Raw genomic sequence first — 111,471 nt, forward strand, 5'->3', positions numbered from 1 at the left:
CGACGATCTGGAGCCGGGCGCTCTTCCCGGTGACCTCCACGTCACTGACCCGCGCCGAGTTCGAGGAACGACTCCTGCCGCTCGCCCGCCGGTTGAGCGAGCTGCTGCGGGCCCGCAGCTTCGACGCGGACGCGGCCAAGGCCGTCGGCGCCGCCCTGGTCGGGGCGCACTGCACCGACCCCGAGGCACTGGCCCGCACCCTCGACTGCGTCGACGCCTATCTGGTCCTGTACTGCGGCGAGGGCGGTCCCCAGGACGAACTGCGCATCCGCTCCTCCCGGTTGCAGCACGCCATGGCCGCCGGCTACGCCCAGGCGCTGCGCGAGCGCACCCTCGCCGAGCAGGAGGCCATCGCCCAGGCCGCGTTGCGGGCCCAGGGCGTGGTGGCCCAGGCGCTGCACGCGAGCGAGGCCCGCTTCCGCGCGGTCTTCGAGGGCGCCGCGATAGGAATCGGCATCGCCGACCTCGACGGCAACGTCCTCCAGGTCAACGAGGCGCTGCTGCGCATGTTCGGCCTCTCCGAGCAGACCCTGCGCGGCCGGCGTGTCCAGGACTGGGTCCACCCCGAGGACGCCCCGCAGACCTGGCGGCTCTACGACGAACTCGTGCGCGGCGAGCGCGAGCACTACCACGTCGAGAAGGCCTTCAACCGCCCCGACGGGACGGTCCTGTGGACCAACCTGACCGTGTCCCTGCTGCGCGACGCCGACGGCGACCCGCAGTACCAGCTCGCCCTCATGGAGGACACCACCGAGCGCCGGCTGCTCAACCTCCGGCTGCGCTACGAGGCCACGCACGACGCCCTCACCGGCCTGCCCAACCGCTCCCTGTTCTTCGAACGGCTGGAGAAGGCCCTCAGCGCGGGCGAGGGCCAGCGCTTCGGGCTGTGCTACCTGGACCTGGACGGCTTCAAGACCGTCAACGACAGCCTCGGCCACGCGGCCGGCGACCGGCTGCTGGTGGAGGTCGCCGACCGGCTCCAGTCCTGCGCGACCGCGCCCGGCGAGATGGTCGCCCGGCTCGGCGGCGACGAGTTCGTGGCCCTGACCACCGGCCCCGGCACCGAACGGAAGGTGGACGAACTCGCTGAGCGCATCATGAACGCGCTGGTCACCCCGATCAGCATCGACGGCCGCGACCTCATGGTGCGCGGCAGCCTCGGCATCGTGGAGGGCCCGGCCGGGGAGCGCACCGCGGCCGAGGTCCTGCGCAGCGCCGACATCACCATGTACCGGGCCAAGTCTGCGGGCGGCAACCGCTCCGAACTCGCCGACCCCGAGGCCGACGCCCGCGCCATCACCCGGCACGGTCTGACCACGGCCCTGCCGACCGCGCTGGAGCGCGGCGAGTTCTTCATCGAGTACCAGCCCCTGGTCCACCTCGGCGACGGCAGCGTGCGCGGCGCCGAGGCCCTGGTGCGCTGGCTGCACCCGCAGCACGGCGTCCTCGGCCCCGACCGTTTCATCCCGCTCGCCGAGCACACGGGCCTGATCGTCCCGCTCGGCCGCTGGGTCCTGGAGGAGTCGATCCGCCAGGCCCGCGCCTGGCGGGAACTGCACGGCGAGCAGAAGGCGGCCGGTCCGCTGCGGATCAACGTCAACCTGTCCCCGTGCCAGCTCAGCCATCCCGGCCTGGTGCAGGACACGGTCGACATCCTCGAACGGTCGGGCGTCACCCCGGACGCGCTGTGCCTGGAGGTCACCGAGTCCGCGCTCATCGGCGCCGACGACGACCTGCTCAAGCCCCTGCGCCGGCTCGCGGAGATGGGCGTCGACATCGCCCTGGACGACTTCGGCACCGGCTACTCCAACCTCGCCAACCTGCGCCGCCTGCCGGTGAGCGTCCTCAAGCTGGACCGCTCCTTCACCCAGGGCATGCAGCAGTTCCCCGCCGACCCCGTCGACCTGAAGATCGTGGAGGGCATCGTCTCGCTCGCCCACAGCCTCGACCTGGCGGTCACGGTCGAGGGCGTGGAGACCGGCGCCCAGGCCGAGCAGCTGCGGATACTGGGCTGCGACACGGCCCAGGGCTGGTACTACGCCCGCCCGGGTCCGCCGGAGAGGCTCCACGACCTGGCACTGGTGGACGCGAGGGGCTGACCGGCCGGAGCCGCGCCGCCGTCGCCCTCCCGGGCCGCCGCGGCGACGGCGGCGGCCGCCCGGACGAGTGCCGCGGTGGCCGTGGAGCGGGACTGCTGCGGCCAGGCGACCGCCAGCAGCGAGGGCGGCGCGTCCGGGACGGGCCGGTAGACGACACCCGGGCGCGGATAGCGGTCGGCGACGGACGCCGGCAACAGGGCGACCAGCTCGCCCAGGGCGACACGGGTGAGCAACTGGGCCAGATCGCGGCCCTCGTTCCGCATGCCCTCCAGGAACCGGTGCACATCCCCGGGACGCAGCCCCAGATCGGCGAGGAGGACGTGGTCGCGGGCGGCGAGCGGGTGGCCCGCGCCGAGCACCGCGACCCGCGGCTCGGCGATCAGGGTCTCGCTGTCCAGGCCGGTCCGGTCGAAGGGCTCGTGGATCAGCGCGGCGTCGGCCTCGCCGCGCCGCAGCAGCCGCGGCTGTTCCAGCCAGCCGCACAGCCGGACCGTCACCGGGGCGGCGGCGGGGTCGGTGCCGTAGCGCTCCAGGACGGGCTCCAGCAGTCCGGCGTCGCCGTCGGCCTTGACCGCCAGGACCAGCTTCCGGTCCGGGTCCGCCGCGCGCCGGGCCCGCCGCCCCGCGGCCTCCAGGGCGTCCAGCGCGAACCGCGCCTCCGGCAGCAGCTCTTCGCCCGCGCGGGTCAGGGTCACGCTGTGGGTGGTCCGTTCGAAGAGGGTGACCCCGAGCTCCGCCTCCAGGCGGCGGATCGCCCGGGACAGCGGCGGGGCGGAGATGCCCAGCCGGTCGGCCGCGCGGGCGAAGTTGAGTTCCTCGGCGACGGCGACGAAGTAGCGCAGCGGGCGGGACTCCACGGCTTCGCCCTCCCTTCGGCGGTGCCTTCGGCTCGGTATCGCTGAGCCCGGTATTGCCCTGAGGGTAACAACCCGGAGCCAAGCGGTCCTTCAGTTGCCGGGCGCCGGACGGCAGGCTCGAACACGCCCCCCTCCCGTCCTTCCAGGAGATTTCCGTGATCCTTGTCACCACCCCGACCGGCCAGATCGGCAGCCAGGTCCTCGACTCCCTCCTCGACGCCGGGGACGCGGCGGGAGAGGTCCGCGTGATCGTTCGCGATCCGGCGCGCCTGTCCCCGCGCGTGCGCGCCCGCGTCGAGGCCGTCACCGGCTCGCACGCCGACCCCGGCGTCACCGCCAAGGCGTGCGCGGGCGTCGACCGGGTGTTCTGGCTGGTGCCGCCGGCGCCCACCGCAGACAGCGTCGACGAGCACTTCCGTGCCTTCACCCGGTCCCTGGTCGACGCGATCCGCAGCGAGGGCGTCGAGCGGGTCGTCGCCGTCTCCACCCTGGGCCGCGGTGTCGCCCGCGACGCCGGGCAGATCTCGGCCACGCTGGCCATGGACGACGAGATCCGGGCCACCGGGGTCCACCACCGGGCGCTGTGCCCGCCGTACCTGATGGAGAACCTGCTCCACCAAACCGCGGCGATCCGCGACAACGGGGTGATCGCCATGGCGACGTACGGCGACCGGGTGCTGCGCACCTGCGCCACCCGTGACATCGGCGCGACAGCGGCACAACTGCTGCTCGACGGTTCCTGGACCGGTCAGGCCGACGTCCCGATGGTCGGTCCCGACGCGCTGACGCCCGAGGGCATGGCACGCGTCGTCTCCGAGGTGCTGGACCGGCCGGTCCGCTTCCGGCGGCTCAGCGGCGCGGAGTACCAGGCATCGGTGCTGCGGCACGGCGCGAGCGAGAACTGGGCCCGGGCCCTGGCCGACCTCGCGGCCGCTACCGCCGAGCAGGGCTTCTACGGCAGCGCGGCGCCCAGCACACCGAAGACCGCGCCCACGTCCTTCCGCCGCTGGTGCGAGGAGGTGCTCAAGCCGGCCGTACTGACGCCACCGTCGGCCTCGTGAGTCACCGGCCGCGCCACTCGCCCCACCGGGGGCGCCCCGCCGGCCACCCGAGGCCACCGGCACCGCCTACCGCTCCAGCAGCATCCGTTGCAGCTCCCGGGCCGCCCGCGGCGGAGCCACATCGCTGCGGTGGGCGAGGGCGATGGTGCGGTGCAGGCCGGGGCGGGCCAGCGGGGTGACCCGCAGTCCCCGGCCCGCCCGGGCGGCCACCATCCGGGGTACGACGGCCACGCCGAGCCCCGCCCGGGCGAACCCCAGCACCGCGTCCATCTCGCCGCCCTCCACCGCGAAGTCGGGCTCGAACCCGGCGGAGCGGCACGCGGCGACGGTCAGTTCCCGCAGGTCGTACCCGTGCCGGAACATCACCAGCCGTTCCCCCTCCAGGTCGGCGATCTCCACGGCCCGCCCGCCCCGGCCGGGTTCCGGCGCCTCCGGCGAGGACACCACCACCAGGTCCTCGCGCAGCAGCTCCACGGTCGTCAGCGCGGGCGCGGGCGTCGGCAGCGGCAGCACGACGAGCGCGAGGTCGAGCGCGCCGCGCGCCAGCTGCCGCACCAGGTCGTGGGAGCCGCCCTCCTCGATCAGGAGCTGGATGCCGGGATACCGGTCGTGGAAGGCCCGCAGCACGTCCGGCAGCAGGCCCGTGCACAGGCTCGGTGTCGCGCCCAGCCGTACCCGCCCCCGCCGCAGCTGCACCAGTTCCTGCACCTCGTGCCGGGCGGTGTCGGCGTCGGCCAGGATGCGCCGGGCCAGCGGCAGCAGCGCCTCGCCGGCGTCGGTCAGCGTGATGTTGCCCCGGGCGCGCAGGAAGAGATCCGCGCCCAGTTCCCGTTCCAGCGCCTTGATCTGCTGGGACAGCGAGGGCTGGGCGACATGGACCAGCTCGGCGGCCCGGGTGAAGTGCCGGGTCTCGGCGACGGCCACGAAGTACTGGAGCTGCTGGAACTGCACAGCACCAAGAATAGCTCCAGCCTATGGAAACGAGCTGCACCATGTCTTGGACCGATCGGCTCCTCCGCCCCTAGCGTTCTGTTCCATGGCTCTGGCAACGCGGACGGACCGACGGCCGTCCATGGCGCGCACGATGTGGGACTCCTCCGTCGGCAAGAAGACGGTGATGGCCGTCAGCGGCGTGATCATGCTGCTGTACCTGGTCGCGCACATGATCGGCAATCTGAAGATCTACTTCGGCGCGGGTGAGTTCAACCACTACGCGCACTGGCTGCGCACCGTCGGCGAGCCCTTCATGCACTACGAGTGGACGCTCTGGCTCATCCGGATCGTCCTCGTGGTCGCCGTGGTGGCCCACGCCACGTCCGCCTACCAGCTCAGCCGACGCGACATCAAGGCACGGCCCAGCAAGTACGTGCACAAGAAGCCGCGGGCGAGCTACGCGACCCGCACCATGCGCTGGGGCGGCGTCGTCCTCGGCCTGTTCATCGTCTGGCACCTCCTCGACCTGACCACCGGCACCGTGCACTCCGGTGGCTTCCAGGAGGGCCACCCGTACCAGAACGTGGTGGACACCTTCTCCACCTGGTACGGCAACGTCATCTACATCGTCGCGATGCTCGCGCTCGGCCTGCACATCCGGCACGGCTTCTGGAGCGCCGCCCAGACCCTCGGCGTCGGCAGCCGCAGCCGCGACCGCGCCCTGAAGACCCTCGCGAACGTCCTCGCGCTGCTGCTCACGGCGGGCTTCATCGCCGTACCCGTGGGCGTCATGACCGGAGTGGTGAGCTGACATGACTACCTACGCCGACTACGCGACCGGCGCGCCGGTCACCGACACCAAGGCCCCCGCCGGTCCCGTCCACGAACGCTGGGACAAGCGCCGCTTCGAGGCGAAGCTGGTCAACCCCGCCAACCGCCGCAAGCACACGATCATCGTGGTCGGCACCGGCCTGGCCGGCGGCTCCGCCGGCGCCACGCTGGCCGAACAGGGCTACCACGTCGTCCAGTTCTGCTACCAGGACTCCCCGCGCCGTGCCCACTCCATCGCCGCGCAGGGCGGCATCAACGCGGCGAAGAACTACCGCAACGACGGCGACTCCATCCACCGGCTGTTCTACGACACCGTCAAGGGCGGCGACTTCCGGGCCCGCGAGTCCAACGTCCACCGGCTCGCGCAGATCTCCGTCGAGATCATCGACCAGTGCGTGGCCCAGGGCGTGCCGTTCGCCCGCGAGTACGGCGGCCTGCTCGACACCCGCTCCTTCGGCGGCGTCCAGGTCTCCCGCACCTTCTACGCCCGCGGCCAGACGGGCCAGCAGCTCCTGCTGGGCGCCTACCAGGCGCTGTCCCGGCAGATCGCCGCCGGCAACGTGGAGATGCACCCGCGCACCGAGATGCTCGACCTGATCGTCGTCGACGGACGGGCGCGCGGGATCGTGGCGCGCGATCTCATCACCGGGAAGATCGACACGTACTTCGCGGACGCCGTCGTCCTCGCCTCCGGCGGCTACGGCAACGTCTTCTACCTGTCGACCAACGCGATGAACTCCAACGCGACCGCGATCTGGCGGGCGCACCGGCGCGGCGCGTACTTCGCCAACCCCTGCTTCACCCAGATCCATCCGACCTGCATCCCGCGCACCGGCGACCACCAGTCCAAGCTGACGCTGATGAGCGAGTCGCTGCGCAACGACGGCCGCATCTGGGTGCCCAAGGCCCAGGGCGACACCCGCCCGCCGAACGAGATCCCCGAGGACGAGCGCGATTACTACCTGGAGCGCATCTACCCGTCCTTCGGCAACCTCGTGCCCCGGGACATCGCCTCCCGCGCCGCGAAGAACGTCTGCGACGAGGGCAGGGGAGTGGGCCCCGGCGGGCAGGGCGTCTACCTGGACTTCGCCGACGCCATCCGGCGCATGGGCCGCAAGGCCGTCGAGGCCAAGTACGGCAACCTCTTCGACATGTACCAGCGGATCACCGACGAGGATCCGTACGAGGTGCCGATGCGGATCTACCCGGCCGTGCACTACACGATGGGCGGCCTGTGGGTCGACTACGACCTCCAGACCACGATCCCCGGCCTGTTCGCGATCGGCGAGGCCAACTTCTCCGACCACGGCGCCAACCGGCTCGGCGCCTCCGCGCTGATGCAGGGCCTGGCCGACGGCTACTTCGTGCTGCCGGCCACCATCAACGACTACCTGGCCCGCAACCCGCACCAGGACCCCGTCACCGAGCAGCACCCCGTCGTCCAGGAGGTGCTGGCCGAGACCGAGGACCGGATCAACCTGCTGCTGGCCGTGGACGGCGACCGCACCCCGGACTCCTTCCACCGCGAACTCGGCGAGCTCATGTGGGAGTTCTGCGGCATGGCCCGCTCCGACGCGGGGCTGCGCAAGGCGCTGGAGCGGATCCCGCAGATCCGCGAGGAGTTCTGGCGGCGGATCAAGGTGCCCGGCACCGGCGAGGAGTTCAACCAGTCGCTGGAGAAGGCCAACCGGATCGTCGACTACCTGGAGCTCGCCGAGCTGATGTGCCTCGACGCGCTGCACCGCACCGAGTCCTGCGGCGGCCACTTCCGCGAGGAGTCCCAGACACCGGACGGCGAAGCCGCCCGCAAGGACGACGAGTTCTCGTACGCCGCCGCGTGGGAGTTCACCGGCACCGGCGAGGCGCCCGTCCTGCACAAGGAAGACCTGGTCTTCGAGTACGTCCATCCCACCCAGCGGAGCTACGCATGAAGCTCACCCTGCGCGTCTGGCGGCAGAAGAACGCCGACGCCGAAGGAGCGATGTCCACCTACGAGGTGGACGGCATCTCGCCCGACATGTCCTTCCTGGAGATGCTGGACGTCCTCAACGAACAGCTCATCCTCTCCGGTGAGGAACCGGTCGCCTTCGACCACGACTGCCGCGAGGGCATCTGCGGCGCGTGCTCGCTCGTCATCAACGGCGACGCGCACGGGCCGGAGCGGACCACCACCTGCCAGCTGCACATGCGGTCCTTCCAGGACGGCGACACGATCGACATCGAGCCGTGGCGGGCGTCCGCGTTCCCGGTGATCAAGGACCTGGTCGTGGACCGGTCGGCGTTCGACCGGATCATCCAGGCCGGCGGCTACATCACCGCGCCGACCGGATCCGCGCCCGAGGCCCACGCCACGCCGGTGCCGAAGGCCGACGCCGACTTCGCGTTCGAGCACGCCGAGTGCATCGGGTGCGGGGCGTGCGTCGCCGCGTGTCCCAACGGGGCGGCGATGCTGTTCACCTCCGCCAAGGTCAACCATCTGAACGTACTGCCCCAGGGCGCGCCCGAGCGGGAGACGCGGGTGCTGGACATGGTGGCGCAGATGGACGCGGAGGGATTCGGCGGGTGCACGCTGACCGGTGAGTGCGCGACCGCCTGCCCCAAGGGCATTCCGCTGGTCTCGATCACCAGCATGAACAAGGAGTGGCTGAGGGCTGCCCGCAAGGCGGGCAAGAGGTAGCACCCAAGAGCGTTCGCCGATCGGTGGACGGGCGGGGCCGGGAGTGGTGCTCCCCGGCCCCGTCTGGCTTTCCCGGCCCCGGTGGGGACGAGGTGCCACCCGGCCCACGCGCCACCGTCGCCGTGATCGTCGGCGCCTGCGTCGAGCGCGGTGCCGACGCCTCCGCGTGCGGGCCGGGCGCCTGCTTGCCGGGTGCGGGAGCGAGGGCGCGTGACCGGGCACGGGTGACCGAGAACGTCTGACGGAGGACGGCCGACCCCGCCGACCCCGGCGTTCACCACCCCCACATCCCCTCTCCCGGCACCGGTCACGCGCACGCCAACCGGCCTCGGAAGAACAGGAGTGGCGGGCCGTACGCACCGGGCCCGCCGCCTCTGTCGCCGACCCGGCCCGTGCCCAGGAGAGAGCCATGACCGGCGTTTCCACCCTCGACCGTCCCCCGCAGCCCGCGGCACCCACCCGCTACACCGTCACCCTCGCCCGCGACGAGGCCGACGTGCGTGCCGCCCAGCGGCTGCGGCACGACGTCTTCGCCGGGGAGATGGGGGCCCTGCTGACCACCGCCGAGCCGGGGTACGACGTCGACGCCTTCGACGCCTACTGCGACCACCTGCTCGTGCGCGAGGAGGTGACCGGGCAGGTCGTCGGCACCTACCGGCTGCTGCCGCCGGAGCGGGCCGCGGTCGCCGGCCGGCTCTACTCCGAGGGCGAGTTCGACCTGGCCGCGCTCGACGTGATCCGGCCCGGCCTGGTCGAGGTCGGCCGCTCCTGCGTCCACCCCGACCACCGCGACGGCGCCGTCATCGGTCTGATCTGGGCCGGCATCGCCCGCTACATGACCGACCGGGGCCACGAGTGGCTGGCCGGCTGCTGCTCGGTGCCCCTCGCCGACGGCGGCGCCCTCGCCACCGGCACCTGGGAGCGGGTCCGGACCAAGCACCTGGCACCCGAGGAGTTCCGGGTCCGGCCGCTGCTGCCCTGGACCCCGAGCGCCGCGGCCCCCGCCGCCCGCACCGAACTCCCCGCCCTGCTGCGCGGCTACCTCCGGCTGGGCGCCTGGGTGTGCGGCGAGCCCGCGCACGACCCCGACTTCGGGGTCGCCGACCTGTACGTCCTGCTGTCGATGCGCCGGGTCGACCCGCGCTACCTGCGGCACTTCCTCTCCCTCGTCCCGGCCTGATGAGCGTCTGGCTGCCCACCGCGCCCTGCACCCCGGGGGCCTGCCTGGAGCCGGTCCGGGCCGCCGCGGCCGTACCCCGTGCCGTGCTGCGGCTGACCGCGGTCGCCGTCCTGCTGCTGGCCGGGATCGCGCTGTCCCCACTCGGCGGGAGGATCCCCGCCGAGTGGGTCAGGCGGTGGTGCCGGATGATCGTGCGGGCCATCGGGGTCCGGGTCCGCGTCACCGGCGCCGCCCCGCCGGCCGGCGGGCTGCTGCTGGTCGCCAACCACGTCTCGTGGCTGGACATACCGCTGCTCACCGCCGTACGACCGGCCCGGATGCTGGCCAAGACCGAGGTCCGGCGATGGCCCCTGGCGGGCGCGCTGGCCGCGCGCGGCGGGGCCCTGTTCATCGAGCGGGACCGGCTGCGCGCCCTGCCCGGCACGGTCGCCGAGATCGCCGGCGCCCTGCGCGCGGGCGCGGCCGTGACCGCGTTTCCCGAGGGCAGCACCTGGTGCGGCCGCGCCCACGGCCGCTTCCGCCGGGCCGTCTTCCAGGCCGCGCTCGACGCGGGCGTGCCCGTCCAGCCCGTCGGACTGCGCTACCGGCGGCAGGACGGCGGGCCCGGCACCGCGGCGGCCTTCGTCGGCGAGGACACCCTGCTGGCCTCCCTGTGGCGGGTGGCCCGGACCCGCGGCCTGGTCGCCGAGGTGCAGGTCCAGCCGCTGATCCGGCCGGGCACCCACTCCGACCGCCGCGCCCTCGCCCACGCGGCCCAGCCCACCGCACCCGAGCCGGCCTGGACCCACGCGGCGCTGGTGTCGAGCGCGCTGGAGGGCCCGCACGGCCGGCCCCGCACAGGCGTGCACGAGGGCCGGACGGAGGTCCTCCGGCTCCCGGCGCGGTGACCGTGGCGCGGTGTCGAACGGCACCCGCACGATCCCGTCGAGGCCGATGCCCAGGGTCCGGTGCGGCTCGGCGGGCGAACCCGGGCGGTGCGAGCCGTGCGGTGCCGCAGCACACGATCAGCCGGTCCGTGCGGTCCGGGACCACGTCCTCCCGATCGTGCCCGGTGACCCGTCCGCCCCCGTGGGGCACCGCTCAGGGCATGACCCGCGCCAGATAGGGCGCCGTCGCGCTGCCCTCCGCGCGGGCCACCCGGTCCGGTGGGCCGGCCGCCACGATCCGGCCGCCCCGGTCGCCGCCGCCCGGGCCCAGGTCGATCACCCAGTCCGCGCCCGCGACCACCGTCATGTCGTGCTCGACCACGACGACGGTGTGCCCCGCGTCGACCAGCCCGTGCAACCGGTCCATCAGGACCTCCACGTCGGCCGGGTGCAGACCGGTCGTCGGCTCGTCCAGCAGGTACAGGGTGTGGCCCCGGCGCCCGCGCTGGAGCTCGCTCGCCAGCTTGATCCGCTGCGCCTCGCCGCCGGACAGCTCGGTCGCCGGCTGGCCGAGCCGCAGATAGCCGAGGCCCACGTCGAGCAGGGTGGAGAGGCTGCGGGCGGCGGCGGGGGAGTCCGCGAAGAACTCCGCGGCGGCCTCCACGGTCAGGTCGAGCACGTCGGCGACGGTCCGCCCCCGGTACGTCACCTGGAGCGTCTCGGGGTTGTAGCGGGCGCCACCGCAGTCCGGGCAGGGCGCGTAGGTGCTCGGCAGGAACAGCAGTTCCACGCTGACGAACCCCTCGCCCTGGCAGGTCTCGCAGCGCCCACCGGCCACGTTGAACGAGAACCGCCCGACGCCGTACCCACGCTCCCGCGCCTCCCCGGTGCCGGCGAACACCTTCCGCACGACGTCGAACAGGCCCGTGTAGGTGGCCAGGTTGGAGCGCGGGGTGCGTCCGATGGGCTTCTGGTCGACGCGGACCAGCCGCTCGACGCCGTCCAGGTCCTCCGTCAACTCGCCGACGAGCGTGGACTTCCCGGACCCGGAGACACCGGTCACCGCGGTGAACGCGCCGAGCGGGAACTCGGCCGTCACCTCCCGCAGGTTGTGCCGGGTCACCGGTCCCACCGTCAACCAGCCGCGCGGCGAGCGGACTTGGCGCGGCGGACCGGGCGACTCGTCGAAGAGGAACACGGCCGTCGCCGACTCCTCGACCGAGGCCAGCTCGGCGACCGGCCCGCTGTACAGCACCCGTCCGCCGTGCTCGCCCGCGCCGGGGCCCACGTCGACCACCCAGTCGGCGCCGCGCACCACCTCCAGGTGGTGCTCCACCACGAACACCGAGTTCCCGGCCGCCTTCAGCCGGTCCAGCATGGTCAGCAGGGCCTCGGTGTCCGCCGGGTGCAGCCCGGCGGACGGCTCGTCCAGCACGTACACCACACCGAACAGCCCGGACCGCAACTGCGTGGCGAGCCGCAGCCGTTGCAGCTCGCCCGCCGAGAGGGTGGGGGTGGCCCGGTCCAGGCTGAGGTAGCCGAGCCCCAGCTCGACCACCGGCGCGATCCGGGAGGTGAGGTCGGCCGTGAGCACCCGGGCCGTCTCCGTGCCGGTGCCGGCTCCGAGCAGTCCCGCGAGGTCGGTCAGCGGCAGCGCGGCCAGCTCGGCGACGGTCCGCCCGCCGAAGGTCACCGCGAGGGCCTCCGGCCGCAGCCGGCTGCCCCCGCAGGCGGGACAGGGCGCGCTGGTCAGGAAGCGCTCCGCCTTCGCCCGCAGGGTCGGCGACCTGGTGTCGGAGAACGTCTTCAGGACGTACCGGCGGGCGCTCATGTAGGTGCCCTGGTACGGCCGTTGGATGCGGTCGGCGTCCCGGACCGGGTGCACGGTGACAACCGGCTGCTCGTCGGTGAACAGGATCCACTCGCGCTCGCGGGCGGGCAGTTCCCGCCAGGGCCGGTCCACGTCGTGGCCGAGCGCGTCCAGGATGTCCCGCAGGTTCTTGCCCTGCCAGGCGCCCGGCCAGGCCGCGACGGCACCCTCCCGGATGCTCAGCGAGGGGTCCGGGACCAGCAGCTCCTCGGTGGTCTCGTGCACCTGTCCGAGGCCGTGGCACGTGGGGCAGGCACCGGCCGCCGTGTTCGGCGAGAACGCGTCCGAGTCCAGCCGCTCGGCGCCGGGCGGGTAGGTGCCGGCGCGCGAGAACAGCATGCGCAGCGAGTTGGAGAGGTTGGTGACCGTGCCCACCGAGGAGCGCGAGCCGGGGGCGGAGCGGCGCTGCTGGAGCGAGACCGCGGGCGGCAGCCCGGTGATCTCACCGACCCTGGGCGCCCCCACCTGGTGGATCAGGCGGCGCGCGTACGGGGCGACCGACTCGAAGTACCGCCGCTGCGCCTCGGCGTAGACCGTGCCGAACGCCAGGGACGACTTGCCCGAGCCGGAGACTCCGGTGAAGACGGCAAGGACGTCCCGCGGGATGTCCACGTCGACGCCCTTGAGGTTGTGCTCGCGGGCGTCGCGGACGCGGACGTACGGGTCATGGGGGCTGTGCATCGGGGGGATACTCCAACCGCCCCCGTGCGCTAGACCTGCGGAGGGTTGTCCCGGTCCTGCGGCCGGGTGCCGAACTCGTCGCGCAGCTTGTCCTGGCCGGTGTCGACCTGCGACTGGTACTTGTTCCCGGTGCGCTGGTCGATGTAGTCGCCGCCCTTGTCGATGCCCTTGTCGGCCATGCCCTCACGGCCCTTGAGCATGCCCTTGATCTTGTCCTTGAGGGACATGGCAGCCCTCCTCGTCGCTAGGGGTTCGCTCTCCCAGGGTCACCGGCCCGGGCCGGGTTCGCATCTCGGGCGGGTCACCGGGCCGGCGCGAAGAGCGCGGCGAGCCGCCGGTGGGAGTCGAGCAGGGCCGTACGGTCGTAGGTGCTGGTGGTGACCAGCACCTCCTCGGCGCCCGTCTCCTTGAGCACGGTCTCCAGCTCGTGGGCGACCTGGTCGGCGGTGCCCGCGATGTGCCCGGCGAGCCCGGACGCGTAGAAGTCCCGTTCCTTCGCGGTCATCGCGCGGATCTCCACCGCCTCGGCGGGGGCGAGGGGCGGGAAGGTGCCGTGCGTGCGGGAGTACGCCATCGCCCAGGCCTCGGGGACCAGCAGCCGGCGCGCCTCGGCCTCGGTGCCGGCGACCGCGACCGTGCCGGAGATCACGACGTACGGCTCGGACGCCCAACGGGAGGGGCGGAACAGGGAGCGGTACCGGTCGATGCCGCGCAGCATCTTCTCCCGGCTCCGCAGGTCCCCGATGACCAGGGGCAGTCCCGCGCGGGCCGCGATCCGCGCGCCCTCGCCCATGGCCAGCACGAACGGCGGCACGGTCAGGCCCTCCGCGGGGCGGGCGTGCACCCCGGTCGGCGAGCTGCCCGTGAACCAGTCCAGCAACTCGCCGAGCTGCGCCGCGAAGTCCTCCGCGTCGCCCTTGTCCCGGCCGAGCGCCCTGCGCACCCCGTCCGTGAAGCCGACGGAGCGGCCGAGTCCCATGTCGACACGGCCCGGGAACAGGGCCTCCAGCACCCCGAACTGCTCGGCGACGACCAGGGGGCGGTGGTTGGGCAGCATGACCCCGCCGGTGCCGACCCGGATGGTGCGGGTGGCGGCGGCGACCGCGGCGGCGAGCACGGTCGGCGCGGAACCGGCGACACCCGGCACGCCGTGGTGCTCGGACACCCAGAACCGGTGGTAGCCCAGCGCCTCCGCCTCGCGCGCCAGCGCGACGGTGTCCCGCAGCGCCTCGGCGGGCGGGTGGCCCTCGCGGGTGCGGGAGCGGTCGAGGACGGAGAACCGGGTCCGGCTGATCACTGTGCTGCTCACACCAGGTTTCAACACCGTGGCGGGCCCGGGATTCCCGCGGCCACACACGGTGGGTGCGCGGGTACGCACCGTACGGCCCGGCCGGGCGTGCCGTCCGCCGGCGACGCACCCCCGGACCGGGCCGGGGGCTGGTTAGGGTGGTCGGTGTGACCGACAGCAGCACGCGCCCGCTCGCCGTGTTCGACCTCGACAACACGCTTGCCGACACCGCCCACCGCCAGCACTTCCTGGAGAGCCGGCCGCGGAACTGGGACGCGTTCTTCGCCGCCGCACCCCAGGACCCGCCGATTCCCGAGGGCGTGGCGCTGGCCGTGGAGAGCGCCCGTGCCTGCGAGGTCGTCTACCTCACCGGCCGCCCCGAGCGGTGCCGCCGGGACACCCTGGACTGGCTCGCGGCCCACGGGCTTCCCGAGGGGCCCGTGCACATGCGGGGCGACGCCGACCGCAGGCCCGCCCGGTTCACGAAGCTGGCGATCCTGCGCCGGCTCGCCCGGGACCGGGAGGTCCGGGTGGTCGTGGACGACGACGAACTGGTCTGTGCCGATGCCGAGCGGGCCGGGTTCACCGTCGTACGGGCGCGCTGGGCAGCGAAGTCGGCCGCGCTGGAAGAGGCGCAGGAGCGGGACGGGCGTACCTGAGGAGCGCCCGAGCGGACGGGCTCAGTCGCCGTCCTCCAGGCGGAAGCCGACCTTCAGGCCCACCTGGTAGTGCTCGACCCGGCCGTTCTCGATCTGGCCGCGGATCTGGGTCACCTCGAACCAGTCCAGGTTGCGCAGCGTCTGGTCGGCGCGGGCGATGCCGTTGCGGATGGCCTGGTCGACGCCCTCGTGCGAGGTGCCGACGATCTCGGTGACCCGGTAGGTGTGGTTCGACATGCGGGTGCTCCTCTCGTGTCACGCCGTACTCCACCGTGCCGTATCGGCGCTCCGCGCGCACGGCGTCGCGGCCCGGCCGGGGGCCGGCCCTTGACCTCCGCATTGGTCCATACCAAAATCCAGCACACCCGTACGAGCCGTGCGCTCGTCCCCCCACGTCGGGCCCCCACCCCTGTCCCCGCACTCCCGCCAGACAGAACAGGACCCCTCGTGAGACGTCGTCTGCTCGCCCTCATCTGCGTCACCGGCTCGCTCGTCAGCGGCTGCGGGATGCTCCCCGGCGACCACGACCGCAAGACCGTGACCGTGTGGCTGATGAAGGGCAGCGCCTCCGGGGAGTTCCTGCGGCGGTTCACCGAGGACTTCGAACGCACCCACGACGATCTGCGGCTGGACATCCGCATCCAGGAGTGGACCGGCATCGTCGACAAGGTCCGCGGCGCGCTCAAGGCCGACTCCGGCGACGGCCCCGACGTCATCGAGGTCGGCAACACCCAGGTGCCGCTGTACGCGGACGGCGGCCGGCTCGTGGACCTGACCCTGGAGTCGATGCGGGACTGGGACAAGGAGAAGTGGCTGCCCGGTCTCGCCGAGCCCGGCAAGGACGGCAACAAGCAGTACGGCATCCCGTGGTACGCCGCCAACCGCGTCGTCATCTACCGCAAGGACCTGTTCGAGCAGGCCGGCATCACCAGCCCGCCGAAGACCCGCGACGCCTGGCTCGCCGAAACGGAGAAGCTCGACTCCGGCGGCAACCAGGGCATCTACCTCGCCGGGCAGGACTGGTACACGCTCTCCGGCTTCATCTGGGACGAGGGCGGCGACCTCGCCCGGGAGAAGGACTACGAGTGGCAGGGCACCCTGGACACCCCGGCCGCCCTGCGCGGCATGGACTTCTACCGCCGGCTCCAGGCACTGGGCGAGGGACCCGTGGACGCCGACGAGGAACACCCGCCCCAGGCCGGGGTGTTCGCCGGCGGCAAGGTCGCACAGATCGTCGCCGTACCCGGGCTCGCCCAGGCGGTCGTCCGGCAGAACCCGGACCTGAAGGACAAGCTCGGCTTCTTCCCCGTCCCCGGCCGGACCGCCGGGCGGCCCGGCACGGTCTTCACCGGCGGCTCGGACCTGGTCGTCCCGCGCAACACCGACGACCAGTTCGCCGCGACCGCCGTCGTCGGGGCGCTCACCGGCGCCAAGTGGGACACCGAGCTCGCCCGCACCATGAACTACGTGCCCAACAAGACCACGCTGGCCGACGCGGTCGGGAGCGAGGAGGGGGTCGCCGCCATGGCCGCGGGCGCGGCACACGGCAGGGCGACCCCCAACACCCCTCAGTGGGCCGACGTGGAGGCCGACAACCCGATCAAGGAGTACATGACCCGGGTGCTGGGCGGCGCGGACCCGGCCACCGAGGCCCGCCGCGCCTCACGGAAGATCACCGAGGCGCTCGCCCCGAACGTGGGCTGACCGGGCGCACCGGCTCACCGCACCACGCTCAGCGACAGCGCGAACCGGCCCTCGGCGTCCGTCCACCAGTGGGTCAGCTCCAGACCGGCCGCGGCCAGTTCGCCGGTCACGCCCTCCTTGCGGAACTTGGCCGACACCTCGGTGCGCAGCTCCTCGCCCGCCGCGAAGTCCACGGCGAGGTCCAGCGCGGGCACCTTCACGGTCTGCGCGGTGCGGGAGCGCAGCCGCATCTCGATCCACTCCCGCTCGGCGTCCCAGAGGGCCACGTGGTCGAACGCGTCCGGATCGAAGTCGGCGCCCAGTTCCCGGTCGACCACGGCCAGCACGTTCTTGTTGAACGCGGCCGTCACCCCGGCCGCGTCGTCGTACGCCCGGACCAGCACCCGCTCGTCCTTGACCAGGTCCGTGCCGAGCAGCAGCCCGTCGCCCGGGGCGAGCAGCGCGCGCACGGAGGCCAGGAACCGCGCGCGTTCGGCGGGCAGCAGATTGCCGATCGTGCCGCCGAGGAAGGCCACCAGCCGGGGCCCCGGCGTGCCGGGCAGGGTCAGCGGGGCGGTGAAGTCGGCGATCAGCGCGTGGACTTCGAGCCCGGGGCGCTCCTCGATCAGGGCCTCGCCGGCCTGGGTGAGGGCGCTCTCGCTGACGTCGACCGGGACGTACGCCGACAAGGGGAGCGCGTCGATCAGATAGCGGGTCTTCTCCGAGGAGCCCGAGCCCAGTTCGACCAGGGTGCGGGCACCGCTCGCGGCGGCGATCTCACCGGACCGGGCGGCGAGGATCTCCCGTTCGGCGCGCGTGGGGTAGTACTCGGGCAGTTCGGTGATCCGCTCGAACAGCTCGCTGCCGCGGGCGTCGTAGAACCACTTGGGCGGCAGCCACTTGGGAGTGGCGGTGAGGCCGTGCAGGACGTCGGCGCGCAGCGCGGCGTCCGTCGCGTCCTCGGGAAGCGTGCGGGTGACGTGCAGGGGGCTCAACGGCAGGGCTCCTTCGGTGATCGGGGTGCCCCCGCTCGGGCGGAGCCGAGCGCGGGGGAGGCCGCCGGGTCCTCCAGCGGCGCGAGCAGCACGCCGGCGCGGCTCGCGGTGAGCACGGTGCGGTCGGGGACCTCCTGCCAGAGCGGGTCGTCGTCGTACGGCTCGGAGGCGACGACCGTGCTCCGGCCGGGCTCCGTGCGGTACCAGAGCGAGTCGCCCCAGGCGGTGGCCGTGATCGTGGCCCCGTCGGTCAGCAGCAGGTTGAGACGGGAGGCGGGGGCCGCCCGCGCCAGTTGGCGAACCGTTTCGCCTATGGCCTGGTCCGGTTCCTCGCCGCTGCGCAGCCGGTGCAGGACCAGCGCCCAGACGAACGCCGAGTCGGTACGGGCCTGGAGCGAGAGCAGCTCGACCGGCGGCAGCGCGGACACCAGGGGCGCCGCCGCGTCCGGCCAGCCCGCGACCGCGCCGTTGTGGCTGAACAGCCACCGCCCGGACGCGAACGGCGCCGCGGCGGCCTCGGCGTCCGCCCCCGCGAAGGTCGCGTCCCGGACGGCCGCGAGCACGGCACCCGAGCGCACCACCCGGCACAGGTCGGCGAAGGACAGGTCGGCCCAGACCGGCCCGGCCCGCCGGTAGCGCGCCGGGACCGGGTCCTCGGAGGCGTACCAGCCCACCCCGAACCCGTCGGCGTTGACCGTGCCGTGCCGCTGCCGGCGCGGCGCCCACGACTGGCGGAACAGACTGTGCGGGGGTTCCATGAGGACCCGGCCGAGCGGCTCCTCGGGCCCGAGGTAGGCGAGGTGACGGCACATCAGACCTTCTCCGAGCGGGCGGTGCGGAACCCGGAGAAGATCTGCCGGCGGATCGGGTAGTCCCAGTTGCGGAAGGTGCCCCGGCAGGCCACCGGGTCCACGGCGAACGAACCGCCGCGCAGCACCTTGTACTCGGGGCCGAAGAACACCTCCGAGTACTCCTTGTACGGGAACGCCCGGAAGCCCGGGTACGGCAGGAAGTCGCTCGCCGTCCACTCCCACACGTCACCGATCAGCTGCCGCACCCCGAGCGGAGAGGCACCGGCCGGGTAGCTCCCGGCGGGAGCGGGCCTGAGGTGCCGCTGGCCCAGGTTGGCGTGTTCCGGTGCCGGGTCGGCGTCCCCCCACGGGTAGCGCCGCGAGCGGCCGGTGGCCGGGTCGAAGCGGGCCGCCTTCTCCCACTCCGTCTCGGTGGGCAGCCGCCGCCCGGCCCAGCGGGCGTAGGCGTCCGCCTCGTACCAGCACACGTGCAGCACCGGCTCGTCGGGCGGGACCGGTTCCGTGATCCCGAACCGGCGTCGCAGCCACTGGCCGCCGTCCCGCCGCCAGAACAGCGGGGCGGAGACGGCGTGCTGCCTGATGTGCGCCCAGCCCTCCGGTGACCACCAGCGCTCGGTGTCGTACCCGCCGTCCTCGATGAACGCCTGGTACGCCGCGTTCGTCACCGGGGTCGTGTCGATCCAGAACGGCGCCACCTCGCGCGGGTGCGCCGGGCGCTCGTTGTCCAGCGCCCAGGGCTCGCTGGAGGTGCCCATGGTGAACGGGCCGCCGGGGACCAGGACTTCGGCCGGCCCGGTGAACAGCGGGGCCGGCTCCGGGTCCGGGGCGGTCAGCGCCCGCGGGCCCTTGCGGAGCTGATGAGTGATCAGCATGGTCTCGTCGTGTTGCTGTTCGTGCTGCGCGATCATGCCGAAGGCGAAGCCGGCCTCGGTCAGCCGGGTGCCGTGGAAGTCCGCCGTCTGGAGCAGGTCCAGCGCCCGGCCGCGCACCTCCGCCGCGTACCGGCGGGCCTCGGCGGGCGGCAGCAGCGGAAGGGTGGGGCGCTCGGCACGAGGGTGCTCGAAGGCGTCGTACAGGCTGTCTATCTCGGGCCGCATCGCCTCCCGGCCTCCGACCGCCCGCAGCAGCCACAGCTCCTCCTGGTTGCCGATGTGCGCCAGGTCCCAGACCAGGGGCGACATCAGCGGCGAGTGCTGGGCGGTGAGGTCGGGTTCGTCGACGCAGGAGGTCAGCAGCGTCGTGCGGTCGCGGGCGGTGGTGAGGGAGGCCAGCGCGCGCTCCCGCAGCGCCTCGGCGTCCGTCTCGGCCGTCGGGGTCTCGATGTCGGTCTCGGGGGCGGTCATGTACGGATGTCCTTCCTCCCGTGGGCGGTGCGGGTGCCTCCGGCCGGGCCGGATCCGGACGCGGGCGGCGCGGTCACGGGCAGCCGGTCCAGCAGGTCGTCGGCCGGGCAGCGGCCCTGGGCGACATAGCGGTCCCGGTACGCCGCCACGGCGTCGGTGACCCGGGCGGTGGCGCCGAGCCGGGGCAGCGCGTCCAGGGCCGCCGCGAAACAGACGTCGGCGGCCTCGCGCAGCTCCGGGTCGGCGAGCCCGAACCGGGCCGCGTCGACCCACAGGGGGTTGTGCGGGGCGGGCAGGTTCAGGGCGCGTTCGCCCAGTGGTTTCACGGTCCGGTAGGCGGTCTCGGCGGCCTCCGGGTCGTCGAACAGCGCCGCCGTCACCGCGAGCGGCACGATCCAGCCGTCCTCGCCGGGCTGGGCGTCGATCATGCGCAGTTCCAGGTGGCCGCGCGGCCGGACCGGCGGGAACAGCGTGGTGAGGTGGTAGTCGAGGTCCGCCCGGGTGGGCGGCCGGGGCGAACCGGAGCGGGTCCACTCCCGGAAGGTCAGTCCCTCGGGCACCTCCCAGGGCCCGTGGTCCCGGCGTACGCACATCACCGGTGCGTCCAGCACATGCCGGGCCCAGGCGGCCCGCGGCTCGCCGTCCAGCGGAGGAGCGCCGGCCCGGCCGGCACCGATCTCCGTCCACACCAGCTGCCGGGTGGACTGCCAGCCCGTGGGGCGGCGGCCGATCAGCGGCGAGTTGGCGAACGCGGCCACCAGGACCGCACCCAGCTGGTGCGCCAGCCACCAGCGCCGGGCGTGCCCCAGCGGGCCGGGCTCCTCGTGGCCGGCGTCCACACAGACCTGGACCGACGCCGAGGCGCACATCATGTGCCGGCCGGCCGGACCGGCGCGGTCCAGGCAGGTCTCCATGGCGTCGTAGCGGGGCTCGTGCAGGAATCTGCGGGGTGCGTGCCAGGGATCGTGGCCGATGCCCGCGAGGCCGAGACCGTCCTGCGCCAGCACGGCCCGGACGGCGTCCAGGTCGGCGGAGACGGTGTCGACGCACTCCATCAGGGAGGCGGCGGGCGGCGAACTCAGCTCCAGCTGGCCGCCGGGTTCGACGGTGAGCGCCGATCCCAGGGGTACGGCCCGCACACGTGCGTAGGCCGCTTCGAGTCGTTCGGGTGTGACCGGGAGCTGCGGCAGCTCCAGCGGGTGGACGAGCCACTCCAGCTCGACACCGAGGGTGCGGGGCGGTCCGGTCTTGAAGCAGATGCCCCGGACCAGGGCCTCCACCTCGGCCTCGGTGACGGCGGTGCGGTGCTCGGTACAGTCACCGCCGTCGCTCTGCGTATGAGACATGTCGGGATCCTCCTGAGATTCCACCATGCCACCGGCCCCGGGTGCGGGCCGGGCAGGCACTCGTCCCACCCAAGACCTTCGCACCGATTCGCACAAGGGTGCCAGTCGGGACGTTCCGGATGCGTCACCTCCGTTTCCTTGTGCGTTTCCGGGCCGTTGCGGCGCGTGGAAACTCCGTTGCACCGCATCACCAGCATCGCCCAGGATGCGTCCATGAGCACGACGGGGGAGACCGCACGGGCCGCGGTCACGGCGCCCACGGGGGTGGCGCCGTGAGCGCGCGCCTGCGCGGGATCGCCGAGGAAACGGAACGTATCGTGGCCGCGGGCCGGTATCGCGCGCCGGACGGCCGGGAGGTGTCGCTCGCCGAATCCGTGCAGGCCGCGCGGGCGGGCACCCGGATGTTCGGTCCCTCCCCGGTGCCGGTGACACCGGCGAGCGGAACCGGTGTCGTGGTCGAGGTCACCGGCGAGAGCAGCCTGGAGGCGGCCCACCGGCTCGCCGACGCCCCTGTCGCCGTCCTGAACTTCGCCTCCGCCCGCAATCCCGGCGGTGGCTACCTCAACGGCGCGCAGGCCCAGGAGGAGGCCCTGTGCCGCGCCTCCGCGCTGCACACCTGCCTGCTGACGGCCCGCGCCTTCTACGACCATCACCGCGCCGACCGCGATCCGTTCTACTCGGACCGCGTGATCCACTCCCCGGCCGTCCCCGTCTTCCGTGACGACCGGGGCCGGCTGCTCTCCGAGCCGTACCTCGCGGGCTTCCTGACGGCCGCCGCCCCCAACGCGGGCGTGATCCGGCGGACGGCGCCGGAGCGGGCCGCCGCGCTCCCGGCAGCCCTGGCCGTACGGGCCGAACGCGTCCTGGAGACGGCCGCGGCCCACGGCTACCGGCGGCTGGTGCTCGGCGCCTGGGGCTGCGGCGTCTTCCAGAACGACCCGGCGCAGGTCGCGGGAGCCTTCCGGACGCTGCTGGGGCCTGACGGCCGGTTCGCCCAGACGTTCGAGCACGTGGTGTTCGGAGTGCTGGACCGGACGCCGGGGACGGCCGTACGGGGGGCGTTCGAACGGGCGTTCCCGGAGTCGGTGGGGGTCTAGCGGGACGAGTTCAGCCGTGGCGTTGGGCCGGTGGGCCGAGGGCGGTCAGGTCAGGTCCCACGGTCAGGTCAGGTCAGGTCCCACCGCTCGTTCCGTGGGCCGGGGGCGGTCAGGTCCAGCCGTAGCGCTGGTGCAGGCGTTGGCGGACCAGGTTGAACCGCATGCGGTCCAGTGCGCACGCCTCCCGGCGCATGCCCTGCTCGTGCAGCCGCAGCACCCGGTCCACGTCCACCCACGAGTCGCGGCCCGACCGGTCCCACGGCCCGCTCCCGATCGCCACCCACTCGCGGTCCCCGTCGTGCCGCTTGCTGGACAGCTGTACGGCGAGCAGGGTGCCGGCCGCCTCCCGGGCCACCACCAGCACCGGGCGGTCCTTGCCCCGGCCGTCGTTCTCCTCGAACGGAACCCAGGTCCACACGATCTCCCCGGGGTCCGGGTCGCCGTCAGGGGCCGGGGAGTACTCGGTGCGCACCCGGCCGACCTCGCGCGGGTCGGCCTCGGTGGTGGCGTGCGGGCCGTGCCGGCCGGGGACGTTCTCTTCGGTAAACGTGCTCACGGAGGCACCCTAGTGGTCCGCGCAACTCGGCTCTCGGGCAGGTGGGTTACCGCGGGGTGGAGCGGGTGTGCCGGGCCGGTGCGGAGGAACCGGGGTGCTGGAGCGGTGCCGTGCCCGTCGGGCGTGCGCCGATCCGCATGCCGGGGCGCCGGCCGTGCACCGTCAGATAGGTCAGCCCGGACTCGCCGGCGGTGATGCTGCGGGCGGCGCCGTGCGGCAGCCAGACGAGGGCGCCCTCGGCGAGCGCCTCCACCGCCTCCGCGGAGCCGTTGCCGAGCGTGCCGTGTCCGGCGACGACGAGGACCAGCACGTCCAGTTGTGCCTCGGTGTGGGCCGTGATCCGCCCGCCCGGAGCCAGCCGGACGACATTCGCGTCGAGCTGCCGACCGCTCTCCGCCAGCTTCCACAGCACCCCGGCCGGTGCCGGGGGCGTGTCGGCCAGCGCACGCGTGTCGCACAGCACGCGCGGGTCCGCCGGACGGCCTGTTGCTGCGGTGTCGGTCGCGGACGGCGACGTCATCTGGTGTTCCCCTCGGCTCTTCCGTATCCCGGGCCACGGTATCCGACCACTCTACAATTAATACATGTACGATTCGTGAAAATGGGCCTGGTGAGAGACGCAGGTGGGAGAGGGGTGTCCGGACGTGACCACGCGGGAGAGCCCGCGCCGCCGGGAGGTGCTGGAGGTGCTGCGCGCCGCGTCCGCACCGCTCGGGGTCGCGGAGGCCGCCGAGCGGATGGGGCTCCACCCCAACACCGTGCGGTTCCACCTGGACGCCCTCGTGGCCGACGGCCTGGTGGAGCGCCGAGCCGTGGCACCCACGGGACGGGGCCGACCCCGCACCGTCTACTCCGTGCGCCCCGGCATGGACCGCGGCGGCCGCCGCGACTACCGGTTGCTCGCCCGTATGTTGCTCAGCCGGTGGGCCGCATCCGCCGCCGACCCGGCCGGGGCGCGGGCGGAGGCGGTGGAGACGGGCCGGGCCTGGGGCCGCTTCCTGGTGGACCCCCTCCCGCCGTACGAGCCGGCCACGCCCGAGCGCTCGGTGGCCGCGTTGCTCGCCCTGCTGGACGGCCTGGGATTCGCGCCGCAGCCGGACGTGGAAGACGGAGCGAGCGGCGAGTCCGGCCGGACGCCGGAGAGGATCCGCCTGCGGCACTGCCCCTTCCTCGAACTCGCCGAGGAACAAGGCGGGTTGGTCTGCCCGCTCCATCTGGGCCTGATGCAGGGAGCGTTGTCGGAGCTGGGCGCCCCGCTGACGGCCACCGCGCTGGAACCGTTCGCCGAACCCGACTCCTGCGTCGCCCACTTGGCGAGGACCGCGCCCGGCTGAGCAACCGTCCCGCGCGGTCCACGCGCTCCGGACGCCTCACTCACCGAGCCCACCGCGTCCCGTCGAGCCGTCGCACCGCCCGCTGGATCGGCAGCCGTCGCACCGCCCGCCAGATCGGCAGCCTCCGCACCGCTCGCCGGATTCGCAGCCACCGCACCGCTCGTCGCACCAGCAGCCACCGCACCGCTCGTCGGACCGGCAACCACCGTGCCGCTCGCCGAAACCGCAGCCGTCGCACCACCCGCCGGGTCGGCAGCCTCCGCACCGCTCGCCGGATCCGCAACCGTCGTACCGCCCACCCCGATCAACCCCGCCGCCCCACCCACCCCGGCGGAGAAAGGCCCCGCATGAACACCACCGCCGCCGCCACCGCCGGCGCGGTCACCTTCGTCTGGCTCGGCATGGTGCTGGCGATCTCCTTCCTGGAGGCGCCGCTGAAGTTCCGTGCGCCGGGCGTGACGATCCCCGTCGGTCTCGGCATCGGACGGCTGGTCTTCCGCGCGCTGAACGCCGTGGAGGCCGTCCTCGCGGTCGTCGTGGTCCTCGCCGTCGCGCTGGGTGACGCCCCGGCCTCCGTCATCTCGTTGACCGCGGCGGTGGCGGCACTCCTCCTAGTCCAGCTCGCCGTCGTCCGCCCCCTGCTCAACCGCAGGTCCGACCGGTCCTCGCGGGAGAGGAACTGCCCCGTTCGCGCAGCCACCTGTGGTACGTGGCCCTGGAAGTCCTCAAGGCGGGCGCCCTGATCGCCCTCGGCGTCACCCTGCTCACGGCGTGATCCCGTAGGGTCGGTGCGGGTGGCCGCGAGGCCGGGACGCGTACGGGGGACCACGGAACATGCCGACACCCGAACAGATCTGGGCGGAAGCCGACCTGCCGGCCCGCCGGCTGGCCGGACTCGCGCTCAACCCGGCGGTGCCGCAGGACATCCTGCTCCGGCTGCTCGCCGACGCCCCGCTCGCCGTACGCATGGTGCTGTGCCGCGACCGCGAGCTGCCGGACGCCGTCGTCGACGCCGTGGTCGCGCACCCCGACCCGCGCACCCGTGGCTTCCTCGCCGTCAATCCGCACGCCGACCCCGCCCAACGCGCCCGTCTGGTCGATGATCCCCACTGGACCGTCCGCGCCCACCTCACCGAGGGCCCCTGGGTGCCCCTGCCGCACCGGCCGAGGCCGTTGCCCGACGACACCGTCGTACACATGATCACGACCTACGACGGTGAGGAGCCGCTGGGTTCGATCGGCTTCTGGCAGCAGATGTCATGGGGGCTGATCGACTCCCTGGCCACGCATCCGTTCGCCGAGGTCCGCCGCTGGGGCGTCGGCCAGTGGGCGTCGCTGTCCGCCGAGCGGCGGGACGCGCTGCTCGCGGACCCGGACGACGGCGTGCGCGAGCGGGCTCAGGCGCGGGCGCGGTGGGAGGACCCGGCGTGGGTGGAGAGCCAACTGCCCCCGAGGCCGTGTCACGCCCGCACCGACATCCTGCTCAACCGGGCCCTCAGTCCCGCCGTCGTCGCGGGCGTCCTCACCGCGCCGGCCCGCGAGGACGAGCGGGCGACGATCGCTCTCAACCCCACCCTCCCGGCCGACGCGGTGGCCCTGCTGGCCGCCGACCCGGACCCGGAGGTGCGGGAGCGGATCGCGGGCCGCGGCGACCTGCGGCCCGCCGAACGCCGCGCCCTCGTCTGCGACCCCGCCCCGGACGTGCGCCGGGCGGTGGCCCGCCATCCGGACCTCGGCCCCGAGGAGCGCCGTACGCTCGCGGCCGACCCGGATCCGGAGGTCCGGCTCGCGGTGTCCGTCCACCCCGCGTTCAGTGAGGAGGAGCGCGCCCGCATCGACTACCGGGCGCCGCTGGACCGTCCGTTCTGCTTCCACCCGGCGCCCCGGGTGCCCCGCGATCCGGCCGACGTCCGCCGGGACGCCCTCTCCGGGCACCCGCTGCTGCGCAGAAGGGCCGCACGGGAGCACACGCTGCCGGCCGGCCTGGTGGCCCGCCTCGCGGAGGACGACGACCTCGGCGTCCGCGTCCTGCTCGCCCAGAACCACCCGGACGCCCCGGCGGCACTGCTGCTGCGCGGCTTCCTGGAGTACAGCGGCCCGGAACGCGAACGCCTGCCCACCCTGCCGAACTTCCCGCGCACCGGGCTCGCCCCGCTCGCCGACCACGCCGACCCGCGGGTCCGCGCCCTGGTCGCACGGGACCCGGACACCGAGCCGGCCGTCGTCGAGCGGCTCACCCATGACCCCGACCCCGCGGTCCGGGCCGCCCTGGCCCGCCACCCGAGCCTTCCGTCCCCCCGGCTCACCGAACTCCTCGCCGACCCCGAATTCGCCCACGCCGCCGCGGCGAATCCGGCCCTCCACCCGGAGACGGTCGACCGGCTGGTGCACACGCGCGGCCGGGGCCCCTGGTGAGGGACCCCGGCCGCGCACAGCACCCCTTCCTCAGCCCTCCTGCTCCACGGCCACCTTCTGCGGCACAGGCGCCGCCACACCGTTGAGCGAGGGCGAACCCCCGTTCACCGGCTGCCCGTTGTCACCCATCGTGGCGAGCAGCTTGCGGGCGAGGCCCAGCCCCGTGCCGCCCATCGTGAGCGCCTTGGCGAACAACTCACCCATGCCGTCGGCGCCGTTGAGCAGCACCATGTTGTCGACATTGCCGAACGCCGACGCCCCCGCCTGGACGATCTCCGGCCACTTCTCGGCGAGTTGCTGGGCGACAACCGCCTCCTGGTTCTCCGCGAGGGCCGCGGCCCGGGCCTTGATGGCCTCCGCCTCCGCCAGACCCTGGGCCCGGGTCGCCTCGGCCACCGCCAGACCCTTCGCCTGCTGGGCGGCGGCCTCGGCCTCACCGGTGGCCCGGGTGGCGGCGGCGGTCGCCGCACCCCGGGTCTTGGTCGACTCGGCCTCGGCCGCGGCGGCGGCCTTCACCCGGGTCGCCTCGGCCGCCGCCGCCAGCTCCGTCTCCTTCGCCTTCGCCTGGGCCGCCGAGATCCGCGCGTCCCGCTCGGCCTCGGCCAGCGTCCGCTTCTCGTACGCCTTGGCGTCCGCCGGCTTGCGGACGTCCGCCTGGAGCTGCTGCTCCCGCCGGTGCGCCTCCAGTTCGGCGACCCGGGTCTCCTGCACGACGACCTCCTGCCGGGCCGCCGCCGCGGCGAGCGGGCCGGCCTGCTGGGCCTTCGCCGCCGCCTTGTCCCGCTCGGCCTGGTAGCCGGCCTGGAGGATCTCACTGTCCCGGGTGGCCTCCGCCATCCGCGCGAACGACTGCTGCTCGGCCTCCGTGGCCAGCCGGTTCGCCTCGGCCTGCGCGATCCGCGCGTCCCGCTGGACGGCCGCCGCGTGCGGCATCGCCAGGTTCTGGATGTACCCGGTCGGGTCCTCGATCTCGTGGATCTGCAGCGAGTCCACGATCAGACCGAGCTTCTCCATCTCCGTACCGCAGGCCGCCCGCGTCTGCCCGGTCAGCTTCTCCCGGTCGCGGATCATGTCCTCGACCGTCAAACCGCCGACGATCGACCGCAGATGACCGGCGAAGACGTTGTGCACCCGCTCCGACATCAGCTTCTGCTGGTCCAGGAAGCGGCGGGCCGCGTTCGCGATCGACACGAAGTCGTCGCCGACCTTGAAGATGACCACGCCCCGCACCTTCAGCGGAATGCCCTGGTGCGTCACGCAGTCCACATGCAGCTCGGTCTCGTTCAGGTCCAGCGACAGCTTGCGCACCGCCTGCACACCGGGCAGCACCAGCGTGCCGCGCCCGGTGACGATGCGGAAGCCCATGCCCTCCTCCAGGCCCTCGGTGCGGTGCTTGGACCCGGAGATGATGAGCGCCTCGTTCGGCTCGGCGACCCGCCACATCATCTTGAACAGACCGATCAACACGAGGACGGCAACGACGACCGCCCCCGCAACGACGCCGACAACCATCGGCATACGCCCCCTTTGCATGGTGCCCTCTCGGCACCGAACGAAGGGAGTGTGCGCCTGCCGGGAGCCCGGGTGAAGACGCCGGGGAATCCTTGTTGCAATCTTGACGCACACCGCCCTCACCTGGGGCGACGCATGCTCAACTGTCGTAGGCCGCCGTCACGTACACCGTCCTCGGCGGCAGGTGCTCCACCACCATCACGACCGTCCCCGTCGCGATCCGGCCCGTGCCGTCGGCCGGATAGGCGAGGAAGTGCTCCGCGCCGCCGCGCACGCGCACGATCACCTCGCCGACCAGACCGGGCCCGACCGTCCCCGTCACCCGCCCCATCAGCCCGACCATCGACGCGTCGTCCATGGCCCCAGCGTACGGGCGGAACGCCGTCACACGGCCGGAGTGCCGGCATCCGCGTCGGCGTCCGCGCCCTCCGGCGGCCACAGCTCGTGCCAGCGCAGGTCCGCCTCCAACTGTGCGGCCAGGGACACCAGGAGCGGCTCACTGTCGGCCGGGCCGAGCAGTTGCGCGCCCACCGGGAGCCCGGGGCCGGTGAACCCGGCGGGCACGTTCACCCCCGGCCAGCCGAGCACGTTCCACGGCCAGGCGTACGGACAGGCGGCGATGATCGCCCGGTCCGTGGCCAGCCCGCCGAGCCGGGACAGGGCGCCGATCCGGGGCGGGGGCATGGCGGTGGTCGGGGCGAGGATCACGTCGTACGACTCGAAGAAGGCGCCGATCCGCCGGTGCAGCACCGCCTCGGCGCGCCGGGCCGCCCGGAGCGGGGCACCGGCGAGCAGCCGGCCGAGCCGGGCCGCGCCCCGGGTACGCGGATCGAGCAGCGCCGGATCCGGTGCCTCCCGGACCCGCTCGGCGATCCCGGCGGTGGCCCGGGGCACGAAGGCCAGCCCGATCTGCCCGTACGGCGGATCGGCCTGCTCCACGACATGCCCCAACCTCGCCAGGCACTCGGCGAGTTCGACGACCCGGGAGCGGATCACCGGGTCCAGCCGGGCGGGTACGGCGGTGAACGGCGGCTTCAGCGACAGAGCGACGCGCAACCGGCCCGGGTCGCGGCCGACCGCGTCCGCCACCGTCAGCGCGGGCGGCCGGTGCGGGTCCCGGTCGTGGTTGCCGCTCGCCGCGTCGAGCAGCGCGGCGGCGTCGGCGACCGTACGGGCGAGGGTGCCGTTGACCGTGATGCCGTGGAAGGACTCGCCGCGCGGCCAGGTCGAGATTCGGCCGCGCTGCGGCTTGATGCCGATCAGGTGCGTCCAGGAGGCCGGGATGCGTACCGAACCGGCGCCGTCGGAGCCGAGCGCGGCCGGGACGAGCCCGGCGGCGACGGCGGCGGCCGAACCACCGGAGGACCCGCCGGGCGTGTGGTCGGTGTTCCACGGGTTGCGGGTGTCCCCGAAGGCCGGCCCCTCGGTGAACGGCCACTGCCCCAGCTCGCACGTGTTCGTCTTGCCGACGATCACCGCGCCGGCCGCGCGCAGCCGCCGGACCGCCTCCCCGTCGGCGGCCACCGGCGGGAACTCACCCCGGCAGCCGAACGCGGTCGGCTCGCCCGCCACGTCCATGTCGTCCTTCACCGCCACCGGCACCCCGAGCAGCGGGCGCCGCACCCCGGCGGCCAACTCCCGGTCAGCGGCGTCCGCTTCGGCGAGGGCGGCCTCGGCGCGCACGATCCGGAAGCAGTTCAGCGTCGACTGCGCGGCCTCGATCCGCGCCAGCGTCCGCTCCACCACCTCCCGTGAGGTCACCTCCCCCTCGGCGAGCGCACGCCGGGTCTCCACGAGTCCTGCGGCACGGTCGGGCGTCATGGACGAGCACCTCCGGGAGACTCCGGGCACGATGTCTACCGAACGGTAACGTCATGTCGGGGCGGGAGCGCGGTTTTCGGGCGGGTGTCTTCGGGCGGCGCGGGTCTCTTCCGGGGGACGGGGCGGTGTCCCCATGGCGGGGGCGGCCAGTCCTGTCCGGCGGACCGGGCACATACGGCCTGTCCGGCGGATCAGGGATGTACGGCCTGTCCGGCGGATCAGGGGCGGACCCGGACACGGCGGGCCGGTGGGTGGTCGGCGGGGACGACGCCACTCGTCACCAGTGCCTCGCCCGTGTCGGCGAACTCCCATCGGGCCGGGTACGCCCCTGCCCCGGACGGCCACTCGGCACGGACGACAGGACGGTCCAACAGGCGCCCGAACCAGTCGGCGCACCGCTCGGCCAGCTCCTCGACCGTGCCGGAGGCGCGGAAGAAGCCGCGCTCGGGCGACTCGTGCAGGTGGAAGAGCTGGTCGCGGACCTTCCCCGCGCGTACGTGAGTGCCGTGGAAGTGCACGGCCCACTCGCCGAGCACCACCGAGCGCGCCGCGTCGAGGAGGCACACGTGGACGAGCAGCGAGGACTCGTCCTCGGGCCGTGCGGCCCGGCTGGGAGCCCACGGCACCCGCCAGGCGGCGGCCCGGCCGCGCAGGGCCGCGAGGAAGGCGCGTTCCGCCTCGTCGAAGTCCCAGGGCTCCTCGCCGTACTGCTCCGGGTTCTCGGCCTCGAACCAGGTGTCGATGTCCACGAGGAGACTCCAGGACCGGGCGGGTCGCGCCTGGACGTCCGGTGTGTCGCCCGGTGAGCGCTCAAGCCAGCAGCCGTCGCAGCCACCCCAGGCGGGCCGCGCGGGCCGTGCCGGACAGGGTCGCCTCCGGGGCGAGGGCGTCGAAGCCGTGGCAGCCGCCCGGCCAGACGTGGAGTTCGGCCTCGCCGCCGGCCTGCCAGATCCGGGACGCGTAGTCGACCACCTCGTCCCGGAAGGTCTCCGCGGAGCCCACGTCCAGGAACGCCGGGGGCAGGCCGGACAGGTCGGTCGCGCGGGCCGGGGCCGCGTACGGGGAGACCTCGGGTCCGCCGCGGCGGTCGCCGAGCAGGGCGGTCCAGGCCGTCTCGTTCGCGGTACGGTCCCACACGCCCAGGCCGGCCATCTGACGGCTGGAGACGCTGTCGTTGCGGTCGTCCAGCATCGGGCACATCAGCAGCTGGCCGAGGGGACGCGGGCCCCGCCGGTCCCGGGCCAGCAGGGCCAGCGCCGCGGTGAGACCGCCGCCCGCGCTGGCGCCCGCGACGACGACCCGGTCCGGGTCGCCGCCGATCTCCCGCGCGTGCTCCGCGGTCCACACCAGCCCGGCGTACACGTCCTCGATCGGCGCCGGGTGCGGATGCTCGGGCGCGAGGCGGTACTCCACCGACACCACGACCGCGCCCAGCTCACGCGCCCAGGCCAGCGGTTCGGTGACACCCGCCCGGTTGGTGCCGGCCACCAGGCCGCCGCCGTGCACGTGGTACAGCACCGGCAGCGGGGCCGGGACGGGGGCGGCCGTCGGCCGGCACAGGAGGAGGGAGACACCGGGGGCACCCTCCGGACCGGGCACCGTACGGTCCTCCGCCTCGAACGCGCCGTCCATGGTCACGTCGACCAGTTCGAGGGCCGCGCCGCGCCGGGCGGCCTCGACGTCGGCCGGCGTCAACCCGGGCTCGATCACGCCCCGGAACGACTCCAGTACGGCGGCGAGTTCGGCATCGAACGGCGGGGGGACCAGGGACATGGCTCCTCCTGCTCCTTCCGTGAGTCGTCCGGCGGCCGGCCACGACGTACGCGGTCGTGACCGGTCATGACCGGTCGAGACCGATCATGAGCCGTCTACCCCCTATGGTCCGGAGCACGACCGGCCGGGGCCGGGAGCTGCCGCCGAAAGCTGGGGTGGCGGCGGTCCGTGCTGGTCGGCCCCCATGGCGACGACACGGGTGAGGGCCGGAGCCGTGGCGGCTCCGGCCCTCACCGGGAACGCGGGGCGCCGGTCCCGACGGGGAACGGCGGTACGACTCAGGCGGCGGCAGCGCCGACGTTGCCGTGCAGACGGGCGACGACCTCGGTCAGCTGGGCGGCGACCTCGGCGTCGTCGACCGGGTGGGTCTCGGCGAAGCGGGTGAGCGAGCCGGGGATGGACAGCTTGATGTCCTCGATCACCTTGCCGCCGGCGATGCCGACGGCCTTGCGGACCTCGTCCTGCGCCCACACGCCGCCGTACTGGCCGAAGGCGGTGCCGAGCACGGCGACGGGCTTGCCGCCGAAGGCGCCGGCGCCGTAGGGGCGGGACAGCCAGTCGATGGCGTTCTTCAGCACGGCCGGGATGCTGCCGTTGTACTCGGGGGAGAAGAGCAGGAAGGCGTCCGCGGCCTGGGCGGCGGCGCGCAGCTTGGCGGCGGCGGCCGGGACGCTGCCCTCGACGTCGATGTCCTCGTTGTAGAACGGGATCTCGGCCAGGCCCTCGTACAGCTCGACCTCGGCGCCCTCCGGCGCGAGCTTCACGGCCGCCTCGGCGAGCTGACGGTTGTGCGAACCGGCGCGAAGGCTGCCGACGAGCGCGAGGATGCGAACAGACATGGGAACTCCAAGGGGCTGAAACATCGCTGTCACGATCCGGACCGGGGTCCGTTTAAGTTTGTATCACCCTAAGCGGACCGCGGTCCAGTTTTGTTCCCGATGCTTTACGCTGTCGACATGTCCAGCGCTCTGCCGCCCTTCCCGAAGCCTGAGGAGCCCGTCCACACGCCCCGGTTGCTGGAGGTCGGCCCGGCTTCCGAGGAGCCGTTCCTGCGTGCCGACGCCGCCCGCAACCGGGCCCGGCTGCTGGAGGCCGCCGCCCGGCTGATCGCGGAGCACGGGGTGGCCGGGGTGACCATGGAGGCGGTGGCGGCGGCGGCCAACGTGGGCAAGGGCACGGTCTTCCGCCGCTTCGGCGACCGCACCGGGCTGCTGATGGCCCTGCTCGACCACTCGGCCAGGCAGCTCCAGGCCGACTTCCTGAGCGGGCCCCCGCCACTGGGTCCCGGCTCGCCGCCCCTGGAGCGGCTGCGGGCGTTCGGTGTGGCGGTGCTGTACCGCACGGCGGAGCAATTGGACCTCCAGCTGGCCGCCCAGCCGGAGCCGACCCGACGGTTCGCGCACCCGGCCACCGGGTCGCTGCGCATGCACGTCACGATGCTGCTGCGCCAGATCGTCCCGGACGCCGACTGCGACCTGCTGGCCCACACCCTCCTGGCCTCACTGGACCCCGCGCTGATCCACCACCTGACCCGGCAGTGCGACATGCCGATGGAACGCCTGGAATCCGGCTGGCTCGACCTGGTCGCCCGGGTGACCGGCACGGAGCCGCTGCGCTAGCCGGCGCCGGGCGGGCCGCGCCGGACCGTCCCGGCGGGCCGGACCCCCGCGAAGCCGATGGGGGCCGTGGAGCCGCACCGAGCCGTTGGGGCCGGGCGGCCTGGTGCGGAACCTCCGCACGGCACGCCGTCGACGTGTCCACCGGCACCAGGCCCAGCTGCCCGAACAGGCCCAGACGCCCCGTCAGTCCCCTCGGCCGGTGAACATGTTCACCAACCCCTGCGGCGCGTCCGTGCGGAACAGCAGGGACTGGCTGTGGGCGGAGTCGGCCGCGGAGGCCTCGGCGCGGGGGAACATCCGGGACTCGTAGGCGGCCAGCGCGGCCTCCGTGTCCCCGGGGTGGGCGGCCAGGGCGAGGCCCAGGTCGGCGCCGTCGATCAGGGCCAGGTTGGCGCCCTCGCCGGCGAACGGCGACATCAGGTGGGCCGCGTCGCCGAGCAGGGTCACCCCGGGCACCCGCTCCCAGCGGTGCCCGGCCGGCAGGGCGTGGATGCGGCGGGGCACCAGCGCGCCGTCCGCGTCCCCGACCAGCGCCCGCAGGCTCTCGTCCCAGCCGTCGAACTCCTTCAGCACGGCCGCCTTCGCCGCCGCGGTGTCGGTGAAGTCGATGCCGTCCAGCCAGTCCTCCGGCGCCACCACGGCGGCGTACACGTGCAGGCTGCCGTCGGTCTCGCGGTGGGCGAGGAAGCCGCGGCCGGGCCCGAGCGCGAAGAGCATGCCGCCGCCGACCACCTCCGCGCTCACGGGGTGCCGCGCATCCGCCTCCCACAGGTCCGCCTCCACGAACGACACACCGGTGTACGCCGGCCGGGCCGCGGAGACCAGCGGGCGCACGCGCGACCAGGCGCCGTCCGCGCCGACCAGCACGTCGGTGGTGAACTCGGTGCCGTCCGCGAGCGTCACCCGGTGCCGGCCGCCGTCCAGCGGGCGCGCGCCGGTGACCTTGGCACCCCAGCGGACCGTGCCGGCGGGCAGGGAGCCGAGCAGCAGGTCGCGCAGGTCGCCCCGGTCTATCTCGGGCCGGCCGCCGGTGCCGTCGTCGGGCTCCGCCAGCCGGACGGCCCCGTCCTGGTCGAGGACCCGCAGGGCCTGGCCGCCGGAGTGCACCCGGGTCAGGAACTCCTCGTGCAGACCGGCGGCCCGCAGCGCCTCCTGACCCGTGTCGTCGTGGATGTCGAGCATGCCGCCCTGGATCCGGGCGTCCGCCGACGCGTCCAGGTCGAACAGCGCGGCCTCGATGCCGTGGACGTGCAGTACGCGCGCGAGCGTGAGCCCGCCGAGACCCGCGCCGACGACGGCGACGGGGTGGTGGGGGAGGTGGGGGAGGGAACCGGTGGTCACGTGGCCTCCTGGCCTTCGGCCGGTGCGTCGGTCGGTACGGGGGTCGGTACGGCGGTCCGCTCGATGCCGTTGATCAGCGTCTGGAAGGCCCACGACAGACGGGCCTCGGGCGTGCCGGACAGCAGCGCGTCGGCCCCGGCCGCGATGTGCGGATGGGTGGCCGCGGGCGCCTCGCGCAGGGCCCGGGCCGCCGCCTGCCAGTCGTCTTGGGGCTCCTCCCCGGCGTGCTCGGCGGCGGTCGCCGTGGCGTGCTGGAGCAGCAGGTCCACGCCCCAGGCCGCCTGGGCGAGGGGCACCCCGCCCGCATGGAGCAGCTCCAGCAGGGTCTCGACCAGGCGCAGGTAGTGCGGGCCGCTCGGCCGGGCGGTCAGCGCCGAACGAGCCAGGGTCGGGTGCTCCAGGAGCATCGCGGTGTAGTCGGTGAGCACCCGCTCCAGCCGTTCCCGCCAGCCGCCCCCGGCCGGAGCCGGGCCGACCGTGCCGAGCAGTTCGTCCAGGACGGCCGCGTGCAGTTCGTCGGTGTTGCGGACGTACACGTAGAGCGAGGCGGGGCCCGTGTCGAGTTCCTGCGCGAGCCGTCGCATCGTCACCTTGCGGAGTCCTTCCGCCCGCAGGATCGCGACGGCGGCGGCGATGATGCCCTCCCGGGTCAGGGCGGGCTTGGCGGGACGCTCCCGGCGGGAGCGGGGGGCAGCGTTCATGCCCCTCACGGTAACGAACATGTTCGTTACGAACAAGTTCGGCGCGAACATGTTCGGCGCGCAGTGCAAGGGTGGTGTCCTCTTTGTCAAACGATGAACCACCTTGCCCCGCCCGCCCCCGGCCCCCGCCCCCTCTGCCAAGATGCGGTCTGTCATGGTGCAGATACCGAACACGCCCACGAGTGCCGATGTGGCCCGCCTGGCCGGCGTCTCGCGCGCGACCGTCTCCTACGTCCTCAACAACACCAGCGCCGTACGGATCAGCGAAGCGACCCGCCGGCGCGTGCACGAGGCCGCCCGGGAACTGGGGTACGTCCCCCACGCCGCCGCCCGCAGCCTGCGCGCCGGACACAGCCGTACCGTCCTCATGCCCGCCCCGGCGGTCCCGGTGGGCCCCCTGTACAGCCGGTTCCTGAACGAACTCCAGTGGGCGCTGGGCCGTCTCGACTACACCGTCGTCCAGTACGGCAGCGTCGGTCTGGAGGGCGACGAGGCCGCCCGCGCCTGGGCGGAGCTGCGGCCGGTCGCCGTCCTGGTGCCCGGTGCCGGTCTCGGCCCGCAGGGCGTCGCCGTCCTCAAGCGGTCCGGCGCCCGGGCCGTGGTCACCCTCGGTCCCCGCCGCGTCGAGGGAGCGCACGCCCTGCTGATGGACCACGACGCCGTCGGCCGCTGCGCGGGCGCCCACCTGTACGCCCGGGGCCGGCGCCGGATCGGTGTCGTCCTGCCCGGGGAGCCGGGACTGGAGACCTACTCACGGCCCCGGCTCGCCGGCGTGCGCGAGGCGCTGCGGGGCACCGACGCCACCGTGACCGAGCTGCCCCTCGACTACACCGAGGAGGCCGCCGCCGCACTGGCCGCCCGCTGGACCGGATGCGGCCTGGACGCGGTGTTCGCGTACAACGACGAGTACGCGATGCTGCTCATGCGCGCCCTCCAGGACGAGGGCGTACGCATCCCCGAGGACGTCTCCGTGATCGGCGCCGACGACCTGATGCTGGGCCGGCTGCTGCGGCCCCGGCTGAGCACGGTCCACATCGAACTGCCCTCCGGGCAGGACCTCGCCGGACTGGTCGACCGTGCCGTGCGCGACCCCGGCGGCGAGCCCGAGGTGCACACCGTGCTGGGGGCCTCGGTGATCCCGCGCGAGTCCAGCTGAGCCGGCCCCGTACGCCGTGTCACCGCGGCCCCGCACGCGTTACTGCTGCGCCTGCCCCGGCTGCTCCTGCCCCTCCGCGGCCTGACCCTGCTGGGCGGCGATGTCCTTGCGGACCTCGTCCATGTCGAGCTTGCGGGCCTGCCCGATGAGGTCGGCGAGCATGGGCGCGGGCAGGGCGCCCGGCTGGGCGTAGACCGCGACCTGGTCGCGCACGATCATCAGCGTGGGGATCGACTGGATGTCGAACGCGGCGGCGAGCTCCGGCTGCGCCTCGGTGTCCACCTTGGCGAAGACCAGGTCGGGGTTCTCCTCGGCGGCCTTCTCGTAGACGGGCGCGAACGACCGGCAGGGCCCGCACCAGGACGCCCAGAAGTCGATGAGAACGAACTCGTTCTCGGTGACCGTCTGGTCGAAGTTCTCCTTGGTCAGCTCCACAGTGCTGCTCATGGCGTGATTCCCTCTTCCTGGTGTGGGGTGTGCCGACGGCGGAAACACGGCCGCCGGGCCGCCTATTCCACCCGTGCACGCCCGTGTTCCGCGCGCGTACCCGTGTGGCCACGGCGCACACCACCCACCAGACTGACTCCATGACGGAAACGGAATCCATCGCTTACGACGTCGTGGTGATCGGGGGCGGGCCGGTGGGGGAGAACGTCGCCGACCGCACCCGCGCGGCCGGCCTCACCACGGCCCTCGTGGAGAGCGAACTGCTCGGCGGCGAATGCTCGTACTGGGCGTGCATGCCCAGCAAGGCCCTGCTCAGGCCGGTCATCGCACAGGCCGACGCCCGCCGCCTGCCCGGCCTCGCCCAGGCGGTCCAGGGCCCGCTCGACGCCCCGGCCGTCCTGGCCCGCCGGAACTACTTCGCCGCCGACTGGAAGGACGACGGCCAGGTCGGCTGGCTGGAGGGCACCGGCGCCGTCCTGTACCGGGGCCAGGGCCGGCTGGCCGGGCCCCGCACGGTCACGGTCACCGGCCCCGACGGCACGGTCACCACCCTCACCGCACGGCACGCCGTCGCCGTGTCCACCGGCACCAAGGCCCAGCTGCCCGACCTGCCCGGACTCGCCGAGGTCAAGCCCTGGACCAGCCGTGAGGCCACCAGCGCCCAGGCGGTCCCGGGCCGGCTGATCGTCGTCGGCGGCGGTGTCGTCGCCACCGAGATGGCCACCGCCTGGCAGGCCCTCGGCTCCCGCGTCACCATGCTGGTGCGCGGCAAGGGCCTGCTCAACCGCATGGAGCCGTTCGCCGGGGAACTGGTCGCCGAGGCCCTCACCGAGGCGGGCGTCGACCTGCGCACCGGCACCTCCGTGGAGTCCGTCAGCCGCGAGAACGGCACGGTCGTGGCCGTCACCTCCGCCGGTGACCGGATCGAGGGCGACGAGATCCTCTTCGCCACCGGCCGCGTCCCGCACACCGGCGACATCGGCCTGGAGACCGTCGGCCTGGAACCCGGCTCCTGGCTGGACGTCGACGACAGCCTGCGCGTGACCGGCACCGACTGGCTGTACGCGGTCGGCGACGTCAACCACCGCGCCCTCCTCACCCACCAGGGCAAGTACCAGGCCCGCATCGCCGGGGCCGCCATCGCCGCCCGCGCCACCGGCAGCACGGTCACGGAGGAGCCCTGGGGCGCCCACACCGCCACCGCCGACCACCACGCCGTACCCCAGGTCGTCTTCACCGACCCGGAGGCCGCCGCGGTCGGGCTCTCCCTCGCCGAGGCGGAACAGGCCGGCCACCGCGTCCGCGCCGTCGACGTGGAGTTCTCCGCCGTCGCGGGCGCCGGTCTGTACGGCGACGGCTACAAGGGCCGTGCCCGGATGGTCGTGGACCTGGAGGACGAGATCCTGCGCGGGGTCACCTTCGTCGGCCCCGGCGTCGGCGAACTCATCCACTCGGCCACCGTCGCGGTCGCGGGACACGTCCCGGTCAGCCGGCTGTGGCACGTCGTCCCGTCGTACCCGACGCTGAGCGAGGTGTGGCTGCGGCTGCTGGAGGCCTACCGGGACAACTGAGCGGCAGCCTACGGCAGTTCAAAGCCCAGGGCCTCGGCCGCCGCCTCCGGCGTCGGCTGGGCCCACAGGGCCGCCACCGCCTCGTTGGTGGACAGCGAGCGCGGCTCCGCGCGGTCCAGGTAGAGCGTGCCGTCGAGGTGGTCCGTCTCGTGCTGCACGATCCGGGCCGGCCAGCCGGTGAAGACCTCGTCCAGCGCGTGGCCCCGCTCGTCCGTGCCGCGCAGCCGCACCCGGGTGTGCCGGGCCACCACCGCCTGCCAGCCCGGCACGCTCAGACAGCCCTCGAAGAAGGCGGCCCTGGCGGTGCCGACGGGCTCGTACGACGGGTTGACCAGGACCCGGAAGGGCTGCGGCACCCGGCCCCGGGCGACCGCCACCTCCTCCGGTACCGGCGCCGGGTCCTCGATGACCGCGATCCGCAGCGGCACACCGACCTGCGGGGCGGCGAGGCCCACACCGGGCGCCGCGTGCATGGTGACGCGCAGGGCCTCGACGAACCGGGCGAGCAGCGCGGGGCCGAGCTGGCCGTCGTACGGCTCGGTGCCGCGCCGCAGCACCGGCTGTCCGGCCGCGACGATGGGCAAGGGGCCGCCGGCGGCGAGGAGTTCCTCGACCCGCTCGGCGAGCGGTGCGTGATCACGGGGAGGTGCCATCGCGTCAGGATGCCACGCCCGCCCGCCGCCCCCTGTGGCACAGGTCACCAACACCCCGGGGAACTCAGCCCTTTCGCGGTCCGACTACTGGACCGCCCTCGCTTTTCGCACCGAGCCCCGGAGAAGCCCGCCGATGACCACCGCTCCCCCGGCCACCCCGGCCGAGGCCTCCCGCCCCGCCACCCGCGGCCGCTGGGCGCCCCTGCGCCCCCTCGTGCTGCGCCTGCACTTCTACGCCGGCGTGCTCGTCGCCCCCTTCCTGCTGATCGCCGCCGTCACCGGCCTGCTGTACGCGGGCTCCTTCCAGGCGGAGAAGCTCGTGTACGGCCACGAGCTGACCGTTCCGGCCGGCGAGCGCGAGCTGCCCGTCTCCGCCCAGGTGGCCGCCGCCCGCAAGGCCCACCCGGAGGGCACCGTCGCGGCCGTCCGCCCCGCGCCCGAGCCCGGCGCCACGACCCGGGTGCTGCTCACCGGGGTCGAGGGCGTCGACCAGGAGCACACCCTCGCCGTGTTCGTGGACCCGTACACCGGCACGGTCCGCGGCGCCCTCGAACAGTACGGTGCGACGGGCGCGCTGCCCCTGCGCACCTGGATCGACGAGCTGCACCGCGATCTGCACCTGGGCGAGACCGGCCGGCTCTACAGCGAGCTGGCCGCCAGCTGGCTGTGGGTGATCGCGGGCGGCGGTCTGGTGCTGTGGTTCTCCCGGCGCCGTGCCCTGCGCAGGGTGCGCGGCACCAGCGGCCGGCGCCGCACCCTCGGCCTGCACGGCACCGTCGGCGTCTGGACCGCCGCCGGGTTCCTGTTCCTGTCCGCGACCGGCCTGACCTGGTCGGCGTACGCCGGCGCGAACATCGACGAGCTGCGCACCTCGCTCGGCCAGGCCACCCCGTCCGTCTCGACGGCCGCGGCCGGCGGCGACCACGCGGGCCACGGCCGGGCGGCCTCCGCCGGCGGCACGGCCGAGCCCGGCGTGGGCCTGGACCGGGTCCTCGCCGCGGCCCGCGCGAAGGGGCTCGGCGACCCGGTGGAGATCGTGCCGCCCGCGGACGCCGACAGCGCCTACGTGGTCCGGCAGATCCAGCGGAGCTGGCCCGAGAAGCAGGACTCCGTCGCCGTCGACCCCGCCACCGGACAGGTCACCGACGAACTCCGGTTCGCCGACCACCCGCTGCTCGCCAAGCTCACCCGCTGGGGCATCGACCTGCACACCGGCGTCCTCTTCGGGCTCGTCAACCAGATCGCCCTCGCGCTGCTCGTGCTCGCCCTGGTCCTGCTCGTCGTCTGGGGCTACCGCATGTGGTGGCAGCGCGGCCGGGGCACCGCATTCGGCCGGCCGATCCCGCGCGGCGCCTGGGCGGAGGTGCCGCCGTACCTGCTCGTGCCGGCGCTCGCGGCCGTCGCCGTACTCGGCTGGTTCGTGCCGCTGCTCGGTGTCCCGCTGGCCTGTTTCCTCGCCGTCGACATCCTCCTCGGCGAGATCGCGCACCGGCGCGGGCGCCGCGCCCACGGGAGTGTCAGTGGCGTGAAGTAGCGTGGAACGGCGAGTGAGCGAGCGGCGCGAGACGGGGGAGGAACCACGGATGACGAGGGAAGGCGGCCGGGCCCGGAGGCGCGGGCAGGGGGAGCTGGAGGGCCAGGTCCTCGGCGCGCTGCGCGAGGCGGACGGACCGGTCACGGCCGCCTGGGTGCAGCAGCGCCTCGGCGGCGACCTCGCCTACACCACCGTCGTCACCATCCTGACCCGGCTGCTCGCCAAGGACGTCGTCTCCCGCGAACGGCACGGACGGTCCTTCCTGTGGACGCCGACGGCGGACGTGGCCCGGCTGGCCGCGCTGCGCATGCGCCGCCTGCTGGACGGCGAGCGGGACCGTGAGGCGGTCCTCGCCAGCTTCGTCACCGCCCTGCCGCCCGGCGACGAACAGGTGCTGCGGGCCCTGCTCGACATTCCCGGCCCGGACGCCGGCGGCACGGAGGACTGACCGCTCATGGGGGTCTTCGTCTTCCTGCCGCTGGTGCTGCCGCTGTCCGCGTGGCCGGTCGCCCGGCTCGCCGAGACCAGGCTGCACCCGCGCACCGCGACCCGGCTGCTGACCGCGGTCGCCGTCGTCATGGCCGGGTGCAGCACGCTGTGCCTGGCCCTGCTGATGGTGGTCGGCACCGCCCAACTGCCCGGCAATCCGCTGCCGGACGGCTGGTCCGATCCCGAGGTGCGGGCCGCCGTCCCGCACGACGAGGTGGCCGGCCGGGCCGCCATCCCCGCACTCGCGGTGGTCGCCGCCGCCTGTGCCCGCACCCTGTGGCGGCACCACCGGGTCACCCGCCGCGCCCACCGCGCGCTCGCCGGGGTGCCGGGGCCGACGGTCGCGGTCCTGCCGGACAGCACACCGTACGCGTACGCCCTCCCCGGGAGCCGCAGCCGGGGACGGGGCCGGATCGCCGTCAGTACGGCCCTGCTGGCCGGGCTGGCGCCCGCCGAGCGGCGCGCCCTCCTCGCCCACGAGCGCGCCCATCTGACCGCCCGTCACCACCGCCACCTGCTCGCCGCGCACCTGGCGGCCCGAGCCAACCCGTTCCTGAGACCCCTGCGTACGGCCGTCGTCTACACGGCCGAGCGCTGGGCGGACGAGGAGGCGGCCCGCGCGGTCGGCGACCGGCGCACGGTCGCCCGCGCCATCGGCAAGGCGGCCCTGCTGTCCCCGCGCACACCGGTGCCGACCGTGGCCGCGCTGGCGGCGACCGGTCCCGTGCCGCGCCGGGTGGCGGCGCTGCTGGCCCCCGCTCCCGCGGCCCGGACCTGGCCGTCGGCGTTCACCTCGGTCGGCCTGGCCGCCTGGGGCGCCGCCGCCGGGGCGCTGGTGTCGGCGATGTCATCGGCGAACTCCGCTGTCACCCTGTTCCTGATCCTGCACGCGGCGACACCGCTGTGACGAGGAAGGCGCTGGGGCGGCTGCGCCCGGATCGCGCGGGCTGATGTCACTTTCCGCGGGCACCCCGGGACCGTTCGAGAGCCCGAGGGAAACCCCCGGGCTGCCACCTCTCGGGTGACAGGTGGCCCTACCGCTGCCGCAGGCCGGCCAGCTCCGCGTCGGCCCGCTCGGTGAGCAGGGCGAGCACACGGCCGGCCACCGCCCGGTCCTCCTCGGGAATGCCCGCGTACAGCCGGGCGGAGACCGTCGCGGCCTCGGCGGAGCTGGTGGTGTACACCGTGCGCCCCGCGTCCGTGAGCCGCAGGGCCGACGGCCCCTCGGGGGTGAGCAGCCCGGCGGCCGTCAGGTCTTCGATCGCGCGCCCGGCGTCGCTCTCGTCGACCTTCACCGTGCCGACGACGCCGTCCACCAGGGCGGCCCGCTCGACCGGCCCGTCCGCGAGGGACGCGAGGCGCAGCGCGACGGAATGGAGGAAGGAGATGCCGTGGGGGGCGAGGACGCGCTCCAGGACGGCGCGCAGGGCGTAGTGGGCGAGGCCGATGACCCGGCTGTCGACGCGGGGTGCGGTGGTGGTCATGACTGCTCCGTCTCGTGATCGGTGGTGCCGAACGGGTCAAGCGGTGCGTCGAGCAGGGCCGTCAGTTCCCGGGTGAACGTCTGGGCGCGCGGACTGTCGGGTCCGCCGAGGGGCGCCAGCAGTTGGCGAAGCAGTCCCTGGACGACGTCGATCGCCTTCCGGGTGGTCTCGCGGCCCCGCTCGGTGAGCGCGAGCTGGACCGCCCGTGGGTCGGCCGGGTCCCGGGTACGTGCGAGGAGACCGGCCGCTTCCAGGCCCCGGGCGAGTTTGGAGACGTACAGGGCCTCCAGGCCGGTGTGGTCGGCGAGTCGGCGCTGGCTGGGACGCAGTCCGGAGCGCTGCATGCCGTACAGCGACGCCACCAGGGAGTACTGCGCGTGGGTCAGTCCGAGCGGAGCCACCGCCCGGTCCACCGCGACCCGCCACTTCATCGACAGCCGCCACAGCAGGAAACCGGGCGTTGCTCCTTCGGACACCTTGCTCATGGCCCATACAGTACATGGCTACTATGTACATGGCTACTAAAATTTCGGTCCCTGGCCCGCTCCCATCCCCTGGCCATGTCGACCGGCATGGCTACCGCTCGCCTACCGCATGCCCTACCGCGCAGGGCGCGCCACGCCCCCCGCGACCGCGCCGCGTGCGGGGCGCCAGGTGGCGACCAGGGCCGCCGCCAGCAGGAGCTCGGCGATGTCGCCGCCGTAGTACATGAGCTCGGCAGCGCCCTGGACCTGGGTGACGGGAGCGTCGACGGCCACCCGGAAACCGGCGTACATCAGTTGCGCGACGCTCGCGTGCACGGCGATGGCGCAGCCCAGGCAGACCAGCCGGGCCCGGACACCGGGGCGGGCCGGGGCGGGGTCGGGCCCGGCGACGGCGTGCGCGAACAGGCAGCCCGCCAGCAGGAAGTGCGCGTGCAGCAGCCAGTGTCCGGCCGGGCGGGCCGTGACGGCGTCGTGGAGCGGGGTGAAGTACAGCGGCGCGAGGCTGCCGGTGGACAGCAGCAGACCGGTCACCGGGTGGGCGAGCAGGCGGGCCGGGCCGCTGTGCAGGAACGCGGTGAGGCGGCGGGCGTGGGGTGCGGGCAGGGCGCGCAGCGCCAGGGTCGCCGGGGCGCCGAGCACCAGGGCGAGCGGCGCGTACATGCCGATGAGCAGGTGCTGGGCCATGTGGCCGCGGAAGTCACGGTGGGCGAAGGCGGCGAGGGGAGGCAGCAGTGCCGCCGCCAGCAGGAGGAGGCCCGCGCAGAAACCGGCCGTGCGCCAGGGGTTCCAGCCCCGCACGGGGTTCCGGCGGCGCACCCGGCGCGCCAGCAGCAGATAGCCGCACGCGCACGCCAGCAGGGCCAGGGCCGGGAGCAGGACCCCCAGCGCGCCGCCGCCCTCCGTGTGATGCGGGTGCGTGTGCATGTGCGGGGTGCTGTCGCCCATCAGACGGCGTGTCCCGGCCGTGCGGCGCGGGGCGTGGCCGGATCGAAGGGCCGGGCGCCGCGCCGCAGGAGCATGCCCCCCGCCAGCAGCAGCGCGCCGAGCACGAGGAAGCCGATGTCCCACCACACCTGGTGAGGGCCGCCGCGGACGTGGTGGATGCCCAGGACGTGATGGTCGAGGACGCCCTCCACGAGGTTGAACAGACCCCAGCCGGACAGCACCCAGCCCCAGAGCACCCGTGAGGCCCACACCTGGCGCCGGCCGGCGGTCACCCGGGCGTACAGGACGGCGAGACCGCCCAGGACGGCGAGCCAGCAGACGGTGTGGAAGACGCCGTCCCACACGGTGTTCATCTCCAGCCCGGAGACGGTGTGCGGGTCGTAGTACCTCACCCCGATGTGGTCGTGGTCGGTACTGGTGAGCATGTGGTGCCACTGGAGGAGCTGGTGCAGCAGGATCCCGTCGACGAATCCGCCGAGCCCCACTCCCAGCAGCAGGCCGGGCAGCCGGAGACTGGGTGGCGCCGTCTGGGCTCCGGCCTCGCGCACGGTGGTCGTCATCGCTCCTCGTCTCGGTCGGTTCCTCGGTCGGTCCCCCGGTCGAGCGGGTACGGCAGCGGCTGCCCTACGAGAGCTACCAGCTCCCCGGCTCCACCGCTGCGGCACACTCGGCCATCTGTGCGCGGGCGGGCGCTACGGCGACGGAACCGGCCGGCCGGAACAGGTCCGCTCATGCCGTCCGCCCGCCGGGGGTACCCGCCCGGCACGGGAGGAACCCGGCACGCCCGCGAGGGCGCGGGTGCCTGCGACGGCTCGGACGGAAGGGCGACGGACCCATGCCCGGTACCACGGACCCACCCACCGACGACACGGTCGACCTGCACTTCCTCGGCAACGCGACCGTTCTGCTGCGCTACGGGCCGCTGACCCTGCTCACGGACCCGAACTTCCTGCACCTCGGCCAGTACGCCTACCTCGGCAAGGGCCTGCTGAGCCGGCGCCTGACCGAGCCCGCCCTGGAACCGGAGGACCTGCCCCGCCTCGACGGGATCGTGCTGTCCCATCTGCACGGCGACCACTGGGACCGCCGGTCCCGACGCCACCTGGACCCCTCGGTCCCGGTGCTGAGCACCCCGCACGCCGCGCGCCGCCTGAAGGTGCTGCACGGACGCGAGCGGGTGGCCGGACTGCGCACCTGGCGGGGGTTCACCCTCCGGCAGGGCCCGGTCCAGGCCACGGTCACGGCGTTGCCCGGACGCCACGCCGGACATCCGGTGCTGCGGGGACTGCTGCCCCCGGTGATGGGCAGCATGATCGAGCTCGGCCCGGCGGGCGGCCCGCCGCGGCTCCGGCTGTACGTGTCCGGCGACACCCTGCCGTACGACGGCCTCGACGAGATCACCCGCCGCTTCCCGGCCGCCGACCTGGCCGTCCTGCACCTGGGCGGCACCACGCTCCCCGGCGGCTTCGTGGTCACCATGGACGGCCGGCAGGGTGCGGAACTGGCCCGGAGCCTCGGCCCCCGCGCCGTCCTGCCCGTGCACTACGAGGAGTACACGGTGATGCGCTCGCCCCTGTCCGCCTTCCTGGCCGAGGCCGGCCGGCTCGGCCTCGGCGACCGGATCGTGCACTGCCCGCGCGGGCGCCACGCCCGGCTCGCGGCCGAGCCGGGGGCGGCGCCCGTCGTGAGCTGACCGGCGTTCCGGGGCGCCAGACGTTCCCGAGCGCCAGGCGCTGCGGAGCCTCAGGGGCGCGGGCTCAGCGGGTCACCTCGTCACCTCATGACGCGCGTCCGGGACGCAGTGCGTCATGGTGAGGCCCTCGACGTCCCGCGGCGGGTTCTTGCCGAGGTTCGCCAGCCGCTCCTTGTCCTCCTCGGTGAGGTCCTGGCTGGCCAGCGGCTCCAGGTCCGCGACGTCCTCCGGGCGGATGCCGAGGCCCTCGCCGACCCGCAGCCCCAGGTCGTTCTCCACCAGCAGGAAGTGCCACACCATCCGCTCCTGGACGGACCGGTCGCACCGGGAGAGCTGACCCACCAGGTTGCGCACCAGGTCGTCGCGCTCCCACTGCTCCATGAGCAGGTACCGCTGGCCCGCCTGGAGGTAGTCGTTGGTACGGGGGATGCGCTTGCGGGTGAGCCGGCCCCGGACCTCGGGCCCCTGCTCGTCGTGGGCCGGGTACTCCGCCTCGCGCAGGCCGCCCCGGATCGACGGCTCGTAGTTGACGCTCGGATTCTCCCCGCCGCCGTCGACGTGGTACGTCATCAGCCCGTCGCGCTGGTTGGTGCGCACCCTGGCGTTCTTCGCCTGGTTGACCGGCAGCTGGAGGTAGTTCGGGCCGACCCGGTAGCGCTGGGTGTCGCTGTAGGAGAAGGTCCGGCCGACGAGCATCTTGTCGTCGGAGAAGTCCAGGCCGTCGACGAGCACACCGGTGCCGAAGGAGATCTGCTCGTTCTCCGCGAAGAAGTTCTCCGGCATCCGGTCCAGCACCATCCGGCCCACCGGCTTCGGCGGGAAGTCCTGCTCCGGCCAGGTCTTGGTGTCGTCCAGCGGATCGAAGTCGAGTTCGGGGTGCTCGTGGTCCTCCATGACCTGCACGAGCAGCTCCCACTCGGGGTACTCGCCCCGCTCGACGGCCTCGTACAGGTCCTTGGTGGCGTGACCGAGGGAGCCGGACTGGACGTTGGCGGCGTCCTCCTCGGTCATCGAGCGCACGCCCTGCTTGGGCATCCAGTGGTACTTGACGAGCACGGTGTTGCCCTCGGCGTTCACCCACTTGTAGGTGTTCACGCCGAAACCCTGCATGTGGCGGTAGTCGGCGGGGACACCACGCGGGCTGAACAGGTTGACCAGCATGTGCATGGCCTCGGGCGTCTGCGACATGAAGTCGAAGATCCGGTTCGGCTTCTGCTCGAAGTCCACCGGGTCCGGCTTCAGGGCGTGGATGACGTCCGGGAACTTGATGGCGTCCCGGATGAAGAAGACGCCCAGGTTGTTGCCGACGAGGTCCCAGTTGCCGTCCTCCGTGTAGAACTTGACGGCGAAGCCGCGCGGGTCGCGCGCCGCCTCCGAGGAGTCACGGCCGCCGATGACGGTGGAGAAGCGGACGGCTACGTCGGTGCGCTTGCCGCGCTCCTGGAACAGCTTCGCGCGCGTGTAGCGGCCGATCGGCTCGTCGCCCCAGGCGCCGTACGCCTCGAAGAAGCCGTACGCCGTCACCCCGCGGGCGTGCACCACCCGTTCGGGGATGCGTTCCCGGTCGAAGTGGCTGATCTTCTCCAGGAACTGGTAGTTCTCCAGCGTCGCGGGCCCACGGGCGCCGACGGTGCGCTGGTTCTGGTTGTCATAGACGGGGTGGCCCTGTCGATCGGTCAGGAACCTCCGGTCGTCTCCGGAGGCGGGACCGGTACCTGCTACGTCTGTCATGTCGAGGGCTCCTAGAAACGGGAGAGGCGGTACGACAAGCGTCGCCACGACCACCGGGCGAGTACCCGAAGGCGCGCGGCCATGCCCGTCCCGAACCCCCGTACGGCTCCGGGCGCGGCGGCCGGGCGAACGCGCTCACTGGCCGCCGTATAGGGCAAAAGGCTGAAAAACCATAACTTGCACGTTTGAGGCGGCGTTTGCTCCGGTGCGGGTGAGTGCCCGCGACCGTGTCTGGAAGGGCAGGGAACCCATGAAACGGGCTACCCGAAACAGTGTGATCGCCATCGCCGCCGCGTCCGGCGCGATGGCAGTGGCGGGACCGGTGCAGGCCGACTCCGCCGCGGACGGTTCCGCGGGCGGCTCGCCCGGGCTGATCTCGGGCAACGGCATCCAGTTGCCCGTGCACCTCCCGGTGAACGTCTGCGGGAACACCGTGAACGTGGTGGGGTTGCTCAACCCCGCGGTGGGCAACACGTGCGCCAACAAGGGCGGCGGCAGCAGCGAGGGGAAGACGCAGCCCGCGGCGACGAGCGGGGCGACGGCCCACAGCCGCACGCAGGACTCGCCGGGCGTGGTCTCCGGCAACGGCGTCCAGTTGCCGGTCGATCTGCCCGTCAACGTCAGCGGCAACAGCGTGAACGTGGTCGGCGTCGGCAACCCCGTCTTCGGCAACACGTCCGTCAACGCCCCGGACCACCCCGACGAGCCCGAACGGACCACCCCGCCCAAGCCGCCCACCCGGGTCACTCCGCCGCCGGTGCGTTCCGAGCCCCCGCGGCCGCAGGAACCCCCCGCCACCCACCCGGCGCCGAAGCCGACCCCGCCCGTCGTACGGCACGAGCCGCCCGGCACCCTGGCGCACACCGGAACGGACACCGCCTGGGCGGCGGCCGCCGCGAGCCTGGCCTCAGTGATGGGCGGAACGCTCCTGTACCGCCGCTTCCGCCCGACGAAGCCCGGCCGGGAGGCCTGAGCGCGGACGCCGCGAGGCACCCTGGCCGGGTCGCTCCCGGCCAGGCACGCCCGACGGCCACCCGGCCGGGCGGTCCGTCACGGCCGGGCCGGCCCGGGAGGGCTGGGCGGGCACGCGCTGGCCGGCGGCCGTCGGCCGGCGGTGAACGGCCGCCGGGCGGTCGCGCACTGCCCGGGCCCCCCGCGAACGTGGCCGCTTGGGTACTCCCCGGGCCCCTGCGAACGTGGCCGCCTCGCCCCCGACGGCCGACGCCCCCCCCGCAGGCCGGTTCACCACCCGGTGAGCAGCAAGTGGTTGAGCAGCAGCGCGAGCGTCGCCTGGGCGGTGAGCCAGCCGCGTGGGCGGGGCAGGAGCGCGCAGGCCGGGAGCAGCCACATCGCGAAGGGCAGCCAGATGCGTTCCGTCTCCGCCTTGCTCATGCCGGACACGTCGGCGGCCAGGAGGGCCAGCAGCGCCGCCGCCACGAGGAGGGCCAGCCGGACCTGTGCCCGGGGGGCCGTGCGACGGCGGGCGAGGGACACGCCCGTCCGCCGCAGCCCCGCCGCCGTGGCCACGCCGGTGACCAGCACCGTGCAGGCCAGGTTGGCCCACACCCAGTAGCCGTAGGGGCGGATGCCGCCGACACCCTGGTAGTAGCGCGTCACCAGCAGCCGGTACCCCTCCCACCAGTCGAACCCGGCGAGCGTGAACGCCGTCGGGACGACCGCCGCCCCGGCCAGGAAGAGGACGATCGGAAGCGGTCGCGGCCGGCGCCGTCCCGCCACCAGCGCCGCGGCCCCGATCAGCGCGAAGAGCGTCAGGCCGTACGAGAGGTAGCAGGTCAGGCCGTACAGCAGGCCGCTGCCCGCCGCCCAGGCCACGGACCGTCCGGTGACCGCCAGGGCCAGCAGGGCCACCGACCACGCGGCGACCGCCGCGAAGTACCCGTCGGCCGACGCACCCACCCACACGGCGGCCGGGGCGAGGACGAGGAACGGCGCCGCCCGCCGGGCCAGGCGCTCGTCGGCCAGCGCCCGCACGGCCACCAGCACCGCCACGCAGGCGGTCGCTCCGACGGTGACGCACCAGGCACCGGCCCAGCCGCCGCCGCGCAGCCCGGCCCGGTCCAGGAGGACGAAGGTGACGGTGGCACCTGGGGGATGCCCGGCGATGTGCGCGGGCCAGGGAGCGGGGGAGCCGCTCACGATGTGGTGGGTGAAGTCGCGCAGCGCGGCAGGGAGGTCGTGGAAGCGTCCGATGACCGTCAGGTACTCGTTGCGGGTGGTGAGCCGCCCGGCCACACCGCGCTGCCAGCCGTCGACCAGCGCCAGCGACCAGGTCCACGCCAGCGCCGCGGCCCAGGCCGCGAGGAGCAGCCCGCGCCACGGCAGCCGCGCGGCGATGGCGGGCCCGTACGCCACCACGACGACCGCCACCAGCACGGCGGCCGGGGTGCCCGGGCCCAGATGCGGGTCCCACTCGGCGAGCAGCGGCGGCCAGTGCACGAACAGGGTGCGCCGGGTGCCCTGGATGTGCCGGCCGACCAGCACGGCGACGAGGACGAGCAGGGCGGCGGCCGACGCGGCACGGAGATCGGCGCCCAGGCCGGCGTACCGGTCACGTGGGGGAGGCTGGGTCACACCGGAACGCTAGGGCGGCGATCGGGGGAACGAGAGGACCGGCGGCCCGACGTCAGCGTTTCGTCATGGGTCGCGCCCACGGTCAGGGATGGTTCCGGCCTACCGTCGGAGCATGCGAGACGACGACCCACGGCTCCCCTCCTCGCCCGGTTTCTGGCGCAGCCCGCTGCGCGGCCCGTGGTTCACCTCGGTGCTCGGCATCGTGCTGCTGGTGGGCATCACGGTGCTGTTCGTGACGGGCCTGGTGTCCTACGCCGCCTACAACCCGGACCTCGCACGGGTGAACGACCAGACGCCGGACAAGGGAATCCTCGGCTTCTACCTCTTCGCCTGGCCGACGAACCCGTACTGGCTGTACCGGCTCACCCAGGGGCTGCACGTCACCCTCGGCATCACCCTGATCCCGGTCCTGCTGGCCAAACTCTGGTCGGTCGTGCCGAGGCTGTTCGCCCTGCCCCCGGCCCGCTCGCTCGCCCACGCCCTGGAGCGGATCTCCCTGCTCCTCCTCGTCGGCGGCGGACTGTTCGAGTTCACCACCGGCGTCCTCAACGTCCAGCTCGACTACGTCTTCCCCGGCTCCTTCTACCCGCTGCACTTCTACGGCGCCTGGGTGTTCTTCGCCGCGTTCGTGGCCCACGCGGCGCTGAAACTGCCGACCGCCGTACGAAGCCTGCGCCGGCGGCGCGAGGAGCGGGGGGAGCCGGTGTCCCGTGCGCCGGAGCCGGGGGAACTGGTGTCACCCCGCCCGCTGCCGCCGACCGTCTCCCGGCGCGGGGCGCTGTGGTTCGTCGGGGGCGCCTCGCTGCTGCTCCTGGTCACCACGGCGGGCCAGAGCATCGGGGGCGTGCTGCGTCGCACCGCCCTCCTCGCCCCGCACGGCGGAGCCGACCCCGGCCGCGGGCCGAACGGCTTCCAGATCAACAAGACGGCCGCCTACGCCGGGATCGACGCGGCGGAGACCGGCGAGGAGGCCTGGCGGCTCGTCGTCACCGGCCGCACCGGAACGGTCCGCCTCAGCCGCGCCCAGCTGCTCCGCATGCCGCTGCACAGCTCGGCGCTGCCCATCGCCTGCGTCGAGGGCTGGTCCACGGAGGACCAGTGGTGGCGCGGGGTGCGGCTGCGCGACCTCGCCGCGCTCGTCGGGTACGACGGCGATCCGCCGGACCTGTTCGTGGAGTCGCTCCAGCGGCGCGGGGCCTTCCGCCGGGCGGCCCTGCGCGCCAACCAGGTGGCCGACCCGCGCTCCCTGCTCGCCCTGTACGTCAACGGCGAGGAACTGTCCCCCGACCACGGCCGTCCGGCGCGGATCATCGTGCCGGCGGCGCCCGGTGTGCTCAACACCAAGTGGGTGGCCCGGCTGACCTTCGGAGAACTGTGATGCGCCCGCGCCCGACCCTCGGCAGCCCCTTCCAGATCCTGCTGCTCGCCTGCTCCTTCGCGCTCGCCGGCTATGCCGGCGTACGGCTGTTCGCGGGAGACTGGCAGGGGGTGGCGCTGTGGCTGGTGGGCGCGGCCCTGCTGCACGATCTCGTGCTGCTGCCGTTGTACGCGGTGGCGGACCGGGCCGTCGTCCGCGCTCTCGGCACCGCCGGGCTGCGGGAGCGGACCCTGTACGTCCGGGTCCCGGCCGCCCTGTCCGGACTGCTGCTGCTCGTGTGGTTCCCGCTGATCACCGGCATGGTGGACCGGCCCTACCGGTCCGCCACCGGCCTGTCCGCGGACGGCTTCCTCGCCCGCTGGCTGCTGATCAGCGCGGCGCTGTTCGCCGGCTCGGCGCTGCTGCTGGCGCTGCGGGAGCTGCGGCTGCGCAGGGCGACGAAGCGGCGCCGGCCGGTCGTCCACTGACCGGCGGTCCGCCAGCCCGCCCGGCCCGCGTACCGCAGCAGGGCCGGGGTGCCGAGCCGCGCCCACGGAAAGGCGCCATGGCCGCCCGTCTCCACGCCGGTGCCGTCGACGAGCTGCACCTCGTACCGTTCGTCGACGTCCACCGCGGCCGTCTCGGCGATCAGCAGACCACCGGGCCGCAGCAGCCGGGCCACCCGGTCCAGCAGGGCGCGCGGATCGCCCCCGATGCCGACGTTGCCGTCCATCAGCAGCACGGTGCCCCAGCGCCCCTCGCCGGGCAGCGGCTCGAACACCGAGCGCCGCAGCGCCTGGCCGCCGAGCCGTACGGTGTGCTCGACGGCGGCCTCGCTGACGTCGATGCCGAGGACGGTACGGCCCCGGGCGGCGAGTTCCGCCACCAGCCGCCCCGGTCCGCAGCCGACATCGAGCACGGCACCCTCGCACCGGTCGAGCACCGCCCGGTCGGCCCGGTCCGCCTGCGCGCACCAGCGCTCGACCTCCAGCGGCAGCAGCCAGCCGTCCGTCCGGCGCAGGAACAGCGGGCCACGCCCGGTGCGCAGGGCGACGGCGTAGGGGCCGGCCCCGGCCCAGGGGACGACCGGCGGGGTGCTGGGCCCTGTCGTCAGACTCCCGTCTGCCGCGCGACGCCGTGCACGCTCCCCCACTGCCTGAAGGGCGTGGGAGGTGCCCGCGCTCGCCGCACCGGGCCCCGCCCCGAGTACACCCAGGGCGCGGGCCAGGGCCCGGCACGGCGAGAGCAGCGCCCGGTCCCCGCGCCGGGTGCTCATGGCTCCTCCCGAGCCTGGCACCGGCTGCTCATCGCCCCGCGCCGGGGCCGGCGGGGTGCCCGGTGCACCGGGCCAGCCGGGCGGCGAACCGGCCGTGCGGCGCCCGGGCGGCGACCGCCACCGCGTCGGCGGCCGTGTCCACGTCCCGCAGCCGGGGCAGCTCGCGCACCCGCAGCCCGGCGGCCAGCAGCCGCCGCCGCTGGACGGCACCCGTCCACGGCGTCGACATGGGCACGCCCCGCAGCAGAGCCGGGTCGGGCTCGGCCAGCCCCAGCGCCCAGAAGCCGCCGTCCTCCGCCGGCCCGAAGCAGGCGTCGTACCCCGCGAAGTCCACGGTGAGCAGCTCCGGGGTCACCTGCGGGGTGTCCATGCCGATGAGCAGGGCGGGACCGGCGCACCGCGCGAACGCGTCGGCCAGCCGCAGGTCCAGCCCGCCCGCGCACTGCGGTACGACGTCGAAGCCGGGCGGCAGCCAGGGGCCGGGGCTCCCGTCCAGCACCAGGACGCGCCGGTCGGCGGGGGTCGCCGCGACGGCGTGCAGGGTGTCGGCGAGCGAAGCCTCGGCGAGCTCAGCCGCCTCGGCCGGGGTGAACGGCGGGGTGAGCCGCGTCTTGACGCGCCCCGGCAGCGGTTCCTTCGCGATCACGAGCAGCGTGGTCACGGTGCGGTCCTCCCGTCGGCCGGCGGCTCGGCCAGCACGCGGCTCATGTCCCGCACCGCCTGCCAGGTACCGCGCCAGGTGCCCGTGACCTTGGAGGCGCCGGTGCGGGGGAGGTACGGCACGTCGTGCTCGGCGATCCGCCAGCCCGCGTCGGCCGCGCGCACCACCATCTGGAGCGGGTAGCCGCTGCGCCGGTCGCTGAGACCGAGCGCCAGCAGCGGCTCCCGGCGGGCGGCCCGCAGGGGGCCGAGGTCGTGCAGCCGTAGCCCGGTACGGCGGCGCAGCAGCCGGGCGAGCGCGAAGTTGCCGGCCCGGGCGTGCGCGGGCCAGGCACCCCGGGTCCGCGCCCGCCGCCGGCCCAGGACCAGGTCGGCCCGGCCGTCGAGGACGTCCCGGACGAAGGGCACGAGGTGTCCGGGGTCGAGGGAGGCGTCGCAGTCGCAGAAGCAGACGACGTCGGCGGTGGCGGCGGTCAGCCCGGCGTGGCAGGCGGCGCCGAAACCGCGCCGCGGCTCCTGCACGACGGTCGCGCCGAGGGCGCGGGCGATGTCCGCGGAGCCGTCGGTGGAGCCGTTGTCCACCACGAGGGCGCGCCAGCCCGCCGGGATGCGGGCGAGCACCCAGGGCAGGGCCTCAGCCTCGTCCAGACAGGGCAGCACCACGTCCACGCTCGCCGCCGATGAGGGGGATGAGGGGGTCACGCCGTTCACCCTACGAACGGGAACCCGACATATCGGGCCGGCGCTGCTTACGAAACGCGGACGTCCGGGCCGGGAGCGGGCCAGGGGTGGGACACTCGTCGTGGCCCGGTGCGAGGCTGGAGGCATGCAGCAGCCGCACGTGCCCGCCGGGCGCCCAGCCATGGACGGGGCCGCACCCGACACCGCCGCACCGGCTCCCCGGTCCGTCCCCGGTGCCGCCCGGGTCCTGGTCGTGGACGACGACGCGACCGTCGCCGAGATCGTCGCCGGGTACCTCGGCCGCGCCGGATACGTGGTCGACCGCGCCGCCGACGGCCCCACCGCCCTCAGCCGAGCCGCCGCCCACTGGCCGGACCTGGTGGTGCTGGACCTGATGCTGCCCGGCATGGACGGCCTTGAGGTCTGCCGGCGGCTGCGCGCGCGGGCCCCCGTCCCCGTCGTCATGCTCACCGCCCGCGGTGACGAGGACGACCGCATCACGGGTCTGGAGGTCGGCGCCGACGACTACGTGACCAAGCCGTTCAGCCCCCGTGAACTGGTCCTGCGGGTGCAGTCGGTGCTGCGCCGCGCACTGCCCGGCACGGGCACCGGCCCGCTGACCGCGGCCGGCGTCACCATCGACCCGGCCGCCCGCCGCGCCACCAAGAACGGCACCGAACTCGCCCTCACCCTGCGGGAGTTCGACCTCCTCGCCTTCTTCCTGCGGCACCCGGGGAGGGCCTACGGCAGGGAGGAGCTGATGCGCGAGGTGTGGGGCTGGGACTTCGGCGACCTGTCCACCGTGACGGTCCACATCCGCCGGCTGCGCGGCAAGGTCGAGGACGACCCCGCCCGGCCGCGCCTGATCCAGACCGTGTGGGGCGTCGGCTACCGCTTCGAGCCGAGCGGCGCGGAAGAGGAGGACTGACGTGCGCGACATCGTCGTCATCGCCCTGCTCGCCTTCGCCGGGGCCGCCGTCACCGGCCTGGCCGGGGCCACCGCGCTCCGGCTGCTGCGGCGCCGCTCGCTCACCGTGTCCCTCGCCGTGATCGCGGCGGTCGGCGTGGGCGGTGTGCTGGCCGGCACCCTCGCCGTCGCCTGGGCGATGTTCCTGTCCGCCCACGACCTGACCGTGGTGACGACGGTCGTCGCCATGGCGGCCGTGGTCTCCCTGGCGACCGCCCTCGTACTGGGCCGCTGGGTCGTCGCCCGCAGTCACGAACTCGCCATGGCGGCACGCTCGTTCGGCGAGGCCGGCGACTTCGCCGCCCCCGAGGGCCCGGCCACCGCCGAACTGGCCGAACTGAGCCGTGAACTGGCCGCCACCAGTGCGAGACTCGCCGAGTCCCGGGAACGGGAACGCCTGCTGGAGACCTCACGCCGGGAACTCGTCGCCTGGATCTCCCACGACCTGCGCACCCCGCTCGCCGGTCTGCGCGCCATGTCGGAGGCCCTGGAGGACGGCGTCGCCGACGACCCCGGCCGCTATCTGAAACAGATCCGCACCGAGGTCGAGCGCCTCAACGACATGGTCGGCGACCTCTTCGAACTCTCCCGCATCCACGCCGGCACGCTCCCGCTGAGCCCGTCCCGGATCTCGCTCTACGACCTCGTCGGCGACGCCCTCGCGGGAGCCGACCCGCTCGCCCGCGCCCACGGCGTACGGCTGGTCGGCGACCGGGTGGAGCCGGTCCCGGTCGAGGTCGACGCCAAGGAGATGAGCCGCGTCCTGGGCAACCTGCTGGTCAACGCCATCCGCCGGACGCCCGCCGACGGCACCGTCGCGGTAGCCGCCGAGCGCTCACCCGACGGCGTGGTGCTCTCCGTGACGGACGGCTGCGGCGGCATCCCGGAGGAGGACCTGCCCCGCGTGTTCGACACCGGCTGGCGCGGCACCCACGCCCGCACCCCGCCCGCCGGCGCGGGTCTGGGCCTCGCCATCGTGCGCGGGATCGTGGAGGCCCACCAGGGCCGGGCCACCGTACACAACATCCCCGGCGGCTGCCGCTTCGAGGTCACGCTCCCGCCGGCCCCCTGAGGAGACGTCCCCGCCCCGGTCATCCCGAGGCCGCGAACTCCCGCATGCCCTCCTGGAAGCCGACCTCCGGCTTCCAGCCCAGTTCGGCCCGCAGCCGTGAGGAGTCCGCGGTGATGTGCCGTACGTCGCCCAGCCGGTACTCCCCGGTGACGACCGGCACGGGACCGCCGTGGGCGTCGGCCAGCGCGCGGGCCATCTCCCCGACGGTGTGCGGCTCCCCGCTGCCGGTGTTGTACGCGGTCAGCGCGCCCTGCGCGGACCCCGCCTCCAGCGCCACGACGTTGGCCGCGGCCACGTCCCGGACATGCACGAAGTCCCGGCGCTGCCGCCCGTCCTCGAAGACGCGGGGTGCCTCACCCCGGGCGAGCGCGGACCGGAAGAAGGAGGCGACGCCGGCGTAGGGGGTGTCGCGGGGCATCCGGGGCCCGTACACGTTGTGGTAGCGCAGCGACACGGCGGACCCGCCGGTCGACCGGGCCCAGGCGGCGGCCAGGTGCTCCTGCGCCAGCTTGGTCGTGGCGTACACGTTGCGCGGGTCGGCCGGCGCGTCCTCGCCGACCAGGCCGGGGGCCGGTGCCGCGCCGCACACCGGGCACCTCGGCTCGAACCGCCCCGCGTCCAGATCGGCGACGTCCCGCGGGCCCGGCCGTACGACCCCGTCGCGCGGGCACACGTACCGTCCCTCGCCGTACACCACCATGGACCCGGCCAGCACGAGGCGCCGCACCCCCGCCCCGGCCATGGCCGAGAGGAGGACGGCGGTGCCCAGGTCGTTGCGGGAGACGTACTCCGCCGCGTCCCCGAACCCCTTCCCGAGCCCGACCATCGCGGCCTGGTGGCAGACGGCGTCCACACCGGCCACGGCCCGCGCGACCGCCTCGGCGTCACGCACGTCGGCGGCCGGATCCGTACGCACGTCGAACACGACCGGCTCGTGCCCGCGCGCCGTCAGCGCCTCGACCACATGAGACCCGATGAACCCGGCGCCGCCGGTGACCAGTACCCGCATGCCCCCACGCTAGGCCCGCCGCCGCACCGGGCCGCCGAGGCCGCGCCCGCACGTCACGACTCCGTAAGACGGCGCGGCGCCGGGGGAGGCGGTTCAGCGGCGCGAGGTGGTCTCGCGGCCCGTGCGCGACAGCTTCCCGGGGCCCGGCGCTGGTCTTCCGGCTCGACGGCGGGACCGACACCGTGATCACGGCGCACCCGGGCGACGGCCGCGTCACCGGCCGCTACGCCGGAGTGCTCTCGGCAGCGCCCTGACGCGGCGCGTCCGCCGGGAACCCGCGTCACCCCCGCTGCGCGGCGATCAGCGCCCTGTACCAGTGGTAGCTGTCCTTCGGAGTGCGGCGCTGGGTGTCGTAGTCGACCCGGACGATCCCGAAGCGCTTGTCGTAGCCGAAGGCCCACTCGAAGTTGTCCAGCAGCGACCAGACGTAGTAGCCGCGGACGTCGACGCCGGCGTCCATCGCGGCGCGCAGCGCGGTGAGGTGGTCGCGCAGGTAGGCCACCCGGTCGGTGTCGTGCACCGCGCCGTCGGCGGAGAGCGCGTCGTCCTCCGCCGAACCGTTCTCCGTGATGTGGAGGGGCGGCAGCGCGTCCCCGTACCGCTCCTTGAGCTGGACCAGCAGGTCGGTGAAGGAGCCGGGGACCACCGGCCAGTCCATCGCCGTGTGCCGCACGTCCGGAAACCTGACCTCCGTGTAGCGGTTGTCCGTGGCCACCCGCCGGGCCGGGTCGGGCTCGCGGTGCGGGGCGTCGGCGACCACGATGGGCCGGTAGTAGTTGACGCCGAGGAAGTCCAGCGGCCGGGAGATCAGTTCCAGGTCGCCGTCCCGCCGGAAGTCCGCGCCGGTGATCAGCTCGCCCCAGGTCTCCTCCTCGGTGGCCGGGTAGCGGCCCGCGAGGATCGGCTCGGTCCACAGCAGGTTGTGCTGGGTGTCGGCGCGGACCACGGCCGCGCGGTCGGCGGGGGAGTCGCCGGCCGGCAGGTTGCGGTCGAGGTTGAGCGTGATGCCGATCTCGCGCGCCCCGGCCGCCCGCAGCGCGTCGACGGCCAGGCCGTGGCCGACGAGCAGGTGGTGCGCGGCGGCCAGCGCGCCCCGGCCCTCCCGCGCGCCGGGCGCGTGCCGGCCCACGGAGTAGCCGAGGAAGGCGCTGCACCACGGCTCGTTGAGGGTGATCCAGCGCGGCACCCGGTCGCCCAGGTGCTCGGCGACGACAGCCGTGTACTCGGCGAACCGCTCCGCCGTCTCCCGCACCCGCCAGCCGCCCCGGTCCTCCAGGGCCTGCGGCAGGTCCCAGTGGTAGAGGGTGGCGGCCGGCTCGATGCCGGCCGCGAGCAGTTCGTCGACGAGCCGGGAGTAGAAGTCCAGCCCCTTCGGGTTCACCGGGCCGGATCCGTCGGGCACGATCCGCGGCCAGGCGATGGAGAAGCGGTACGAGTCCACGCCCAGGTCGCGCAGCAGCGCCACGTCCTCCCGGTAGCGGTGGTAGTGGTCGCAGGCCACGTCTCCGGTGTCGCCGTTCGCCGTCCGGCCCGGCGTGTGGCTGTAGGTGTCCCAGATCGACGGCCCGCGGCCGTCCTCCCGCGCCGCGCCCTCGATCTGGTACGAGGCCGTCGCGGCACCGAAGACGAAGCCGGGCGGGAAGCCGGGGAAGTCGGTGGCGTCGGGGAAGTCAGTCATGAAGGCCGTTTCCAGGGGTGGGGTGGGGCGGGTCACTTGACGGAACCGCCGGTGATGCCGGCGGCGATGTACTTCTGGGCGAGCACGAGCAGGATCGCGGCGGGCACGGCGGACAGCACGGACGCGGCCATCACCGAGCCCCAGTCACCGACGTGCGCGCCGATGTACTGGTAGATGCCCAGCGTGACCGGCTTGACGTCGTCGGTGGTGTTCAGCGTGAGGGCGAACATGAAGTCGCTCCACGAGAAGAGGAAGGCGAACAGGCCCGACGTGATCAGGGAGTTGCGGCTCATCGGCAGCACCACCCGCAGGAACGTCCGCACCGGCCCGGCGCCGTCCATCTGCGCCGCCTCGATCACCTCACCCGGGATCGACACCATGAAGGACCGCATCAGCACGATCGAGAACGGGATGCCGAGCGAGGCGTCCGCCAGCATCAGGCCGACGTAGGAGTTGACCAGGCCGAGGTCGACGTACGAGTTGTAGAGCGCGTTGGCGATGACGATGCCCGGCACCATCTGGGTGATCAGCGTGCCGAACACGATCGTCCGCGAGCCGCGCAGGCCGAACCGGGCCAGCCCGTAGGCCGCCGGGGCGGACACCGCCAGGCAGATGACGACCGCGCCGAGCGAGACCACCAGTGAGGTCAGCAGGTGACCGCCCTGGTCGTCCAGGGCCTTGGAGAAGCCGGACAGGTCCAGGCTGCCGGGCACCGGGTCGACCTGGAGCAGACCCGAGGCGGGCTGGAGGGCGGTGTTGAGCATCCAGTACAGCGGGAACAGCATCACGCACAGGATGAGCACACCGGCGAGGGTCGAACCCCAGCGGCGCCCGGATGTCGTGGGCGTACGAGCGGCCATGGACGTCACTTCCCCTCGGTGCGGTTGGCCCGCAGGTAGAACACCGCGAACACCGCGGAGACAAGGATGAGTACGTTGCCGACGACCGCGCCCGCGCCGAAGTCGAGCCGTACGAACGAGTTCTGGTAGGTCAGCGTGCCCAGGGTCTGGGTGGCGTCGGCCGGGCCGCCGTCGGTGAGGGCGAGGATCAGGTCGAGGATCTTCACCGTCGACATGAACCCGAGCACGAGGACGACGGTGATCACGGGCCTCAGCTGCGGCAGGGTGATGGAGCGGAACGTCCGCCAGGCGGAGGCGCCGTCCAGGGAGGCGGCCTCGTACAGCTCCCTGGGGATCTCCTGGAGACCGCCGTAGAGGATGACCATGTTGAACGGGATGCCGATCCAGATGTTGACCAGGATCACCGACAGCAGGGCCATGTTGGGGCTGGTCAGCCACGGGGTGTGGCCGCCGAGGCCCAGCGTGTCGAGGAACGAGTTCAGGACGCCCGTGTCCTGGTCGAGGATGCGGCGCCACACGATGCCGGACACCACCATGGGCACCAGCCAGGGCAGCAGGATCAGGGACCGCAGGACACCGTTCAGCGGGAAGCGGCGGCTGAAGAACACCGCGAGCGCCAGCCCGATGCAGAACTGGCCGAGCAGCGACCCGGCGGTGAAGACCAGGGTGTGCCACAGCGCCTTGCCGAACAGCGGGTCCCGGAACACGTTCGACCAGTTGTCGGCGCCGTTGAACGGCGCCTCACCGGTGAAGAACGTCTTCGGTGTGAAGTGCTGGAAGCTCATCACGACGTTGCGGACGAGCGGATAGCCGAAGAACAGCAGCATGAAGACGACCGCGGGGGCGACGAACCCCCACTGGGCCAGTCTGCGGCGGCGGCGCAGCCGGGCCGGGTCCGGCGCGGCGGCCGTCCTGGACGCCTTCCCGGGCGCCTGGGCGGTGACGATGGACGTGGTCATGGTGGCTTACCTCAGTTCCCGCTCGTGGCCCGCTGCTGGGCGCGCTTCAGGGCGGCCTCGCTGGACTGGCCGGTCAGGGCGGACTGGAAGGCGCTCTGCAGGGCGAGCGACACGCTCGGCCAGCCGGCGCCGAGCTTGGCGGTGCGGGACCGGGCGGCGGCCACCTGGTCGGCGAGCGCGTCCAGCTCGGGCACCCGCTTGCGCCAGACGGCGGCGGCCTTGGCGTTCGCCGGGACCATCCAGCTGTTGAGCGCGTAGGTCAGCTGCTCCTTCTGACTCGCCAGACAGGCGACGATCTCGCCGGCCCGCTTCTCCCGCGCCTTGTCACCGGTGTTCGGCACGGTGAGCACGGCACCGCCGAGCGGGCCGACGGAGGGCGCTCCCGTCCGGGGGACCGGGATCTTCGCGATGCCCCAGTGCAGCGACTTCTTCGTGTTGAGCGTCTCGACCTGCCAGGGGCCGTTGATCATCATCGCGGCGTTGCCGGCCATGAACTGGTCATTGACGTCCGCCTGCGTCCAGCTGACCGTCGACTTCGACAGCGAGCCGTCCGCCAGCAGGGCCTTCCAGTAGTCGAGCGCGCCGGCGACCTGCGGGCTGTCCAGTTTCGTCTCGTCGCCGCCGTTGGACCACATGAACGGCGTGAACTGGAAGACGCCGTCCTCCGCGCCGCCCGCGCTGAGCGCCAGTCCGTACCGCTTGCCCCCGGTGAGCTTCTTCGCGGCCCTGCGCAGTTCGTCCCAGGTGGTGGGGACCTTCACGCCGGCCTGGTCGAGGACGTCCTTGTTGTAGAACAGCGCCAGGGTGTTCACCGACCGGGCCGCGCCGTAGTACGTCCCCTTGTACGAGCCGAAGTTCACGATGCCCCGGGGGATGTCCCGGGTGCTCAGGCCGAGCGTCCTGAGGTCGACCAGTCCGCCCGCCTCGGCGAACGTCGGCATCTCCGACGCGTCGAACTGGACGATGTCGGGCAGCGACTTCGACGACGCCATGCGCAGCGCCTTCGTCATCACCTGCGCGGCAGGGACGCTCTGCTGCTCGATGGTGACGCCGAGCCGCTTGCCGCAGCGGGCCATCGCCTCGGCGTCCCAGCGGTGGTAGGTCTCGTCGGTCGACGAGTTCATCACGGTGTAGACGTCGCCGTCACGCTGCTGACCGCATCCGGTCAGGGCCGCCCCGGCGACCAGGACCGACACGGCGGTGAATGGTGCCACGACCCTGCGGGAGCGTCCCGGGCGCCTGGCGACCGGAGACCTCTCAGGAATGCGATTGAAGCGCTTCGACATGCTGCGGCCCTTGCTGTCGTGTGCCCGGCTTCGTCGCCGGGGCTTTTGTTTGGCCTGATGACTAATACGTCAATCCAGGGTGTCACGCTAGACCCCCATGTGTGTTCGTCCGGACACGCAGCGAAGTGGCACTCGACAACTTGATAAAGAAGGTGCAGGTCAGAGCGGTAATGGCCGCGTGAAGCCGGCTTGACAACGATTTCTTCTGTGTACGATCAACCCGCCGGGCGACAGCCTCCGCCGTCCCCGCCGAACAGCCCCGCTCCCCCGAGGAAGACCATGAAGTTCACCAACGGGTTCTGGCGCATCCGCGACGGTGTCCAGGTCGCGTACGCCACCGAGGCGCGCGACGTGCGCGTCGAATCGAAGCGCTTCACCGCCTACGCCTCCGTGCAGAAGGTGACGCGCAGAGGGGACACGCTCAACGCGCCGCTCCTCACCGTCGACTGCTTCTCACCCGCCGAGGGCGTCATCGGCGTGCGGGTCACCCACCACGCCGGCAAGCGCCGTCCCGGGCCGGACTTCGCCCTCGCGGCCGAGCCCGGCGGGGCGGGCGAGGTCCGTCGGGACGGCGCCGTCACCGAGCTGACCAGCGGCCCGCTGACCCTGCGCCTGGACCGGGCCGCCCCGTGGTCGCTGACCTTCCACGACGCGGACGGGCGGGAGCTGACCCGGGCGGGCCGCAAGGGCACCGCCTTCGCCACCACCGACGACGGCGGCCACCACGTCCTCACCCAGCTCGCGCTCGGCGTAGGCGAGCAGGTCTACGGCCTCGGCGAGCGCTTCACCCCGTTCGTCAAGAACGGCCAGGTGGTCGACATCTGGCAGGCCGACGGCGGCACCAGCAGCGAGCAGGCCTACAAGAACATCCCCTTCTACCTGTCCTCACGCGGCTACGGCGTCTTCGTCAACCACCCCGGCGCGGTCTCCTTCGAGGTCGGCTCCGAGGCCGTAGGGCAGGTGCAGTTCAGCGTCGAGGACCAGACGCTGGAGTACTACGTCGTCGCCGGCCCCACCCCGAAGGACGTCCTCACCCGCTACACCGCCCTCACCGGCCGCCCGGCCCTGCCGCCCGCCTGGTCCTTCGGCCTGTGGCTGACCACGTCCTTCACGACGGACTACGACGAGCGGACCGTGACGTCGTTCGTGGACGGCATGGCCGAGCGCGGCATCCCGCTGTCCGTCTTCCACTTCGACTGCTTCTGGATGCGCGAGTACCAGTGGTGCGACTTCGAATGGGACCCCGAGGTCTTCCCCGACCCCGAGGGCATGCTCGCCCGGCTGAAGGCCAAGGGGCTGAAGATCAGCGCCTGGATCAACCCGTACATCGCGCAGAAGTCCCCGCTGTTCGAGGAGGCCGCCGCGCTCGGGCACCTGGTGCGCCGGCCGGACGGTGACGTGTGGCAGTGGGACCTGTGGCAGGCCGGCATGGGACTGGTCGACTTCACCAGCCCCGACGCGCGCGCATGGTTCCAGTCCAAGCTGAAGCCGCTGCTGGACCAGGGCGTGGACTGCTTCAAGACGGACTTCGGCGAGCGCGTCCCCACCGATGTCGTCTGGCACGACGGCTCCGACCCGGAGCGGATGCACAACTACTACACCCACCTGTACAACCAGACCGTGTTCGAACTCCTGGAGAAGGAGCGCGGACAGGGCGAGGCCGTGCTCTTCGCCCGCTCCGCGACGGCCGGCGGTCAGCAGTACCCCGTGCACTGGGGCGGCGACTGCTGGTCGTCCTTCGAGGCCATGTCCGAGTCGCTCCGGGGCGGCCTGTCCCTGTCGCTGAGCGGCTTCGGCTTCTGGAGCCACGACATCGGCGGCTTCGAGGGCACGCCCGACCCGGCGGTCTTCAAGCGCTGGCTGGCCTTCGGCCTGCTGTCCTCCCACAGCCGGCTGCACGGATCGTCGTCCTACCGGGTGCCGTGGGCGTTCGGCGAGGAGGCCGTCGACGTCGCCCGGCGGTTCACCCTGCTCAAGCACCGCCTCATGCCCTACCTGTACGGCGCCTCCGTCGAGGCCCACCGCACCGGCGTCCCGGTGATGCGGCCCATGGTCCTGGAGTTCCCGCACGACCCGGCCTGCCGCCCGCTGGACCGCCAGTACATGCTGGGCGCCGACCTCCTGGTCGCCCCGGTGTTCAGCGAGGACGGCGAGGTGGAGCTCTACCTCCCCGAGGGCACCTGGACCCACCTCCTCAGCGGCGAGCGGGTCACCGGCCCGGTGTGGCGCAGCGAACGGCACGGCTACGACAGCCTCCCGCTCTACGTCCGCGAGGGCGCCGTCCTGCCGCTGGCCACCGACGACCAGCGCCCCGACGGCGACTGGCTCGACGACCTGGTGCTGCTGGTCCACCCGCCGGCCTCGGCGACGTACACCCGTCAGGTCGGCGTCCCCGACCTGACGGGTGCGCCGGCCGCGGCGTTCCACGTCCGCCGTGACGGCGACCTGCTGCGCGTCACCGCGGAGGGCACCGACCGCCCCTTCACCGTGCGCGTCGCCGGGGGAGCGAGCGCCGGGGGCAGGGGCGAGGTGACGGTCCCGCTGCGCTGACCGACGAGCCGCACGGAGAGCGGCGGCGGTGACCGGAGTTCCGGCCGCCGCCGCCGACCGGGGTGTCAGTGGCTGCGGCTACTGTCCGGGCACGGTTCACGAGAGGGTCCTGCGGGGCTACTTACTGGAAGAGGTCGTCGCCTGGCTTCTGCGGTCGAGCGGGTACGAGCTGCTCTCCGCGGCGGACGACAAGGAGACGAACCCCGCACACCGCGTCCTCGACAACGGCCCAGCGGGCTCGCCGTGCGCGGCAGGGGCGCCTGGCGGACGCGCTCGGGAGTTCCGGTACGTACCGCCGTTCTCGCTGCCGGTCCGGCTCTTCGTGGAGGCCAAGTTCACCGGCAGGAAACGTCAAGCTGCCGACGGTGCGCGACGGCCACGGAGTGGTGCACGACGTCAACGAGAACGTGGTCACGTCGGTCCACGGCACCGACCCGAGCCGGCCCCGGCCGCGCTACCACTACAGCTACGCCGTCTTCTCCACCGCCGGTCTCAGCCGGGACGTCCAGGAGTACGCACTCGCCCACCGGATCTCGCTGGTCGACCTGTCCATGTCCGACTTCGCGGAGCTGCGGACCTGGCGGCGACGCAGTCCCAGCGCGTCCACCAGGCGCTCGACGCGCTTCCCCCGGCGACCCGGCCACGGGTGCACGGGGTGCGGAGCCACTTGCGCCGGCGGCACCTCGAACTCGTCGGCGACAACGGCTACTTCCTCCACGGCGAGGAGACGTCCGCCCCGCCGCCTGACGTCGCCCAGCCGCTTTACGAGATCGCCGCGCGCCTGACGAGCCGGCGGACGCCGGGGCTGGTGCTCGCCTTTCCCTCGGCTCCCTTCGTCCTCGGCCTGGCCTCCGAGAACCTCCACGCCTTCGTCGACCACGCCCGTCGGCAGCCCACCCACACCGTGCACCTACGCAGGCTCCCGGGGACCGCGTCCCGTCCGGTGTGGCAGATCCGCCCCGCCGAGGACCCCGGCGCGTACGCCATGACGTTCAGCCTGCCCGAGCAGGTCGAAACGTGGATCCGGGCGCAGGAGGAGACCGTCAACGACCGCGCCCGCTGGACCAAGCGCCATGTGCTGTCGACCATGACGGTGTACTGGCTGGACGGCGATCACACCCTCACCTTCCAACTGCGCTACACCCCGGTCGAACTGCGCGGATGACCGGCGGACCGGCCGGGTGACCGGCTCGTCCCCGGCGTCGTCCACGCCGAACGGATTCCCCGTGTTTGCGCGGCTGGTGACATGTCAGGGAAGCCGTCCCTCGAACTCCGATGGCATAGTTCACGATTCAGCCAACTTTGCGCTGCTCACCCGCATACGCATCGTGCGCGTGCCCCGGCGGCTGTCGCATCGCGGGGCTGCCAGGATGCCGGGGACGGGTGGGCGGAAATAGGATGGAGGGAGCGACGGCATACGGAGCCTGGGGACGGTGTTCCCGGGACTCGGCCCGCGGACGGACGCCGTGTAGGCCGTGCCGGCGCGCCGTCTCGTGGGGGAGGGCGACGTCTTCGGCCCCGACCGCCGTGGACTGTGCGATGTCGTCCCGCCGTCAGTGATGTCCGGAATTCCAGCCGGACGTTCCGGGACGCGTGGACCCGAGGTCCTGAGCGGAGGCGGAGGTGTTCGAAGATGCCGTACCAGACGGCGGTCACCGTCCAGGCCGCCCTGCCGCCGGACCGGGTCGCCGAGGTGCGGGAGCTGCTGCGCGAGGCCGGCCGGAAGAGCACGGCCGGTGGTGAGTTGTTCCCCTTCGCCGAGATACCGGGCATCCACTTCGCACGGGTGGTCCTCGTTCCCGAGGGACCCGGCGGCGTCGCGGCGGACATGCCGCCCAGCGTCGTGTACATGAGCGAGGTGGACGGGTCCGTCGAGGCGCACCTCGCCGAACTCGTCCGCGAGGCGAGAGACGGCCTGGACCGGGTGTTCGGGTACTGCGCCGGATATCCGGCGGGCGGCTCCCCGGACACCGCGCGCAGCGACTGGCTGCGTGCCCATGTGGTGCCCTGCGCCGCCTTCTACGTCAACACCGTCGGCAGGGGGCGGCAGCAGATCGAGCAGGAGGCCCTGCTGCGCGAGGTGATCGAGGAGTTCCTCGACCGGAACGGACCGGCCCTGGCCGGCAGGAGCCCGGTGGAGATCAGGGCCGCCGTCCAGGAATACGTCGGCGGCCGCGAGGACCTCGCCTGGGCCCGCACCGGCCCCGCGCCACCCCCGCTCGGCCTGCGGATCCGCCGGGCCGCCCACCTGGTCGGGGTCCCGCTGGCCGCCGTAGGGCTGCTGCCGCTTCTCGTGACCGCGCTGCCGGCCTGGGTCGTACTGCTCCGGCTGCACGAACGCCGCGACGTCCCCGACCACGCCCGTCCGAGCCACGACCGCATACGCGAACTCGCGGGCCGCGAGGACTTCGGGGCGCAGAACCCGTTCACCGCCGTCGGCTCCGTCAAGGCCGGCCCGTTCCGGCGGATCACGCTCACCACCGTCCTGTTCGTCGTGGACTACGGAGTCCGCCACGTCTTCGACCGCGGGAACCTCGCCGGGGTCAAGACGATCCACTTCGCGCGCTGGCTGTTCATCGACGGGAAACGGCGGGTGATCTTCGCCAGCAACTACGACGGCAGCCTGGAGAGCTACATGGACGACTTCATCGACAAGGTCGCCTGGGGGCTCAACGCCGTCTTCAGCAACGGCCTGGGCTTTCCGCGGGTGCGCTGGCTCGTGCTGGACGGGGCCAGGGACGAGCAGGCCTTCAAGAACTACCTGCGGTGCCACCAGGTGCCGACGCAGGTCTGGTACTCCGCGTACGACACCTCGACCGCGCACGACCTCGACATCAACGCCCGTATCCGGGCAGGCCTCTTCGGGCACCTCGGCCCCGCCGAGACGGAGGCCTGGCTCGCCCTGTTCTGAAGGGCCGGAAGGAAGGGTGACACCATGACGACGCCGCTGGAACTCGACGACATCCAGGGCCTGGTCACCCGCGGCTACCGCACCCTGACGTCGGCCTGCTTCCTGCTGCTCGCCACGGCCGGCCCGGCGGCCACCGCCCGTGCCGCGCTGGGGCGACTGGCGCCCCGCGTGACGAACGGCCTCTCCGAGCCCGCGGACACCGCCGTCAACGTGGCCCTCACCTCGGACGGCCTGCGGCACCTGGGACTGGAGACACCCGAACTGGACGGATTCCCGTACGAGTTCGTCGTAGGCATGACCGACCCCGATCGCAGCCGCTTCCTCGGGGACGTCGGGGAGAACGCCCCCCGGCACTGGCGGTGGGGCGGCCCGGCCGGCCCGCCGGTGCACGTCCTGGTCATGCTCTACGCGCGCGACGGGCTGCGGCTGCGGCAACTGGAGGCCGAGACACGCCGAGCGGTGCTGGTCCCCGGCGCCTTCACCGAGACCGTACGGCTCGCCACCGCCGAGCTGACCGACCGTGAGCCCTTCGGCTTCCGCGACGGCATCTCCCAGCCCCTCGTCGAGGGACTGCGCAAGGCCGCGCCGGCGGCCGGCGACGGGGGCACGGTCGGTGAACAGGTCGTCAGGGCAGGCGAGTTCGTCCTCGGCTACCCCAACGAGTACGGGCTGCTGACGGACCGCCCGCTGCTGCCGCCCCGCGACGACCCGCTCGGCGTGCTGCCCCGCGCCCCCGAGGGCGGCGCGGACTTCGGACGCAACGGCAGCTACCTGGTCCTCCGGCAGCTCCGCCAGGACGTCGAGGCCTTCCGGGACTACCTCGACGCGGAGACCCGCCGCCCCGACGGCAGCAGCGACCCCGCCGCACAGGACGCGCTCGCCGCGCACATGGTGGGACGCTGGCCCGGCGGCGCCCCCCTGGTCCGGGCGCCCGAACACGACGACCCCGTCCTGGCGACGGACAACGGCTTCGGCTACCACGCCACGGATCCGGCCGGTCTGCGCTGCCCGCTCGGCGCCCACATCCGCCGGGCCAACCCCCGCGACTCCCTCGACCCCCGCCCCGGCACCGCCGACTCGGTCGCCGTCGGACGCCGCCACCGGCTGCTCCGCCGCGGCCGGCCCTACGGTCCCGACGGCACGCAGGACGGCCCGGACGCACAGGGACTGCACTTCCTCGCACTGAACGCCAACATCTCCCGCCAGTTCGAGTTCATCCAGCACACCTGGCTCGACAACCCGAACTTCAACGGACTCCACGACGGGCCCGACCCCCTCGTCGCGCCGCGCCAGGAACGCCGTACCACCTTCACCGAGCAGGGCAGGCCCTTCCGCACCCGCCACCTCGGCCTTCCGCAGTTCGTCACCGTGCGGGGCGGCGCCTACTTCTTCCTGCCGGGCCTGAAGGCACTGCACTACCTCTGCACGGCCGTACCCGAGGGCGGGCGGCAGTGAACGCCGGGCGGCGACTCAACGACGCGATCCTGGCAGGCGTCCTGCTGGAGCGGCGCATCGACCCCTACGTGCGCCCGCTGTTCGACCGGACCCTGCTGCGTCCCCTCCAGGCCGCCGTGCAGTGGTGCGTCAACGTACGCCGCCGGGACGAGCACCTGGGCCTCGCCGAAGAGCGGGCCGTGCCGGGCGAGGCGGCGGTCGCCGAGGCCATCGCGGAGCAGATGGCCCGCTTCGTCCGGCGCCAGTACCGGCCGGGGGAGGCCCAACGGGCCGGCAACACCAAGACCTACGGGGTCGTCCACGCGGACTTCACCGTCCGCGACGACCTGCCCGCACGGCTGCGGCACGGCGTGTTCCGAACCCCCGCCACCTACCGCGCCTGGGTCCGCTTCGCGGGACCCGGCCCCCTCGCGCCGCCCGACATCAAGGACAACGGCGTCCTCAGCATCGGCGTCAAACTCCTCGGCGTCGGCGGTGAGAAGCTGCTCGACGACGAGCGGTGGACCCAGGACTTCACCGGCATCAGCGCGCCGACCTTCACCACGCCCGACGTCGTGGAGAACCTCAGGCTCCAACGGCACGTCTTCGCGGGGACCCCGGTCCTGTACTTCCTCGACCCCGCCCACCCGCACCTCTGCGACATGATCATGCAGGGGCTGTACGCGAAGACCCGGGCCAGCCCGCTGGAGGCCCGCTACTGGAGTTGCGCGCCCTACCTCCTCGGGGCGGGCCAGGCCATGCAGTACTCCCTCGTGCCCCGCGAGGCGACCCGCGGCCGGGTGCCCCCGCACCCGCCCGACGACTACCTGCGGCAGGCCCTGGCCGCCGCACTGCGGGACCGCGACGTCTGCTTCGACTTCCTCGTCCAGGTGCAGACGGACGCCCACCGGATGCCGGTCGAGAACGCGTCCGTGGTGTGGCCCGAACACCTCTCGCCGTTCGTGCCGGTGGCCACCCTGCGCCTGCTCCGGCAGGAGTGCGATCCGGCGGACCAGTTCGCCCGTGCCGACCGGCTGTCCTTCAACCCTTGGCACGCCCTGCCCGAACACCGGCCGCTGGGCAACCAGAACCGTGCCCGCCGCACGATCTATCTGCGGCTCGCGCGGCTCAGACAGGCCATGAACGGCACGCCGCACCAGGAGCCGGGAGAGGAGGAATGACGGTCGGCGGCCCGCCCGGCCCCGACGCGCGCATCGCGACCACCTCCCATATCGTAGGAAAGAGGGCGTGAACATCCTGCGGTTGCACGCCTGGAAGGGACGCTGAGATGGACGTGCGGACAGCCGCGCGCCGTTCTCTGGCCGTCATCCGACTGGTCAACGGCGCAGCGGCGCTGCTGACCCCGCGAGTGATGGCCCGCCGTCTGGGCGCGGACCCCGGACAGCCCGCCCTGGTCTACGTGCTCCGTATGTTCGGAGTGCGCACCGTGGTCATCGGCGCCCAACTGCTCTGCCCTGCGGACGCGGACGCACGCGACCGGGAGCTGCGCACCGGCACGCTCATCCACGCGAGCGACGCCCTCGCCGCCGCCTGCGCCGGCCGCGAGGGCCTGCTTCCGCGCCGCATGGCCGCCGCGGCCACGGCGATCTCGACGGTCAACGTCGCCCTGACACTCGTCGCCCGGGGGTGGCCGTGTCGGCTGCCGGACGTCCGCTGACGCCGCAGCCGCCGCGCCGGGCCTCCCGGGATGGGACGCCGGAAGGAATCCCCTCATGAGCACAGCACCACAAGGCCGGGCCCCGTGGTTCGTGCAGCTGCACGACCGGCTGGCGGTCGCCGTCGACCGGAAGGTCGGCTGGTACCGCCTGCCCAAGCCCCTCGGTCTGCTGACCCTCGTCGGCCTGCGGGACAACCTGCGCCGCAAGAACCTCTTCGACACCGGCTCCTACCCGTCGTGCGACCTCCCGGAGATCGGCGCCCCGAACGTGCAGAGCTTCACGGAGCGCACGGCCGACGGGACCTACAACGACCTGGCCGACCCCCGCATGGGCATGGCCCGTTCACGCTTCGGCCGCAACGTGCCGCCGGACCGGGCCTTCCCCGAACCCGAGCCACGGCTGCTCTCCCCGAGCCCCCGCGAGGTGAGCCGGGCCCTGCTGACCCGGGACGCGTTCGTTCCGGCAGAGTCCGTCAACGCCCTGGTCGCCGCCTGGCTCCAGTTCATGGTCAGGGACTGGGTCAGTCACGGGCAGGGCACCATGGACCGCCCCTGGCACATCGATCTGTCCGACGACGACCCGTGGCCCGCACCACCGATGCTCATCCCGCGGACCATCCCGGACCCCACCCGCCCCGACGGGCACGACGGTCTGCCGCCGACCTTCCTCAACGAGAACTCGCCCTGGTGGGACGCCTCCCAACTGTACGGGAACAACCTGGACGAGCAGCGTTCGCTGCGCACCGGCGAAGGCGGCAGGCTCCGGGTCCCCAACGGCCCGCTGTTCCCGGACGACCCGGACAAGGACCCCGCGGCGATTCCCGGCTTCTGGGTGGGACTGGCCATGATGCACCTGGTCTTCCTGCTCGAACACAACGCGATCTGCGAGGCGTTGCACGACGCCTACCCGACGTGGTCAGACGAGGAGCTCTTCCAACGGGCACGGCTGGTCAACGCGGCGCTCATCGCCAAGATCCACACCGTGGAATGGACGCCCGCCGTCATCAGCCACCCGACGACCGTCACCGCCCTGCGCACCAACTGGTACGGCCTGCTGGGCGAACGCCTGCACAGGCTGCTCGGCCGCCTCAGCGACAGCGAGGTGCTCAGCGGCATCGTGGGCGGACGCACGGACCACTTCGGCGTCCCGTACTCGCTCACGGAGGAGTTCGTCGCCGTCTACCGTATGCACCCCCTCATCCCGGACGACTGGAGCTTCCGGTCGGCCGCCGACGACTCGCTCCTCCAGGAGGCCACCTTCCGGGAACTGACGGGGTGGCACGCCTACGACATCCTCGGCAAGCACACCCTGAGCGACCTGCTCTACTCCTTCGGCACCTCCCACCCGGGCCTGGTCACCCTGCACAACTACCCCAGGTTCCTCCAGGAGTTCCAACGGCCCGACGGCAAGCTCATGGACCTCGGGGCCGTCGACATCCTGCGCTCGCGCGAGGTGGGTGTGCCCCGCTACAACGAGTTCCGGCGCCAGCTCCACCTCCGCCCCGCCGAGGACTTCGCCACCCTCACGGACAACCCCGTCTGGGCCGAGGAACTGCGCCGGGTCTACGACGGCGACATCGAGCGTGTCGACCTCTCGGTGGGCCTGTTCGCCGAACCCCGCCCCGAGGGCTTCGCGTTCAGCGACACGGCCTTCCGTGTCTTCGTCCTGATGGCCTCCCGCCGCCTCAACAGCGACCGGTTCCTCACCAGGGACTACACACCTCGGGTGTACACCCCGACCGGCCTCGACTGGATCGAGGACAACACCATGACCAGCGTGTTGCTACGGCACTTCCCGGGGCTGCGGGCGGCCCTGCGGTCGGTGGACAACGCCTTCGCCCCCTGGGCGGCGGCGGGGGGCCCGCAGTGAGACACGACGCGGATGACGGAACGCGCGGCCTGCCGGCCCCGCCGGCGGACGCACGCCCCGCCACGCTGTCCCGCCTGCTCGGCTGCGTCCTGGCCGTCGTGGCCCTCGCCGTCTTCGGCGCGGGGCTCTGGATCCGCGACCGTGCCCCCGCCGTCGACGACGTGGGGCTGCAACTGGCCGGCGGCGCGCGCGCGGCGCACACCCTCGTCGGCGACCGGACGGCCGACTACCGTACGGCACTGACGGCCGACTTCGTCCTCATAGGCACGTACACCGTCAGCACGGTGCTCGCGTTCTGGCTGAGCGACCGCACCATAGCGGTGCGCATGAGGCACCGCATCCTGGTCGCGTACGGGATCGGCGCGGCCGTCGCGGCGTGCGTGTGCGCCGTGACCGAGAAGCTGCTGCTTCTCCATGGCCTGAGCGGCGCGGACTGGGCGTTCGCGTGGGCGGCGGGCTTCGCGACGGTCAAGTGGCTGCTGCTCGTCCTCACCGTACCGGTCGCCGCGGTGCTGGTCGGGATCGTCCTCAAGCGGGCCGCGTTCCACGGCTGGGCCCGGCGCCGGTACGAAAGGGAGCGCGCACGCCACGAGACATGCGCGTGCGAGAACGGGCACAGGGGCGGCGCGACCGACCCCCGGCCCGAGGGACCCGACGTCGTCGCGCCCTGGCCCGTCATGGCGTGGGGCCGGACGCGCTGGCCCGGTACGACACGCGGTGACCCGCCCCGCTCCAGGGAGGCGCGCTGGGAGAACGGCAGCCGGGTGCCACCCGGCCGGGAACAGGGCGGGCTCGGCTTCTGCGTCTCGGGCGGCGGCATCCGATCGGCCTGCGTCGCCCTGGGCGCGCTCCAGGCCCTGCGCCCCCAACTGCGCCGGGCGCGCTACCTGGTGTCGGTCTCCGGGGGCGGCTACACCACGGGAGCCCTGCAACTGGCGCTGGCCGGGACGGGCGGCCGCCCTGGGGAGGACCGCACCAGGGTCCGTACCCGCGACGTCTTCATGCCCGGCACACCGGAAGAGGACCACACCCGCCGGCACTCCAAGTACGTCGCGGAAGGCACCGGCCAGTGGCTGGCCGCCATCGGGGCCGTTCTGCGGGGCCTGCTGGCCTCGCTGGGGCTGCTCACCGCGACCGTGCTGGTCCTGGGGCTCGCCCTGAGCTGGGGCTACCACCTCGTTCCGCTCGCGGACCCGACCCGGCTCCCGGGCTTCCGGGGACCCGCGCTGTGGGCCGTTCTCGCCCTGCTGTGCTGCGCGGCCGTCTTCTGGTTCCTCTGGCTGGTGTCCCTGTGCCTCGCCAGGCGGTTCCTGTCGGGCGTGCTGAAGAAGACCTTCCTCACGTTCGTGGTGGCGGGCCTGCTGCTGGCCGTCGTGGTGGTCGTCCTCCCCGCCCTGGAGTGGGTGACGGCACGCCTGTGGACGCTTCACGCCCCGGCGACCGCGTTGAGCGGCGGAGTCGTGGCGCTGCTCACCTATGTGACCGTGCTGGCCGGCACCACGTGGCGGCGCATCGAGTCCACCGAGCGCGCCGTCGAGTCCGCCAAGCGCACGCGGCTGGTGCGGGCCATGCCCGTCGTCGGCAAGTACCTGCTGGTGTGGGTGGTTCTCGTCGTCGTGGCGGTCGCCTCCCTGCTCGTTCTGGGCGGGGCGATCCACGTCGGGCGGACCTGGCCCGTGGCCGTCCAGATCGGCCTTCCGGTCGTCCTCTGCGCGGTCGCGCTGAGCCTCGACCAGACGTGGACGAGTCTCCACCCCTTCTACCGCGCCCGGCTGGCCTCCGCGTTCGCCGTCCGCCGCCAGACCGAGCCGGACGGTGAACAGCTGGCGGTGCCCTACGACTTCGACGAGCCGACGCCGCTCTGCTGTTACGCCAGGCGGCACCCCGGCTTCCCCCAGCTCGTCTTCGCGGCGGCGGCCAACCTGTCCGGCGACGACCGCACACCGCCGGGGCGGCACGCGGTGTCGTTCACCCTGTCCCACGACTACGTCGGCGGTCCGGACGTCGGGTACGCCCGGACGGACGTCCTGTGGGAGCGCACCAGGCCGGTCATCCGCAAGGACCTCACCGTCGAGTCAGCCGTCGCCGTCTCCGGTGCGGCCTTCGCCTCGGCCATGGGACGCCAGGCACGGGCCTTCCAGACGCTGTTCGCGCTCTCCAACGCCCGGCTCGGCACCTGGCTCCCCAACCCCGGTGTGCTCGGACCTCTTTGGCACGAGCGCGCCGACTGGGCGCTGCCTCCGATGCCCGGCATCCGCCGCCTGCCGTACCTGCTGCGGGAAGTGTCCGGCCGCTACCCGTTGGACGACCGGATGCTGCTGGTCACGGACGGCGGGCACTACGAGAACCTCGGCCTGGTCGAACTGCTCCGGCACGGTGTCGCCACCGCCGTGTGCGTGGACGCCAGCGGGGGCTCCGGGGCCTTCGCCCCCGCTCTGGGCGAGGCCATCGCCCTGGCCCGGGAGGAGCTCGGGATCGAGATCAGGATCGCGCGCGAGGACTGGCAGAAGCTCGTCCCCGGCAGCGCGGCCCCCCTCACAGCACAGCCGACCCAGCCGACCCAGCCGACCCAGCCGACCCGGCCGGGGCAGCCGGGCCAGCCGCCCCCGCCCGCCCAGCCGCCCCCGCCGAACCCACTGGCCGCCCTCGACCTCCGGCTCTCGGCCGACTCGGTGGTCGTGGGTGAGATCGTCTACCCGCGGCCACTGGTGGACGACCACGGTCGAAGGCTGGGGACGCGGGGACGGCTGATCGTCGCCCGGGCCACGCTGACCCCCGACATGCCCTACGCGCTCCTCGCGTACGCCCAGGCCAACCCGGCATTTCCCCACGACGGGACCAGCGACCAGTGGTTCGACAGCCGGCGCTTCGACGCCTACCAGGCACTCGGCCACTGGATCGGCGAGCGGGTGGCGAGACTGCTCCCGGCGGAGAGTTGCGCGCCCCGGACCGGATACCGGGGTGACGGAACTCCGCCCGCCGCACAGCAGCGACCGGTACACGAGGGCAGGGCGGGCGGAAGGGTGCTCTGAGAGCAGAGCGGTTCCGCGATCTCCCGCGAAGCCTGGTGGCCGGCGTCCTGATCGCAGCGATCACCCTCGCGGCAACACCCCCCGGAGCTGGAAGAAGCTGCTCCGGGGGGCGGGGATGCGGAGTGGGCCGCGGGCGTCAGCCCTTCGGCTCGTACGCCTTCGGCAGCCGCATGCCGCGCTCGGCCATGATGTCCCGGACGCGGTTCGGGTAGTTGGTGATGATGCCGTCGATGCCCATGTCCATGAGCGCCTCGACGGTGGCGGGGTCGTCACAGGTCCACGGGACGACCTTCAGGCCGCGCTTGTGGGCTTCGGAGACCATCTTGTCGTCGACGTAGAACTTGAAGTGCGGGTCCGAGACCACGCCGTCCTGCGGGAAGCCGTAGACCGGTGAGAGCGCGGTCACGCCGGGGACGGCGGCTGCCGCCTTGACGAAGTCGCCGTCGTAGTCGTCGGCGTCGATGCCGCCGAGCCACGGGGAGGCGCCGGGCCTGCCGACCTGAAGGAAGTCGTAGTTGGTCAGCGCCACCAGGGGGTACTTCGGGGCGAGCTTGTGCATCTCCTTCAGGGCGCCCCAGTCGAACGACTGGATGGTGACCTGGTCCTCGATGCCGGAGGCGTGGATCTCCTCGTACACACGACGCACGAACAGCTCGCGCGGCGCGGTCTGTTCGGGGGCGCCGGCCTCGACCTTGGTCTCGATGTTGAGCTTGACCTGCCGGGCGTTGTAGCTCTTGACCAGGTTCAGGACGTCCTTGAGCTCCACCATGCGGTGGCCCTTGATCTGTTCCTGCTCGGGGAAGCCGGGGAGCTGCTGGTAGCCGCAGTCCATCGTCTTGATCTGCGCCAGCGTCAGGTCCTTGATGTACTTGCCGACGTACGGGTACATCGGGTCGCCCGGGGTGACCGGCGCGGTGTCCTTGCACTTCTGGGCGCTGATCTGGCGGTCGTGGTTGACGACGACCTTCTGGTCCTTGGTGACGTGGGTGTCCAGCTCCAGGGTGGTCACACCGAGGCGCATGGCCTTGCCGAAGCCTTCCAGGGACTCTTCGGTGGTCATGCCGATGCCACCGCGGTGGGCCTGCAGGTCGAAGTGGGTCTTCTGGGGGAGCACCGTGGGCTGGGGGTCGGCGGGGGCCGCCTGGGCGGCGGTCGCCGGAAGGGCGAGCACGGGCACGGCGGCCAGTGCTGCGAAAGCATGCCGGAGGGACACTTCAAGCCTCGTATTACGTGGGATTGGCCGGTCAGCCGGTCAGTGGCGGGGGGCCAGGACCTGGGACAGGACGTCGTGAACGTAGGTGTTGGCGTGCTTGCCGGTGAACCGGCTCGCGAGCGGGCCGGCGGCCGTGACGGGAACGTCGACACTGGTGTGGCCGGAAGTCGTCCAGTCGATCGTGAACGTCCGGTCACTGCCGTGGATCGTGAACGGGCCGTCCTCGACGGAGACACCACTGCCGGACTCGTCCGCGGTGTCGTTCTCCTCGACCGCCAGGCCGCCGGTCTCGTGGTCGCCGGTGATGACGAGGAGGGTGTCCGGGTGGGTCGCCTGGTAGGCGCGGGCGACGGCGACGGCCTTCTCCAGCTGCTGCATCGACTGCAGGACCCGCGTGCCGTTGTTGCTGTGCGCGAACTCGTCGACGCCTTCCTCCTCGACCATGAGGAAGAAGCCCTTCTTGTTCTTGTCCAGCGTCTTCAGCGCCTTGCTGGTCATCGTGGCGAGGTCGACGACCGGGGCGTACACGTCGCCCTGGCCCTCGGGGCGCTGCTGGAACATCTCCTCGTTGCCGAAGAGGCCGAGCAACTTGCCCGCGGGGGCCTTGTTCAGGTCCTTCGCGCTGGTGACGTACCGGTAGCCGGAGCGCTGGGCCTTGGCGATCAGGTTGCCCTTCGTGCCGCGGCTGCCCTCGCTGGTGTCCTCGGCGGGCTTGTCGGGGAAGGCACCGGGGGTGCCGGCCGGCAGCCACCAGTCCTCGCCACCGCCCAGGATCACGTCCGGCTTGCTGACGTCGAGGTACTGGCGGGCGATCTCGTCCTGCTTGCCGCGGTCGGCGGTGTTGGCGAAGAAGGCCGCGGGCGAGGCGTCGGTGACCTGTGCGGTCGTCACCAGGCCGGTGGACTTGCCCGCCGCCTTGGCCTGCGCCCCGAGCGTGGGGAGCGGGTTGCCGTCGGTGTCGACGCTGATCGCGCCGTTGTACGTCTTCTCGCCCGTGGCCCACGCGGTGGCGGCCGCCGCGGAGTCCGTGACCACGGCCTTGGGGTCGTCCGGGGTGGTCGTCAGCTGACCGGACACGGGCAGGCGATCCATCGTCAGCTGGCCCTGCAGGCCCGCGAGATGCAGTCGTGCCGCCTCACGTGCGGCGGCACCCATGCCGTCGCCGTTGATGAAGATGACGTTCTTCGCGGTGGGGGCCTTGGCCTTCGCCGTGCTCTGCGGAGCACTGGCGGAGGCGCCCGGCGTCGGGTTGAGCACCATGGTCGCCACCACGGCCGCGGACGCCGCCGCGACAGGCGCTCCCCAACGCAGACCACGCACGTTTCTGTTCACAAACTCTCCCATGGGCATCGCAAAGTTCTTCCTTTGCGATTAAATGGGGTGGCGATCGATCACAGCCGAACCACAAGTGACGTCTGCGCCAACACTCCGCGTCCGTCCCCCTTCGCTGTGCTGACGCCCGTGTGGCGACAATGGCGCGCGTGACCCTGGACTGGTCCCATGTGAAGCACGCCTACGGATCCGCGTCCGACCGACCACGGCTCTTCGAGGAGGTCGGTGCCCCCGAGCTGGCCGAAGCGGCCTGGGAGAACCTGTGGGCTTCTCTCTACCACCAGGGGACGGTGTCGAGGCCCGTTTCGCCGCCCTGCCCGTTCTGACAGAGATCGCCACCGGTCGCCAACAGGGCAGTAGCTGGGAGGCCCTCGCGCCGGCCGGCCGCATCGTCGTCGAGGAACAGCAACTCCATGAGCCCGGTTACGTCCAGGCACGCTACCCGGCTGCGATCAACGAGCTGCATCGGCTGACCCGGAACCACGTGATGGTGCGGCCCTTCCAAGGTGACGAGGACGACTTCCTCTACTGGCTGGAGCACCTGCTGGCTTTCGAGGGGGTACCGGTGTGGAGGCACAGTCTGCGCCGCAGCAAGCATCCGCTGGTGTGCCCCTCCTGCCCACTGAGCCTGGAGGCCGACCTTGCGCACGAGCGGCCGGGCACTCGTCGGTGGGAGCGGGACGCGGCGGGGCAGTCGGCGGTCGCGGGTCGTGTGACCTGTCTGTTCGGCCGCGCGACATGCCCGGACTGTGCTTCGCAGTTCCCGGTCCCGGATCAGATCGCGTGAAGTGACGGGTCAGCCCACGGAGCGGGCCGCTGTGCTGATGACCTTGGCCACCGCGTCCGGGTGTGAGATGAGGGTGAGGTGTGAACCGCCCCTGAACACGGTCGTCTTCGCGTGGGCGCGACGAGCCATGCGCTGTTCCGACTGCGGGGTGATGATCCGGTCGCCCGTACTGATGAAGTACCAGGACGGGATCGTCTTCCAGGCTGCGTGCTTCGACGGCGTGTCGAACGCGGCCGTCGAGGCGGCTCGCTGTGTTGCCCACAGGTTCTCGGCCTGGTTGGTGGGCAGGTCACTGGCGAAGTCCCTCACGAATATGTTCTTCTTCAGATACAGGTTCTTCGCCCCGGACGGCGCCTGAGGGTATGCCGCAGTGTCGAACAGCGTGCTGGGCGGCGCGTTCAGCGCCGACGTGGAACCGCTCAGGGATCCGTTGGTCTCACCGACGGCGGGCGCGGCGGCGTCCACGTACACCAACGCCTTGACGTGCTTGGTCTCCGCGGCGGCGTTGGTGATGACACTGCCCCCGTAGGAGTGTCCGACCAGCACCACCGGACCCCGCACCGTCTTGAGGAAGTCGGCGATCGTCTGCGAGTCGGTGGTCAGGTTCTGCAGGGGATTGGCGATGGCGCGTACCTGATATCCCTCACCACGCAGGATCTTGACCTCGCCGTTCCAGCTGGAGGCGTCGGCCCAGGCGCCGTGAACCAGCACGATGGTGGGTTTGGCGGCGGCCGGGGAGGCGGTCGCCGGCAGGCCCGCGGCGGAGGCGGGCGCCGGGAGGAGCACGGAGACGGCGAACGAGATGCCGGCCGTGGCAGCCGCGTAACGGAACGAGTGCGTTCGGTGCATACCCATACCCACAGTTCTTCAGCCGGGAGGTGACCGCGACACTGGCTACGGGGGAGCGACGACCTGCTGAGCGGTGTCGTCCGAGATCCCCGGGCACCGGCGGCCACGGGCCTGGCACTGCACGGCCCACACGCCCAATGTGCCATGCGCCGCACCGCCTCGCACTCAGAGCGGCAGGCTGTGACGGCCGGATCTGCCGGAAGACCGGCGCGCACGGTGACGGCATCCCAACGCCTTTCTCCGCCAACCGCGTTGAGTACCACGGCCATGTCACCGCGGGCGGGCTCACGGTTGCCGGGCGCTCGGGGAAGGCTCGGCCGTGGACGGGCTCACCGGACTCGGGACGGGGGTCGGCGTGCCGATCGGCGGGTGCGGGGAGCGGGCGGGCTCGGCCGGGCGGGCCGGTTCGCGGCGCACCGAGAGGAAGACCAGCGCGGCCACGGCGGCCAGGACCAGCACGCCCGCCACCGCCCGGCGCACCAGCACCCGCCGGGACCGCACCGGCCCGGTCGGCGGGGGCAGGGGCCGCAGGTCGGCCGGGCCGACGGAGAGCGCCCGCGCGGCCAGCGCGGCCCGCAGCCGCTCCTCCACCGGCGTCGCCGTGGTCCCCGTACCGGACTCGTTCATCGCAGCCCTTCCAGACGCCGGCCGAGGGCGTCCAGCGCCCTGCTGGCCGTGGACTTGACGGCACCCCGCGACAGACCGAGCGTCGTCGCGATCTCGGCCTCGGTCAGATGCGACCAGTAGCGCAGCACCAGCACCTCCCGCTGCCGCCGGGTCAGCGTGCCCAGCGCCGCCAGCACCTCCCGGTGGTCCTCGTGCAGCAGCACGTCCTCCTCGGGGGCGGGCGCGTGCCCCTCCGGCACGGGGGTGTGCGCCCGTGCGGTCCTGCGCCGGCGCAGCACCGAGCGGGCCGCGTTGACGACGCTGGTCCGCAGATACGCCTCCGGGTCGTCCAGCCGCGCGAGCCGGTGGCCGTGCCGCCGGAACAGCGCGGTGAACGCGTCCTGGACGACGTCCTCGGCCGTGGGCAGGTCGTCCACCAGCAGCACCGCCAGGCGCACCAGGGACAGCCGGCGGTGGTGGTACAGCTCCTCGAAGCCCGGTGGCCGCCCGGCTTCCACGGTGGTCCGGGCGCCGGCCCGGGGTCCGGTGCCGGGCGCGGCCGGTGTCGTACCGGCGTGGGTGCGGGCGAGGACGCGGGTCCGCAGCGCCGCTGTCAGGCGCCGCCAGGACGTGGGCCGCTCCCAGGGCACGGCCGTCGCCGGTGGTGTCGCTGTCGTCATGGATCTCCCGGAGCCGGGAGCGGGGGAGCCGCCGCGCGACGGCTCCCCCGCACCGGCCCTGCCTCAGTGCTGCTGCGGAACCGGTGCCGGCGTGGCGTGACGGTGGTGCGGTACGGGCGCCGGACGCGGGTGTTCCGGAGCGGGCGCCGGGTGCCCGGGCGCGGGAGCGGCGGTGGACGGCACCGGGCTCGGGGCGGCCGGTCCGGGGGTGGCGGGCACCGGGGAAGGCGTGGCCGTCGCGGGAGCCGGGGCGGGGCTCGTCGTGCGTACGGGGGAGGGGACGGGGGACGGGGTTCCCGTGCGCACCGGCGACGGGACCGGGGACGGGGTTCCCGTGCGCACCGGCGACGGGACCGGGGACGGGACTGCCTGGTCATGCGCCGGGGCCGGGGCGGCGGCACTCCGGGAGTGGGCCGCGGGGTGGGCGGCGCCGCTGTCGGCGGTGGCCGGGCCGTCGTCCTGGGCCGCCTGGGCGGTCAGGGTGCCGGCGACGGCCAGGGCCGCGCCTACGGCGGAGACCCCCAGGACGGCGCGCAGCCGGTGGGTGCGGTTCGGGCGCGGGGCACGGTGTACGGACATGTGTTCCTTCGGTCGCTCAGGGTCGGACAACTGGACGAGGTGGAGGCCTCCACCCCGACAGACGTCCGACCCCAAGCGAGGTTGCGGGTGAGGCCCGGCGAATTTTCCGGCACCCGTGCCGGCACCCCGCGTTCCGGCACTCGATCCGCCACCTTGCGTTCCGCCACCCCGCGTTCCGCACCCCGTGTTCCGCCACCCGATTCCCGTCACCTGCCACTCGCCGAGCGACCGCCGGCCCCGGCCCCCGGCCCGAGGTGTCTCAGCCCAGCTGCTTCAGCAGTTCCTCGGCGACCGGGGCCGAGGAGGCCGGGTTCTGGCCGGTGATCAGGTTGCGGTCCACCACGACGTGCGGCGCCCACGGCTCACCCGCCCGCACCTCGACGCCCGCCTCGGTCAGCCGGTCCTGGAGCAGCCACTTGGCCTGTCCGGCGAGGCCGCCCTGGGTCTCCTCCTCGTTGGTGAAGGCCGCCGCGCTGTAGCCGGCGAAGGCGTTGCCGCCGTCGGAGCGGACCGCGGCGAGCAGGGCGGCCGGACCGTGGCAGACCACGGCCAGCGGCTTGCCCGAGTCCAGGGCCGCCACCAGCAGCCGGCCCGACTCGGCGTCCACGGCCAGGTCCTCCATGGGGCCGTGCCCGCCCGGGTAGAACACGGCGGCGAAGTCGGCGAGGTCCACCTCCGCGAGCTTCACCGGCGTCCGCAGCTCGGTCATCTCCTCCAGCGCGCGGGCGATCTCCTCGGCCTTCTCCTGACCGCCGTTGACCTCGGCGGCCAGGCTCGCCCGGTCGACCGGTGGCACCACACCACCCGGCGTGGCGACGACGACCTCGTGACCGGCGGTCTTGACGGCCCGGTAGGGGACCACGGCCTCCTCGGCCCAGAAGCCGGTCGGGTGCGCGGTGCCGTCGGCGAGCGTCCAGTGATCGGCGCCGGTCATCACGAACAGGATCTTCGACATGGGGTTCTCTCTCCAGAAGGCTTGCGTGCACAGGCGGATCGGTGCCGCGGATGCGGGGGTTCGGGCCTGCGGGAAAGAACGTAGGTGAGACGACCCATAGGTATCCAATGAAGCACCGAATGGCTGACATCGGGTTTCCTATGGCTGCCGGGGAATACGCGGCGGCCATACTCGGACCCGTGGAGACCGCATCCCTCGCTTCCCTCGACCTGAACCTGCTGCGCACCTTCCTCGCGGTGTACCGCTCCGGTTCCTTCACCGGCGCCGCCCGGCTGCTCGGACTGTCACAGCCCACGGTGACGACGCAGATGCGCGCACTGGAACGGCAGACCGGCCGGGAGCTGTTCGAACGGCTGCCGCGCGGGGTCACGCCGACCCCGGTGGCCGACGAACTCGCGGCGCGGATCGCCGCGCCCCTGGACGAGCTGGCCGCCGTCGCCGGCCCCACCTCGCCGGCCGGGACGCGGGCCGAGCCGGTCCATCTGGCCGGTCCGGCGGAACTCCTGTGCAGCAGGGCCCTGCCGGCCCTGGCGCCGCTGATCGCCGAGGGCGTACGGCTTCGGGTGGCGACCGGGCTGACCGATCCGCTGCTGGACGAACTGCGGGCCGGCCGCCACGACCTGGTGATCGCCACCACCCGCCCACGCGGCCGCACGTTGCACGCCGTCCCCCTCACCGACGAGGAGTTCGTACTGGTCGCGGCCCCGATCTGGGCCGAGCGACTGACGGAGCGATTGACGGAGCGACTGACGGGGCGACCGACGGGGCGAGGGACCGCGCACACGGCCGAGACCGAGGTCCACGGACAGGGCCCCGGCGTGCGGGGCGCCGAGGGTCAAGGCTCCGCCGGGCGAGGCAGCGAGCCTCAAGGGTCCGCCGGGCGGGGCGCCGAGGGCCAAGGCTCCATCAGGCGGGGCGACGAGCGTCCAGGGTCCAACGTGCAGGGCATCGAGCGTCCAGGGTCCAACGTGCAGGGCATCGAGCGTCCAGCGTCCGCCGGCCGGGACGCCGCGGAGCAAGCGCCCGCCGTGCCGGACTCCTTCGACCCCGCCGTCCTGCACGAGGTTCCGCTCATCACCTACGCCGAGGATCTGCCGATCGCCCGCCGTTACTGGCGGCACGTCTTCGGCCGGCGTCTGTCGCGTACCGCCGCCGTGACCGTCCCTGATCTGCGCGGGGTGCTCGCGGCCGTGGCCGCCGGCGCCGGGTTCGGCGTGCTGCCCCGCTATCTGTGCCAGGAACTCCTGGCATCCGGCGCGCTCGTCGCGCTGCTGGAACCGGAGGACCCGCCGATCAACACCGGCTTCCTCGTCCAGCGCCCCGGGGCCTCCGACAACCCCGACGTGGCCCGAGTCCGCGCCGTCCTGCTGCGGGCGGCGCGCAGTTGGTAGGCGGGTGGGCGGGGTCGTTCAGGGCGTGGCGGTAGAGGACACGGCTCGGCAGCCTCCGAACCGTCGGAACCGTCGGCACCGAGAGGGGTCTCGAACACGGTCACCTTCGGCCGAGAGGGTGGGACATCTGGTACGCCAGCCTGCGGTCCGCGCCCTCCCCGACGGCGGTCAGGGCTTCGTCCAGTTCCATGAACCACTGCCAGGCGGGCCGTCCGTCGGCCTCGGCCAGCCGCGCCACCACCAGGTCCTCCAACTCGGGGACGCGCTTGTTCTTCCAGATTTTGTCGGCGAGGCTCACCAGCAGGTCCTCCACGCCGGTCCCGGGAGCCGTCCAGGACGCGTGGGTGCCGGCGAACCGGGCGAGGCCGGCCGGCACACCGTGCTCCAGCAGCAACTCCCGTCCCGCCGCCTCGTGTCGGGCGCCGGGACCGGACAGCTCGGCCGGGTGCAGGGTCTTGCCGATGTCGTGCGTGGCGGCACCGAACAGCACCGCGTCCGCGTCCAACTCCAGCCGCGGACAGTGCAGTCGTACCCACGCCAGGAGCTGTGCCGCGACGTCGTGCACCGCGCGCAGGTGGGCCACCAGCCGTGGGGGTGCGTCGACCTGCTCCAGCAGCAGGGCGACCCGCTGGGGCAGGGGGCGCAGGGGCGGGTCGTCGAGGTCGTCCGTCGCGATCGACGGTGTGTCGCCGGCTGTCACCGTGCCAGGGTAATCAGGGACGCGTCCACGGTCCGCCGGCCGGCGCTCCTGACATCGTTGTCTCGTCCCTGGATGGCGGTGCCGGGTCGCGGGGCCGACGATGGTCCCGTGGGGTACGGCCGCCGCCGCAGCGCCGGTGCCGTCCGAGGCCGCCGGGGGACGGAGGCCGGCCCCGGCCGCGGTCAGCGGCCGGAAGGGAGGACACCGTCATGCTGGAAGTGAAGACGGTAGAGAAGCCGGACGAACGGCGCGACTTCCCCCGCGGCCACCTCGAAGCCCTCCACCTGACCGGGCTCGACTTCGCGGTGGGCACGTTCGAACCCGGGTGGCGCTGGTCGGAGTCCGTGGCGCCGATCGCGGGCACCGAGAGCTGCATGGTCCACCACAACGGGTATGTGGTGCGGGGCCGGATGCACCTTCGTATGGACGACGGCGGCGAGAGCGAGATCGGCCCCGGCGACGTCTTCGTCTGCCCGCCCGGCCACGACGCCTGGGTGGTCGGCGATGAGCAGGTCGTGCTCTACGACTTCGCCGGGACGATGGCGAACGAGTACGCGAAGGGCTAGCCGAGCACTGGATCCGTCCGCTGGTCTCCATGCCCCGCCGGGCCGCCCTGGGAGCGGCCCGGCGGAGCCGGTCTACACGTCGGAGACCCGCGCCTCCCCCTCCGCGAAGGCGACCGTGTCCGGGTGGCCGAACAGGCCCGGGAGACCGCCCGTGTGCAGGAAGACCGTCCGCTCGCCCGGGCGGACGGTGCCGTCGCGGACCGCGGCGTACAGGCCGGCCAGGGCGCGGCCGGTGTAGATGGGGTCGAGGACCAGGCCCTCGGTGCGGGCGGCGAGGCGGAGCGCTTCCCGTACCGGGGCGGTGAGGGTCGCGTAGCCGGCGCCCACCTGGTCCCGACGGATCCGCAGCGTGTCCGGCGTGACACCCTCCGCCGTGAGCGGTGCGGCGAACTCCGCGACCGCCGTTGCCGGGTCGGTCAGCGCGCCCACGTCGACGCCGAGCACCGAACCGCCGCCCAGGGCCGCGACCAGCCCGGCCATCGTGCCGCCCGAGCCGAGGGCCACGACCGCCGAACGCAGGTCCGGCAGTTGCTCGCGCAGCTCGGTGCCGCAGCGTACGTAGCCTCTGGCCCCCAGCGTGCTGGAGCCGCCGAACGGGATCAGTGCCGGGCGGGCGCCCGCGGACCGCAGACGCGCGCAGACCTCGGCCGCCGCCGCGTCCAGCCCGTCCTGGTCCACCTCGCCGGCCCAGGCGAGCCGCGCCCCGAACAGGCCGTCCAGGGCGAGGTTCCCGGAGCGGGAGGCGCCCGGGGTGCCGCGCAGGACGAGGACGACGTCCAGCCCGAGCCGGGCGCCCGCGGCGGCGGTCAGCCGGGCGTGGTTGCTCTGCGGGGCACCCGTGGTCACGAGCGTGTCCGCGCCTTCGGCGAGGGCCGCTCCCACCGTCCACTCCAACTTGCGGATCTTGTTGCCGCCGCCGCCCAGGCCGGTCAGGTCGTCCCGCTTCACCCACAGGTCCTCCGGACCGAGCCCGAGCGCGGCGGCGAGCCGGGGCGCCGGTTCCAGGGGGGTGGGGAAGCTGCCCAGCGGCACGGGCGGATGGGTCATGGTGACGTCCTCGGGTCGGTGTCGGCGTTGGGGCCAGTCGATCACGGCCGGGCGCCCGGCGTCATACCGGCGGCACGGTCCCTGATCACCGCGCGGAGCGGATCGGCCGACCCTGGTCACCGCGCCCGGCCTCACACCGGGAGCAGGCCCGCGATCAGCGCGCTGAGCTGCGCGGCCGTGCGGCACTCGTGCATCTCCACCAGCTCGGCGTACGAGGGCGCGGCCGAGTCACCGGTGCCCCAGCGGTCGCGTGGCTCGGGATTGAGCCAGTAGACGCGCCGGGCGCGCCGGGCCAGTTCGCGTACGGCGGGGAGGTTCGGGTCGCTCATGTTCGTGCGGGCGTCACCGAGGACGAACACCGTCGTGCGCGGCCCCACCGCACCGCCGTACCGCTCGGCGAACTCGCCCAGCGCCACGCCGTAGTCGCTGCTGCCGTGCCAGCCGGTGAGCGTGGCCTCGGCGCGGATGCGGGCGCCGAGCCCGTCGGGGTCGGCGCGGCCGTGGTCGAGCAGGCCGGTGACCTCGTCGAGCCGGTTGACGAACGCGAACACGCGCACCTTGCTGAACTGGTCGTGCAGGGCCTGCACGAGGAGCATGGTGAAGTCCGAGAAGCCGGACACCGAGCCCGACACGTCGCAGAGCAGCACCAGTTCGGGCCGGACCGGACGGCGCCGCCGCAGCACCGGCCGCATCGGCACGCCTCCCGTGGACAGCGAGGAGCGCAGGGTGCGGCGCAGGTCGATCGTGCCGCGTGCGGCCCGGCGGCGGCGCGCGGCGAGCCGGGTGGCCAGCTTCCGCGCCAACGGCTGGACCGCGCGGCGGAGTTCGGTCAGCTGGTCCCGGCTCGCGATCAGGAAGTCGACCCGGTCGGCGGTCGGCCGCACACCCCGCCGCGCGATCTCGTCCCGCCCCCGCCGCTCGGCCACCCGGCGCCGGGCCTCCGCCCCCACCAGCCGCCGGAACTCCTCGATGCGGCGCCGGATCTCGTCGTCCAGCAGCCGGTCCGCGAACCCGGTGCCGCCGCCGTCCCGGCCCCGGACGTCGGCCCGCACCCTGGCCAGCAGGGTCTGGGGCCGCAGCCGGTCCAGGGTCTGGTACGCCGACCAGCCGTCCGAGCCGGGTGAACGCCCGTACCCGCCCAGGCCGTCGACCGCCTCCGCCGCCAGCCGGGCCATCATCGCCCGGTCATCGGCGGCCAGCGCCTCGGCCAGCCGGTCGCGCAGGGACTCCCGGTCCCGGGGAGCGTCCTCGGGACCGCCGACTCCGCGCGGGAAGTAGAGGTCGAAGACCGAGTCGAACAGGGTCCGTTGACCCGGCGCGTGCAGCAGAGTCGCGGCCAGCCCCTCGCGCAGGCGCTCCCGGTCCGCGAGGCCCAGCGCCTCCACCGCCCGGGCCGCGTCCACGGTCTCCCCGGTGCCGATCCGCACCCCGTGCGCGCGCAGGGCCGCGGCCAGCCCGGTGATCCGGTCGGCGACGGCGGTCACAGCGCGTCCAGGTCGAGCTTGGCCGCCGCCTTCTGGATGTCGTCCTGGTGCTTGAGGATCACCCCGAGGGTGTCCCGTACGACGGTCTCGTCCAGCGTCCCCGCGCCCAGCGCGAGCAGGGTGCGGGCCCAGTCGACGGTCTCCGCGACGGACGGCGCCTTGCGCAGGTCCATTGCGCGCAGCGCCCCGACCACCCGGACCACCGACTCGGTCAGCGTCGCGCCGAGGCCCGGCACCTTCAGCCGTACGATGCGCCGCTCCAGCTCCTCCTCGGGGAAGCCGATGTGCAGGAACAGGCAGCGCCGGCGCAGCGCCTCGGACAGCTCGCGGCCGGCGTTGGAGGTGAGGACGACGAACGGGCGGCGGGTCGCGGTGACCGTGCCCAGCTCCGGGACCGTGACCTGGAAGTCGCTGAGGACCTCCAGCAGCAGCCCCTCCATCTCCACGTCGGCCTTGTCGGTCTCGTCGATGAGCAGCACGGTCGGCTCGTCGCCGCGGATGGCGGTGAGCAGCGGGCGGGGGAGCAGGAACTCCTCGGTGAAGATGTCGGTGCGGGTCTCGTCCCAGCTCTCGCCGCGGCCCGCGCTGATGCGCAGCAGCTGCTTGGCGTGGTTCCACTCGTACAGCGCCCGGGACTCGTCCACGCCCTCGTAGCACTGGAGCCGGACCAGCCGGGCCCCGGCCACCTGGGCGACGGCCTTGGCCAGCTCGGTCTTGCCGACCCCGGCGGGGCCCTCCACCAGCAGCGGCTTGCCCAGCCGGGCGGCGAGGAACACGGTCGTGGCGACGGCGGGGGAGGCGAGGTAGCCGGTCTCGGCGAGGCGGGCGGAGACGTCGTCGACGGACGTGAACAACGGGGCCTCCGGCGAGGTCGGGGACAGGGTCCGGGAGAAGCGGTTTCCGATTCCCTATCTAAGCGCTTGTTCAGCTCGGACGCCATGATATACACCGATCGGTCTCCTTCGGGCCGGGAGCGCGGTAACCTCGCGGTATGACCAGCAGAGACAAGGCGTCCCCCCGCGACCGGCTGCTCGACGCCGCCGCACGGCTCTCCTACAGCGACGGCGTCTCCATCGGCATCGAGGCGCTGTGCCGGGAGGCGGGCGTTTCCAAGCGGTCGATGTACCAGCTCTTCGACAGCAAGGACGAGATGCTGGCCGCCAGCCTGGAGCGCCGGATGCCTGCGTACCAGGCCCGGCTGACCCACCCCGATCCGGCGGCCGTGACCCCGCGCGAGAGCATCCTGTACGTCTTCGAACAACTGGAGAAGGGCTCCGTGGAACCCGAGTACCACGGCTGCCCCTACCTGGCCGTGCTGGTCGAGGTGAAGGATCCCGAGCATCCGGCGAGCGTGGTCGCCCGCGAGGCCAAGGCCGTCCTGCTGGGCGCCTTCCGCGAGGAGGCGGAGCGGGGCGGCGCGCGGGATCCCGAGCTGCTCGCCCGCCAGCTCCTGCTCGTCTTCGACGGCGCCAGCGCCCGCGCCGGCGCCCGGGTGGAGCACCTGGACGACGGACTCGCCATGACGACGGTGACGGCCCTGCTGGACGCGGCGGGGGTCCGCTAGCCCCCGGACCGCTGTGCGAGCCGCCGGGGCATGCCCTCATGCTCGCCGCTACAACACGCCCCCATGCTCGCCGCCACGGCACGCCCCGTGCGGGTCACCACGGCGCCCACCCCCCGTCCGGGCCACCACAACGCGCGACCGTCCTCGGCCGCCCGGTGCAATGGACCCGTGATCGCGCCCCCGGACGACTGCCTCGCGCGTAACGAGTGGATCTGTGGTGCCTATCTGAGCACCCGCCGGCAGATCCTGCTCGACGCGGTCGTCCAGCATCTCCAGCTGACCTTCCTGTCGGTCCTCATCGGCCTGGTGATCGCCCTGCCGCTGGCGGTGCTGGCCCGTCGCTGGGGCTGGGCGGCCGGTCCGGTCCTCGCCGTGACGACGATCCTCTACACCATTCCGTCGCTGGCCATGTTCTCCCTGCTGCTGCCCCTCTACGGCCTCTCGGCCACCCTGGTCGTCGCCGGGCTGGTGCTGTACTCGCTCACCCTGCTCGTCCGGAACATCCTCGCCGGCCTGCGCGCGGTCCCGGAGGAGACCCGGCAGGCCGCGCGGGGGCTCGGCTACGGGCCCGTCCGTCTGCTGCTCACCGTGGAGCTGCCCCTGGCCCTGCCCGCCGCGATGGCCGGCCTGCGCATCGCCACAGTCTCGGCGGTCTCCCTGCTCACGGTCGGTGCGATCGTCGGCTTCGGCGGTCTCGGCAACCTCATCTACGCCGGCATGAACACCTACTTCAAGGCCCAGGTGCTCACCGCCTCCGTGCTGTGCGTGCTGATCGCCGTAGCCGCCGACCTGCTCCTGTTGGGCGTGCAGCGGCTGATCACCCCCTGGACGCGGGCGGCCCGTCCATGAGCACCCTCACCGCCGCCTGGGACTGGCTCACCGACCCCGCGCACTGGTCGGGCGACGACGGCATCCGGCACCGGCTTCTCCAACACCTCCTGCTCACCGTCGTCTGCCTGGTCCTGAGCTGTCTGATCGCGCTGCCCGTCGCGCTCGTCCTCGGCCACCTCGGCAGGGGCGGCGCGCTCGCCGTGAACATCTCCAATGTCGGCCGGGCCGTGCCCACCTTCGCCGTGCTGGTCCTGCTCCTGCTGACGCCGGTCGGGAGGTGGGGGGACGGCCCCACGGTGGTCGCCCTCGTGCTGTTCGCCGTACCGCCGCTGCTCACCAACGCCTACGTCGGCATGCGGGAGGTCGACCGGAGTGTCGTCCAGGCCGCCCGAGGCATGGGCATGACCGGCCGACAGCTGCTGTTCCACGTGGAACTGCCCCTTTCGCTCCCCCTCCTGCTGAACGGCGTGCGGATCGCCGCGGTCCAGCTCGTCGCCACCGCCACGATCGCCGCGCTCGCGGGCGGCGGCGGCCTCGGCCGGATCATCACGGCGGGCTTCAACCTGGCCAGCACGCCGCAGGTGGTCGCGGGCGCGCTGCTCGTCGCGGTGTTCGCCCTGCTCGTCGAGGCTGTCTTCGAGATCGCCGAGCGAGTGGCACCGGCCTGGGTCCGGGGCGGCCGATGAGAGGGCGTACGACGACCACACCCGCCGCCCCTGCCTCAATCAGCCGCCGTACGGCACCTGCCGCCCGCGCTCTTCTCAGCCGCCGTACGGCACGCGTCACGCCCGCCCTCCCCAGCCGCCGCACGGCACGCGTCACGCCCGCCCTCCTCGTCCGCCGTGCCGCGCTCGCCGCGGCCGCCCTCCTCGCCCTGGGCGGCTGTGCCACCGGACCGTCCCTGGAGGACCGCGGCCAGGTCACCGCCCCGCCCGGGGACAGCCGTCATCTGACCATCGGCTCGGCCGGCTTCACCGAGAGCGATCTGCTCGCCCAGATGTACGCCCAGCTGCTCGACCAGGCCGGCTACAAGACGTCCCTCCTCACGGTCGCCAACCGGGAGCTGTACGAACCCGCCCTGGAGTCCGGCCAGATCGACGTCGTACCCGAGTACGCGGCGACCCTGGCCGACTGGCTGAGCGCCAAGACCCACGGCGCCGACGCGCCCCCGGCCGGCTCGCCCGACCTCGGCGCCACGATGAGGGCCCTGCGCGCCCTCGCCGCACCCCGCGGTCTCACCGTCCTGGCGCCCGGCCGGGCCGTCGACCAGAACGCCTTCGCGGTGACCGCCGCCTACGCCCGCCGGCACCACCTCAGGACCCTCAGCGACCTCGGCGCCTCCGGACTGAAGGTACGACTCGCGGCGGGCGACGAATGCGTGCGACGGCCGTACTGCGCACCCGGGCTGAAGAAGGTGTACGGCATCGACATCACCGGCGTCGATCCCAAGGGTGTCGGCACCACCCAGGCCAAACGGGCCGTGCAGGAGGGCCGCGACCAGATGGTGCTGACCACCACCACCGACGCCACCCTCGACTCCTTCGGCCTGGTGCTGCTCGCCGACGACAAGCGACTGCAGAACGCCGACTACGTCGTCCCCGTCGTCAACCGCTCCCGCGCGGGCGGTGCCGGCGTGGCGAAGGCGCTCGGCAGACTCAACGACGTGCTCACCACCGGGGACCTGGCCGCCATGAACCGGCAGGTCGACAGCTGGCGGCGGCTGCCCGCCGACGTGGCCCGCGCCTACCTCAAGGAGAAGGGCCTGCTCGAATGACCCGGCTCAGGCGTCCGCCACCGAGTCGAACGGCACCTGCCCCCGCGTCACCCCGCGCGCGTCGGCGTCCACCGAGCGGCGCAGCGCCTCGTGCAGCTTCGCCGGGGTCAGCACGCCGAGGAACCGCGCCCCGTCCAGCACGGCGACCCACCCGGCGTCGTGCTGGAGCATCACCCCGAACGCCTGCTTCAGCGGCGCGCCGACCGGCACCCAGGCGGTCATGCGGTGGGCGAGGTCGCCCACCGTGCCGCCCGTCGGCAGTTCCTCGACGCCGACCCAGCCGTGCAGGTCACCGCCCGCGTCCAGGACCACCGCCCACCGGGCACCCGCGGACCGCAGCCGCTCCAGCGCCCGCGCGGCCGGCTCGTCGGCGCGGGCCACGGGCGGCTGCTCCAGGTCGTCGGGCTCGATCGCGGTGACCGACAGCCGCTTCAGCCCGCGGTCGGCGCCCACGAAGGAGGCGACGTACGGCGTCGCGGGCGCCCCGAGCACCGCGCCGGGCGTGTCGAACTGCTCGATGCGGCCCTGACCGTACACGGCGATCCGGTCGCCGAGCCGGACGGCCTCCTCGATGTCGTGGGTGACCAGCAGCACCGTCTTGCGCACCGCCGCCTGCATCCGCAGGAACTCGTCCTGCAACTGCTCACGCACCACCGGGTCGACCGCGCCGAACGGCTCGTCCATCAGCAGCACCGGCGGATCCGCGGCCAGCGCCCGCGCCACGCCGACCCGCTGCCGCTGCCCGCCGGACAGCTGCTCCGGATAGCGCGGCCCGTAGGTCTTCGGATCGAGCCCCACCAGGTCCAGCAGCTCGGCCGCCCGGGCCCGTGCCTTCGCCCGCTTCCAGCCGAGCAGCGCGGGCACGGTCGCGGTGTTGTCCAGGACGGTGCGGTGCGGGAAGAGGCCCACCTGCTGGATGACGTACCCGATCCGGCGGCGCAGCCGGACCGGGTCGACGGTCGCGATGTCCTCGCCGCCGACGAGGATCCGGCCGGAGGTCGGCTCGATGAGCCGGTTCACCATCATCATGGTCGTCGTCTTGCCGCACCCGGAGGGCCCGACGAGCGTGACCAGTTCCCCCTCGGCCACCTCGAAGGAGAGGTCGTCCACGGCCGTCGTACCGTCCGGATACCGCTTGGTGACCTGCTCGAACCGGATCATTCCCTCAACGTACGGCAGGACGCCGTCCGCCTCATTCCGTCGTGCCCCGACCGGCGGACGCCCGGGCAGTACGGTCAGCCGAGCAGGATCACCTCCAGGGTGCGCGGGCCGTGGACACCCTCCACCCGGTCCAGTTCGATGTCGCTGGTGGCCGACGGGCCGGAGATCCAGGTCAACGGGCGGGTGGGGTCGAGGCGTTCGAGGGCCTGGGGGACGGAGGAGACGACCTGGTCCGGGACGCGGACGACACAGATGTGGTGGTCCGGGACGAGGGAGATGCGGCGCCGTCCCTGGTCGGGCGAGCCGTCCAGCACGATCGTGCCGGTCTCGGCGATGGCCACGGCACACCCCGTCACCACACTGTCCACCCGGTCCAGCCGCCGGGCGGTGTCCGCCACCCGGTCGTGGATCCGCACGGGATCGGCGGCGGACATCCACTCCGGCGGCAGCCCCGGCGGGACCAGCACCTCCTGTGAGCCGCGCTCGGCCAGCAGCCGCATGACGAGCAGCGGCAACTCCTCCGCGTCGCAGCGGTGCACGATCGCCCGGTAGTCCACCAGGTTCTCCGCCAGCAGCTCCACCGTCTCCCCGGTGGTCCGCCGCCCGTGCTCGCGCAGGTAGTCCCGGGGCACGGCCTCCTCGTACGGTCCCTCGTCCGCGGGCACGTCCGCGAGCGCGCGCCGCACCCGGCCCAGGATCCGCTCCCTGCTGCTCACTTCGCACCGTCCTTCCCGCCGCGCGTGCGCTGCCACCAGTCCCGGAACGGTTCGGGCGGCACGGCCGGCAGGTCCCGGGTGCCGCTCCACGCCCGGCCGGGGCCCGGCAGCGTACGGGGGTGCAGCCGGCGGGTGCGGGAGGCCAGCCGCTGGCCGGTGCGCAGGGCGCCCGGGTGGGTGAAGGCCCAGCGCGCCGCCCGCATCGCCGCCCGTTCGGCCGCGTGCCCCTTCGCCGGCTGGAGCACCACCGTGTTGCCCTGCCGCACCGCCGGACCGCCCTCGACCACCCGCTCCCGCAGGTGCACCAGTACCTCGGGGATGTCGATGGCGACCGGGCACACCTCGTAGCAGGCCCCGCACAGGCTCGACGCGTACGGCAGCGAGGCGTCGATCTCGCCGGCCGTGCCCCTCAGCTGGGGGCTGAGGATGGCGCCGATGGGCCCGGGGTAGACCGAGCCGTACGCGTGCCCGCCCGCCCGCTCGTACACCGGGCACACGTTCAGGCAGGCGGAGCAGCGGATGCAGCGCAGCGCCTGGCGGCCGACCCGGTCGGCGAGGGTGTCGGTGCGGCCGTTGTCGAGCAGGACCAGGTGGAAGGTGCTCGGACCGTCGCCGTCCGTCGTTCCCGTCCACATGCTGGTGTACGGGTTCATGCGCTCGGCGGTGGAGGAGCGGGGGAGGGTCTGCAGGAAGACCTCCAGATCGCGCCAGGTGGGCACCACCTTCTCGATGCCGACGACCGAGATCAGCGTCTCCGGCAGGGTCAGGCACATCCGGCCGTTGCCCTCGGACTCCACGACGACCAGCGTGCCGGTCTCGGCGACCATGAAGTTGGCGCCGGAGACGCCGACCTTGGCGCGCAGGAACTTCTCCCGCAGGTGCAGCCGGGCGGCCTCGGCGAGTTCGGCCGGCGTGTCCGTCAGGCCCTCCGGTGCCGGGCGGCCCCACTCGCCCATCTCCGTGCGGAAGATGTCCCGGATCTCGCCCCGGTTGCGGTGGATGGCCGGGACCAGGATGTGCGAGGGGCGGTCCTTGCCCAGCTGCACGATCAACTCGGCGAGATCGGTCTCGTAGGCGCGGATGCCCTCGGCCTCCAGGGCTTCGTTGAGGCCGATCTCCTGCGTGGCCATCGACTTGACCTTCACGACCTCCGACTCGCCGGTCTCCTTGACCAGCCGGGCGACGATCCGGTTGGCCTCCTCGGCGTCCGCCGCCCAGTGGACCGTACCGCCGGCCGCGGTGACGGACTCCTCCAACTGGACGAGGTAGCGGTCGAGGTGGCGCAGGGTGTGGTCCTTGATCCGGCTGCCCGCCTCGCGCAGCGCCGCCCAGTCGGACAACTCGCCCACCGCCCTGGCCCGTTTGGCCCGGATGGTGTGGGTGGCGTGGCGCAGGTTGCCCCGCAGGACGGGGTTGTGGACGGCGTCGTGCGCGGCCTTCGGGAAGGCCGGCATGCCGAGATACGTTCCGGTCATACGGCCGGTTCCTCCTCCGTGCTCGCCAGGATCTCCGCGATGTGCACCGGCCGCATGCCCGTGCGCAGCCGGCTCATCGTGCCACCGAGGTGCATCAGGCACGAGTTGTCGGCCGCGCAGAGCACCTCCGCGCCCGTCGACTCCGCGTTGCGCACCTTGTCGGCGCCCATGGCCGCCGACACCTCGGCGTTCTTCAGCGCGAACGTGCCGCCGAACCCGCAGCACTCCTCCGCGCCGGGCAGCTCGACCAGCTCCAGCCCCTTGACGGCCTGGAGCAGCCGGCGCGGCCGGTCGCCGAGCCCGAGTCCGCGCAGCCCGTGGCAGGTCGGGTGGTAGGTCACCGTGTGCGGGTAGTAGGCGCCGACGTCGGTCACCCCGAGCACGTCGACCAGGAACTCCGTCAGCTCGTACGTCTTCGGCACCACCGGCGCCAGCGTCCGCGCCAGGGTGTCCCCGCGCCCCTCGGCTCGGGCCCGCTCGCCCATGCGGGGATACAGCTCCCGCACCATAGCCCCACAGGACCCGGACGGGGTCACGATCGCCTCGTACTCCCCGAAGACATCGGAGAAATGCCGGGCCAGCGGCTCGGCCTCATGTCGGTAGCCGGTGTTGTAGTGGGCCTGCCCGCAGCAGGTCTGCGCCATCGGGAAGTCGACCTCGACACCCAGTCTGGTCAGCAGCTTCACCACGGCCCGGCCGGTTTCCGGATACAGCGTGTCGTTGACACAGGTCAGGAACAGGGCGACACGCATCGCGGCTCCTCGGTGTCGGTCATCGGACGAGTGCAGAGTAATCGGCGGGCGGCGCCGAGGGGAGACCGCGGCTCACCGTTGGGCGAGCCGGGCCTGGGCCGCCCGCCACGGGCCGGTGTCGCCGCGGGGCGTGTACCGGGTGAGCGGCTGGGTGCGGGTGAGCAGCCCGCGCTGGGCGACGAGATCGCCGACGAGCCCGTCCGCTCGGGCCTGCACGAGGACGTTGCCGAGGGCCGCCGCCTCGGTGGCGCCGGCCACCACCGGCAGCCCGCAGGCGTCGGCCGTGAGCTGGCACAGCAGCGCGTTGCGGGTGCCGCCGCCGACCAGGTACACCACGTCCACCGGATGATCGGCCAGCCGCTGCGCGTCCAGCACGGCCCGTCGGTGGGCGAGGGCCAGCGAGTCGAGGATGCAGCGGGTGATCTCCGCCCGGGTCCTCGGCACCGGCTGCCCCGACGCGCGGCACGCCTCGGCGATCCGCTCCGGCATCCGCCCCGGCGCCAGGAACGCCGCGTCCCCGGCGTCCACCACGGAGCGCAGCGCCGGCACGGTGGCCGCCTCCCGCAGCAGCGCCCCGAGATCCGGCTCGCCCCAGGCCCGTACGCACTCCTGGAGCAGCCACAGCCCCATGATGTTGCGCAGATAGCGGACGGTGCCGTCGAGCCCCAGCTCATTGGTGAAGTTCGCGGCCCGGCTCTCCTCGGTGAGCACCGGAGCGGACAGTTCCAGGCCGGCCAGGGACCAGGTGCCGGTGCAGATGTAGGCGAAGCGTTCCCCGGTCGCCGGGACGGCCGCCACCGCCGACGCGGTGTCGTGCGAGCCGACGGCCGTCACCGGCACCGGACCGGTGAGGCCGGTCTCCGCCAGCACCTCCGGCCGCAGCGCCCCGGCCGGATCGCCGGGCTGTCGCAGCGGCGCGAACAGACCGAGGTCGATCCCCAGCCGCTCGGCGACCTCGTACGACCAGTCCCGGGTCCGGGGATCGACGAGCTGGGTGGTGGAGGCGTTGGTCAGCTCGGTGCCCTGCTCGCCGGTGAGCCAGTACGCCAGCAGGTCCGGGATCAGCAGCAGCCGCCTGGCATGGGTGAACTGCTCCGAGTCCCGGGCGGCCGTGAGCTGGTAGAGGGTGTTGAACGGCGCGTACTGGATGCCGGTCGCCGCGTACAGCTCCGCCGCCGGCAGGGTCGCCCACACCTTCTCCGCGACGCCCTCGGTCCTGGCGTCGCGGTAGTGCACCGGGTTGCCGAGCAGGGCCCCGTCGGCGTCCAGCAGGCCGTAGTCGACGGCCCAGCTGTCGATGCCCACGGAGGCGAGCCGTCCACCGCAGTGGGCACCGGCCGCCCGCAGCCCGTCGAGGACACCGCCGTAGAGCGCCAGGATGTCCCAGCGCAGCCCCTCGGGGACGCGCACCGGCCGGTTGGGGAACCGGTGCGCCTCGCTCAGCTCCACCGAGTCCGGACTCACCCGTCCCACCATCACGCGCCCGCTGGAGGCGCCGAGATCGACCGCGGCGTACGACTTCACGCCCGCGCTCATCGCAGGAACGCGGCCGCCACACCCGCGTCGACCGGGATGTGCAGCCCGGTGGTGTGGGTGAGGTCCCCGCCCGTGAGCGCGAACACGGCGTTCGCCACGTGCTCGGGCAGCACCTCCCGCTTCAGGATGGTCCGCTGCGCGTAGAACTCGCCCAGCTTCTCCTCCGGCACCCCGTACACCGCGGCCCGCTGCGCCCCCCAGCCCCCGGCGAAGATCCCGGACCCGCGCACCACACCGTCCGGGTTGACCCCGTTCACCCGGATCCCGTGCTCACCCAGCTCGGCGGCCAGCAGCCGTACCTGGTGGGTCTGGTCCGCCTTGGTGGCGGAGTAGGCGATGTTGTTCGGCCCGGCGAACACGGCGTTCTTGGAAGCGATGTAGACGATGTCACCACCCAGCCCCTGCACGGTCATCACCCGCGCCGCTTCCCGCGATACGAGGAAGGACCCGCGGGCCATGATGTCGTGCTGGAGGTCCCAGTCCTTGACCGACGTCTCCAGCAGCGGCTTGGAGATGGAGATCCCGGCGTTGTTGACGACGAGGTCGACCCCGCCGAAGGCGAGGACGGCCGCCTTGAACGCGGCGGCGATCTGCTCCTCGTCGGTGACGTCCACGGTGACGGCCACGGCCTTGTCCGGCCCGCCCAGTTCCTCGGCGACGGCCACGGCGTTCTCGCCGTTCAGATCGGCGACGACGACACACGCCCCCTCCGCCGCGAGCCGGTGCGCGATGGCCTTCCCGATCCCGCTGCCGGCCCCCGTGACGAGCGCGACGCGCGTGGCGAGCGGCTTGGGCTTCGGCATCCGCTGGAGCTTGGCCTCCTCCAGCGCCCAGTACTCGATCCGGAACTTCTCGGCTTCCTCGATCGGCGCGTACGACGACACCGCCTCGGCCCCGCGCATGACGTTGATGGCGTTGACGTAGAACTCGCCCGCCACCCGGGCGGTCTGCTTGTCCTTGCCGAAGCTGAACATGCCGACACCCGGGACGAGCACGACGGCCGGGTCGGCGCCGCGCATGGCGGGGGAGTCGGGCAGGGCGTGCCGCCGGTAGTAGGCGGCGTACTCCTCGCGGTAGGCGGCGTGCAGCTCCCGCAGCCGCGCGACGGCGTCCTCCAGCGGCGCGGCCGGCGGCAGGTCCAGCACGAGCGGCCGGACCTTGGTGCGCAGGAAGTGGTCCGGGCAGGAGGTGCCGAGAGCGGCCAGCCGGGGGTGCTCGGCGCGGGCGAGGAAGTCGAGCACGACCTCGGAGTCGGTGAAGTGCCCGACCTGCGGCCGGTCCTGCGACGCCAGACCCCGCACGTACGGCGCGAGCGCGGCGGCCCGCTCCCTCCGCTCGGCCTCGGGCAGGGCCTCGTACCCCTCGACGACCGGTCCGAACGGCTCCGCCTTCCCCCGCTCGGCGAGGAACGCCTCGGCGGTCCGGATGATGTGCAGCGAGTTCCGCTCGCACTCCTCGGACGTCGATCCCCACGCGGTGATCCCGTGCCCGCCGAGGACGCACCCGATGGCCTGCGGGTTGGCCTCCTTGATCGCGGCGATGTCCAGCCCGAGCTGGAACCCGGGCCGCCGCCACGGCACCCACACCACGCTGTCCCCGAAGCACTCGGCGGTCAGCTTCTCCCCGTCGGCCGCACACGCGAGCGCGATCCCCGAGTCCGGGTGCAGATGGTCCACGTGCGGCGCGTCCACCAGCCCGTGCATGGCGGTGTCGATGGAGGGCGCGGCCCCGCCCTTGCCGTGCAGACAGTAGTCGAACGCGCCGACCATCTCGTCCTCGCGTTCCACACCGGGGTACACGTCCACGAGGGCCCGCAGCCGGTCCAGCCGCAGCAAGGCCAGCCCCGGTTCGGTGAGCGTGCCGAGGTCACCCCCGGACCCCTTCACCCACATCAGCTCCACGTCACCCCCGGTGACGGGATCGGCGGCGGTGCCCTTCGCGGACGCGTTCCCGCCGGCGTAGTTGGTGTTGCGGGGGTCGGAGCCGAGGCGGTGGGAGCGATCGAGAAGGGCGTCGACTTCGGGATGGGTGGTCATGAGCATGGGTTCCTTTTCAGACGAGGGATGGACAGACAGGGGCGCGGGGCCGTGTCGATATGCGGCTCCGCCGCGTGGGCGCGAGAAACCACAACGGGCCCGCACCCCGCAACGGCGTTCAAGAGGCGGACACTTCACGCCCCCCAACCGGCCTGCTCCCCGCCCACCCGCTCGGCGACGATCTTCTCGGCCCACCCGGACCGGGCGTACGCACCCATCGGATCGGCATCCAGCCCCAGCTCCTCACGGACCTCGCCGAGGAGCCCCCGCACATCCGTGTTGTACGCGTCCATCAGCACGGCATTGGCCCCCAGCACGTCCCCCGAGGCCTGCGCCTCGGCCAGCGCCGCCCGATCGACCAGCAGCGCCTTCGCGGTGGCCTCCTGCACGTTCATGACCGACCGGATGATCGCCGGGATCTTCGCCTCGATGTTGTGGCACTGGTCGAGCATGAAGGCGACGTCGGAGGTGAACCCCCCGCCGCGGATCACCTCGTACATGATCCGGAAGAGCTGGAAGGGGTCGGCCGCTCCGACCATCAGGTCGTCATCGGCGTAGAAGCGCGAGTTGAAGTCGAACCCGCCGAGCTTCCCCTCCCGCAGCAGCGTCGCCACGATGAACTCGATGTTGGTCCCCGGCGCGTGGTGCCCGGTGTCGACGACCACCTGGGCCTTGTCGCCGAGCTTCAGGCAGTGCGCGTAGGCGGTGCCCCAGTCCGGCACGTCGGTCGTGTAGAACGCCGGCTCGAAGAACTTGTACTCCAGCAGCATCCGCTGCCCGTCCCCCAGTCGCGCGTACACCTCGGTCAGCCCCTCGGCCAGCCGGTCCTGCCGGGCGCGGATGTCGTCCTGCCCTGGGTAGTTCGTCCCGTCGGCGAACCACAGCTTCAGGTCCCGTGACCCGGTGGCGTCCATGATGTCGACGCACCGCAGCAGGTGGTCGACGGCCTTGCGCCGCACCGCCGCGTCCGGGTGGCAGATGCTGCCCAGCTTGTAGTCGTCGTCCTGGAAGGTGTTGGAGTTGATCGCGCCCAGCCGCACCCCCCGCTCCTCGGCGAACTTCGCGAGCGCCGCGTAGTCCTCCACGGTGTCCCACGGGATGTGCAGGGCGACCGTCGGCGCGACCCCGGTGAAGGCGTGCACCTGGGCCGCGTCCTCCAGCTTCTCCCAGGGCGAGCGCGGCACACCGGCCTGGGCGAACACCTTGAACCGGGTGCCCGAGTTCCCGTACGCCCACGACGGCGTCTCGACGGCCTGGGTCTTGAGCGCGGCCTTCACTGCGGCGAGGTCGGTCACTTGGGGGCTCCTGTGGTGTCGGGCGGAACGACTGAGCGGATGTAGGGCGGAACGACTGAGCATGCGAACGCCGAATGTGAAACGATTCAGAACGGCAAGCTAGGTGCCGCCCGGAGGGGTGTCAAGAACTCCGGCGAACCCCACCTTCCGTGACTCCGCCGTGACCTTTGGCTATCGAAAATTTTTCGACACGGACCCATTGACGTGACATGACTGTGGTGCCTACGGTCCCGGCAATCCATTTGAAACCTTTCACGACACCGTGGCGGCCTCGCGGCCCCTCCGCCGGTGTCGTCGAGGAGCCCCCATGACCCACCCGCCTGACACGGGACCGGCCCCGGTGCTGGCACTGAAGGGCGTCTCGAAGTCCTTCGGCGCCGTACGCGCCCTGAGGGACGTCTCCCTTGAGCTGCTGCCCGGCGAGGTGCACGCCCTCGCCGGAGAGAACGGCGCGGGCAAGTCGACGTTGATCAAGACCCTCGCCGGAGTGCACCGGCCGGACACCGGTCAGGTGCTGCTCGACGGCGAGCCCGTCGTCTTCCACGGGCCCGGCGACGCCCGCGACGCCGGCATCGCCGTGATCTACCAGGAACCCACGCTCTTCCCCGACCTGTCGATCGCCGAGAACATCTTCATGGGCCGCCGGCCCCGCCGCGCCCTCGGCCGGATCGACCACAAGGCCACCCACGCCGCCACGGCGGCCCTGATGCGGCGGCTCGGCGTCGACCTCGACCCCGACCGGCCGGCCCGCGGCCTGTCCATCGCCGACCAGCAGATCGTGGAGATCGCCAAGGCGCTGTCCTTCGACGCCCGGGTCCTGATCATGGACGAGCCGACCGCCGCGCTCACCGGCAGCGAGGTCGCCCGTCTCTTCGGTGTCGTGCGCACCCTGCGCGAACAGGGCGCGGCCGTGCTGTTCATCTCCCACCGGCTGGAGGAGATCTTCGAGATCTGCCAGAAGGTCACCACGCTGCGGGACGGCGCCTGGATCGCCAGTGAGCCGCTCGCCGGGATGACCGAGGACGACCTGGTCCGCCGCATGGTCGGCCGCGACCTGGCCGAGCTGTACCCGAAGCAGCAGGTCCGGGCCGGCGACGTCGCGCTCAGCGTGCGGCGGCTGACCCGCGAGGGCGTCTTCACCGACGTCTCCTTCGAGGTCCGGCGCGGTGAGATCGTCGGCCTCACCGGGCTGGTGGGGGCCGGCCGCACCGAGGTCGCCCGGGCCGTGTTCGGTATCGACCGCTGGGACGCGGGCGAGGTCGAGGTCGGCGGGCGCCGGCTCACGAACGGCGCCCCGTCCGCCGCGATGGCGGCCGGACTGGCCCTCGTGCCGGAGGACCGGCGGGCCCAGGGCCTGGTGATGGACATGTCCATCGAACGGAACATCGGCCTGACCGGACTCCGCACGACCGCCCGGGCCGGGCTGATGAACCGGACCGCCGAACGCAGCCGGTCCCTGGACTGGGCCGTGAAGCTCCAGGTGAAGTACTCCCGGATCGCCGATGCCGTCTCCACCCTGTCCGGCGGCAACCAGCAGAAGGTCGTCCTCGCCAAGTGGCTCGCCACCGGCCCCCAGGTGCTCATCGTGGACGAGCCGACCCGGGGCATCGACGTCGGCACCAAGGCCGAGGTGCACCGGCTGCTCGGCGAACTGGCCGCCGACGGGGTCGCCGTCCTGATGATCTCCTCCGACCTGCCCGAGATCCTCGGCATGGCCGACCGGGTCCTGGTGATGCACGAGGGCCGGATCACCGCCGAGATAGCCCGCGCCGACGCCACCGAGGAGACCGTGATGGCCGCAGCCACCGGGAGGGCCGCCGCATGACGGTCACCACCACCGACGAGACCCCCGTCGCCGGGGCGCCCCGCTCCAGCGGCACCCGGCTGGTCGACCGGGTCTTCAAGATGCGCGAACTCGCCATCCTGGCCGTCTTCCTGGTGATGATCGCCGTCACCCAGGCCGGCAACAGCGAGTTCCTGTCCGAGCAGGGCATCAAGGACCTGCTCCTCAACGCGACGATCCTGGTGCTGGTCGCCACCGGCCAGTCGCTGGTCGTCCTCAGCCGCAACGTCGACCTGTCCGTCGGCTCCACGCTCGGCATCAGCGCCTTCGCCGCCGGAACCTATCTCCAGGGCGGCGGGAACGCGGTCGTCGCGATCCTGCTCGCCGTCCTGCTGGGCATCGGCCTCGGGCTGCTCAACGGCCTCCTCGTGAGCCTCGGCCAGGTCCCCGCCCTCGTCGTCACGCTCGGCACCCTGTACGTCATCCGGGGCGTCGACTCCATCTGGGTCGGCTCCCGCCAGATCACCGCGGCCGACCTGCCCGGCGGCTTCGTCGACTTCGGCTCCGGCGGAATCTCGGCGATCCCCTGGCTCGCGGTGATCGCGCTGGTGGTGCTCGTGGCCACCGGCCACTACCTCAAGCACTACGGCAGCGGGCGCGAGCTGTACGCCCTCGGCTCCAATCCGGAGGCGGCCCGGCTGGCCGGCATCCCGGTCCGCAAGCGCATCCTGGCCGCGTACACGTTCTGCGGAGGGCTCGCCGGACTCGCCGGCGCGATGTACCTGGCCCGGTTCGGGAACGTCGACTCCGGCACCGGCAACGGCTACGAACTCACCGTCGTCAGCGCCGTGGTGGTCGGCGGCATCGCCTTCACCGGCGGCTCCGGCAGCGTCTACGGCGCCGCCCTCGGCGCCCTGCTGCTCACCTCGATCAACAGTGTGCTCCCCGCGCTCGGCGTCAGCTCCGTGTGGGTGCTCGCCATCAACGGCGTCCTGCTGCTGCTCGCCATCGCCGTCGACCGGATCGTCGCGCTGCGCGTGGCCGCCGCCCTGAAGAAGAAGTCGGCCCCCAGGAGGTCCGCCATGGCGAAGGAGAAGGCCGGTGCCTGAGTCGCTCACCCGCGCGGTCCGCTGGGACACGGTCGTCGGCGCGCTGCTCATCGTCCTGTTGCTGCTGTCGTTCGGCTTCGTCGACGGCTTCGGCAACGCACTCAACCTGTCGTTCCTCATCGGCAACACGCTCCCGATCGCACTGATCGCCCTGCCGATGACCCTGCTGGTCGTCGCCGGCGAGATCGACCTGTCCGTCGCGTCCACCGCCGGGCTGTCCGGCGCGGTGATGGGCAAGCTGTGGAACGAGGGCATGGCCATCGAGACGATCATCCCGCTGTGCCTGCTGCTCGGGGTGGCGTGCGGGCTGGTCAACGGCCTGCTGGTGACCCGGCTCGGGCTGCCGTCGCTGGCGGTCACCATCGGCACGCTGGCCGCCTACCGGGGTATCGCGCAGATCGTGCTCGGCTCCGACGCCGTGACCGATTTCCCCTCGCAGTACCTGGACTTCGCCGCCGGCCGCATCGGCGGCTCCTTCCTGCCGCAGGCCTTCCTGCCGTTCCTCGTGCTGCTCGCCATCGCCGTGGTACTGCTGCACGCCACGCCGTTCGGCCGGTCCCTCTTCGCCATCGGAGCGGGGGAGGAGGCGGCGCGGTTCGCGGGGATCCGGGTGAAGCGGACCAAGCTCCTGCTGTTCGTCGCCACGGGGGCCATGTCGGCACTGACCGGTGTCTTCTGGGCGCTGCACTACGCCAGCGCCCGGTACGACAACGCCACCGGGCTCGAACTGTCCGTCGTCGCCGCCGTGTTGCTGGGCGGGATCGACTTCGACGGGGGCAGGGGCACGATCGGCGGTGCCATCGCCGGCGTCTTCCTGCTCGGTGCGTTGCAGAACGTGATGAGCCTGCTGAACGTCTCGGCCCAGTCGCAGATCGTCGTCACCGGTGTGCTGCTCGTGGTGTCCGTGCTGGGCCCCCGGGTCGCGCGGCAGATCTCTCTCGCGCGGGCGGCCGGCTCCACCGGCTAGCCCGTCCGCCGGCCGCGGGCCGTCCGCGGCCGGTCGCACCCCCGCGGCGGAGCCGCACATCAGTACAACCCCGCGCCCGTTGAGGGCGCACCACCCACTCCTCTCGACAAGGGGCCCATTCGATGCTCAAGCCGACCCTCCGCCGCACCTGCGCCGCCCTCGCCGCCGGCACCTCCCTCGCCCTCGCGCTCACCGCCTGCGGTGGCACCACCAAGAAGGACGTGAAGGACGACAACGCCGCCGCCGCCTCCGCCGGCAAGGCCGACCCGAACGCCGTCACCAAGAAGGGTCTGACCGTCGGCTTCCTGCCCAAGCAGGTCAACAACCCCTACTTCACCACCGCCGACAAGGGCGGCGAGAAGGCGCTCGCCGAGCTCGGGTCGAAGTACAAGGAGGTGGGGCCCAGCAGCGCCACCGACACCGCCGGGCAGGTGAGTTACGTCAACACGCTCACGCAGCAGCGGGTGAACGCCATGGCGGTGTCCGCGCAGGACCCGGGGGCGCTGTGCACGGCGCTGAAGCAGGCCATGAGCAACGGCATCAAGGTCGTCACCTACGACTCCGACACCAGCCCGGGCTGCCGCAACGCCTTCGTCTCGCAGGCCGGCGCCGAGGACCTGGGCCGTACCGAGGTGCAGCTGCTCGCGAAGCAGATCGGGTACAAGGGCGAGATCGCGATCCTGTCGGCCGCGCAGACCGCGACCAACCAGAACACCTGGATCGGCTACATGAAGGACGAGCTGAAGGACCCCAAGTACAAGGACATCAAGCTCGTCAAGATCGCGTACGGCAACGACGACGCCCAGCAGTCCTTCCAGCAGACCCAGGGCCTGCTCCAGGAGCACCCGAACCTGAAGGGGATCATCTCCCCGACCACCGTCGGCATCAAGGCGGCGGCCCAGTACCTGTCGGGCTCCAAGTACAAGGGCAAGGTCAAGCTGACCGGGCTCGGCACCCCCAACGACATGCGCAAGTACGTGAAGAACGGCACCGTCGACGCCTTCGAGCTGTGGGACCCGGCCGAGCTCGGCGACCTGGCCGCCCGGACCGCGGTCGCGCTGGCCTCGGGGCAGATCACCGGCAAGGAGGGCGAGACCTTCAAGGCCGGCGCCACGACGTACACCGTCGGCAAGGACGGTGTGATCAACCTGGGCAAGCCGACCGTGTTCGACGCCAAGAACATCGACCAGTTCAACTTCTGACGGACGGGGGCTGCTGATGCAGCGCGTGTGCTTCCTGCTGAAGGTCAGGGCGGACCGCCTCGACGAGTACCGTGCGCGGCACGCGGCCGTCTGGCCGGAGATGCTCGACGCCCTGAAGGCGACCGGCTGGCACAACTACTCGCTGTTCCTGCGCGAGGACGGCCTGCTCGTCGGCTACCTGGAGACCGAGGACTTCGCCGCGGCCCAGGCCGGTATGGCGGCCACCGACGTCAACGCGCGCTGGCAGAAGGAGATGGCACCGTTCTTCGAGTCCCTGGACGGTGCCCGGCCCGACGAGGCCATGCGACCGCTCACCGAAGTGCTCCACCTCGACTGACGCGGGAGCCGCGCGCATGAGACCCTGCGTCACCCGGCAGGGCGTCACACGACTGGACGCCCACGCCGTCCACTTCGTCTCCTACGACGGCCTGGTCGACACCAACCCGTCCCAGGAGAACGGCAGTTCCTCGCCACGCCCGAGGGCCGGCTCCGGCTCAGCCACCGCGCCGGGGGAGCGGACCACGTTCCGGGCGGCGCACCACGGACCATGTCGCCGACCGGATCGCCCACGGACGCGCCTTCCGTCTGTGCGAGACTGCCTGCGGTGGCCGGCGGAAGACCGAGATGCCTGTCCCGTCCCGCTCCGCTCCAGTCGCCGCACCGAGCTCGTCCCCGACCGGGACGACAACGCCTACGCCGTGCTCCCGGTCGGCCGGATCGCCGCGGCCTCTCGGGCCTCCGGGTACCCGGCCGGGAGGCTCCTCCTCGACGGCGGCGGGCTGAACGCCTCCGGCGAGATGGTGGTCGACGAGACCCGGATCAGGGCGGACAACGTCCCTGTCTTTCCCGTACCGGGAGAAGTCCGCCGGCGCGGCGCCCTCGGCGCTGCGCGCGGCCGACTTCGCCCTGCCGGCGTGACGGTAATGTGAAGGTCGTCCCGCCGCATCCCCGTTCCCTGGAGGTCCGAAGCCCGATGGCCCAGTCGGTGGGTATCAAGGATGTCGCCCGCGCCGCCGGAGTGTCGGTGGGCACGGTGTCCAACGTCATCAACCGCCCGGACACGGTCGCAGGCGAGACCCGTGCCCGGGTGCTGTCCGCGATCGACCGGCTCGGCTACGTCCGCAGCGAGTCGGCGCGCCAGCTGCGGGCGGGGCGCAGCCGGATCATGGGGCTGCTCGTGCTCGACATGGGCAACCCCTTCTTCGTGGACGTCGCGCGCGGCGCCGAGCGCGCGGCCCGGGACGCCGGGCTCGGCGTGATGGTGTGCAACAGCGCGCAGGACGCGGCCGAGGAGGCCGAGTACCTGTCGCTCTTCGCCGAACAGCGGGTGCGCGGCGTGCTGCTGACCCCTGCCGACGCCACCGGCCGCAACATCGCGGCCTTCCGCCGGCACGGCATCCCGTTCGTGCTGGTCGACCGGGTCGCCGAGGGCGCCACCGAGTGCTCGGTCTCCGTGGACGACGTCGCGGGCGGCGCGCTGGCGGTCCGGCACCTGGTGGACGCCGGACACCGCTCGATCGCCTACGTCAGCGGGCCGCCCGGGCTGAACCAGGTCCGCGACCGGCGCACCGGCGCGCTGAACGCCCTCGCCGAGGCCGGGCTCGGCCCCGAGGCGCTGCGCGAACTGCCCACCGAGCGGCTCGACGTGGCCGCCGGCCGGGACGCGGGCGCCCGGCTGCTCGGCCTCGCCGACCGGCCCACCGCCGTGTTCTGCGCCAACGACCTGCTCGCCCTCGGCGTGCTCCAGGCGATGTACGCGGCGGGCGTCACGGTCCCGGACGACCTGGCGATCGTCGGCTACGACGACATCGAGTTCGCCGCCGCGGCCGCCGTACCCCTCACCTCGGTGCGCCAGCCCGCCGTCACGATGGGTGCGCTCGCCGCCGAACTGCTGCTGGAGGAGACCGAGCAGGACGAGGGGGACGGCAAGGGGAAACGGACGCACGAGCACCGACGGGTGGTGCTCCAGCCGGAGCTGGTGGTGCGCCGGTCCAGCCTCGCCGCACGCTGAGCCGCGCGTGTGCCCCCCGCCCCGGGCCGCGCGCCGACCGGGGCGGTGATCGCAGGCGCTGACCGGAAGTTCAGTAACAATCCATGATCCCGGGGCTCGGTGCACGCCGGCTCATGTGCTCAACTGGGAGACGTCCAGCCCGTCCGTCCCAGGAGACCCGTTGAGCCTCAGCTACCGCCAGCCCGGCGTCGTGCTCACCGACCACCACTTCACCGTGCCCCTCGACCACGCCGACCCCGGCGGCGAGGCCATCGAGCTGTACGCCCGCGAGGCGGTGGCGAGCGACAAGGCCGGGCAGGACCTGCCCTGGCTGGTGTACCTGCAAGGCGGCCCCGGCTTCGGGGCGAATCGTTTCGTCGGACGTCAGGCCTGGCTCGACCGGGCCCTGGAGGAGTACCGCGTCCTGCTCCTCGACCAGCGCGGCACCGGCCGCTCCACGCCCGCCACCCGGCAGACGCTGCCGCTGCGCGGCGGCCCCGCCGCCCAGGCCGACCACCTCACCCACTTCCGCGCCGACTCCATCGTCCGCGACTGCGAGGCCATCCGCCCCCAGATCACCGGCGGCGCCCCGTGGACCGTGCTCGGCCAGAGCTTCGGCGGCTTCTGCACGGTGTCGTACCTCTCCCTCGCCCCCGAGGGCATCGCCACCGCGATCATCACCGGCGGCCTGCCCTCCCTGCACGCCCACGCCGACGACGTCTACCGGGCCGCCTACCCGCGCATCGAGCGCAAGGTCGCCGCGCACTACGACCGCTACCCGCGGGACGTGGAGCGGGCCCGCCGGATCGCCGACCACCTCCTCACTCACGACGTGGTGCTGCCGAACGGCTACCGCTTCACCGTGGAGGCCTTCCAGTCCCTGGGCCAGATGCTCGGCACGAGCGACGGCAGCCACCGGCTGCACCACCTCCTGGAGGACGCCTTCGCGGTGACCCCGGCCGGCCTGGAGCTGTCCGACGCCTTCCAGGAGCAGGCCCAGTCCCTCCTGTCGTACGCCTCCCACCCGCTCTACGCCGTCGTCCACGAGTCGATCTACGGCCAGGACGCGCGCCCCACCGCCTGGTCGGCCGAGCGCGTCCGCGCCGAGTTCCCGCAGTTCGACGCGGCGAAGACACTCACCGGTGACGGCCCGGTGCTGTTCACCGGCGAGACCGTCCACCCCTGGATGTTCGACGCCGACCCGGCCCTGCGCCCGCTGCGCGAGACGGCCGACCTGCTCGCCGCCCGCACCGACTGGCGGCCCCTCTACGACCCCGCGCGGCTCGCCGTCAACGAGGTCCCGGTCGCCGCGGCCGTCTACCACGACGACATGTACGTCGACGCCGGCCACTCCCTTCAGACGGCCGGCGCGATCCGCGGCCTGCGCCCCTGGGTCACCAACGAGTACGAGCACGACGGCCTGCGCACGGGCGCGCCCCGCGTGCTGGACCGGCTGCTGGCGCTGGTGCGCGACGAGGTGTGACATGAGCGATACCGCGGCCAGGGGCGCCGTGAAGGACGTTGCGCACGGGGCCGGGCGGCATAGGGTGCCGCCCATGAGCGAGCCGAAGATCACCCAGCTCCAGCCCCTGCCCGACGACTGGCAGCGCGCCCTCGCCGTGGTGGCCCACCCGGACGACCTGGAGTACGGGTGTTCCGCGGCGGTCGCCGCCTGGACCGACGCCGGCCGTGAGGTCGCCTATGTGCTGGCCACCCGCGGCGAGGCGGGCATCGACACCCTGGACCCGGCCACCTGCGGCCCGCTGCGCGAGCGTGAGCAGCGGGCCAGTGCGGCCGTCGTCGGCGTCGGCACCGTGGAGTTCCTCGGCCACCGGGACGGCGTGATCGAGTACGGCAGCGCGCTGCGCCGCGACATCGCCGCCGCGATCCGCCGCCACCGCCCCGAACTCGTCGTCACGCTCAACCACCGCGACACCTGGGGCGGTGTCGCCTGGAACACCCCCGACCACGTCGCCGTCGGCCGAGCCACCCTGGACGCCGCCGCCGACGCGGGCAACCGCTGGATCTTCCCCGAACTCGCCGAGCAGGGCCTCCAGCCCTGGAACGGCGTCCGCTGGGTGGCGGTCGCCGGTTCCAGCAGCCCCACCCACGCCGTCGACGCCAGGCCGGGCCTGGACCGCGCGGTGCGCTCACTGCTCGAACACCGCACCTACATCGAGGCGTTGACCGACCAGGACCCCGAAGTCTACGTCCGCGACTTCCTGACCGAGACCACCACGGCCACCGGCGAGCGCTTCGGCGGCACACCGGCGGTCGCCTTCGAGCTGTTCGCCCGCTAGCGGCGCCACGGGCCGCCGCCGTGGGGGCGGGCGGTGCGGGGGCAAGCTCGCAGGTCAGTAGGCTGGACCCCATGCCGGATCAGATAGCCGACCCCTCCGACCTGCGCGCCGACTGCGCCCGGTGCTTCGGGCTGTGCTGTGTCGCCCTGCCCTTCGCCCGCTCCGCCGACTTCGCGCTGGACAAGCCCGCGGGCAAGCCCTGCCCGAACCTCCGGGGCGACCACCGCTGCGGCATCCACGCCGACCTGCGCCAGAAGGGCTTCACCGGCTGCACGGTCTACGACTGCTTCGGCGCCGGCCAGAAGGTCTCGCAGGTCACCTTCGGCGGGCAGGACTGGCGTACCGGGTCCCAGGAGCACGCGCGGCGGATGTTCGACGTCTTCCCGGTCGTACGGCAGCTGCACGAGCTGCTGTGGTACCTGACCGAGGCGCTGGGCCTGCCCGCCGCCCGGCCCGTCCACCCCGAGCTGCGCCGGGCGCTGGAGAAGACCGAGCGGCTGACCAGGCGGACTGCCGAGGAACTGGCCGCGCTGGACGTGGCCGCGCACCGGCAGGAGGTCAACGTGCTCCTGCTGCGCACCAGCGAGCTGGCCCGGGCCGGCGTCGGCGGCAAGGGCAGAGGGAAGGGCAAGGGCCGGGGCAGGGACCGCAGGGGCGCGGACCTCATGGGCGCCCGCCTCAGGGGCGCCGACCTGCGCGGGGTGAGCCTGCGCGGTGCCTGTCTCATCGCCGCCGACCTCACCGGTGCCGACCTGCGGGGCGCGGATCTGATCGGTGCCGACCTGCGCGATGCCGACCTGACCGATGCGGACCTGACCGGTGCCATCTTCCTGACCCAGCCGCAGCTGAACGCCGCGCGCGGCAGCGCGGGCACTCGGCTGCCGGCGTCAGTCAGTCGCCCGGTGCACTGGACAGCGAGCGGGTGAAGCCGGGCGCTGTGCCGCCGTGGCCGCGTCGTGCGTGTGCGGTGAGGTGTCGTCCGCCGTCTGCGGGTTCGCCGTGACCGGTCGCGCCCACGCGGCGTCAGCCGCGTGTCGGACCCCGCCCCGCGCCCCTTCAGGGCGCCTCTCACCGGCCCCCTTGAGGGCCGGCCGGCGTTCCAGCCGCAGCCGCAGCCCCTCCGGCATCAGGGTCAGGCGTTCGGCGACGCTCAGCCGGTAGCCCGGGTCGGCGGCCAGGTCGTAGCGGCGCAGCAGCAGGCCGAGGACCAGGGTCGCCTCGTGGAGGGCGAACTGGCGGCCGATGCAGGCCCGTGCGCCGGTGCCGAACGGCTTGAACGTGTGCGGTGGCCGGGCGCGGACGGCCGCCGGGGTGAAGCGGTCGGGGTCGAACCGTTCGGCGTCCTCGCCCCACACCTCCGGCTCGCGGTGCAGCATCGGCG

The 111,471-nt window shown here is 73.2% G+C and carries 103 protein-coding genes and 1 pseudogene (2 of these 104 cut by a window edge); 48 read left to right on the forward strand and 56 right to left on the reverse strand.

Annotation, left to right across the window (positions count from 1 at the left end):
• Positions 1–2,099 carry the 3' portion of a putative bifunctional diguanylate cyclase/phosphodiesterase gene (locus tag ACH4LD_RS11165; RefSeq protein WP_398053938.1) on the forward strand. It extends 46 nt beyond the left edge of the window, so 2,099 of the gene's 2,145 nt are visible here — the last part of the coding sequence; its start codon lies beyond the left edge, outside the window; it ends in the stop codon at positions 2,097–2,099.
• Here ACH4LD_RS11165 and ACH4LD_RS11170 read toward each other — a convergent pair.
• Positions 2,036–2,956: a LysR family transcriptional regulator gene (locus ACH4LD_RS11170; protein WP_398053939.1), complete on the reverse strand. Its 921-nt coding sequence runs from the start codon at positions 2,954–2,956 to the stop codon at positions 2,036–2,038. The two genes, ACH4LD_RS11165 and ACH4LD_RS11170, sit on opposite strands and share 64 nt — an antisense overlap.
• A 155-nt stretch (positions 2,957–3,111) precedes the next feature.
• Between ACH4LD_RS11170 and ACH4LD_RS11175 the strand changes: the two genes are divergently transcribed.
• Positions 3,112–4,017 carry an NAD(P)H-binding protein gene (locus tag ACH4LD_RS11175; RefSeq protein WP_398053940.1) on the forward strand — a complete coding sequence of 302 codons (906 nt, stop codon included), beginning with the start codon at positions 3,112–3,114 and terminating at the stop codon, positions 4,015–4,017.
• Positions 4,018–4,083: 66 nt separating this feature from the next.
• Here ACH4LD_RS11175 and ACH4LD_RS11180 read toward each other — a convergent pair whose 3' ends face one another.
• Positions 4,084–4,968, reverse strand: coding sequence for a LysR substrate-binding domain-containing protein (locus tag ACH4LD_RS11180; protein ID WP_132788926.1), 885 nt, complete (start codon positions 4,966–4,968; stop codon positions 4,084–4,086).
• 121 nt (positions 4,969–5,089) lie between these two features.
• On the opposite strand from ACH4LD_RS11180, the gene ACH4LD_RS11185 reads away from it, so the two are divergent.
• The 5 genes from ACH4LD_RS11185 to ACH4LD_RS11205 all read left to right on the forward strand — a co-directional run bounded on the left by ACH4LD_RS11185 (position 5,090) and on the right by ACH4LD_RS11205 (position 10,525).
• Entirely contained in the window at positions 5,090–5,761 is a 672-nt protein-coding gene (locus tag ACH4LD_RS11185; protein ID WP_398054131.1) for a succinate dehydrogenase, read from the forward strand.
• A 1-nt stretch (position 5,762) separates the two neighbouring features.
• Positions 5,763–7,712, forward strand: a complete 1,950-nt coding sequence (locus tag ACH4LD_RS11190) for a fumarate reductase/succinate dehydrogenase flavoprotein subunit (RefSeq protein ID WP_398053941.1) — start codon at positions 5,763–5,765, stop codon at positions 7,710–7,712.
• A complete protein-coding gene (locus tag ACH4LD_RS11195; RefSeq protein ID WP_398053942.1) occupies positions 7,709–8,458 on the forward strand; it encodes a succinate dehydrogenase/fumarate reductase iron-sulfur subunit in 750 nt (249 codons plus the stop codon). Before ACH4LD_RS11190 ends, ACH4LD_RS11195 begins: the two co-directional genes overlap by 4 nt.
• A gap of 409 nt (positions 8,459–8,867) precedes the next feature.
• Positions 8,868–9,638, forward strand: a complete 771-nt coding sequence (locus tag ACH4LD_RS11200) for a GNAT family N-acetyltransferase (protein WP_398053943.1) — start codon at positions 8,868–8,870, stop codon at positions 9,636–9,638.
• Positions 9,638–10,525, forward strand: a complete 888-nt coding sequence (locus ACH4LD_RS11205) for a lysophospholipid acyltransferase family protein (protein ID WP_398053944.1) — start codon at positions 9,638–9,640, stop codon at positions 10,523–10,525. The genes ACH4LD_RS11200 and ACH4LD_RS11205 overlap by 1 nt, the downstream gene beginning before the upstream one ends.
• A gap of 193 nt (positions 10,526–10,718) precedes the next feature.
• Here the strand turns inward: ACH4LD_RS11205 and ACH4LD_RS11210 are convergent, their stop codons facing one another.
• The 3 genes from ACH4LD_RS11210 to ACH4LD_RS11220 all read right to left on the reverse strand — a co-directional run bounded on the left by ACH4LD_RS11210 (position 10,719) and on the right by ACH4LD_RS11220 (position 14,364).
• Positions 10,719–13,055 (reverse strand): ATP-binding cassette domain-containing protein, encoded by a 2,337-nt coding sequence (locus ACH4LD_RS11210; RefSeq protein ID WP_398053945.1) that lies wholly within the window; start codon positions 13,053–13,055, stop codon positions 10,719–10,721.
• Positions 13,056–13,084: 29 nt separating this feature from the next.
• A complete protein-coding gene (locus ACH4LD_RS11215; protein WP_132785553.1) occupies positions 13,085–13,282 on the reverse strand; it encodes an antitoxin in 198 nt (65 codons plus the stop codon).
• Positions 13,283–13,356: 74 nt separating this feature from the next.
• Positions 13,357–14,364, reverse strand: a complete 1,008-nt coding sequence (locus ACH4LD_RS11220; protein ID WP_398053946.1) for an LLM class flavin-dependent oxidoreductase — start codon at positions 14,362–14,364, stop codon at positions 13,357–13,359.
• A gap of 146 nt (positions 14,365–14,510) precedes the next feature.
• Here ACH4LD_RS11220 and ACH4LD_RS11225 point away from each other — a divergent pair, with 146 nt between their 5' ends.
• Positions 14,511–15,002 carry a hypothetical protein gene (locus ACH4LD_RS11225; RefSeq protein ID WP_398053947.1) on the forward strand — a complete coding sequence of 164 codons (492 nt, stop codon included), beginning with the start codon at positions 14,511–14,513 and terminating at the stop codon, positions 15,000–15,002.
• A 21-nt stretch (positions 15,003–15,023) separates the two neighbouring features.
• Here the strand turns inward: ACH4LD_RS11225 and ACH4LD_RS11230 are convergent, their stop codons facing one another.
• On the reverse strand, positions 15,024–15,239 hold the full coding sequence (locus ACH4LD_RS11230) for a dodecin (protein WP_132785556.1): 216 nt from the start codon (positions 15,237–15,239) through the stop codon (positions 15,024–15,026).
• A gap of 210 nt (positions 15,240–15,449) precedes the next feature.
• Between ACH4LD_RS11230 and ACH4LD_RS11235 the strand changes: the two genes are divergently transcribed.
• The gene (locus tag ACH4LD_RS11235; protein ID WP_398053948.1) at positions 15,450–16,706 is read left to right on the forward strand and encodes an extracellular solute-binding protein; all 1,257 of its coding nucleotides are present in this window, start codon (positions 15,450–15,452) and stop codon (positions 16,704–16,706) included.
• Between the two features lie 14 nt (positions 16,707–16,720).
• Here ACH4LD_RS11235 and egtD read toward each other — a convergent pair whose 3' ends face one another.
• The 4 genes from egtD to egtA are packed head-to-tail and all read right to left on the reverse strand — an operon-like array spanning position 16,721 to position 21,181.
• On the reverse strand, positions 16,721–17,680 hold the full coding sequence (egtD, locus tag ACH4LD_RS11240) for an L-histidine N(alpha)-methyltransferase (protein WP_132785558.1): 960 nt from the start codon (positions 17,678–17,680) through the stop codon (positions 16,721–16,723).
• On the reverse strand, positions 17,677–18,492 hold the full coding sequence (egtC, locus tag ACH4LD_RS11245; protein ID WP_398053949.1) for an ergothioneine biosynthesis protein EgtC: 816 nt from the start codon (positions 18,490–18,492) through the stop codon (positions 17,677–17,679). Before egtC ends, egtD begins: the two co-directional genes overlap by 4 nt.
• On the reverse strand, positions 18,492–19,835 hold the full coding sequence (gene egtB, locus ACH4LD_RS11250) for an ergothioneine biosynthesis protein EgtB (RefSeq protein WP_398053950.1): 1,344 nt from the start codon (positions 19,833–19,835) through the stop codon (positions 18,492–18,494). Before egtB ends, egtC begins: the two co-directional genes overlap by 1 nt.
• Entirely contained in the window at positions 19,832–21,181 is a 1,350-nt protein-coding gene (egtA, locus tag ACH4LD_RS11255; RefSeq protein ID WP_398053951.1) for an ergothioneine biosynthesis glutamate--cysteine ligase EgtA, read from the reverse strand. Before egtA ends, egtB begins: the two co-directional genes overlap by 4 nt.
• A gap of 272 nt (positions 21,182–21,453) precedes the next feature.
• Between egtA and ACH4LD_RS11260 the strand changes: the two genes are divergently transcribed.
• A complete protein-coding gene (locus ACH4LD_RS11260) occupies positions 21,454–22,278 on the forward strand; it encodes a TIGR02452 family protein (RefSeq protein ID WP_398053952.1) in 825 nt (274 codons plus the stop codon).
• 109 nt (positions 22,279–22,387) lie between these two features.
• On the opposite strand, the gene ACH4LD_RS11265 is transcribed toward ACH4LD_RS11260, so the two are convergent.
• Together ACH4LD_RS11265 and ACH4LD_RS11270 are read right to left on the reverse strand one after the other, a co-directional pair.
• Positions 22,388–22,834 (reverse strand): type II toxin-antitoxin system PemK/MazF family toxin, encoded by a 447-nt coding sequence (locus ACH4LD_RS11265; protein ID WP_103813731.1) that lies wholly within the window; start codon positions 22,832–22,834, stop codon positions 22,388–22,390.
• Between the two features lie 46 nt (positions 22,835–22,880).
• Positions 22,881–23,354 carry a cupin domain-containing protein gene (locus ACH4LD_RS11270; protein WP_398053953.1) on the reverse strand — a complete coding sequence of 158 codons (474 nt, stop codon included), beginning with the start codon at positions 23,352–23,354 and terminating at the stop codon, positions 22,881–22,883.
• A 124-nt stretch (positions 23,355–23,478) separates the two neighbouring features.
• On the opposite strand from ACH4LD_RS11270, the gene ACH4LD_RS11275 reads away from it, so the two are divergent.
• From ACH4LD_RS11275 to ACH4LD_RS11285, 3 genes and pseudogenes are all read left to right on the forward strand, one after another.
• On the forward strand, positions 23,479–24,168 hold the full coding sequence (locus ACH4LD_RS11275; RefSeq protein ID WP_398053954.1) for a helix-turn-helix transcriptional regulator: 690 nt from the start codon (positions 23,479–23,481) through the stop codon (positions 24,166–24,168).
• A 347-nt stretch (positions 24,169–24,515) separates the two neighbouring features.
• Positions 24,516–24,943: pseudogene (locus ACH4LD_RS11280) on the forward strand (hypothetical protein).
• A gap of 59 nt (positions 24,944–25,002) precedes the next feature.
• Entirely contained in the window at positions 25,003–26,583 is a 1,581-nt protein-coding gene (locus tag ACH4LD_RS11285) for a hypothetical protein (protein ID WP_398053955.1), read from the forward strand.
• Between the two features lie 30 nt (positions 26,584–26,613).
• Here ACH4LD_RS11285 and ACH4LD_RS11290 read toward each other — a convergent pair whose 3' ends face one another.
• The 6 genes from ACH4LD_RS11290 to ACH4LD_RS11315 form a co-directional block, all read right to left on the reverse strand.
• Positions 26,614–28,101: a flotillin family protein gene (locus ACH4LD_RS11290; RefSeq protein ID WP_132785567.1), complete on the reverse strand. Its 1,488-nt coding sequence runs from the start codon at positions 28,099–28,101 to the stop codon at positions 26,614–26,616.
• 133 nt (positions 28,102–28,234) lie between these two features.
• The gene (locus ACH4LD_RS11295) at positions 28,235–28,453 is read right to left on the reverse strand and encodes a hypothetical protein (protein WP_398053956.1); all 219 of its coding nucleotides are present in this window, start codon (positions 28,451–28,453) and stop codon (positions 28,235–28,237) included.
• A gap of 26 nt (positions 28,454–28,479) precedes the next feature.
• Entirely contained in the window at positions 28,480–29,916 is a 1,437-nt protein-coding gene (locus ACH4LD_RS11300; RefSeq protein WP_398053957.1) for an amidase, read from the reverse strand.
• A gap of 218 nt (positions 29,917–30,134) precedes the next feature.
• Positions 30,135–30,665 (reverse strand): hypothetical protein, encoded by a 531-nt coding sequence (locus ACH4LD_RS11305; RefSeq protein ID WP_398053958.1) that lies wholly within the window; start codon positions 30,663–30,665, stop codon positions 30,135–30,137.
• Between the two features lie 61 nt (positions 30,666–30,726).
• Entirely contained in the window at positions 30,727–31,689 is a 963-nt protein-coding gene (locus ACH4LD_RS11310; RefSeq protein ID WP_398053959.1) for an alpha/beta hydrolase, read from the reverse strand.
• A gap of 278 nt (positions 31,690–31,967) precedes the next feature.
• Positions 31,968–32,528: an NAD(P)H-dependent oxidoreductase gene (locus tag ACH4LD_RS11315; protein WP_398053960.1), complete on the reverse strand. Its 561-nt coding sequence runs from the start codon at positions 32,526–32,528 to the stop codon at positions 31,968–31,970.
• Positions 32,529–32,627: 99 nt separating this feature from the next.
• On the opposite strand from ACH4LD_RS11315, the gene ACH4LD_RS11320 reads away from it, so the two are divergent.
• Positions 32,628–33,308, forward strand: a complete 681-nt coding sequence (locus ACH4LD_RS11320; RefSeq protein WP_398053961.1) for a TetR/AcrR family transcriptional regulator — start codon at positions 32,628–32,630, stop codon at positions 33,306–33,308.
• A gap of 183 nt (positions 33,309–33,491) precedes the next feature.
• Here the strand turns inward: ACH4LD_RS11320 and ACH4LD_RS11325 are convergent, their stop codons facing one another.
• Positions 33,492–34,649 (reverse strand): FAD-dependent oxidoreductase, encoded by a 1,158-nt coding sequence (locus ACH4LD_RS11325; protein WP_398053962.1) that lies wholly within the window; start codon positions 34,647–34,649, stop codon positions 33,492–33,494.
• Positions 34,646–35,350, reverse strand: a complete 705-nt coding sequence (locus ACH4LD_RS11330) for a TetR/AcrR family transcriptional regulator (RefSeq protein ID WP_398053963.1) — start codon at positions 35,348–35,350, stop codon at positions 34,646–34,648. The genes ACH4LD_RS11325 and ACH4LD_RS11330 overlap by 4 nt, the downstream gene beginning before the upstream one ends.
• 154 nt (positions 35,351–35,504) lie before the next feature.
• On the opposite strand from ACH4LD_RS11330, the gene ACH4LD_RS11335 reads away from it, so the two are divergent.
• The gene (locus tag ACH4LD_RS11335) at positions 35,505–36,506 is read left to right on the forward strand and encodes a LacI family DNA-binding transcriptional regulator (RefSeq protein WP_398053964.1); all 1,002 of its coding nucleotides are present in this window, start codon (positions 35,505–35,507) and stop codon (positions 36,504–36,506) included.
• Positions 36,507–36,545: 39 nt separating this feature from the next.
• Here ACH4LD_RS11335 and trxA read toward each other — a convergent pair whose 3' ends face one another.
• Positions 36,546–36,953 (reverse strand): thioredoxin, encoded by a 408-nt coding sequence (gene trxA / locus ACH4LD_RS11340; RefSeq protein WP_103813742.1) that lies wholly within the window; start codon positions 36,951–36,953, stop codon positions 36,546–36,548.
• Positions 36,954–37,093: 140 nt separating this feature from the next.
• On the opposite strand from trxA, the gene ACH4LD_RS11345 reads away from it, so the two are divergent.
• Positions 37,094–38,524 carry a dihydrolipoyl dehydrogenase family protein gene (locus ACH4LD_RS11345; RefSeq protein ID WP_398053965.1) on the forward strand — a complete coding sequence of 477 codons (1,431 nt, stop codon included), beginning with the start codon at positions 37,094–37,096 and terminating at the stop codon, positions 38,522–38,524.
• A gap of 8 nt (positions 38,525–38,532) precedes the next feature.
• On the opposite strand, the gene ACH4LD_RS11350 is transcribed toward ACH4LD_RS11345, so the two are convergent.
• Positions 38,533–39,177 (reverse strand): peptide deformylase, encoded by a 645-nt coding sequence (locus ACH4LD_RS11350; protein WP_132785577.1) that lies wholly within the window; start codon positions 39,175–39,177, stop codon positions 38,533–38,535.
• A gap of 133 nt (positions 39,178–39,310) precedes the next feature.
• Between ACH4LD_RS11350 and ACH4LD_RS11355 the strand changes: the two genes are divergently transcribed.
• From ACH4LD_RS11355 to ACH4LD_RS11365, 3 genes are read left to right on the forward strand one after another with little or no spacing between them, the layout of a single operon-like run.
• The gene (locus ACH4LD_RS11355) at positions 39,311–40,711 is read left to right on the forward strand and encodes a PepSY-associated TM helix domain-containing protein (protein WP_398053966.1); all 1,401 of its coding nucleotides are present in this window, start codon (positions 39,311–39,313) and stop codon (positions 40,709–40,711) included.
• A 49-nt stretch (positions 40,712–40,760) separates the two neighbouring features.
• A complete protein-coding gene (locus ACH4LD_RS11360) occupies positions 40,761–41,159 on the forward strand; it encodes a BlaI/MecI/CopY family transcriptional regulator (RefSeq protein ID WP_365707261.1) in 399 nt (132 codons plus the stop codon).
• A 6-nt stretch (positions 41,160–41,165) separates the two neighbouring features.
• The gene (locus ACH4LD_RS11365) at positions 41,166–42,107 is read left to right on the forward strand and encodes a M56 family metallopeptidase (protein WP_398053967.1); all 942 of its coding nucleotides are present in this window, start codon (positions 41,166–41,168) and stop codon (positions 42,105–42,107) included.
• 127 nt (positions 42,108–42,234) lie between these two features.
• Here ACH4LD_RS11365 and ACH4LD_RS11370 read toward each other — a convergent pair whose 3' ends face one another.
• The 4 genes from ACH4LD_RS11370 to ACH4LD_RS11385 all read right to left on the reverse strand — a co-directional run bounded on the left by ACH4LD_RS11370 (position 42,235) and on the right by ACH4LD_RS11385 (position 44,674).
• Complete coding sequence (locus ACH4LD_RS11370; RefSeq protein ID WP_398053968.1) at positions 42,235–42,684, reverse strand: MarR family transcriptional regulator; 450 nt, start codon at positions 42,682–42,684, stop codon at positions 42,235–42,237.
• Positions 42,681–43,169, reverse strand: a complete 489-nt coding sequence (locus tag ACH4LD_RS11375) for a MarR family winged helix-turn-helix transcriptional regulator (RefSeq protein ID WP_398053969.1) — start codon at positions 43,167–43,169, stop codon at positions 42,681–42,683. The genes ACH4LD_RS11370 and ACH4LD_RS11375 overlap by 4 nt, the downstream gene beginning before the upstream one ends.
• A gap of 114 nt (positions 43,170–43,283) precedes the next feature.
• Positions 43,284–44,114 (reverse strand): cytochrome c oxidase assembly protein, encoded by an 831-nt coding sequence (locus ACH4LD_RS11380; protein WP_398053970.1) that lies wholly within the window; start codon positions 44,112–44,114, stop codon positions 43,284–43,286.
• Positions 44,114–44,674: a DUF2243 domain-containing protein gene (locus ACH4LD_RS11385; RefSeq protein WP_398053971.1), complete on the reverse strand. Its 561-nt coding sequence runs from the start codon at positions 44,672–44,674 to the stop codon at positions 44,114–44,116. The genes ACH4LD_RS11380 and ACH4LD_RS11385 overlap by 1 nt, the downstream gene beginning before the upstream one ends.
• Positions 44,675–44,949: 275 nt before the next feature.
• On the opposite strand from ACH4LD_RS11385, the gene ACH4LD_RS11390 reads away from it, so the two are divergent.
• On the forward strand, positions 44,950–45,807 hold the full coding sequence (locus ACH4LD_RS11390) for an MBL fold metallo-hydrolase (protein WP_398053972.1): 858 nt from the start codon (positions 44,950–44,952) through the stop codon (positions 45,805–45,807).
• A 72-nt stretch (positions 45,808–45,879) separates the two neighbouring features.
• Here the strand turns inward: ACH4LD_RS11390 and ACH4LD_RS11395 are convergent, their stop codons facing one another.
• Complete coding sequence (locus ACH4LD_RS11395; protein ID WP_398053973.1) at positions 45,880–47,538, reverse strand: catalase; 1,659 nt, start codon at positions 47,536–47,538, stop codon at positions 45,880–45,882.
• 274 nt (positions 47,539–47,812) lie between these two features.
• Here ACH4LD_RS11395 and ACH4LD_RS11400 point away from each other — a divergent pair, with 274 nt between their 5' ends.
• A complete protein-coding gene (locus ACH4LD_RS11400) occupies positions 47,813–48,511 on the forward strand; it encodes a chaplin (RefSeq protein ID WP_398053974.1) in 699 nt (232 codons plus the stop codon).
• A 269-nt stretch (positions 48,512–48,780) separates the two neighbouring features.
• Here ACH4LD_RS11400 and ACH4LD_RS11405 read toward each other — a convergent pair whose 3' ends face one another.
• On the reverse strand, positions 48,781–50,130 hold the full coding sequence (locus ACH4LD_RS11405) for a hypothetical protein (RefSeq protein ID WP_398053975.1): 1,350 nt from the start codon (positions 50,128–50,130) through the stop codon (positions 48,781–48,783).
• A 112-nt stretch (positions 50,131–50,242) separates the two neighbouring features.
• Between ACH4LD_RS11405 and ACH4LD_RS11410 the strand changes: the two genes are divergently transcribed.
• Positions 50,243–51,508, forward strand: a complete 1,266-nt coding sequence (locus tag ACH4LD_RS11410; protein ID WP_398053976.1) for a molybdopterin-dependent oxidoreductase — start codon at positions 50,243–50,245, stop codon at positions 51,506–51,508.
• A 313-nt stretch (positions 51,509–51,821) separates the two neighbouring features.
• Here the strand turns inward: ACH4LD_RS11410 and ACH4LD_RS11415 are convergent, their stop codons facing one another.
• From ACH4LD_RS11415 to ACH4LD_RS11425, 3 genes are read right to left on the reverse strand one after another with little or no spacing between them, the layout of a single operon-like run.
• Positions 51,822–52,763: a class I SAM-dependent methyltransferase gene (locus ACH4LD_RS11415; protein ID WP_398053977.1), complete on the reverse strand. Its 942-nt coding sequence runs from the start codon at positions 52,761–52,763 to the stop codon at positions 51,822–51,824.
• A 28-nt stretch (positions 52,764–52,791) separates the two neighbouring features.
• A complete protein-coding gene (locus tag ACH4LD_RS11420; protein ID WP_398053978.1) occupies positions 52,792–53,424 on the reverse strand; it encodes a DUF2064 domain-containing protein in 633 nt (210 codons plus the stop codon).
• On the reverse strand, positions 53,421–54,125 hold the full coding sequence (locus tag ACH4LD_RS11425; protein ID WP_398053979.1) for a glycosyltransferase family 2 protein: 705 nt from the start codon (positions 54,123–54,125) through the stop codon (positions 53,421–53,423). The genes ACH4LD_RS11420 and ACH4LD_RS11425 overlap by 4 nt, the downstream gene beginning before the upstream one ends.
• Positions 54,126–54,249: 124 nt before the next feature.
• Here ACH4LD_RS11425 and ACH4LD_RS11430 point away from each other — a divergent pair, with 124 nt between their 5' ends.
• Positions 54,250–55,032, forward strand: a complete 783-nt coding sequence (locus ACH4LD_RS11430; protein ID WP_398053980.1) for a response regulator transcription factor — start codon at positions 54,250–54,252, stop codon at positions 55,030–55,032.
• A 1-nt stretch (position 55,033) separates the two neighbouring features.
• The gene (locus ACH4LD_RS11435) at positions 55,034–56,143 is read left to right on the forward strand and encodes a sensor histidine kinase (RefSeq protein WP_398053981.1); all 1,110 of its coding nucleotides are present in this window, start codon (positions 55,034–55,036) and stop codon (positions 56,141–56,143) included.
• Positions 56,144–56,162: 19 nt separating this feature from the next.
• Here ACH4LD_RS11435 and ACH4LD_RS11440 read toward each other — a convergent pair whose 3' ends face one another.
• The 5 genes from ACH4LD_RS11440 to ACH4LD_RS11460 all read right to left on the reverse strand — a co-directional run bounded on the left by ACH4LD_RS11440 (position 56,163) and on the right by ACH4LD_RS11460 (position 61,935).
• Positions 56,163–57,152, reverse strand: a complete 990-nt coding sequence (locus tag ACH4LD_RS11440; protein WP_398053982.1) for an NAD-dependent epimerase/dehydratase family protein — start codon at positions 57,150–57,152, stop codon at positions 56,163–56,165.
• Positions 57,153–57,432: 280 nt separating this feature from the next.
• Positions 57,433–58,830 carry a GH1 family beta-glucosidase gene (locus ACH4LD_RS11445; protein WP_398053983.1) on the reverse strand — a complete coding sequence of 466 codons (1,398 nt, stop codon included), beginning with the start codon at positions 58,828–58,830 and terminating at the stop codon, positions 57,433–57,435.
• Between the two features lie 32 nt (positions 58,831–58,862).
• Entirely contained in the window at positions 58,863–59,690 is an 828-nt protein-coding gene (locus ACH4LD_RS11450; protein ID WP_398053984.1) for a carbohydrate ABC transporter permease, read from the reverse strand.
• A gap of 5 nt (positions 59,691–59,695) precedes the next feature.
• Positions 59,696–60,649 (reverse strand): carbohydrate ABC transporter permease, encoded by a 954-nt coding sequence (locus ACH4LD_RS11455; protein ID WP_398053985.1) that lies wholly within the window; start codon positions 60,647–60,649, stop codon positions 59,696–59,698.
• Positions 60,650–60,660: 11 nt separating this feature from the next.
• Positions 60,661–61,935 carry an ABC transporter substrate-binding protein gene (locus ACH4LD_RS11460; RefSeq protein WP_398053986.1) on the reverse strand — a complete coding sequence of 425 codons (1,275 nt, stop codon included), beginning with the start codon at positions 61,933–61,935 and terminating at the stop codon, positions 60,661–60,663.
• Between the two features lie 279 nt (positions 61,936–62,214).
• On the opposite strand from ACH4LD_RS11460, the gene yicI reads away from it, so the two are divergent.
• Positions 62,215–64,485, forward strand: coding sequence for an alpha-xylosidase (gene yicI, locus ACH4LD_RS11465; protein WP_398053987.1), 2,271 nt, complete (start codon positions 62,215–62,217; stop codon positions 64,483–64,485).
• A gap of 466 nt (positions 64,486–64,951) precedes the next feature.
• Here yicI and ACH4LD_RS11470 read toward each other — a convergent pair whose 3' ends face one another.
• Positions 64,952–65,152, reverse strand: coding sequence for a hypothetical protein (locus ACH4LD_RS11470; protein WP_398106170.1), 201 nt, complete (start codon positions 65,150–65,152; stop codon positions 64,952–64,954).
• Here ACH4LD_RS11470 and ACH4LD_RS11475 point away from each other — a divergent pair, their 5' ends adjacent.
• From ACH4LD_RS11475 to ACH4LD_RS11505, 7 genes are all read left to right on the forward strand, one after another.
• Positions 65,153–65,650 carry a hypothetical protein gene (locus tag ACH4LD_RS11475; protein WP_398106171.1) on the forward strand — a complete coding sequence of 166 codons (498 nt, stop codon included), beginning with the start codon at positions 65,153–65,155 and terminating at the stop codon, positions 65,648–65,650.
• A 468-nt stretch (positions 65,651–66,118) separates the two neighbouring features.
• Positions 66,119–67,396: a hypothetical protein gene (locus ACH4LD_RS11480; protein WP_398053989.1), complete on the forward strand. Its 1,278-nt coding sequence runs from the start codon at positions 66,119–66,121 to the stop codon at positions 67,394–67,396.
• A 24-nt stretch (positions 67,397–67,420) separates the two neighbouring features.
• Positions 67,421–68,851 (forward strand): Dyp-type peroxidase, encoded by a 1,431-nt coding sequence (locus ACH4LD_RS11485; protein ID WP_398053990.1) that lies wholly within the window; start codon positions 67,421–67,423, stop codon positions 68,849–68,851.
• Positions 68,848–70,011: a catalase family protein gene (locus ACH4LD_RS11490; RefSeq protein ID WP_398053991.1), complete on the forward strand. Its 1,164-nt coding sequence runs from the start codon at positions 68,848–68,850 to the stop codon at positions 70,009–70,011. Before ACH4LD_RS11485 ends, ACH4LD_RS11490 begins: the two co-directional genes overlap by 4 nt.
• 107 nt (positions 70,012–70,118) lie before the next feature.
• Positions 70,119–70,508, forward strand: a complete 390-nt coding sequence (locus ACH4LD_RS11495; RefSeq protein WP_132785600.1) for a hypothetical protein — start codon at positions 70,119–70,121, stop codon at positions 70,506–70,508.
• Positions 70,509–70,563: 55 nt separating this feature from the next.
• Entirely contained in the window at positions 70,564–72,378 is a 1,815-nt protein-coding gene (locus ACH4LD_RS11500) for a peroxidase family protein (protein ID WP_398053992.1), read from the forward strand.
• Positions 72,375–75,410, forward strand: coding sequence for a hypothetical protein (locus ACH4LD_RS11505; protein WP_398053993.1), 3,036 nt, complete (start codon positions 72,375–72,377; stop codon positions 75,408–75,410). The genes ACH4LD_RS11500 and ACH4LD_RS11505 overlap by 4 nt, the downstream gene beginning before the upstream one ends.
• Before the next feature lie 136 nt (positions 75,411–75,546).
• On the opposite strand, the gene ACH4LD_RS11510 is transcribed toward ACH4LD_RS11505, so the two are convergent.
• Both ACH4LD_RS11510 and ACH4LD_RS11515 read right to left on the reverse strand, forming a co-directional pair.
• Positions 75,547–76,623: a glycerophosphodiester phosphodiesterase family protein gene (locus tag ACH4LD_RS11510; protein WP_398053994.1), complete on the reverse strand. Its 1,077-nt coding sequence runs from the start codon at positions 76,621–76,623 to the stop codon at positions 75,547–75,549.
• Positions 76,624–76,662: 39 nt separating this feature from the next.
• Positions 76,663–77,883 (reverse strand): alkaline phosphatase, encoded by a 1,221-nt coding sequence (locus tag ACH4LD_RS11515; protein ID WP_398053995.1) that lies wholly within the window; start codon positions 77,881–77,883, stop codon positions 76,663–76,665.
• 334 nt (positions 77,884–78,217) lie between these two features.
• Between ACH4LD_RS11515 and ACH4LD_RS11520 the strand changes: the two genes are divergently transcribed.
• Entirely contained in the window at positions 78,218–78,742 is a 525-nt protein-coding gene (locus ACH4LD_RS11520) for a hypothetical protein (protein ID WP_398053996.1), read from the forward strand.
• 9 nt (positions 78,743–78,751) lie between these two features.
• On the opposite strand, the gene ACH4LD_RS11525 is transcribed toward ACH4LD_RS11520, so the two are convergent.
• From ACH4LD_RS11525 to ACH4LD_RS11545, 5 genes are all read right to left on the reverse strand, one after another.
• Entirely contained in the window at positions 78,752–79,591 is an 840-nt protein-coding gene (locus ACH4LD_RS11525; protein WP_398106172.1) for an alpha/beta hydrolase, read from the reverse strand.
• A gap of 285 nt (positions 79,592–79,876) precedes the next feature.
• A complete protein-coding gene (locus ACH4LD_RS11530; RefSeq protein WP_398053998.1) occupies positions 79,877–80,218 on the reverse strand; it encodes a hypothetical protein in 342 nt (113 codons plus the stop codon).
• Positions 80,215–80,877: an RNA polymerase sigma factor gene (locus ACH4LD_RS11535; RefSeq protein WP_398053999.1), complete on the reverse strand. Its 663-nt coding sequence runs from the start codon at positions 80,875–80,877 to the stop codon at positions 80,215–80,217. Before ACH4LD_RS11535 ends, ACH4LD_RS11530 begins: the two co-directional genes overlap by 4 nt.
• Before the next feature lie 63 nt (positions 80,878–80,940).
• Entirely contained in the window at positions 80,941–81,456 is a 516-nt protein-coding gene (locus tag ACH4LD_RS11540; protein ID WP_132785606.1) for a hypothetical protein, read from the reverse strand.
• Between the two features lie 259 nt (positions 81,457–81,715).
• Complete coding sequence (locus ACH4LD_RS11545; RefSeq protein ID WP_398054000.1) at positions 81,716–82,411, reverse strand: type 1 glutamine amidotransferase domain-containing protein; 696 nt, start codon at positions 82,409–82,411, stop codon at positions 81,716–81,718.
• Positions 82,412–82,551: 140 nt separating this feature from the next.
• On the opposite strand from ACH4LD_RS11545, the gene ACH4LD_RS11550 reads away from it, so the two are divergent.
• Positions 82,552–83,802, forward strand: a complete 1,251-nt coding sequence (locus ACH4LD_RS11550; RefSeq protein WP_398054001.1) for a LysR family transcriptional regulator — start codon at positions 82,552–82,554, stop codon at positions 83,800–83,802.
• A 100-nt stretch (positions 83,803–83,902) separates the two neighbouring features.
• Here ACH4LD_RS11550 and ACH4LD_RS11555 read toward each other — a convergent pair whose 3' ends face one another.
• Positions 83,903–84,502: an HD domain-containing protein gene (locus ACH4LD_RS11555; protein WP_398054002.1), complete on the reverse strand. Its 600-nt coding sequence runs from the start codon at positions 84,500–84,502 to the stop codon at positions 83,903–83,905.
• A 209-nt stretch (positions 84,503–84,711) separates the two neighbouring features.
• Between ACH4LD_RS11555 and ACH4LD_RS11560 the strand changes: the two genes are divergently transcribed.
• Complete coding sequence (locus tag ACH4LD_RS11560) at positions 84,712–85,068, forward strand: cupin domain-containing protein (RefSeq protein WP_398054003.1); 357 nt, start codon at positions 84,712–84,714, stop codon at positions 85,066–85,068.
• A gap of 72 nt (positions 85,069–85,140) precedes the next feature.
• Here ACH4LD_RS11560 and ACH4LD_RS11565 read toward each other — a convergent pair whose 3' ends face one another.
• The 3 genes from ACH4LD_RS11565 to ACH4LD_RS11575 form a co-directional block, all read right to left on the reverse strand.
• Complete coding sequence (locus ACH4LD_RS11565) at positions 85,141–86,115, reverse strand: D-cysteine desulfhydrase family protein (RefSeq protein ID WP_398054004.1); 975 nt, start codon at positions 86,113–86,115, stop codon at positions 85,141–85,143.
• A 131-nt stretch (positions 86,116–86,246) separates the two neighbouring features.
• Entirely contained in the window at positions 86,247–87,599 is a 1,353-nt protein-coding gene (locus ACH4LD_RS11570) for a VWA domain-containing protein (protein WP_398054005.1), read from the reverse strand.
• Positions 87,596–88,453, reverse strand: a complete 858-nt coding sequence (locus ACH4LD_RS11575) for an AAA family ATPase (protein WP_398054006.1) — start codon at positions 88,451–88,453, stop codon at positions 87,596–87,598. The genes ACH4LD_RS11570 and ACH4LD_RS11575 overlap by 4 nt, the downstream gene beginning before the upstream one ends.
• 137 nt (positions 88,454–88,590) lie before the next feature.
• Between ACH4LD_RS11575 and ACH4LD_RS11580 the strand changes: the two genes are divergently transcribed.
• From ACH4LD_RS11580 to ACH4LD_RS11595, 4 genes are all read left to right on the forward strand, one after another.
• Complete coding sequence (locus ACH4LD_RS11580; protein WP_398054007.1) at positions 88,591–89,163, forward strand: TetR/AcrR family transcriptional regulator; 573 nt, start codon at positions 88,591–88,593, stop codon at positions 89,161–89,163.
• Positions 89,164–89,331: 168 nt separating this feature from the next.
• Complete coding sequence (locus tag ACH4LD_RS11585) at positions 89,332–90,012, forward strand: ABC transporter permease (protein WP_132785615.1); 681 nt, start codon at positions 89,332–89,334, stop codon at positions 90,010–90,012.
• Positions 90,009–90,680 carry an ABC transporter permease gene (locus tag ACH4LD_RS11590; protein WP_398054008.1) on the forward strand — a complete coding sequence of 224 codons (672 nt, stop codon included), beginning with the start codon at positions 90,009–90,011 and terminating at the stop codon, positions 90,678–90,680. The genes ACH4LD_RS11585 and ACH4LD_RS11590 overlap by 4 nt, the downstream gene beginning before the upstream one ends.
• Entirely contained in the window at positions 90,677–91,768 is a 1,092-nt protein-coding gene (locus ACH4LD_RS11595; protein WP_398054009.1) for an ABC transporter substrate-binding protein, read from the forward strand. The genes ACH4LD_RS11590 and ACH4LD_RS11595 overlap by 4 nt, the downstream gene beginning before the upstream one ends.
• A 6-nt stretch (positions 91,769–91,774) precedes the next feature.
• Here the strand turns inward: ACH4LD_RS11595 and ACH4LD_RS11600 are convergent, their stop codons facing one another.
• The 7 genes from ACH4LD_RS11600 to rhaI form a co-directional block, all read right to left on the reverse strand.
• On the reverse strand, positions 91,775–92,929 hold the full coding sequence (locus tag ACH4LD_RS11600) for an ABC transporter ATP-binding protein (protein ID WP_398054010.1): 1,155 nt from the start codon (positions 92,927–92,929) through the stop codon (positions 91,775–91,777).
• A 74-nt stretch (positions 92,930–93,003) separates the two neighbouring features.
• On the reverse strand, positions 93,004–93,645 hold the full coding sequence (locus ACH4LD_RS11605; protein WP_398054011.1) for a lactate utilization protein C: 642 nt from the start codon (positions 93,643–93,645) through the stop codon (positions 93,004–93,006).
• Entirely contained in the window at positions 93,642–95,120 is a 1,479-nt protein-coding gene (locus ACH4LD_RS11610; protein ID WP_398054012.1) for a LutB/LldF family L-lactate oxidation iron-sulfur protein, read from the reverse strand. The genes ACH4LD_RS11605 and ACH4LD_RS11610 overlap by 4 nt, the downstream gene beginning before the upstream one ends.
• The gene (locus ACH4LD_RS11615) at positions 95,117–95,872 is read right to left on the reverse strand and encodes a (Fe-S)-binding protein (protein ID WP_398054013.1); all 756 of its coding nucleotides are present in this window, start codon (positions 95,870–95,872) and stop codon (positions 95,117–95,119) included. The genes ACH4LD_RS11610 and ACH4LD_RS11615 overlap by 4 nt, the downstream gene beginning before the upstream one ends.
• Before the next feature lie 72 nt (positions 95,873–95,944).
• Positions 95,945–97,408, reverse strand: a complete 1,464-nt coding sequence (locus ACH4LD_RS11620; RefSeq protein WP_398054014.1) for a rhamnulokinase family protein — start codon at positions 97,406–97,408, stop codon at positions 95,945–95,947.
• A complete protein-coding gene (locus ACH4LD_RS11625; RefSeq protein WP_398054015.1) occupies positions 97,405–99,444 on the reverse strand; it encodes a bifunctional aldolase/short-chain dehydrogenase in 2,040 nt (679 codons plus the stop codon). The genes ACH4LD_RS11620 and ACH4LD_RS11625 overlap by 4 nt, the downstream gene beginning before the upstream one ends.
• 134 nt (positions 99,445–99,578) lie before the next feature.
• Positions 99,579–100,739 carry an L-rhamnose isomerase gene (gene rhaI, locus ACH4LD_RS11630; RefSeq protein WP_398054016.1) on the reverse strand — a complete coding sequence of 387 codons (1,161 nt, stop codon included), beginning with the start codon at positions 100,737–100,739 and terminating at the stop codon, positions 99,579–99,581.
• Positions 100,740–101,046: 307 nt separating this feature from the next.
• Here rhaI and ACH4LD_RS11635 point away from each other — a divergent pair, with 307 nt between their 5' ends.
• The 9 genes from ACH4LD_RS11635 (at position 101,047) to ACH4LD_RS11675 (ending at position 111,016) form a co-directional block, all read left to right on the forward strand.
• Positions 101,047–102,564: a sugar ABC transporter ATP-binding protein gene (locus ACH4LD_RS11635; protein ID WP_398054017.1), complete on the forward strand. Its 1,518-nt coding sequence runs from the start codon at positions 101,047–101,049 to the stop codon at positions 102,562–102,564.
• A complete protein-coding gene (locus tag ACH4LD_RS11640) occupies positions 102,561–103,631 on the forward strand; it encodes an ABC transporter permease (protein WP_398054018.1) in 1,071 nt (356 codons plus the stop codon). Before ACH4LD_RS11635 ends, ACH4LD_RS11640 begins: the two co-directional genes overlap by 4 nt.
• Positions 103,624–104,598 carry an ABC transporter permease gene (locus ACH4LD_RS11645; RefSeq protein ID WP_398054019.1) on the forward strand — a complete coding sequence of 325 codons (975 nt, stop codon included), beginning with the start codon at positions 103,624–103,626 and terminating at the stop codon, positions 104,596–104,598. The genes ACH4LD_RS11640 and ACH4LD_RS11645 overlap by 8 nt, the downstream gene beginning before the upstream one ends.
• Positions 104,599–104,720: 122 nt before the next feature.
• A complete protein-coding gene (gene rhaS, locus ACH4LD_RS11650) occupies positions 104,721–105,800 on the forward strand; it encodes a rhamnose ABC transporter substrate-binding protein (RefSeq protein WP_398054020.1) in 1,080 nt (359 codons plus the stop codon).
• A 16-nt stretch (positions 105,801–105,816) separates the two neighbouring features.
• Positions 105,817–106,137, forward strand: a complete 321-nt coding sequence (locus tag ACH4LD_RS11655; protein WP_132785627.1) for an L-rhamnose mutarotase — start codon at positions 105,817–105,819, stop codon at positions 106,135–106,137.
• A 636-nt stretch (positions 106,138–106,773) separates the two neighbouring features.
• Positions 106,774–107,811, forward strand: coding sequence for a LacI family DNA-binding transcriptional regulator (locus ACH4LD_RS11660; protein WP_132785628.1), 1,038 nt, complete (start codon positions 106,774–106,776; stop codon positions 107,809–107,811).
• 160 nt (positions 107,812–107,971) lie between these two features.
• Positions 107,972–109,273, forward strand: a complete 1,302-nt coding sequence (locus ACH4LD_RS11665) for an alpha/beta fold hydrolase (protein WP_398054021.1) — start codon at positions 107,972–107,974, stop codon at positions 109,271–109,273.
• 73 nt (positions 109,274–109,346) lie between these two features.
• A complete protein-coding gene (locus ACH4LD_RS11670; protein ID WP_398054022.1) occupies positions 109,347–110,090 on the forward strand; it encodes a PIG-L deacetylase family protein in 744 nt (247 codons plus the stop codon).
• Between the two features lie 71 nt (positions 110,091–110,161).
• Positions 110,162–111,016 (forward strand): pentapeptide repeat-containing protein, encoded by an 855-nt coding sequence (locus ACH4LD_RS11675; RefSeq protein WP_398054023.1) that lies wholly within the window; start codon positions 110,162–110,164, stop codon positions 111,014–111,016.
• Here the strand turns inward: ACH4LD_RS11675 and ACH4LD_RS11680 are convergent.
• Positions 110,978–111,471, reverse strand: the 3' end of a protein-coding gene (locus ACH4LD_RS11680) for a cytochrome P450 (protein WP_398054024.1). It continues 1,153 nt past the right edge of the window; the window shows 494 of its 1,647 coding nt (coding positions 1,154–1,647); its start codon lies beyond the right edge, outside the window — the gene reads right to left on this strand; it ends in the stop codon at positions 110,978–110,980. The two genes, ACH4LD_RS11675 and ACH4LD_RS11680, sit on opposite strands and share 39 nt — an antisense overlap.

It is taken from the genome of Streptomyces sp. NPDC017676 (assembly GCF_044329325.1).
GTDB lineage: Bacteria > Actinomycetota > Actinomycetes > Streptomycetales > Streptomycetaceae > Streptomyces.

What these genes read in the sequence shown, in the direction of transcription:
- ACH4LD_RS11185 (WP_398054131.1), top strand. Translation starts at nt 5,090, where the DNA reads ATGGCGCGCACGATGTGGGACTCCTCCGTCGGCAAGAAGACGGTGATG.
- ACH4LD_RS11190 (WP_398053941.1), top strand. Translation starts at nt 5,763, where the DNA reads ATGACTACCTACGCCGACTACGCGACCGGCGCGCCGGTCACCGACACC.
- ACH4LD_RS11195 (WP_398053942.1), top strand. Translation starts at nt 7,709, where the DNA reads ATGAAGCTCACCCTGCGCGTCTGGCGGCAGAAGAACGCCGACGCCGAA.
- ACH4LD_RS11200 (WP_398053943.1), top strand. Translation starts at nt 8,868, where the DNA reads ATGACCGGCGTTTCCACCCTCGACCGTCCCCCGCAGCCCGCGGCACCC.
- ACH4LD_RS11205 (WP_398053944.1), top strand. Translation starts at nt 9,638, where the DNA reads ATGAGCGTCTGGCTGCCCACCGCGCCCTGCACCCCGGGGGCCTGCCTG.
- ACH4LD_RS11210 (WP_398053945.1), bottom strand. Translation starts at nt 13,055, where the DNA reads ATGCACAGCCCCCATGACCCGTACGTCCGCGTCCGCGACGCCCGCGAG.
- ACH4LD_RS11215 (WP_132785553.1), bottom strand. Translation starts at nt 13,282, where the DNA reads ATGTCCCTCAAGGACAAGATCAAGGGCATGCTCAAGGGCCGTGAGGGC.
- ACH4LD_RS11230 (WP_132785556.1), bottom strand. Translation starts at nt 15,239, where the DNA reads ATGTCGAACCACACCTACCGGGTCACCGAGATCGTCGGCACCTCGCAC.
- egtC (WP_398053949.1), bottom strand. Translation starts at nt 18,492, where the DNA reads ATGTGCCGTCACCTCGCCTACCTCGGGCCCGAGGAGCCGCTCGGCCGG.
- egtB (WP_398053950.1), bottom strand. Translation starts at nt 19,835, where the DNA reads ATGACCGCCCCCGAGACCGACATCGAGACCCCGACGGCCGAGACGGAC.
- egtA (WP_398053951.1), bottom strand. Translation starts at nt 21,181, where the DNA reads ATGTCTCATACGCAGAGCGACGGCGGTGACTGTACCGAGCACCGCACC.
- ACH4LD_RS11270 (WP_398053953.1), bottom strand. Translation starts at nt 23,354, where the DNA reads ATGACGTCGCCGTCCGCGACCGACACCGCAGCAACAGGCCGTCCGGCG.
- ACH4LD_RS11285 (WP_398053955.1), top strand. Translation starts at nt 25,003, where the DNA reads ATGCCGACACCCGAACAGATCTGGGCGGAAGCCGACCTGCCGGCCCGC.
- ACH4LD_RS11290 (WP_132785567.1), bottom strand. Translation starts at nt 28,101, where the DNA reads ATGCCGATGGTTGTCGGCGTCGTTGCGGGGGCGGTCGTCGTTGCCGTC.
- ACH4LD_RS11295 (WP_398053956.1), bottom strand. Translation starts at nt 28,453, where the DNA reads ATGGACGACGCGTCGATGGTCGGGCTGATGGGGCGGGTGACGGGGACG.
- ACH4LD_RS11300 (WP_398053957.1), bottom strand. Translation starts at nt 29,916, where the DNA reads ATGACGCCCGACCGTGCCGCAGGACTCGTGGAGACCCGGCGTGCGCTC.
- ACH4LD_RS11310 (WP_398053959.1), bottom strand. Translation starts at nt 31,689, where the DNA reads ATGTCCCTGGTCCCCCCGCCGTTCGATGCCGAACTCGCCGCCGTACTG.
- ACH4LD_RS11315 (WP_398053960.1), bottom strand. Translation starts at nt 32,528, where the DNA reads ATGTCTGTTCGCATCCTCGCGCTCGTCGGCAGCCTTCGCGCCGGTTCG.
- ACH4LD_RS11320 (WP_398053961.1), top strand. Translation starts at nt 32,628, where the DNA reads ATGCTTTACGCTGTCGACATGTCCAGCGCTCTGCCGCCCTTCCCGAAG.
- ACH4LD_RS11330 (WP_398053963.1), bottom strand. Translation starts at nt 35,350, where the DNA reads ATGAACGCTGCCCCCCGCTCCCGCCGGGAGCGTCCCGCCAAGCCCGCC.
- ACH4LD_RS11335 (WP_398053964.1), top strand. Translation starts at nt 35,505, where the DNA reads ATGGTGCAGATACCGAACACGCCCACGAGTGCCGATGTGGCCCGCCTG.
- trxA (WP_103813742.1), bottom strand. Translation starts at nt 36,953, where the DNA reads ATGAGCAGCACTGTGGAGCTGACCAAGGAGAACTTCGACCAGACGGTC.
- ACH4LD_RS11345 (WP_398053965.1), top strand. Translation starts at nt 37,094, where the DNA reads ATGACGGAAACGGAATCCATCGCTTACGACGTCGTGGTGATCGGGGGC.
- ACH4LD_RS11350 (WP_132785577.1), bottom strand. Translation starts at nt 39,177, where the DNA reads ATGGCACCTCCCCGTGATCACGCACCGCTCGCCGAGCGGGTCGAGGAA.
- ACH4LD_RS11355 (WP_398053966.1), top strand. Translation starts at nt 39,311, where the DNA reads ATGACCACCGCTCCCCCGGCCACCCCGGCCGAGGCCTCCCGCCCCGCC.
- ACH4LD_RS11360 (WP_365707261.1), top strand. Translation starts at nt 40,761, where the DNA reads ATGACGAGGGAAGGCGGCCGGGCCCGGAGGCGCGGGCAGGGGGAGCTG.
- ACH4LD_RS11365 (WP_398053967.1), top strand. Translation starts at nt 41,166, where the DNA reads ATGGGGGTCTTCGTCTTCCTGCCGCTGGTGCTGCCGCTGTCCGCGTGG.
- ACH4LD_RS11370 (WP_398053968.1), bottom strand. Translation starts at nt 42,684, where the DNA reads ATGACCACCACCGCACCCCGCGTCGACAGCCGGGTCATCGGCCTCGCC.
- ACH4LD_RS11375 (WP_398053969.1), bottom strand. Translation starts at nt 43,169, where the DNA reads ATGAGCAAGGTGTCCGAAGGAGCAACGCCCGGTTTCCTGCTGTGGCGG.
- ACH4LD_RS11380 (WP_398053970.1), bottom strand. Translation starts at nt 44,114, where the DNA reads ATGGGCGACAGCACCCCGCACATGCACACGCACCCGCATCACACGGAG.
- ACH4LD_RS11385 (WP_398053971.1), bottom strand. Translation starts at nt 44,674, where the DNA reads ATGACGACCACCGTGCGCGAGGCCGGAGCCCAGACGGCGCCACCCAGT.
- ACH4LD_RS11390 (WP_398053972.1), top strand. Translation starts at nt 44,950, where the DNA reads ATGCCCGGTACCACGGACCCACCCACCGACGACACGGTCGACCTGCAC.
- ACH4LD_RS11395 (WP_398053973.1), bottom strand. Translation starts at nt 47,538, where the DNA reads ATGACAGACGTAGCAGGTACCGGTCCCGCCTCCGGAGACGACCGGAGG.
- ACH4LD_RS11410 (WP_398053976.1), top strand. Translation starts at nt 50,243, where the DNA reads ATGCGAGACGACGACCCACGGCTCCCCTCCTCGCCCGGTTTCTGGCGC.
- ACH4LD_RS11415 (WP_398053977.1), bottom strand. Translation starts at nt 52,763, where the DNA reads ATGAGCACCCGGCGCGGGGACCGGGCGCTGCTCTCGCCGTGCCGGGCC.
- ACH4LD_RS11430 (WP_398053980.1), top strand. Translation starts at nt 54,250, where the DNA reads ATGCAGCAGCCGCACGTGCCCGCCGGGCGCCCAGCCATGGACGGGGCC.
- ACH4LD_RS11440 (WP_398053982.1), bottom strand. Translation starts at nt 57,152, where the DNA reads ATGCGGGTACTGGTCACCGGCGGCGCCGGGTTCATCGGGTCTCATGTG.
- ACH4LD_RS11445 (WP_398053983.1), bottom strand. Translation starts at nt 58,830, where the DNA reads ATGACTGACTTCCCCGACGCCACCGACTTCCCCGGCTTCCCGCCCGGC.
- ACH4LD_RS11450 (WP_398053984.1), bottom strand. Translation starts at nt 59,690, where the DNA reads ATGGCCGCTCGTACGCCCACGACATCCGGGCGCCGCTGGGGTTCGACC.
- ACH4LD_RS11455 (WP_398053985.1), bottom strand. Translation starts at nt 60,649, where the DNA reads ATGACCACGTCCATCGTCACCGCCCAGGCGCCCGGGAAGGCGTCCAGG.
- ACH4LD_RS11460 (WP_398053986.1), bottom strand. Translation starts at nt 61,935, where the DNA reads ATGTCGAAGCGCTTCAATCGCATTCCTGAGAGGTCTCCGGTCGCCAGG.
- yicI (WP_398053987.1), top strand. Translation starts at nt 62,215, where the DNA reads ATGAAGTTCACCAACGGGTTCTGGCGCATCCGCGACGGTGTCCAGGTC.
- ACH4LD_RS11480 (WP_398053989.1), top strand. Translation starts at nt 66,119, where the DNA reads ATGCCGTACCAGACGGCGGTCACCGTCCAGGCCGCCCTGCCGCCGGAC.
- ACH4LD_RS11485 (WP_398053990.1), top strand. Translation starts at nt 67,421, where the DNA reads ATGACGACGCCGCTGGAACTCGACGACATCCAGGGCCTGGTCACCCGC.
- ACH4LD_RS11495 (WP_132785600.1), top strand. Translation starts at nt 70,119, where the DNA reads ATGGACGTGCGGACAGCCGCGCGCCGTTCTCTGGCCGTCATCCGACTG.
- ACH4LD_RS11500 (WP_398053992.1), top strand. Translation starts at nt 70,564, where the DNA reads ATGAGCACAGCACCACAAGGCCGGGCCCCGTGGTTCGTGCAGCTGCAC.
- ACH4LD_RS11515 (WP_398053995.1), bottom strand. Translation starts at nt 77,883, where the DNA reads ATGGTGCTCAACCCGACGCCGGGCGCCTCCGCCAGTGCTCCGCAGAGC.
- ACH4LD_RS11525 (WP_398106172.1), bottom strand. Translation starts at nt 79,591, where the DNA reads ATGCACCGAACGCACTCGTTCCGTTACGCGGCTGCCACGGCCGGCATC.
- ACH4LD_RS11530 (WP_398053998.1), bottom strand. Translation starts at nt 80,218, where the DNA reads ATGAACGAGTCCGGTACGGGGACCACGGCGACGCCGGTGGAGGAGCGG.
- ACH4LD_RS11535 (WP_398053999.1), bottom strand. Translation starts at nt 80,877, where the DNA reads ATGACGACAGCGACACCACCGGCGACGGCCGTGCCCTGGGAGCGGCCC.
- ACH4LD_RS11540 (WP_132785606.1), bottom strand. Translation starts at nt 81,456, where the DNA reads ATGTCCGTACACCGTGCCCCGCGCCCGAACCGCACCCACCGGCTGCGC.
- ACH4LD_RS11545 (WP_398054000.1), bottom strand. Translation starts at nt 82,411, where the DNA reads ATGTCGAAGATCCTGTTCGTGATGACCGGCGCCGATCACTGGACGCTC.
- ACH4LD_RS11550 (WP_398054001.1), top strand. Translation starts at nt 82,552, where the DNA reads ATGGCTGCCGGGGAATACGCGGCGGCCATACTCGGACCCGTGGAGACC.
- ACH4LD_RS11560 (WP_398054003.1), top strand. Translation starts at nt 84,712, where the DNA reads ATGCTGGAAGTGAAGACGGTAGAGAAGCCGGACGAACGGCGCGACTTC.
- ACH4LD_RS11565 (WP_398054004.1), bottom strand. Translation starts at nt 86,115, where the DNA reads ATGACCCATCCGCCCGTGCCGCTGGGCAGCTTCCCCACCCCCCTGGAA.
- ACH4LD_RS11580 (WP_398054007.1), top strand. Translation starts at nt 88,591, where the DNA reads ATGACCAGCAGAGACAAGGCGTCCCCCCGCGACCGGCTGCTCGACGCC.
- ACH4LD_RS11590 (WP_398054008.1), top strand. Translation starts at nt 90,009, where the DNA reads ATGAGCACCCTCACCGCCGCCTGGGACTGGCTCACCGACCCCGCGCAC.
- ACH4LD_RS11595 (WP_398054009.1), top strand. Translation starts at nt 90,677, where the DNA reads ATGAGAGGGCGTACGACGACCACACCCGCCGCCCCTGCCTCAATCAGC.
- ACH4LD_RS11600 (WP_398054010.1), bottom strand. Translation starts at nt 92,929, where the DNA reads ATGATCCGGTTCGAGCAGGTCACCAAGCGGTATCCGGACGGTACGACG.
- ACH4LD_RS11610 (WP_398054012.1), bottom strand. Translation starts at nt 95,120, where the DNA reads ATGACCGGAACGTATCTCGGCATGCCGGCCTTCCCGAAGGCCGCGCAC.
- ACH4LD_RS11615 (WP_398054013.1), bottom strand. Translation starts at nt 95,872, where the DNA reads ATGCGTGTCGCCCTGTTCCTGACCTGTGTCAACGACACGCTGTATCCG.
- ACH4LD_RS11620 (WP_398054014.1), bottom strand. Translation starts at nt 97,408, where the DNA reads ATGAGCGCGGGCGTGAAGTCGTACGCCGCGGTCGATCTCGGCGCCTCC.
- ACH4LD_RS11625 (WP_398054015.1), bottom strand. Translation starts at nt 99,444, where the DNA reads ATGACCACCCATCCCGAAGTCGACGCCCTTCTCGATCGCTCCCACCGC.
- ACH4LD_RS11635 (WP_398054017.1), top strand. Translation starts at nt 101,047, where the DNA reads ATGACCCACCCGCCTGACACGGGACCGGCCCCGGTGCTGGCACTGAAG.
- ACH4LD_RS11640 (WP_398054018.1), top strand. Translation starts at nt 102,561, where the DNA reads ATGACGGTCACCACCACCGACGAGACCCCCGTCGCCGGGGCGCCCCGC.
- rhaS (WP_398054020.1), top strand. Translation starts at nt 104,721, where the DNA reads ATGCTCAAGCCGACCCTCCGCCGCACCTGCGCCGCCCTCGCCGCCGGC.
- ACH4LD_RS11655 (WP_132785627.1), top strand. Translation starts at nt 105,817, where the DNA reads ATGCAGCGCGTGTGCTTCCTGCTGAAGGTCAGGGCGGACCGCCTCGAC.
- ACH4LD_RS11660 (WP_132785628.1), top strand. Translation starts at nt 106,774, where the DNA reads ATGGCCCAGTCGGTGGGTATCAAGGATGTCGCCCGCGCCGCCGGAGTG.
- ACH4LD_RS11670 (WP_398054022.1), top strand. Translation starts at nt 109,347, where the DNA reads ATGAGCGAGCCGAAGATCACCCAGCTCCAGCCCCTGCCCGACGACTGG.
- ACH4LD_RS11675 (WP_398054023.1), top strand. Translation starts at nt 110,162, where the DNA reads ATGCCGGATCAGATAGCCGACCCCTCCGACCTGCGCGCCGACTGCGCC.